Source organism: Clostridium sp. AF28-12 (genome assembly GCF_003435225.1).
Lineage (GTDB): Bacteria > Bacillota > Clostridia > Lachnospirales > Lachnospiraceae > Pilosibacter > Pilosibacter fragilis.
Window position 1 is genome coordinate 57,672 of record NZ_QWGJ01000008.1, and the last position, 89,305, is coordinate 146,976.

An 89,305-nucleotide genomic window follows, 5' to 3' on the forward strand; every position below is an offset into this window, starting at 1 on the left:
CGGTGCCGGGGCGCTGGCGGCGGTCGGCTCCACCGGAACGATCATGTTTCTGGCGACCGGCTTTGCTCAGGGAATCACTGCCGGTTTTTCGATCCTTACCGCCCAACGGTATGGGGCAGGGGATGAAAAAGGTGTGAAACGCAGCGTGGCAAACGGAATGATCCTGGCGGTGATCGCAGCGGTCATCCTGACACTGGTCTGTGTGGCGATCATGAACCCGCTTTTGCACCTGATGAATACGCCGTCAGATATCTTTCAGGATGCCTACACGTATATCATGGGAATCAGCGTCGGACTCACGGCAAATATCTTCTACAACCTGTTTTCCTCCTATCTGCGGGCGGTGGGAAACAGTCAGATCCCACTCTTTTTCCTGATATTTTCCGCCTGCCTGAACGTGGGTCTGGATCTGCTTTTTATCATCCGCGGCGGCATGGGTGTGGCAGGAGCAGCCTGGGCGACAAATCTGTCCCAGGCGATCTCGGCGGTGCTCTGCGCGGGATATATCTGGGTGAAGGTTCCATCCTTAAAGCCGGAGAGGGAACACTGGAAGATCCACGGAAGCGACACGAGAAACCAGCTTGCGGCCGGGATTCCCATGGCGTTTCAGTTCGCGATCACAGCGTCGGGAACCATGATCATGCAGTCCGCTATCAACCTCTTCGGTTCCGTGGCAGTTGCGGCTTACACAGCTGCGGCGAAGCTCCAGAGTCTCGTGATCCAGGGCATGATCGCCATGGGACAGACGATGGCGACCTACGGCGGACAGAACTACGGATGCGGGGATGTAAAGCGGATCAAGGCAGGGGTAAAGGCAGCGCTTCTCGCGGAGTTTGTGTATTCCGTCACAGTAGCATTACTCATGTGTGCGCTGCTCAGACCATGTCTCGGACTTTTCTTTACCGGGGACGTGGATATTTCAGCGATGATGCCGTGGGCGGAGACTTACTGCTATATGACTGCGATGTTTTTCCTGCCGCTCTGCACGATCTTTATTTTCCGCAATATCATGCAGGGCTGCGGATATGGCTTTCTGCCGATGATGGGAGGTGTATCGGAGCTCATCGCGAGACTGATTGTCTCCATGGCGGCGATGAAGCTTTTGAGCTATCCGCTCGCCTGTTTCGCCGATCCGGCGGCATGGATCGCAGCGGCGGTATTTACGGGTGTCTCGTATCTCTTTGTGATAAAAAAGATCGGGAGAGAGCTTAAGGAAAAGACAACTTAGGTTCCTGAGACTGGTGATGTGACACATGGCTATCTGTGGTTTTTACTTGCGGGAATTTCCCTCACTGGTCTTCTTGCACGGATACTCGGAAAGGAGCACTCTGACAGAAGGAGAAAGAGCTGATGGCAGAAGGAAAGAAGAAACAGAAAAAAAGCCCATGGTGGTACAAATTAGGAATCCTGGTGTTCGGCGCGGTGTTCTGCGTCTCCGCCTTTATGGCGGGCCGGGATTACCTGGCGGCCAAAAAGGAAGCGGACGCGTTCGACAGCCTGAGTAAGCTGGCGGCGGATTACGCGGAGGAAAAAGCTCCGACAGATCTGACGGAGAGTGCCGGGGAGACAACGGATCAGGAGAAAGCGGCGGAGTGGGCAGAACTCTTAAAGGAGGCTGCCGGATACGCGGCGCTTAAGAATGAGAATCCCGATTACGTCGGTTGGATCAGAATCCCGGATACAAGGATCGATTACCCGGTGGTGGACCGGGAGTCTGATCCGGAATATTACCTCCACAGGGCCTTTGATGGTTCCAAGTCATTTGGCGGAACCCCGTTTCTCGGCGAGGCATCCGGCGTGGACACGAAGTGTCTGATCATCTATGGGCACAACATGAAAAACGGGTCCATATTCGGAACCCTTGATTCCTACAAAAAGGCTGATTACTGGAAAGAACATCCGCTCGTCCGTTTTTACGTCGACGGAGAACCGCGGACTTATGAGGTCTTTGCGGCGGTGGAGACGCAGGTGCTCTATGAAGATGAGGATGGATTCCGGTATTACCGCTACGACGGGGATATTCCGGAGGAGGAATACGATGAGCTGGTGAACTGGCTCAGAGGACATTCCGACTACGACACGGAGATCGTCCCGGAGTATGAGGATCAGATCCTGATGCTGTCCACATGCAGCTACCATACGAAAAATGGACGGTTTGTGGTGGCGGCGAGACGGGTTGCGGAGCCGTAAATATAAGCTGCTATCGCGCAGGTCCGCGATCAATGGGATGCGGGCCGTGCAGGGAAAAGAAAAATGCCTTCTGGGTGGAAACTCAGGGGCATTTTGCTGCTGATCCGGAAAAACGCTTGACAGGGCAGGTGGCCTGGGGTATCCTCGACCTAAGACAGATCCGGATTCGGAGAAAGGAAGATGAGCTATGGCAGAGAAGATTTTGATCGTTGTGGATATGCAGAAGGATTTTGTGAACGGAAGTCTCGGCAGCAAGGACGCGGAGGCGATCGTCCCGGCTGTTGTAAAGAAGGCAAAAGAGTTTGATGGGGACCTGATCTTTACGAAGGACACACATTTCGAGAATTATATGGACACCCAGGAGGGACATTTCCTTCCGGTTCCCCACTGTATGAAAGGAACCGACGGATGGAACCTGATCCCGGAGCTTGAAAAGATTTTCGTGGAGCGCGACGCGGCGATGTATGAGAAGATCACCTTCGGATGTCCGGAGTTAGCGGAAGACCTTCTTGAGAGAAATAAGAAGACACCGATCGAGTCCATCGAGCTTGTGGGACTCTGTACGGATATCTGTGTGGTTTCAAACGCACTCCTCATCAAAGCGTTCCTCCCGGAGACCCCGGTCTTCGTGGATTCCGCATGTGCGGCAGGTGTGACGAGGGAAAGACATGAGGCGGCTTTAGAGACCATGAGAAGCTGTCAGATCGTGGTGAAGTAAGAAAATTAAAGATTTAGAGTGAAATGATGTGCAGATATGGAGATCCTTTTATGGAGGGGACCTATATCTGCACATTTTTGTATATAGGAAAATTCGAGGAATGCATTGCTATATCAGAGGACGATAACGTATCGGGAATACGCATCTGCGCGAAAATACAGACTGCTGCGGCGCGGGAATGCGTTGAGATATAGGATAGGAATCTTGCCCGCATAAATTCTCAAATTCTGTAATAAGATGGTAAAAATATCATCGAGGGGCAACCCTATGAAGGAATATATTGAAGAACGGGCGATCCAGATCGCGAACTATATTATTGACGAGAATGCGACGGTGAGACAGACGGCGAAACGGTTTGGAATCTCAAAGAGCACGGTACACAAGGATGTGACGGATCGTCTGATCCATATCGATCCGTCCCTGGCGGCACAGGCGAGAGTGGTTCTGGATATCAACAAGGCGGAGCGGCATATCCGCGGCGGGCTTGCGACGAAGGAGAAGTACGAGCATGAACATCAGCTGCAGGCCTGCAGCAGGGTGGAGATGTGAGAGGGAAACTGCTGCGGATTGCCGCGGATATTTTGAGAGAAAAAATCTCAGTATCGACAAAAGGTCTGAAAACTGTGGAAAAATCCGATTGAATTTTCGAAATACATGCGATAGAATGGGAGCAGGACTGTTTCTGCAAGGGGAAAACCGGAAAAGATTCCTTCCGGAACAGTCTTATCAGAGGCAGAAAAAGTGACATGAAAGAAACGAACGGAGGAATAAATCATGAGCAAAATAGAGGCAATGATCGAGAAAGTTAAAGCACTTATCAACGCGCCGTCCTGCTGTGCGGAGGCAAAGGAAGCTGCAAACAAATGGCTTGAAGCCGTCAATACAGAGAAACAGGACGAGGCAGCAAAGGCGCTGATCGAGGAGATCGCGGCAGATATTATCCCGATCGACGGCCTGATCGCTTTTGCGGGATCTGAGGATGGGAAGAAGATCTTTGGAGAGGAAAAGGCAGCAGGAATCGAGGCTCACGCGAAGAAGATCAAGGCAGAGGGCGCGAGATTCTGCGACTGTCCGGCATGCACAGCTGTTGCTGCAATCTTAGCTGACAAAGCAGACCTCTATGCACCGACATACAGCCTCACATGGACTGTTACCGATGACATGACCGCAAAACGCATCGGCAGCGCCGGTTCCAAGATCCTCTCCACCCCGAACATGGTGGCTCTTATGGAGGACGCAGCCCTGGAGCTTGCGAAATCCTACCTCGAAGAGGGACAGACGACCGTCGGCGCGGAGATCCACTGCCGCCACCTGGCACCGACACCGGTGGGAATGAAAGTGACAGCTACCGCGAAGCTCCGCAGCATCGAGAGAAGAAAGCTCTGGTTCGACATTGAAGTGAACGATGAAAAAGGCAAGTGCGGAGAAGGTTCCCACCTGCGCGTTATCGTAAACTCCAAGGCGATGAGTGAGAAGGCGGAGAAGAAAGCAGAATAATCCGACAGCAAAGGAGAAGAGACACATGGGAAAACACACCATCGATCCGCAGATCAGCGCGGAACACCTCGCGGGCGCGGTCCGCTTCGCAACCGTATCAAACGCGGACAATTCACTGACTGACTACACAAAATTTGACGCGTTCCACGAGTATTTAAAGGAAACATACCCGTTAGTACATAAACACCTGACCCTGGAACATACCGGACAGGCAGGACTTCTCTATCACTGGAAAGGAACCGGAAAATCCGGTGCCGCGCCGCTTCTCTTAATGGCGCATCAGGACGTTGTCCCGGAAGGCGACCTTGAAAAGTGGACATATCCGCCATACTCCGGAACCATCGCCGATGGAAAGATCTGGGGCCGCGGATCCAGTGACTGCAAGAGCAACCTGATCGGACAGCTGGAAGCCGTTGAGGCACTTCTGGAAAAAGGCTACGAGCCGGACTATGACCTTTACCTTTCCTACGGATACATGGAGGAGGTCGCAGGTGGAAAGATCCCGGCGGAGACACTCCGCGGAACCGGCATCCGCTTCGGCGCCGTCCTTGACGAAGGCGGCGGAGTCCGCGCGGGAAGTGATTACGGAATCGACGATAAGGGACTCTGCACCATTGGTCTCTGCGAAAAAGGATATGTGGACTTTGAACTCTCCTACACCGCAAAAGGCGGACACTCCAGCCGCCCGGGCGAGAATTTTGCGACGACCATGATTGCAAAGGCACTGATCGCGATCCAGGAGAATCCGATGCCATATCGCGTGACGGATACGATCCGATGCCGCTTCGAGGTCCTTGCGCCGTATATGGCGAAGGAAAATCCGGAGCTGGCAAAGCTGCTTGAGAAACCGGATGAGAATCTGGAAAAGCTTGTTCCGTACTTTAAGAAAGATCCGGCCCTCGACGCGATGTTCCACACCACCGTCGTTCCGACGATGCTTTCCGGATCTGCCCAGGCGAACATTCTTCCGGCGAAGGTCACCGCAGTTGTAAACAGCCGTATCCTCACGGGAGATACCGTTGAGAGCGTAAAGAAACACCTGGAAGACATTGTGCCGGATGAGGTGGAAGTGCGCGTTCTCAAAGGCAGCACCGCGTCTCCGACATCCCTGTACGACGGAGCCATCAAAGACCTTCTCGTTGAGATCAGCGGTAAGATCTATGGCGATGCGATCCCGTGTCCGGAGATGATGCTCGGCGGAACAGACGCGAGATACGTCTACGACCTCAGCGACCGCGTATACCGCTTCTCAACGATCTACGCGCGAGACGACCATCATGTCCATGCAGCGAACGAGTTCACAGGAGTAGAAGAGCTGGCGGACAGCATCGACTTCTATATGGAACTGCTGACCAGATATGGGGAGACAGCGAAATAATTATATGAAAATCTTTTAAGCTGACCAAAACAAACTCAGAGCCAGGGATATAAGTCTCTGGCTCTTTCTGATTATTATTAATCTAAATAACTTTTCATTGCCTTTAAGGCATTTTTTTCCAGACGGGACACCTGCGCCTGACTAATTCCAACTTCCCCCGCAACCTCCGTCTGCGTCTTCCCCTCAAAAAATCTCATATCAATAATCCGCCTCTCCCTGACCGGCAGCCTCTTCATCGCCTCACTCAGAGAAAGCTGCTCCACCCAATTCTCCTCCCGGTTCTTTTTATCACTGATCTGATCCATCACACAAAGCGGATCCCCACCATCCGTATAAACCGGCTCATAAAGACTCACCGGACTCTGGATCGCATCCATCGCATAGGTGATCTCCTCTTTCGAGATCCCCACCTCATCCGCAATCTCCATGATCGTAGGTTCCCGCAGATTCTTCTTCGTGAGAAGCTCCCGCGCTGAAAGCGCTTTATAAGCCGTATCCCTGAGTGACCTGCTCACCCGGATCGAATTATTATCTCTCAGATACCGCCGCACCTCCCCCAGGATCATCGGCACCGCATAAGTTGAAAACTTCACATTCTGCGACAGATCAAAATTATCGATGGCCTTGATAAGCCCGATGCACCCGATCTGAAACAAGTCATCCAGATTCTCACTGCTCCCTGAAAACCTCTGGATCACACTTAGAACAAGCCTCAGATTCCCCTTAATATATGTTTCTCTTGCGTCCGTATCTCCATTCTGGATCCGTCTGAAAAGGTCGGTTTTTTCCTCATTCGTCAGAAGCGGGAGTTTAGAAGTATTCACCCCGCAGATCTCAACCTTATATCCTGCCATGACAAGAACCTCCGCAAATTATTTTCATAGAAAAATGATTTACGAAAACAGGACAGTTTATACATGAAAAAAACGGGAGCTATTTCCTGAGAATTATTCCTGATTTTGACATCTTATGCGGAATTTTGACATCTTGTGCAGAAAGAATTGCGGGTGGAACAGAAAAACGTATAATAAAATCAACTATGAACCGTGGAACGGTCTGAAAATTTACAAGTATAATCCAAAAGAACCTGTCATAAAGGGGGAAATGAATATGAGAAAGAGAAAATGGTATGAACGTATGTCAGCAGCAGTCCTGATTGCAGTCCTTCTGGTCAATCATGGCGATATGGGAATTATGGCGAAGGCGGAGACAATAACTGCGCTGGAAGAAAATCTGGAAGAAGAGAATAAGAAAATCGAGGCCGAGACAGCCAGCGCGTCCAATGCGGACGAGAAGCGGGATACAACTGTGGATTCAAACGAGACGACCGAGTCCGACCTTGAGAAGGAGACCGCGACAGCATCGAATGGGAAAGAGAACCCGGCGACGAAGAGAAAAATGGCTAAGCGTGCGATGAATGCGGAGACAGTTACGGAAGAGACGTATTCGATCAGCCAGACAGATGGGAAGTTTAAGGTTGTTGGCGGAAGCTTGACAGAAGATGGAGAAAACTTAAATAGTCTGACAGATGCGTTCAGCAAGATTTTGAGTTTCGGTACAGATACGAATATAAATATTAATTTTGATAATGTCAATATTAGTAGCGGAGCGCCCGGAGCGCCGAAACTTACGAAAGGCTGCGAATTGACTTTGAAAGGCACATATACGAGTGCAGCTGAAGCATTTATTATTGGCTCAAATGACACATTTATTATACACAATGAGGCTGATATAACAACAAGTTCGTACGTTATTCGTAGGTCGTCTGCTAAGAATTCTAAGAATTCTACAGTTATTTTTGAACAAAATGGCGGTACTGTTAAGTCTGTAGATGGCTTTTATATGTATGAAAATGATGTGATTTCTTTAAATGGAGGAACAATTAATGGAAATGTCAGAGGAAACGGTGGAACAGGCAGTATTAAAATAAAAGACGGTACATGGAATGGACAACTGGCACAAATAAAAGATATAGATATATGTGGGGGACAACTCAATAATATAAAAGATGATACGAGTACGATTACTGCAATTAGCGAAAGCGAAGAAGTTTCTATCAGTGGTGGAAAAATTTATGCCGAGAATACTAATCCATCGGGAAGAGCTTTTGCGATTTTAATGTCAGATAAGACAAAATTATCATTATCAGATAATATTGATATATCTGCTGCAGGTAAAAATACGTATGGATCGATATATTATGGTTACAGTGCTCAATCCTGTGCTACTATTGATGCTGTGAATTTAAAAACGATAAATGACACATTCAAATTTGTGGTAAGTGACCTTGCAATGAAGGCCAGTTCTTCATTGAAAAACTGGATCAAAGGTTCATCCGGGAACATGAAGACGTTAGTCGAAGGGATTCATTTAAGCATTGTCAATCATAATTCTGATAAAGGATATGCGGACCAGTATAAGAGTTACGAAGCGAGAGCGGTGGACAACTATATCCGTATTATGGATCCAAAGGATGAATCCAGTTTGATTCCGGCAGGAAATATTAAAAGTGCGGAAATCCAGTTACCTTCCGATCCGGAAAAGTATCAGGTTACGATTACGTATGACAAAACTGAGGATGGGACTGAGAAAGTAGAGACGGTCAAGTACACTAAAGCCCAAGTTACAGTATCCGGAATTATAGATGAAATTCTGCTGAGAAACACTGGAACGGATGGAGTAGAAATCAGTGTGGGAACAACAAAAAATCCAATTGCTGGAGATATTACAGTAGATTCAGGCAACGCTGACGATAAACCAGTTTTGCTTAAGGGAAAGATCACTGGAAAAGTAAATGTTGTTGGAACGGGAACTTTGGAATCTGAAATTAACTGCAGCGGTTTCAATGGAGAGACAAAAAGTACGATCCATATTACAGGTGGGGAGATTATTGGAACTGTGAATGCAGATAATGCGAATGAGTCTGTTATCACATTGAACTCTGCAGATCTGATTGTAGATGGTAATGCGCATATTGTAGATCAGTCCGCTTATTCTTCGCAAAACCGATATGCAATCAGCGCAACTGGTGGCGTAAAAGTAACAGTTAACGGTGGAACGATAGAGTCAAAAAAGAATACGGCGGTTTATCTGTATAGATCTGGAAGCAGCGGATTGCAGGAAGACCATGCTAAGTTCGAGATGACAGGGGGAACGATCAAAGGCGGAGAGTATGGTTTAAAGCACACACATCTCAATGAAGTTACCTTGTCAGGCGGAAAAATTTCCGGTGGTGAGAATCGGCCGGATGTTTATATGGCTTTAGAGAAAAATAGTGTCAGCGGGACTGCAAAATTTACGGTTGAAGGAAATTTCCCGTTCGCATCTATGCAGATCGAAAGTGCTTCAAAAGTAAATGAGATCGATTTTACAAAGGCAAAGGCAACAGGCGAAGAAAACCTTAAAATCAATCTCCCGTTGGACGGAAATGACACAGGGGCGAACATGAAGCTTTTCAAAGCCTCGACCTCAAATTATCGGGATCTCCTTGAACATATTACACTGTCTGGCGGAAAGACTCCGATCTTTGCAGTATATAATGAGCATAAGATTTCTGATAATCCGGAAACAACTGAGATTTATGCATTCAGCGCACCGAATCTTTATACAGTTCATGTGAAGTATTATACTGGAAAAGATGAAAAGGATCCATTTTACGATGAATATCTTCTGAATCTTGACGATAGCCATCGAAGCTATTTGAGCAATCTCGGGTTGCCAGATGGTGCGGCTTTTTCAGTATGGAGGTACAAAGAAGATTCAAACAGAAATGGCACTGCGACAGATACAACAGCAACAGTGAATCAACTTGTCGAAGATAGGTTAAATCCACAAGGTCAAATACCGGAAATTGAACTTTACGCAGGATATCAGGTTAAGTTTGACGCAGCAATATCATCTGATGATATCAAAGAGAATTTTGCGACTATAAAGGGAACTTCAGATGGAACAAAAGTATACTATACAAATTCTAATTATCAAGGATACACTGGAGAAGCGCTCAGAGCAGAAGCAAAGAAAGAGGATAGTAAGGCGAGCTTTGCAACAGTAGATGTAGAAAATGGTAAATTTTCTATTGAATTGAATAATCTCTCTGTTGATACGTCATATACATATTATCTTGTAGCAGAGAATGATAATAATGATGTGTCGGAAATGCAGACAGTCAAATTTATGACTCTTAAGCGTACATTGACAAAGGATGATTTCAAGATAGTTGGAGACACCGAATTTACCTATACAAATAATGGTGACGTGCATAACGTGAAGGTACAGCCGGTAGAGGAAAAAGGCGGAACGTTTGGCATTGACGCAGTTCGATATAAAGAAAAAGTTGGTGCAGAGGATGCGGATAATTTCATCGGTGCTCCGGCGGCAGCAGGAACCTATGGAATCTATGTAAGCACCAATAGTGAAAATGGAGTTGAACGTGTTACAAATTTACGAATTGGAGAGATAACGATCAAGAAAGCCACGTTCAATCCTGACTGGTTTCAGACTGTAACAAGCATCAACTATGGCAACGATGAAGAGGACTATCTTAAACCGGGAATAAAGGATGCTTATTCCGTTGGCGGACATACGGTGACAGGTTATGGAGAAATCCGGTTTGAACTGTATCGTGACGCAGAGTTGACCCAGAAGGTTTCGAGAAATGCAGAAGGACATTATGAGGTCAATGCAGATCCGGATCAAGAATATGTAACTTATTATATGGGAATTACCAGCAGCGGTGGAAAGAATGTGGAAGCGCAGGAAAATCCTGTACTTATAGGGACAGATTTAAAGATCTATCGCGCTTCAAACACAATTTCCATAACATCATGCCCGGATATCCGCTACGGAGAAACACCAGAGCCGAAGAGCGAGGCAACAGACACCACCGGCGGTGTTAAGTACACTTACAGCAGCACCAAGAATGGCGAATACACAGACTGGAATGAAAAAAACAAACCTGGAACATGGTATGTAAAGGCAACTGTGGGAAAGAGCCAGAATTATAATGAGGCAACAAGTGATTCGGTTGAATTTGAGGTATCCAAAGCAAAGCTTGTTCCTTCTGTAAGTGCGGTTAAATCAAAGATCTATGACGGCAATACAAACGCTGAGGGAACGCTCACCTTCAGTTCCACTGACGGAAACCCGATCCTCTCAGAGGATGCGGTGGCATTAGAGGCAAAGGGAACCTTCACATGGACATCCAAGGACGCTGGAACAAACACTGTGGATGTTACAGGCATTGCGTTGGATTCTCAGTTTGAGGATCGCTATGAACTTACAGCGAGAGAGCTTTCCAATGTCTCCTGCAGCGGTGCAAAGATCGAAAATGCCAAAATTCAGAACGTTTTTGTACGGCAGACGATAGAATTGACCTACAATGGAAGGGAACAACTGCCGGAAGTCGAGGCAACAGGAAGTACGACCGGTGGAACGGCTATCACCTTCCGCTATGGCCTCACAGCAGAACAGGCCGCAGACGAAAAGCGGGCATTAAAAAATGCTCCTGCTTTCACCAACGCCGGCATCTATACGGTATATTACACTGCATCTGCAGCAAACCATGATTCCGTATCAGACAGCTTTGAAATCGAGATCAAAAATGCCTCGATCACAGGCGTCGACGCAGCCGGATATACAGGAATCTACGACGGACAGTCCCACGGAATCAAGATCACCCTTTCCGGAAACGCTGGAGACGGTGAGATCCTTTACGGTGAGTCCGAAGATAACTGCACGCTCACAGAAAGCCCTGTATACAAGAACACAGGCAGCTATACCGTATACTACACGGTGACAAAGAAAAACTTTGACACCATAAGCGGCTCCGCAACCGTTGCGATCCCCCCGGCACAGCTCACTGTGACGGCAGAATCAAGAAACGTGACCTATAAGGACGAACCGCCGGTATACAGCAGCACGTTCGAAGGTTTCGTAAACGGAGAAAACACAGAAGTCCTCGGCGGAACACTCTCCTACGAGTGCGCTTATGCGGCCGGCAGCGATGTGGACGAGTACAAGATCATCCCGTCGGGACTTACCGCTGAAAACGGAAATTATGAGATCACATATCAGCCAGGAAAACTGACCGTATCCCAGGCGAAGCCGGAGTTCGAACTTCGGAATCTGGATCAGTTAAACCGTGTCTATGATGCGAAAAACACCGCGCCGGAGGCATGGACGGACAGTGATGGAAACATGACCGTGACGATTAAAAAGGGCAGCGAGATCTTAACGGAAGCGCCGATGAATGCCGGAACCTACACGGTGGAAGTTTATACGGAAGCCGGAAAGAACTACGAGGCTGGAAGCCAGACATTCTCCTTTGAGATCAAAAAAGCACCGCTCAGCGTAAAAGCAGTGGAACAGAATGTCACAGTCGGAGATGCGATTTCGGAGTACAAAGTCCTCTACGAAGGATTTGCGGGAACAGATACCGCGGATGTGCTGAACGGCAGCCTGCAGTTTACCTGTGAATACGCGCCAGACAGCGCGGCGGGCGATTACGTGATACAGCTGTCCGGTCTGACATCTGAGAATTACGAGATCCACTTTGAGAACGGAACACTTCATGCAATCCGCAGGGCAAGCAGTGGATCCGATGATTCCGACAATTCCGGCGGTTCCGGCAGCACAAAGAACCCGGCGGCAACGAACTTCGGAAAGAGTGTTTCTAACAGCAGCTCTTCCGAAAACGATGCACAGGGAACCTGGAAACGCGATGAAAAGGGCTGGTGGTTCGAATTCAAGGACGGCACCTATCCGTCAGGAGAAAAGACCAGTGATCAGAACGGTGAAAAGCTGGGCTGGATCCAGAAAGACGGAAAATGGTGGGCTTTCGGTTCTGACGGCTATCTGAAGAGAGGATGGGCACAGGATAACGCCAGCGGAAAGTGGTATCTGATCGACGAGAACACCGGAATGCAGACAAGCTGGCATTACGATGAGTCAGACCAGCATTGGTACTATCTCGATCCGGCGAGCGGAGCAATGCTCACAGGATGGCAGTTCATCAATGGAAAATGGTACTACTTTTCAAAGACATCCGGAGCTGTGCCGCTTGGCTCCATGTACAGAGAAATCAGGACACCAGATGGATATTATGTCGATAAAGACGGTGTATGGGATGGACTTGAAGCAAAAGAAAATTAAGGCATGAAGTAACTGTTCAGTAGGTCTGCGCATTTACTGCGCTGACCGTAAGAAAACTTAGAATAGAAGGCAAAAATCCTATCGGCATAGCCGATTAGGAATGGATTTTTGCGCGTAACTGTGAGGGCACTGAACAGTTACGACATGAAGTAAAAAAGATCCGCAGGATCCTAAAAGTGGGAACCTGCGGATCTTTCTTTTTCTGCAATCGAAATTCGTGTGAAATGAAGCCATAATACGCTTCACTTCCGGCATTTATGCGATATTTAAGCGAAAAAAATCTCCCCATGCATTGCTGCATGAAGAGACGATGATTTTCACCGCGTTACCACTCTGATTCGTCCATAGAAGACGCTGCTTTACAGGGTACCGGCCGGATACCCTTTCCCTGTAACGGGAGAACCCGTTTCCGCCTACCGTTCAAGTTCAGCGGAACCGCTCAGAAGCGAGTTCGGACTGTTTCATCCCGCCGTGCTCCCAGCAACCACGGCTCTCTGTGGGGAATCCTGCAGCCTACTATTCTTCGTCTACGCGTATTTCGATTTTTTACGGTATCATTTTACTACTTTAATGTAAGGCAGTCAAGAAAAAATTTGAAAAATTACAGCGGACGATCGAAATTGCCCGGGAACATTTTATTATTTCTATCATGACTCCGCAGACGGAATTAAGATCACTGATGCGTAGAACATTCCGTTCTTCCATTCAAAACGCGCATCTCCACGGTGTCGTTCAGCGATGAGCCGGATGGACTGTGTGCCTATGCCGGGGCCACTGTGCTTTGTGGAGAGAAAACGCTTTCCTTCAAGAACAGGAGGCTTCCGGCAGGGATTATCCACCGTGATGGCTATGAGGGAGGTGTCGGTCTGGCGGATATGGACCTTGATCGCGCCGCTTTCATTGTTTTCCCGACATGCGTCCACCGCGTTTTCCAATAAATTTCCCAAAAGAACGCAGAATTCCGGTTCTGGGACCGGTATTTCCTTTTCCATCTGTGCCTGGATCTCCAGAGTAGTTCCGGCGTTTTCTGCAATCTGAGCGTAGTAGCCAAGGATCGCGTTGACGGCCTGATTTTCACAGTAAGCAGGCAGCCATTCCGGCATCATATGTTTCCGGAAGGACGCGAGATAGTCTGAGATCGCGTCAAGATCTTTGTTCGCCGCGTATCCCGAGAGCACCGTGAGATGCTGACGGAGGTCATGGCGGGCGATCCGCGTCTCGTCGATGGAGCGCTGGAGATTGCGGTACTGGGCGCTCTGGAGCTGCAGGAGCTCATTTTCCCTCAAAAGTCTCGTATTCTGATTCATCTCCGATGCCATCAGGTAGAACATAAAATAGAAGAGCAGGAGGAATGTCAGGAGCGCCAGAATTAAAATCGGGTAAAACTTCATGACCCGGTTCGTGTAGAGCGTCTCATAGTAGCGCGGACGAATCAGGCGGTTCAGCAGAAAGAATGCCGCCGGGAATACCCAGAATATATACCAGGTCTTCGCCATTTCGATATCGTCCACCAGCCATTTCGCGGCATGGGTTGCCGGATACCATACGATAGCCACGATGAGAACGGAGAGCAGCAGGTGGATCCCCGCGCCCGGAAGCGTGAACAGACCGGAGGTGTTCGCCCGGTCAATGAGGGCATCTGCGACGAGTGTCAGGTTTGTGATACAGGAGAAGACCGCGCAGACGGCGATCAGGATACTGAACGGCTTCCAGAGGGCGAGATCACAGACCCGATGGAAGAATACCGCAAACAGGATAAAGGACGGCAGGCCCCAGAAGTCTCTCGAAATCCCGAAGCCTGCGCAGACGAGGCCTCCGGCGAAAGCCCAGAGGATCGAGAGCGGGATACCGGTGAGAAAAAGGTTCAGTGGTTTTCTACGAAGCCGGTCCTGAACCGGAAGAAAGCAGAGAACCGCACAGGGCACCATGGAAAAAAATTCCAGAAAATTCCGCATGACAAGGGACCAGAATGGGCTGTTCATACTCAACAATCTCCTCTCGTTTCTATATGATCCATTATAACAAAGTTTTACTGTCCGGAAAGTACAACTCATGCAGGATTTTGACATCTTGTGCAGGGATGAGAAGTTTTAGGATACACAGAAAAAAAGGTATTCTTTTTTTACGATCTATGCTATACTAACCCCATCAACTTGAAACTTTACAGTGATATAGTAATGTAGCGGGCGGATCATGATCGCCCGGAGATATTTATGGTGTCGAAAAGTGAAAAGTCGATCACATCGAGGGAATTTTTTGTTAAGAAGGAGAAGATACATGAAGCTTGAGAATTATGAGGTACATCTTCCGAGCTATTCCATCGGAAATACCATTTACAATAAGATCGGTCCGGTCTGCGAATCCTACGGAAAGACAGTCCTGGTGATCGGCGGAAAGCTGGCTCTGGAGGCGGCTTATGATAAGATCAAGGCGGCTGTGGATAAGACGAACCTCACGATCATCGGAAAAGAACTGTTCGGGGAGGACTGTACCTACAAGACTGTGGAGGCGCTCCGGGCGCTGCCGGTCTATCACGAGGCAGACATGGTCTTTGGTGTCGGCGGCGGAAAAGCGCTGGATACCGTAAAGTGCCTCTGCATCACGGACGATAAGCCGGTATTCACATTCCCGACCATCGCCTCCAACTGCGCCGCGACGACCTCCGTCTCCATCATGTACAACGATGACGGGACATTCTTAAAACCGCACTTCTTTATCCGCCCGGCGATGCACGCCTTCATTGATACGGAGATCATCGCAAAAGCTCCGGCGAGATACATGTGGGCTGGAATTGGCGATACTTACGCAAAATATTATGAGGCGAAGATCTCATCCAGGGACGAGCGTCTGGAGCACTTCACAGCGGTAGGCGTCGCGGTCAGTGAGATGTGTCTGCAGCCGCTTCTTGAGTATGGTGTAAAGGCGTATGCGGATCATCAGAAAGGGCTCTGCACTTACGATGTGGAGCAGGTGGTCCTCGCCATCGTTGTCACCACGGGAATTGCGTCTATCTTCCTCACAAAGGACTGTACTCCGGATTACAACAGCGGACTTGCCCATGCGGTCTTCTACGCGCTGACATCTTATCCGGTGATCGAGAAACGCCATCTTCACGGGGAGGTTGTTGGCTTTGGTGTTCTCCTTGCACTGCTTGTGGACGGACAGGAAAAGGAGTTTGAGAAGATCTATAAGCTGAACCGTGAAATCGGACTTCCGGTATCCTTAAAGGAGATCGAGATCACAGAGGACGAGTGGGAGGAGAGCATGAACCGGATCCCGGAGATGTCCGATGTTGCCCATTATCCGTACAGGGTGACAAAAGAAATGCTGAGAGATGCCATGGACCGCTTAAAGGAACGGGCAGGAAAGGACGCCTATGACACAGAAAAATAAAGCCGGTTCCATGATCTTAGGGGTTGCGTTTGTGTGGTTTACGACCCATTTCGGCGGTGGTTTTGCCTCCGGCGCGCAGATTTACAGTTACTATGTGCGTTATGGGATCTGGTGCCTGATCATGCCGGCGGCCGCAATGCTCTATAATACAGTGTTTTTTGCCTACTGCCTGCGGTTTGCGAGAAAACATGAGGTGTACGATTACCGGTCCTACAATAACGCGTTTTACGGAAAGTTTGCACCGGTCTTTTCCAACCTGTTTGAGATCATGTATCTCTGTGTGATGTGCGTGGCCCCGGCGGTTGCCTTTGCGACGGGCGGTGCGACGCTGTCTGCGCTCACGGGACTTCCGTATTTACTCTGCACGTTTGTGATCGGTGTGTTTATTTTTATCGTGGCGATCTTCGGAACAGATCTTGTCCGGAAAGTGGCATCGGTGCTTTCCGTCTGCATCATCGCGGGACTTCTGATCGTGTATATTCCGAACATCGCGGCAGGCTTCGGCGCGATCAAAGAGACCGCAGCCGCAATGCAGGCGGAGCCGGTTCCTTTCGGGAAAGCGCTGTATTCTGCATTCCTCTACGGAACATTCCAGTTAGCGAATGTGGCTGTTTTCGTGCAGCACGCGAAGTCCTTCGAGAAACCGGATGATGCGGTAAAGAGCATGGGGATCGGATTCGTGGTGAATACGCTGATGATGACTATGGTAGTTCTGGGAATCATGACGGTCTGCCAAAACCCGGAGATGAAAAACCAGAGCGTTCCGACTTTATTTATGGTTCAGAATGGTGTCGGAAAGGCATTTATGACACCGCTGATCTCGGTCCTTATTATTCTCGGGGCAGTCTCCACGGCAGTCAATATGGTGGCTGCGATGGTGAGGAGAATCTGCAGCGGAATCGAAGCCGGATGTGCTGACAGAAAGAAAACTGTTTTGGCCGGAGAATCCGTGAAAAACGCAGGCGAAATTCCTAAGAGAAAGATCTCCTGCCACGAGATCATTGCAGCCCTGATCTGCTGTCTGGTAGATTTCGCCATCGCCCAGTTCGGTCTCCTGACCCTGATCCAGCGGGCGTACAGCGTCCTCGCGTACCTCGCGATCCCTGTGATCCTGATCCCATATCTGGTGCATATGGCGGTTACGAGATTTGATACGAAATAAATAGGAATTGTATGGATAAAAAGCATCTGTGGTGCATCCGGTATGTCTCTGTCTGGAAGACAGGGGGGATATTGGAGGCGCTGTGGGTGCTTTTTGTTATGGAGTTGGGGTAAGTGATCAGCAATCAGTGAAATAGTGGCGTCAGAGGATCCTGCCTGTTTGGAATGTGAAGAATAGAAAGAAATTTGTTCTTAAAAATATGTGTATGATATGAAGCAGGTATGATATACTTTATAGTATGATATTCTGCAGTTAGCCATTATATATGAACAAGATAACAGTAGGCAAGAAAATAGAAATCATATAGAAATATTTGGAGTGAAAAAGGAATGCTGAAAATCTTTCTCGGAAACATGGGTGGAGTTATTTATCATCCGCCTACATATTTTGACAATCAGTATGAAGACGAGTGGATCACAGATCCATTGACAAAAGAGATGGTTAAGGATGTGGATCAGTCGGAGGTTATCAGCTCCAGACTGATCGACAGCCCTGTTCTTGGACCGGTTTCAGTAAAGGAATTGTCAGGTGGTGTGAAAACCCTGATCCTGCTTGCATTTGATAAAAATCAGAAGATATTTAATATATCCGTATGTGGAAACAACTGTGCGAAGTGGATTCTGGAAATTGGGAAAAAGAAAGACCTCACGGTCAATCTTCGTCATGTCATGAATTTTGGAGACGGAAAATTCGAGATCGAAATACTGAACACGGGTGAAATTGTTTATGACATGGAAAAGTTTGCGGAAATCGCCGGGAAATATGTGTAGGAGAGAGGTATGAAAGGAAAATATAAAGTAATTGTGCAGAATAACCGGCTTCACTATGAACTGGAGATCAGACGAAATATCACGATTATTCAGGGCAATAGCGCGACAGGGAAAACTACGCTGGTCAATATGTTAAGGCAGGCAGAAAATCTGGGGAATTCCAGTGGAATCGATGTTCAGTGTGATGTGCCATGCAGAATTCTGGAGGGAACATCCTGGAAACTGATTCTTGAGAATTCACAGAAAACGATCTTCTTTATTGATGAAGAAAATGTGTTTATGAACACAGAGGAGTTTGCATCAGCTGTACGCAAGTCCGATAATTATGTTGTTCTGATTACAAGAGAAAATCTTTATAATCTCCCTTACAGTGTCGAAGAGATATATGGCTTGCATTCATCGGGAAAATACCAGAATACAAGAAAAGTGTATCAGCAAATGTATCAGATTTATTCCAATATGGAAAATGTTCCGGTGAAACCGGAAATGTTGATTACGGAAGATTCAAATTCCGGTTATGATTTTTTTTATGCTGTCGCAAAAGAAAAACATATGGAATGCATGAGCGCAGAAGGAAAATCTAATATTTACTTTAAGCTGAACGGATTGGAGCAAAAAGAAGTCTGTGTCATTGCTGACGGTGCCGCGATAGGACCGGAGATGAACCGGTTATATGAAATTGTGAGGAAAAAGAAGAGGATTCATCTGTATTTGCCGGAATCCTTTGAGTGGCTGGTATTGAGTTCAGGATTGATTGAGGGGAAAGACATTGAAAACATGCTGGAAGAACCAGAGAAATATATAGACAGCAAAGAGTATTTTAGCTGGGAAAGGTACTTTACAAAAGTCCTTGTAGATCGGACGCAGGACAGTTATCTGCAGTATAGGAAAGCAAAGCTTAACGCGGCATATCTGCATGAGAGAAATAAGAGGACGATTTTGAAAAGTATTCGCGGAATTGAATTTTAAGTGTCAAGTATATGTGATAAGCAGAAAATATGATTCTAAATAACGAAAGGAGACGACTGATTGCCGTCTCCTTAATTGTTTTATAAATAAATACCAGCCCATGGTCTGAGCGGGAGGTTCAGAGTTACCCATATGATTAACTTGTTGTCCCAGATAACAGCAAATTATTTTCTTGCGAAGCCAAGAGCTACCGGCATATATGTAAAAATGGAGGTCCGGGAGCATATCTTTGTGCCGCTGGGCAACGGAACCCTGTTCTTAGGAGTTGTGTTTGGACTGGAACATCTCCTCGCCAGCGGCGTGATCGAAAAGATGCCGAAGGTCATTGCGATCCAGAGTGAGCACTGCGCACCGTTTGCGGAGGCGGTAAAACAGGGATTAAAGTCGGATCATTAGAAACTATTTCTCAGTGGAACGCCTCTTTCGCATACTGCTCCAGCTCATCCCTGAAATCCGGGTGCGCAATCGCGATCATGGACTCAGCGCGCTCTCTTAAGGTTTTTCCGGAGAGGTTCGCGATGCCGTACTCGGTCGCAACACTCTGGATCATGGTACGCGGTGCGGAGACAGTGGAGCCGCCCGGAATGAACGGGACGATGTTGGACTTTAAGGTTCCGTCCTTTGTTTTTCTCGCAGAGTTGATGCAGATGTATCCCTTTCCTCCAACGGAACGGTAAGCGCCCTCAAGGAAATCCATTTGTCCACCGATGCCGGAGAGCTGGCGGGTTCCCGCGGACTCAGCATTCTCCTGACCCATCAGGTCAAGCTGCACGCCGCCATTGATGCTGATGACATTCTTCATGGTTCCGATGCGCTGCGGATCATGGACATAATCGAGATCAGCCGGGTGGAAAAGTTTCGGATTCTCCGCGATCCAGTCATAGAACTCCTGGGAGCCCATCGCGAGATTCCAGGTGGAGAGACCGGTGTCAAATTCTTTCTTCGCATTTGTGAGCTTTCCGGCTTTCCAGAGGTTTAAGTAAGCGTCACTGATGGTTCCGGTATGACAGCCAAGGTCTTTTAGGTCAGACTCTGCCAACATGTTTGCAACGGTGAACGGAACGCCGCCGACACCGAGAGAAAGGACAGCGCCGTCCGGAATCTCGTTTACGACGAGCTTCGCAATCTGGATATCTGTCTCAGACGGAGCTTTGTAGGTTCTTACCGGAAGCGGCTCATGAGCGCCCTCCACAATATAATCCGCCTCGGAGAGATGGACACGGTGGGAACCGTCCACACCCTGAAGCTTCGGATAATGTTCATTGATCTCAAAGATCACAGTTCCTGCACTCTCAAACATGGTTCTCCATGCGAAGTTTGAGATGCCGAGACCACAGTAGCCGTTCTCATCCGGAGCAGATACCGGGACGAAGGCAACATCTGTCCGGATATAGCGCTGGCGGTAGAGCGTCGGGAGAAGGCGGAGTACCACAGGCATGAATTTTACGAGACCGCGGGTCTGGAGTTTCCGTTCGTAGTCACCGATATGCCAGCTGTAGTAGGAGAAGCTTTCCTGTTCCGGGTCAGCCTCAACGACCTCGATGCGCGGACGGATCACGAGACCGCCGCGGATCTTAACGTCCTTTAAATGCCCTTTTCTTGCAGCAAGTGCCCTATCAAGAAGTTCCGGGAACCCGCCGCCGAATCCATAATCGACCCAGTCGCCATCTTTTACGGCTGCCGCAACGGCAGCTTCCGCAGTTACGATCTTGCTCTTGTAATTTTCCATATGAATCCTCACTCAATATAAATTTTTTTTTACGCGAAAATTTTTCGATTGCACCACACATGCTCATTATAGAAGGTTTTTGGGTTTAAAACAAGAAGATTATCAGGAGTTGAGATATGGAATCGATATAGATTGTATCAGAAATTAGTATATGTTATACTGAAATTGCTGCCGAACCTCCAGCAGAAAGGAGGTGGGTCGTATGGAAGATATTCTTTTCACATTTCTTGTCTCTGTTTTAGCAGGTGTAGTTAGCTGCTACATATGCAAATGGCTGGACAGGGATAATTAGGCAGCAGCAGCCTGAACGGAATAGCTCACCGTGAAGAGCGAGAAAACCCCAGAGGATGACGGCCTCTGGGGTTTTCGTTTTGTCGCATGGGATCTTTTCACATTCCTTAGCTGATTACATCATATTCTATTTAGTCAAAATTGTCAATATACATGTGAGGGAACTAAATGGGTGTTCGAGAGGAAATAACTTTATTTTTCATTAGAAATGTAATATAATGAACCTATCTTACAGGCGGCTGGAATTATATTTTCCGCCCCGGAAAATAATGCATGAGGGGAGTCAAAACATGAAGGATTACATGAAGATCTACCAGGAATGGCTTGCCAATCCGTACTTTGACGATAAGACGAAAGAAGAGCTTCGGGCAATTGCGAACGATGAAAACGAAATCAAGGAACGTTTCTATATGGATCTGGAATTTGGCACTGCGGGACTCCGCGGGATCATCGGTGCCGGAATCAACCGTATGAATATCTATACAGTCCGCCGCGCGACCCAGGGACTTGCGAACTATATTATCAAACAGGGCGGAGCCGACAAAGGTGTTGCGATCGCTTTCGATTCCCGCCATATGTCCCCGGAATTTGCCATGGAGGCGGCAATGACACTTGCCGCAAACGGCATTAAGGCGTATAAATTTGAATCCCTGCGCCCGACACCGGAGCTGTCCTTCGCAGTCCGCGAGTTAGGCTGCATCGCCGGTATCAACATCACCGCAAGCCATAACCCGCCGGAATATAACGGATATAAAGTATACTGGGAGGACGGCGCACAGTTCACACCGCCGCATGACAAAGGTGTGACAGCTGAAGTTCTCGCCATTGAGGATCTTTCTACAGTAAAGACAACAACGGAAGAAGAAGCTTTAAAGAGCGGAAAATTCCAGGTCATCGGAAAAGAGATCGATGACAAATATATCGCCCAGGTAAAAGCACAGGTCGTTAACCAGGAAGCGATCAACCGCATGCAGAAGGACATCACGATCATTTATACTCCACTCCACGGAACCGGAAATATCCCGGCTCGCCGCGTGATGAAGGAGATCGGTTTTGAGAATGTCTATGTGGTTCCGGAGCAGGAACTCCCGAACGGCGATTTCCCGACCGTAAGCTACCCGAACCCGGAAGCTGCTGAGGCATTTGAACTCGGATTAAAGCTTGCAAAAGAGAAGAACGCGGACCTTGTTCTTGCAACGGATCCGGATGCAGACCGTCTCGGTGTTTATGTAAAAGATACAAAGTCCGGCGAATATATCCCGCTGACCGGAAATATGTCCGGCTCTCTGTTATGTGATTATGTACTGAGCCAGAAACAGGCAGCAGGAACGATCCCGGCCGACGGAGAAGTCGTAAAATCCATCGTTACCACAAATCTGGTTGATGCCGTCGCGAAACATTACGGCTGCAAGCTCGTCGAGGTCCTGACAGGATTCAAATATATCGGTCAGCAGATCTTAAAAGAAGAGACAACCGGCAAGGGAACCTATATGTTCGGCATGGAGGAGAGCTACGGCTGTCTGATCGGTACATATGCCCGTGATAAGGACGCGATCTCCGCAACTGCCGCCCTCTGTGAGGCTGCCGCTTACTATAAGGAAAAAGGAATGACCTTATGGGATGCTATGGTTGCCATGTACGAGAAGTACGGTTACTATAAGGATACCGTAAAATCCATCGGCTTAAAGGGCATTGAGGGACTCGCAAAGATCCAGGAAATTATGGAGAACTTCCGCAAGAATCCGCCGAAGACACTTGGCGGCTACGAGGTGACTTCTGCCCGTGACTATAAGAAGAACACGATCACAGATATCGCGACCGGAGAAGTAAAGGAGACAGGCCTTCCGGAGTCCAACGTTCTCTATTACGATATGAATGACGGCGCATGGCTCTGCATCCGTCCGTCCGGAACCGAGCCGAAGATCAAATTCTACTATGGCGTTAAGGGAACCTCCCTTGATGATGCTGAGGCGAAGTCCAAAGCCGTCGGTGATGAGCTGATGGGCATGGTGGATAAGATGATGTGAGATTCCCGGATGTGGGGATAAAGGCAGCAGATATCAGAACGCTGTGAAAGATATGAAATGAATCCTTGTCTGGACTGGCTGTGTGAAAACAGCCGTCCGGGCGGACATAGAAAAGCTCCCGGAGAGACTGCGGATCAAAAGCAGTTTCTCTGAGAGCTTTTTAGCTTCCGGGTATTTTTTAGAAACTCGCCTAAAGGGCGATCAGTTACTGTTCACGCCTTGCGCAAACAGTAACTGATTTTGCCGATGCTTCGCATTCCAAATCGGCAAAATCCACTACCACCACTGTACTGTACGGAATTTTCAGTTCAGAAAATTCCTACCCGTGTGCAGTAACGGCAATCCTGCAGATTTCAACGAAACAATTCTACAAGCTTTTGTTCTTCGAACATTCTTCCTCATACCCTGAATCCGGACCGTAAAACTGTTCCAGAAACGTGATATACGCCCTGGCTGCCTTCGGCAGCTGGATACCTTTCTGGAAGATATAGGCGCTGATAAAATCGCCATACCGGTCGGCTTCCGGCCGCATCCAGTCCGGGAGCGGGAATGAGACGATATTATAGTTTTCCACCTGCTCCCGCATCGGGATCATTCCGATTCCGAGATAGTCGGAGCGCTGGATCACGTTGTGGAGCAGGGCGCGGCTGTTGACATAGATGACCTGGGAGATCCTGTTCCAGTGGATGAGCTGCAACGTTTCGTCATTGTAAACGCTCTCGGCGGCCCGGGTCTTTGTGCTCTCACTTGGGTAGAGGACGAAGTTGTACTGATACAGCTTTTCCGGTGTCAGGTTATCCAGTTCCTTTAGAATCGGATGTCCGACCCGGCAGAAAAACTGTGTCGGGGACTGGAACAGCGGGCGCGCTTCCAGATGGCGGAAGGTGAGAAGCTCCTGGATCTTGTCTGCTTTATGGGCCGGATATATGATAAATCCGATGTCGGCGCGGTTCGTGTAGACATCCTCGATGACTTCATTTACGGTCATTTCCCGGTAGAAAAAACGGAACGGCGTGTCCGCAAGAGAGTTCACCATGCGGATAAAGGCATCGCTGGCGTGGGAACAGCTGCTGGAGGAGACCCGCAGGCGGTAAGCTTCCGAGTGTTCCTTAAAGGTGGTCTTAAAATGTTTCGCGTGCTCGATGAGGTCCCGGCTCATGTCGAGAAAGAGACGCCCGGATTCCGTCGGGATAATTCCGTTTTTTCCGCGGGTAAAGATTGTGAGCCCGTATTCTTTTTCTGTCTCCCTGAGGACCTTGCTGAGATAGGGCTGGGTCACGAAGAGGCGTTTCGCGGCGGCGGAGATGGAACCGCAGTTTGAGATCTCGATGAGGTATTCCATGTTCTGAAGATTCATAGGGGATAGTCTCCTTTCTGAAATAAAAGCCAGCCGCCCTGTGGATGTAATCCGGGAACATGATCTATAATATCACGGATATATCACAGCCCGGATAAATACTGACTTATAACGTTTTAGTTATAACGTGATGAAAACGGGAAATTTGTAAAACTCTGTAGAAATAGTATAATCAAGTGTATACCAATCAACCGGATATGTCAAACCAAACAGATATAGAAACTGGCGAGTGATCTGTAACTATTGCATTCCGGGCTATACATAAGGAGGAATCACTATGAGTACGCATCTGCAGTTGGCAAACAGTACGACGATGGCAATTCTCTGTGGAATCACCATCCTGATCGTTCTTCTCCAGCCGGTGATCTTTATGATCGTGGCATTCAAACGCGGAAAAGAACTGAACATGACAGACCAGGAAATGAAGGAAGCCGCACGAAGCAGCGCGATCTTCTCTATTATCCCGTCACTCCCGATCATCGTGAGTTACCTGCTCCTGGTTCCGTCCCTGGGCCGTTATTTCCCGTGGCTCCGCTTAAGCGTTGTAGGTTCCGCAGCATATGAGACCATGGTCGCGAATATGGCGGCAGAGGCGCTGGGCCTGGAATCCATCACCGTCCCGGACATCCCGGCTGATACTTTTGTGTTTATTTTGTTTGTTGTAACAATTGGAATTCTTGGCGGAAATATTTTCAACGTTTTCTTCTTAAAGGCGTACGATAAGAAAGTCGAGTCCATCAAGAACAGCAACGCGAAGCTCGTTCCGATCATCACGACAGCAATGTTCCTCGGTCTCTATGGAACCATGGCAGCTCCGCATTTCACAAATATCGCGAATATCCCGGCGGTTGCAGCGATCCTGGTTGCCGGTATCACATCGATCTTCGTAAACAAGTTTGCGGCGAACCACAAGAAGCTGAAAGAGTTCGCGTTCCCGCTCAGCATGATCGTTGGAATGCTCGGTGCATGTGTAGCGAATCTGCTTATTTAGGAGGAAAAACGATATGAAAGATAACAGCTTTTATAATAAGATCCACAGACTTGGAAGAATCACCGTCGTCTGTGCCCTGATCAGCTTCATGGCGGTTCCTTTCGGACTTGCTGCAGTAAATGGAATTTCCATGAATATTCCGGAAATTCTGAAAAATGCGATCCCGCTTCTCCTGACATTCAGCATCAGCGGTATCTGTGAGAACCTGTCCTTCATGCCGATCATCGGAAGCGGCGCGCTCTATATGTCCTGCGTTACCGGTAATGTCAGCAATATGAAAGTTCCGGCGGCGGTCAACGCTATGGAGGTTGCAGGATACACAGCCGGAAGCGACCGCGCCGATGTCGTTGCGATCATCGCTGTTGCGGCATCCACATTCGTGACAACAGCCATTGTATTCCTGGGAATGCTGTTCTTAGCCCCGCTCTTTGAGCCGATCTACAACAACGCGTTCTTACAGCCGGCATTCCAGAACATGGTTCCGGCACTTATGGGTGCCCTGTTGTTCCCGTTCATCTTAAAGGCCCCGAAGCAGGCCATCGTTCCGATCGCACTTCCGATCATCGCGATCTTAGTGATCGGCCGCAAGGTGTTCTCCTCAAACCAGAGCTATATTATGGTCGGAGTGATCATTTTGTCGGTGATCTACTCTCTGGCACTTTATAAAAAGGGAAAAATCAGCGAGTAAAGGGAAAATAAGCGTCCTGGTCGGCGGAAAATATGAAAACGTGCGGCACAGGCGCAATTTCCTGATAAATTTAGGAAAGGAAGATCCGGAAATTCGGACAAATAATATGGATAAAAAAGAATTTGTCTTAAAAGCAGTTGCAGATAAAAAAGCTCTGATCGTCGATGTCAGCGACAAAATTTTCGACTACGCAGAGGTCGGATTCCATGAATTCAAGACCGCGAAGCTCTACGAGGAAGTCCTGAAAAAAGAGGGATTCCAGGTGGAGATGGGGGTCGGCGGCATGCCGACGGCGTTCAAGGCTGTATACGGAAGCGGAAAGCCGGTGATCGGTTTCCTCGCCGAGTATGACGCCCTGCCGGAGCTGTCCCAGGAAGGCGGCTGTACGATGCGAAAGAAAGCCGCAGGGGACAACCCGGATGGACATGGATGCGGACATAACCTCCTCGGTGCGGGTGCCATGGCGGCAGCACTTGCTGTAAAAGCTTATATCGAGGAACACCCGGAAGCGGGAACTGTGATCCTTTTTGGATGCCCGAGTGAGGAAAAGGGAGACGGAAAGGCAATCATGGCACGAGAAGGTGTATTTGACGGTGTGGATGCTGCTTTTACATGGCATCCGGGCGATAAGAATGCGATCTGGTCCGAGTCTACACTGGCGAATGTCAGCGTGTTCTTCAACTTCAAGGGTGTGACCTCCCACGCGGCGGCAGCTCCGGAACTTGGACGTTCCGCACTGGACGCTGCGGAGCTCATGAGCGTCGGCGTCAACTACCTGCGGGAGCACATTATCTCCGACGCAAGAGTCCACTACGCGTACCGCGATGTGGGGGGAATCGCCCCGAACGTTGTCCAGGGACACAGCAGAGTCCACTATTTTATCCGCGCACCAAAGTCATGGCAGGTGAAGGAAATCTACAAGCGTGTCGTTGATGTGGCAGAAGGCGCTGCAAAGATGACGGGAACCGAGATGACATACGAGCTTTACGCCGGACTTTCCGACTATATCCCGAGCCATGTCCTCTCAGAAGTTCTCCACGAGTCCATGGAGGAGATCGGTGCCCCGAAATACGACGAGGCGGACTTTGCCCTGGCATCAAAATTCTTCCATGAGACCGCGACACCGGATGAGATGGAGGCAAAGCGCGCCAATATGCGCAGAATGTTTGGCGCAAATCATATCGAGGAGATCGAGGCGCATCCGCTTCATACCGGAATCGCACCGCTTGTCTGGAACGGTAAGGTCCAGGCCGGATCTACAGACGTCGGTGATGCAAGCTATGTGATCCCGACTGCGATGTGTACGACTGCGACTGCAACTCTTGGGACTGCAGCACATACATGGCAGATGACTGCTCACGGAAATACCGGGATCGCCCATAAGGCGATGTTAAATGCCGGCGAGGCGATGGCGTTAGCAGCATTAAAGACCATGGAAAGCCCGGAGATCCTGAAAAAAGCTCATGACGAGTGGATGGCGGAGACAAACGGCGAGTACGATTGCCCGATCCCGAAAGAGGTTGGACCGAGACTGGAAGATTAAATTTCTGATTCCGGAACATAACATGAATGAAGATAAGAACCAGAGGGAGAATGACTCTTTCTGGTTCTTTTTGTGTAACAGGAAATATTCTTTCTGAATCAGAGAGAATCGCGAAATCACCTTGGCATTTCCGGCTCCTGATGCTAAGATACATATAAAGCGAGCGCGGAAAAAGGAGCGGAGTCAGGGAGATGAAGAAACACAAGGTCTACTTACAGGAGCTGTCAGCAGAGTTTTCGGAGGCAGATTATTCAAAGTTTTATGAAGTTGTCATGCGGCGGATCGAGAACGGAGAGCTTGTTCCGATGAAAAGTGCAAAGAATAACGGGAGGAAGCCGGCACTGCCGCTATGCTTTTGGGAATACGAAAAAGAAGCGGATTATACGGAGCTTTATGAGGAACTGAAATATCGGTATCATCCCAGGATCAATACGTTCTATTACCGAGAACATCCGGAATGCTACGAGAGGGACAGGGAGAAGCTGCAGCTTTTGAGCGATTATCTAAAGGATCATTCGGAGCTTTTGTTGGTTCAGGAAACAATGAATGAGCGCAGTTTTGAGATTTTCCACAGGGAGAAGTATTTCCAGAGAGAGGGCGGTCTTGAGCTTTGTAAGAGAGTTGCGATCACTCCGGAAACGCTGGCTTTTTATGAAACATCAGAGCCGCTTTCTTATTATTCCTGTTCCAAGCAGACACCGCAGAATATTCTGATCATAGAAAATAAGGACACCTTTTTTGATATTCGGAGATATATGAATTCCGGAAATGACAGGATCATGGGAAGGGAGTTCGGTACAGTGATCTACGGAGCCGGAAAAGGAATCTGGAAGACCTTTGATGATTATGTCAATGGTGCGGAACGATACTTCCTGGGAAAGAATGCATTGTTTTATTTCGGTGATCTTGATTTTGAGGGCATTCTGATTTTTGAACATTTGATCGGGCAGAAGCAGTACCGGGAGAGCGGAATCCATATTTTTAAAGAGGCGTATGAAAAGATGTTAGATAAGGCATGGCAGCTTGGGTTTTCCATACTACCGGATATGAAGGAAAAGCAGAACGCCAACATCGGAACCAGCTTTTTGTCGGCATTTGATGCGGAGCGGAGGCATCAGATCCGGGAGCTGCTTGATATGGGAAAATACATTCCACAGGAAATTTTAAATGAACATGATTGGTGATAAATGATGATCGATAAAGATTTTTTGAAAAATTTTGATCAGAGAATGAAGTGCGTCGGCCGATATTCGGTGCTTTGCAGCAACAGCTTTGATAAAAAGCTCTGGAAAGAATATGGGATCGAGACACGGGATGAGCAGATGAATATGCTGTTTACATTGCTCCTTTTCATTATGGAGTATTCCCTGCGGGAAGAAAACTGTACGATGGACGAGATCGCGTCATTTGTGGAGGACATCAGCTACGGATATTACGGGCGGAAATTAAACTTTGAGAAAAGTCAGGAATTTGCAAGGTTTATGGTGGAAGATATCCTTGGGAACAGCGGTTCTTCCATGTATTTTAAGGCCTTTGATTATGAAAAACGGACCTATCAGGACATCAATATCCGCTATATTGATAATAAGGTCGTATATCTGGAGAATGGCGTCAGGAGAACCTCCTACTATCTGACAGACGAGGGCTATAACATGATCCTCGCCACGATGGAGATGGAAAACAACTTAAAACTTTCCGTCCATGAGATGCTTTTTAAGCTTCATATGGAAAAGGCGGATTACAATCGCGCTGTTGATGACATCAAAAATATTTTCGGTCAGCTGCGCAAACAGAGCCAGAAGATCGAGGAGGCAATTTTAGCCGTCCGGAGAAACGCTTTATCCTATTCCGTGGAAGAGTATGGAAAATTAGTGGAGGACAATATCAGCACCGTGGTGGAGACCAGGGAAAAGTTCCGGCTCCACCGCGATTTTATTGAAGAAAAAATTGAAGGATTCGAAGAAAAGCAGATGAATGCGGAAGAGTTCACGGAAAAAGAAAAAGCGAATCTGGGAAATCTCAGAACGATCGGACGGTATCTGACGCAGACGCTGGACGAGCATCAGCGAATTCTGGGACAGCACTTTGACCTGAAGAAACTGTACGATGAGGAGTTGGAAAATTATTCCAATATGACATTGGTGCAGCGGTTTCCGTTCCGGAGCGATGTCTATGACAAGATTTTGAAGGATGCGTCACTTCTGAAAAACGCGGATAAAATATTTGCGCCCCTGTTTAGCAGCCGGATAAATAAGATTTTCAACCCTGAAAAAATGATGGAATATCAGAAAAAGCTAAAGAAATCAGATGTGGAAGATGAGTCTATGGAACTGGATTTTGATGAGGAAAAATACAACCGGGAAAAGGAGCAGCGCAGGCAGGAACGGATGAAAAAATATGAGGGCTGCGTCAATGTGATCCTGGAACAGCTGGTAATCCATAAGGAAACGACACTGGAAACATTAAATATCAGCTGTAAAGAGGAAGAACGGGAACGGCTGCTTCCAACTGCGGAAATATTCAGGGAAGTCATCATCGAGTTCCTGACAGCCGGAACGATCGATATCGGGACGATTCAGAAAGAACAGACAGACTATCTCATGGATGCCTCAGAGGGCTTTGTACTGAATGAGATGCTTCTGGCTATTCTGGAAGACCGGAGATACCGGAAAATCGGGAAGATCCATATATTCCCAATGGAAGACGGGAAACATGTACATTTTAAAAACGTGATGGACGAAGCCGGGAACCGGAGAAATTTCAAATGTTCTAACGTGGGCTTTTGCTATGAGGAGAGATAAGAGATGGCATACGAAGCAGAGATGATCACATACAGCCAGAAAATATTTTACTACCTTTTGTGCCATGGAGCATTAAGTGATCTGGACGCGGGAGTCAATGATCTGTACCGCGCATATGTGGAGCACGAGGAGGTCATGAATTTAGTAAAAAATCAGGCGGAGATTGCGGATTGTAAGATCGAGAGATACGGAACCACGATCTATCTGATGCCGGATATCGACAATAAATATCTTGGATTTACGAAGGCAGATCTGAAAAAAGAATTATGTAAACCCAATGCCACGGACCGGGACTACTATCTGGCTCAGTTTGTGATCCTGACGCTGCTTGCAGAATTCTATGACGGACAGGGAAGTACCAGCAAATCCAGAGAATTCCTGAAACTCGGAGAGCTGCAGAATATCGTGTCGGAGCGGTTGAAGGCGGGACTCGCGCTTGAACAGGAGAGAGAGCAGGATGGAACAAATCTTTACACCGAGATGTACGAAACGGTTCTGGATTATAAGAGCATGAGTGAAGCTTATGAATCGTTAAAGAGTGTGGAGGCAGGCAGCCGGTCAAAGTATACGAAGGAAGGATATGTGAGCATTATCTGTAATTTTTTGGACCGGCAGGGGCTGATCATCTTTATCCCGGAAGATGAGATGATCAAGACCACAGCAAAACTCGACAACATTATGGAATACAAGATCCTGAACAAGGAAAATTACGCAAGGATCATGGAGACATTGGGGGAGACACATGAGTAAGATATCGCGGATCCGGATTTTAAACCTGAATTACAATAATAATACCATAAAGATCGACGACGAAACCTTTGATCTCGGTGGTCAGAATACGCTGATCTCCCTGCGCAACGGCGGTGGGAAAAGCGTACTGGTGCAGATGATCGTGAGTCTTTTTGTGAACCGGACATACCGGGATTTCGGAGATCGGCCGTTTAAGAGTTATTTTACGACGAACCGTCCGACGTTCCTCATGACGGAATGGATCCTTGACAATGGAATCGATCGTTTTCTGGCGGGGATGATGGTGCGGAAAAACCAGAAGGAAGATAATGACACGGAAGAGTTGGAAATGTACACATTTACCGGGAGCTATTCGAATGGCTGTAAATATGACCTTGACAATCTTCCGATCATTCGACAGGACGGAAATAAAAAGATCCTGAAGGGCTTCGGAGAATGCAAAAATCTTCTGGAAGAGATCAGCAGGAATGAACCGGGAGATTTCCGACTGTATGATATGGCGAGCCAGTACGGGAGACGCCAGTATTTTTCCACACTCCGCCAGTATCAGATCAACAATAAGGAATGGGAGAGCATTATTCGGAAGGTAAACCAGAAGGAGTCCGGACTTTCGGAGCTGTTCCAGAACGCTAAGGACGAGAAGGATCTGGTGGAAAACTGGTTTCTGCGTCCCATCGAGGATAAATTAAATCAGGAAAAGAATAAGATCGACGAGTTCCGGAAGCTGGCATTCCAGTTTATTGAACAGTACCGGAGCAATCAGTCGAAGATCCTCCGCAAGGGGATCATTGAGCAGTATTTTGAGGACACGAAACCGCTGAAAGATATGATTGATGATTATGCGCAGAAAGACCGGGACGCTGTGAATCTCAGAACGGAGATGATTCTCTATGCGAAGTCGCTCCGGAAAGAACTGGATCGGCTGCAGACAGAGATTGCTGCCGGTCAGGAGAAGTTCGAACAGATCGAGAGAGAGCAGAGACAGATCGTTTATGAACAGCTCTCCTACCAGATCTATCTCAGTGAGGACCAGAAAACGGAGATCCTTTCACAGAGAGCGCAGCAGGAGATCGAGATCACAAGACTCACTTCTCTGAAAAATCATCTGCTGCGGAAGATCGATACATATGATCTTCATAAGATCTATCTGGAATTAAAGGACTTTGAACGCCAGAAGGCGGAGGTGGATGCGAAGCTTCAGGTGCTCTTGCAGAAGACGGAAGAATCGAAGGATGAGATCGAGAAGATCGGATGCCGGTTATATGCACTGTACTCGGAAAATGCCAAAAAGCTGAAGGATCAGAGACAGTCGGAGGAGAAAACACTTGCAGAAACGGAAAGAGCCCGGGAAAATGCGGAACGGGAGCGGGACGAGAAGGAGCGGGAGATCCGGAAATTAAGCGGAGATATCGGAGCGAAAGAGAGCAGAGTCAGGAGCTATGATGAGGTGGAAGACTCCTTTAACCGGGAGTTTAGCACCGGTCTCAGGAGAAACCTCCTTGGGCTTTATGAAGATGGAGCGCTGGAGATTTTCCGGAAGGAGATCGATGCGGGACTGCAGGAGAAGAAAAATAAGTCGGTGAAATATGCCCGGAAACTCATGGAACAGGAACAAACCCGAAAAAAGCTTTCTCAGGAAGCTTCGGACGGAACTGTGACGTTAAATGACATTGCCCATAAGTTAGACCATGTTTCTGAGAAACTTGCAGATCTGGAAAGACAAAAAACGGAACGTCTGAGGATCATGAAATACGTCAATGTGGACGAAGAACATCTTGACAGAAGAGATCTGATCCTGGATCAGCTTGACGGAAAGATCAGGGAACTGGATGTCGCAAGAAGCAGCTTGATCCAGAAAAAAGGAGATCAGGAAAAGCATTTCAGACAGTTAAAAGAGGGAAAGACCACGGAGCTTCCGGAAAACATCAGGACTTATATGGAGCAGAACGGGATCGACCTTGTATACGGAATGGAATGGCTCTCGAAAAATGGCAGGACGGCCACGGAAAATGCCGAACTTGTGAAGAAGAATCCGTTTATCCCCTACTCGATCCTGATGGAGCGGTCGGTCCTTGAGCGGTTTCAAAAGAACGGGGAGGAATTGTATACAAGCTTCCCGATCCCGATCATCGTGAAGGAAGAGCTGGAACAGGAGCAGGAACATGTGGATCCCAGGTTTGCGGATTATGGGAATGTACATTTTTATGTCATGTTCAACACACATCTTCTTGACCGGGAGGAGCTGGAAAAGATTCTGGAGAAGATCCGCCGGGAGATCGAAGATCTGAAAAAGGCGGTGGAGGACAAGGACGCCGATCTTGAGACCTACAGAAACTACCGGAGTGTGGTTGAAAATCAGACGTTCAGTATAATTCTCTGTCAGCAGACAGAAAAAGAGATCAGTAGTCTGAAGGATGAGAGGACAGCCTTAAAAGGACGTCTGGAAGAGATCTATCGGGAGCAGAGCAGGCTGGAAGAGGAGAAAAAAGAGATCGAAACGCTTGCGGATACGGTAAAGGAACAGATCGACGGCTTAAAGAGAATGGACGTACAGTTTGAGATCCTCCTAAAAAAATATGATCAGTATGAGACGGACCGGACAAGTCTGGAACGCCTGAAAAAGGAGAATCATGAGCTTACGGAGAAGCAGACAGCGCTTTCCGTGCGTCTGGGTGAACTCCGGGAACAGGAGATGGGACTTAGGGCACTGGTGAAGGAATTTGCGGAGAAGATCGACCGCGAGGAGAAGAAACAGGCGGAATTTGAAGAGATCGCGAGAACAGCGGAGAACAGGGATTTGTCTTCCTTGGAGCAGATGACTTCGGAAGAGCTGGAAGCGAGATACTATGCGCTGACAAAGGTGATATCGGACAGTGTGGAAGAGCTTAAAAAGTCACAGACGGACTGGATCGGAAGAATCAGCGGGAAGAGGACGGAGCTCAAAAAGAAAAATGAGGACAGTCAGATTCCGGAGAAAGAATACCAGAGTCTCGTGTGCCCGGAAGAACAGTATGACGCATGGAAACGGCAGAAAAAGCAGACGGAGAGGGAACTCAACAAAGCGAATGAAGAAAATACGGCTCTTGGAAGAAAAGAAGGTGCGCTGACAACAACGATCACGCTCTATATGAGGAATCTGAAAAAGGAAACCGGATATGAGCAGCCGGCAGAGAGAAAGACGATCACAGATACGGAATTCGAAAAACGTCTGAATCTCAAGGAATATGAGCTTACGGCACATCAGAAAAAATTGAGTCAGCTTCGGGAGAGAAATATACAGATAGCTTCGCAGGCGGCAGGCGTGGAGGAGTATGTGGATGAGCCGATTCCTGCAGAGTTGATTTCTGGAGATGGTCTGAGTTCCGCAGATGAACGGATGTCTGTGGAGCGTTCGATCGCGTCAGGTGGTCTGATTCCAGAGAGTGGGGCTGACGCGTATTCGGAAACCGGAGAGAATAAAATTCTTTTGGCCATTCAGGAGCGGATCCCGGATGTGCGGAATGAGGAAATGGATGTCATAAAAGGGTACCAGAAGGAGATCCGCAGGAAGATTACGGAGAGTTCCAAGGCACTGGACCGGTGCAGGGGTGACGTATCAGAGATAATCCGTGAGATTGCGTCCGGAAAAACGTACGCGGATGATTACTTTAAGAAGACTTTCGAAAGTCTGCTCTCCCAGACAGCCAGCCCGCGGAATCTGTTCAGGCAGTTTGAAATGAACCGGCAGGCGTACGAAAATCAGCTGGAAAAACTGAAGATCGATCTCGCCCATATCGATGACGAACAGAAAAATCTGGAAATGATGTTTCTGGAATACGTTGAGCAGATCAATGCGAATATCGGCATGATCGATAAGAACTCTACGATCTCTGTGAGGGGAAGAAGTCTGAAGATGTTGCGGATCCAGGTGCCTGACTGGGAGACGGAGAGAGAGCATTTCCGGCTGAAGCTGCATGACTATTTTGAAAATATCGTGAAGCTTGGAATCGAGACGATCGAAAAAAATGGAAACCTGACAGAGTTTCTGGGAAGAGTGATCACCACCAGAAAACTGTATGACGATGTTGCTGGGATCCAGAACGTGAAGATCCGGCTGTACAAGATCGAGGCGGAGCGCGAAGTGCCGATCTCCTGGTCCGAGGTATCCGCCAACTCCGGCGGCGAAGGTTTCCTGTCCGCCTTCGTGATCCTGACCTGCCTTTTAAGCTATATGCGGCGCGATGAGACGGATCTCTTTACCTCCGGAGAGGAAGGAAAGACCCTGATCATGGACAACCCGTTTGCCCAGACAAATGCGGAGCATCTCTTAAAACCCCTGATCGAGATGGCAAAAAAGACAAACACGCAGTTGATCTGTCTTTCCGGCTTAGGCGGCGATTCCATTTACAACCGGTTTGATAATATCTATGTATTAAAGCTTGTCGAATCCAGTATCCGGAATGGGGTACAGAGAGTGGATGTGACCCATATGAAGGGTGAGGAGACGAAACGGATGGTATTGTCGGAGTTTAAGATGGAGCAGATGAGTTTGTTTGAGATGATGGAAGAGTAACAGCCAGAGTAACTGTTCAGTAGGTCTGTGCATTTACTGCGCTGACCGTAAGAAAACTTAGAATAGAAGGCAAAAATCCTATCGGCACAGCCGATTTGGAATGGATTTTTGCACGTAACTGTGAGGGTACTGAACAGTTACCAGCCAGGGCATATTTCCAGGACAGAAAAGGAGTAAGAATGTTTTGAACATACAGATTTTTGGCACAAAAAAGTGCAATGATACAAAGAAGGCGGAGCGTTTTTTTAAAGAGCGCGGTATCAAATACCAGTTTATTGACATGAAAGAGAAGGGAATGAGCAAAGGCGAGTTTCGTTCAGTTGCAGAGGTCAACGGCGGAATCGAAAATATGGTCAACTGGGATGGAAAAGATAAGGATACGCTTGCACTGATCAAGTATATCGCGGATGAGGATAAGTTAGAGAAGATTCTGGAAAATCCGTCCGTGATCAGGACGCCGGTTGTAAGAAACGGGAAACAGTCCACACTGGGGTATCAGCCGGAGGTGTGGAAGGAATGGAAGTAATAAGCGGCAGATAGGAGCAGGATGGGAGTGGCTTATCTGCTCATGCTCAGAACACAACTGAAATGAGATCATTTACTGGAAAAGAGGAAATTTTTATGAAACAGGAAACCATAGACAGAATCCGCAAATTCACCGATGACCGCGACTGGGAGCAGTTTCATTCTGCCGAGAACCTTGCGAAATCCATCGTCATCGAGGCAGCAGAACTCCTGGAGTGCTTCCAGTGGAACGATGAGGAGTATGACCTGCAGCATGTAAAAGAGGAGCTGGCGGATGTGATCGTATACTCCCAGAACCTTTTGGACAAGCTGGGACTTGACGTGGATGAAATCGTGAATATGAAGATGGGAATGAACGAGAGGAAGTATCCGGTGGAGAAGGCGAAGGGGAAGTCGGCGAAGTATGATTGCTTGTGAAAGAGTGTAGATATCGCCCAATGGACTGATTCTGAACAGAGGTTATCGCTGGGCATTTAGAATGAAAGAAGCACCAGAACCGGTGATATGCCGGAAATGGTGCTTCAAGTCTATTTTGAGGTTTCGACCTCCCTGTCGTTAAGATATTCTGCAAGACTGTAATACAGCTCTCCCTCTCTTCCGCGTGTCTGTTTTGCTGCCGTCATGGAATTTAAGATCGCTTCCTGTTCGGCTTCCGCCGCAGCAAGAAAAGCCCGGTTGATCACATGCTCCGGGATTGCTGATATCTGGAGCAGCTCCTCCTCGCGACCGGATGGGATCCGGTTTGCGGTTGTAAAGCCGATCATGACTTCCCCGCTTCCATGTCCCGTATAACCGCCGGTTCGTGCGATGCCAACCCCTGTTCTTTTCAGGATCCGTTTGAGCTGACGGCTTGTCAATGGGAGATCGGTAGCAAGAATGCTCATGATCGAACCTTTGTCTTCTTCGGATGCAGCCATATCATTCTTTTCCTGCTTCCATTCCAGAATTTTTGGACCAACAGCCTCTCCGTTGAGTACAAAATCTTCGGTTGCACCAAAGTTTGACTGGACCAGAACGCCGATGGTGTATTCCTTTTCACCAATACAGATCACGCGGGATGAAGAGCCGATTCCACCCTTCATGCCGTAGCAGATGGTACCGGCACCGGCACCGACATCCCCTTCTTCGAACTCTTCGGCAGCAGCCGCAAAAGCCTGCCGCACTTCTTTTTCACCAACTGCACGTTTCTGGATCTGGTTGATCCGGCAGTCATTGCACTCGCCAACGACCGGATTAATGCTCATTGGTTCCAGCCCATCATTCTGGCACTGCTCGATCACGATACCGGCAAGTGCATCCCAAACCTTTCCGACATTTAACGTATTTGTAAGGGCGATCGGTGTTTCAAGAGTCCCAAGCTCTTCTACCTGTACCAGACCGGCACTTTTTCCAAATCCATTGTGGACATAGGCTGCCGCCGTATAGTGATTTGCAAATGCATTGTCCGGTCCAGGGATGATCACGGTCACACCGGTATGATTTTCTTCTGTGTTCACAGTACAGTGTCCTACCAGTACACCAGGTACATCCGTAATCGCATTTCTTTTACCTGTTTTCACTCTTCCGGGTATGATTCCGAAGTCCCGAATCCGTTTTTTCTCCACGTTGCTTTCCTCCTTGGATTTTGTCGACTGTTTCTAATGATTGTATCATAGTTTTTGAGAAATAAAAACAGGACGAGGGGAATTTTCACATCAATCGTATTTATAGGATATTTTATTTACCAACATCCAACGGTGAAATGTTGTCGATAAGCACTTTGCCATTTTTTATGTTAATAGGAAGAAGGAACTATTAAACACGGCAAAATAAAAGTTGAATATTTCATGATAAAATGGATTTATTGCCGATATTATGGTATACTTATAAAAATAGATTTGTGACTGGAAAAGTGATCGCATGAAGAATGTGAGGGAAACTATGCTTGAAAATAAATTAGGTATTACAGATTCTACAGAATTAGCAAGAATGGAAGAAAGAATCAGTAAGCAAAAAGCGCTTGAAATGTTTGAAAGTGGCTTTTTTGAGACATTAGAACCAGGGACTTATAAAAGTCTTGCGATGATCCATCAATGTCTTTTTGATGAGATTTATGATTTTGCCGGTAAATTACGAAAGGTTAATATTTCAAAAGGAAATTTTAGATTTGCTCCGCTGATGTATTTGGAAACAGCGTTACAGAATATAGACAAAATGCCACAGTCAACTTTTGATGAAATTGTCGAAAAATATGTTGAAATGAACGTGGCTCATCCGTTCCGAGAGGGAAATGGGAGAAGTACAAGAATATGGCTTGACTTGATGTTGAAAAAAGAAATCGGCTATGTGGTTGACTGGAGCAAGGTGGATAAAGAAGATTATCTGCTTGCCATGGAGCGAAGTCCTATCAAAGATATCGAAATAAAGTTTCTTCTGAAAAATGCACTTACGGATCATGTAAATGATCGAGAAATTTATATGAAGGGTATTGATCACAGTTATTACTATGAAGGTTATTATGTGTTTAAGATGGAAAATTTGACGGACACAAAGGATTAACTTGATTTAGCGTTAGAAAAGTGGAGGGATATGGATGCAATATCGTTCAGTTAATGAAATAGCGAAAAAATGGAATGTGTCGGAACGAAGCGTTCGAAATTACTGCGCTCAAGGACGAGTAGACGGTGTGTTTCTTAACGGCAAGACTTGGAATATTCCCGAAAATGCAGAGAAGCCGGAGCGTTCCAATAAAAAGAAAGAACAGCCGATTACCTTGCTGGATATTTTGCAGGAGCAGAAGGTAAGTAAGTATTCCGGAGGCATTTACCATAAGACACAGATTGATTTAACATATAACTCCAATCATATCGAGGGCAGCCGTTTGACCCATGATCAGACCAGATACATCTTTGAAACCAATACCATTGGTGTAGAAAAAGAAGTGCTGAATGTGGACGATGTGATTGAAACAGCAAATCACTTCCGCTGTATTGATATGATTATTGGTCATGCAAAGGCAGCACTGACAGAGAAGTTTATCAAGGAACTTCACTTGATTCTGAAAAGTGGTACCAGTGATTCCAGAAAAGATTGGTTCGCTGTAGGCGATTATAAAACAATGCCGAATGAAGTTGGCGGCGTGGCAACCGCACTTCCGGAAGAAGCTGCCGATAAAATGAAGGTCTTGCTGACGGAATATAACGCCAAGGAAGAAAAGACCTTTGAGGATATTCTGGACTTCCATGTGAAGTTTGAGCGGATCCATCCGTTCCAGAACGGCAATGGCCGTGTGGGCAGATTGATCATGTTTAAGGAGTGCCTGAAATACAATATCGTTCCGTTTATCATTGAGGATAATTTGAAGCTGTCCTATTATAGTGGATTGAAGGAATGGGACAACGAAAAAGGCTATTTGACCGATACCTGCCTGACTGAACAGGACAAGTATAAGGAGTATTTGGATTATTTTAGGATTGCTTATTAAAAGTGGTTCAAAGAGTAAAGTAAAAGGGCAAATTCGCATTTTGAGATAATTAGATGACATACATTTTAAAGACAGGAGTAAGTACATGTTCTATACCAAATATAGATTGATAAGGATGGAATAAAAAGCATGGAGAAATTGATCTTTTCGCTGGTTTTGCTATTGACTACAAAAATCATTTATCTGATCACAGGAAGAAACCGACGGCAGATAGCGCGTATCCCCAAAGGGATGGCAATCTTATGCCAGCCGCCAGGACGACGGTATGTCGCTTATGCAGTAGGCGTATTCCAACTTCTTTTTGTTACCTTTTTCCTCGTACTTTACATAAAAGACGGCGCACCTGCAGAAGCGCGGCTGATGTGGAGCCTGCTCGTCATAACTTCAATCTTGAGCTGCATGCTTCTGATTTTCAGCGGGAATGTGGCAGGTCGGGACTGCGTTTATTTTAACAGCAGGGAAGTCCGGATTGAAAAGCCCTTTCGCAAGTCCAGAACCTTTCAGTGGGAGGAAATCCGAAAAGTAGACGGTAACTTTGACAATGCAGTCAACTTATATCTTCTGGATGGAACCAAGGTTCTTACCGCAAGGCTCGGAATGGTAAATTATGATGTATTTTGCGATATGATCAAGAAAACATGCCCAGAAAAGATTGCCAGCTACTATCGTTCCCATATGTACAAAGAACCGCAAAAATGTATTCTACGCTATGGCTCCGAGTATTATCTTCTGGCAGCTATGGGCATCGGCATTCTCCTGATTTATATGGCAACTCTGGTGCCCGCAGCAGCGGAGAACAGCATCATACAGCAGTTTCTGCAGGGTGATTTCTCCCAGAGGTTTGCGCTTTGGTTTGCACCTGTCTGCGGAGTCATCAGTATCGTGTTCCTGGTCGTGATGCTCAATACAAATATCCGGTATTCACAGGAAAAAATGACCATCAAATACCCACTGCACAGAAAACGTGAACTTTACTGGGGAAACATCCAAAGAATCGAAATGGCTGCAGTGGAAAAAACGGAAAAAGCGGAATGGATGAAGCTGCGGCTGTACACACGGGAAGGTACTTACAAGATCAGTTTCAAATTCCTGACACATGGAAAAGATGAATTTTTATCCATGCTTTTCAAGATGATTCAAAAATATGGAATTTCCTGCATGCAAACAGATAAATAAACAGAGTTAAGACGGAGATCGGAGCGACTAAGCGAAAGAAAATCCGTACTGTGGACTTCTGCGACACACTGGCGGCAATTCTTAAGACAGCCAAAGCCGAACAGCACAAAAACTGCTTCCGATACGGAGAACTGTACAGCCTCAACTATTACAGTGAGGTCAAAGAAAAAGACCGTACTTATTACGAGGTTTACAGTCTGCCGAGAACGGAAGAAGTCCCTGAGGGATATATTGCCAGATAAAATAAATGCACTTTGGGAATAGATTCTTTTGTTAGTTATATGACGAACAGTACATAAGCCTTGAGGTTTAAGGAGACAGAATGGTATATTGTGATTTCAGTAATAGTTTATATAAACAAAAGATACGATTATCGGAGATGCAGATTATTTTACAGCGTTAAATGATGTTGAAAAATATGCTCTCGATTCAAAGAAAGATAGCGTTTTAGTTAAGGGACTTTCATTAAGTGAATTGGAAAGTTTAAGGGGATAAACATTTCAATCAAATTGAAATTTGCGAAGGAAGTGCAATGATAGAATTAAATTCTAAGATTAAGAATGCTCTAATTAAAATTGGCTTTATTGAGCGATATGAAGAATTGTCTAATAAATTTAATGCTAAAAGAACACCTTCAAGTAATCGTTTGGCTTATATTGATAGTGAAGAGGTCATGGAGACAATTCAAGATTTAGGCTATTCTCCGGTGTTTGATGTAAAAGAAAAATTTTATAAAATCAAGGAAGAACAAATTGGAAAGATTACTTTGGAAGTTCATATTATTCTGAGATATGGAATGGTAGATTTAGTTTGGATAGTCAGAGAAAATGGAGAATTGCTTCTTGGGGCTCCTTGGGGAACATATTCAAGGAGACTTATTGATAATAATTACAGGATAAAAAAACCTATCATAGGAACATATGAGGATTTAGAAGAAATTTTGAAAATTACTTTTAAAATGTATGAAGACTTTAAGAGTACATTAACTGGTAATTAGCTTATTTAGCCATTCTGGCAAAAGATTAAAACTAGAAGGATATAAACAAGCATCATTAGCTGTATTTTATGTCAAATTATATAAATATATGATTTGTATACGAGGATAGAGAACAATGAATTCTGATATGACAAAGTATTGTTATCAACATTTTGAAAATGCTTACAATATTGGGTGGAATACAAATTTTGATAGTACAGTGGAAAGTAAAGAGACATTTAATTCAATATTCATAGAAAAGTTGACTTCTTATTGTGAGAATCCATTAAATAGCGACTTGAATGGTGTATGTCGTGAAACAGAGATTGATGGAAAAAAGTATGTAAAAGGGTTTGGAGAAATACGTATCATTGATTTAAAAAAGAAAATAAGATATGCAGCTCCTAATGTTATTATAGATGATATATTAAGTGGAAAATATATACCGCCAATAGAATTTATTGATGCAGTTTTAACAGGACCGACTTTTGATTCTGAAGAATATCAGGAATTTTATTTGAATTATTCGGAAAAAAACTTTTGGGGAGAAAACGAAGAAAATTTTGAAAAAATAGCTAAGGTATTGGAATTGGCAGGAGATTTGGAGGGCTTTAAAGATTATATTTTGAATAACGATTTAATAAATATAGTTGTCCCTGAAGGTTCGTTACTTAATTATGCAATCACAGAAGGGAAAGAAAAGGAAGCACTTTGGCTTATTGAAAATGGTATAGATATTAATGCTTTTGACGGTTTGGAACTTATGACGGCAATAAAAAAGAACAATAATATAATTGCAAAAAAATTAATAGATGAAGGTATTGTTATTAATAGTAGAGAGATGAACGATAATCCTTTAGTTAGTGCGATTCGTTTTTCAAATGCCTTTCTTGTAGAGGAACTTATGAAAAATTACAGGGATTTGATAGTAGCTTATTCAAACGAATATGTAAGAAATTGTAGTGTTTTAGATATTGCTGAAAGAACGAAAAATGAAAAAATAATAAATATAGTTAAGAAGTATTTAGTATGATCTATTGATGTTAACATAAATTCAAAAAATTTGATAATAGTTGCTTTTCAGGTTTAAGTTCGTAAGAGAATAATAATTTTTTGATATGTTTATAGGTTGCTATGGAGATTAAACTAATAGAACAATTAGGACTTAATGATTTAGATGTAGTGGAAGCGTTGATAGATGATTTAGAAAATGCCGTAAGTTTATTTAATTGATTGGAAAATATAAATGTGAGTAAAAATGTAAGAGAGTTTTTTGAAAAAATGCAAGAATTTTTTCCATCAACGAAGAATGCATACATTGAAAGTGTAAAAGAATATGGAGAAGTATTAGAAACAGTTGTAATAGAAGATATTTTTATGCCGGAGCTTTTAACATTATTAGCTAAGAATGAAGATGCTGAATTATTAAGCAATATGTTTAATTATTTTGAAGAAATATTAAATAAGAATGATTCACATTTGATTAATATTTTTTCTGTTACTGTGTTAGAAATTTTAGGAAATGATAAGGCAATTCTAAAGGTGGCTAAGCAATATATGGGAGAAAAAACTGCATTGCTCCAAATGAAAGTTGATAAAGAATTGGGAAGATTATAAAAAAAATGGCGTCCCAGCTTGGACTTCCGTTAGTGCCGGACACTAGCTATTATTATCCCCGTTTTTATCTTGGACTGCTGGAAGGCGAGTATAGTGGTCCTTTTGACAGAAAGGATGGTACAGCCAATGGATAAGCCCACAGTACAGGATATTTTTCATCGTTTTTATCCGGCATACCTTGATCAATATTCACCTTCCCCTGTACAGGCAAAGGTTGCACATAACATCATGAACTGCAAGACCGGTGCCTATGGTGCAAATGTATGTGTATGTGAGGATTGTGGCTTCGTACAGATTCATTACAATTCCTTCCGTAACCGTTGCTGCCCCATGTGTCAGGCTGTTCCGAAAGAAATGTGGATGGATACACGCAGAGAGGATGTCCTTGATGCTCCTTATTTCCATCTGGTTTTTACGGTTCCTGATATTTTAAACCCTGTCATTTACAGCAACCAGAGACTTCTTTATGATGCCTTATACCATGCAGCTTCCTCCACAATCAGCGAACTGACTGCCGACCCAAAACGTCTCGGCGCAAAGGTGGGATACATCTGCATTTTACATACATGGGGTTCTGAAATGAACTTTCATCCCCACATTCATACCATCCTGCTGGGTGGAGGACTGGCTTCCAGCAACCAGTGGAAGGACAATGGTGAAAATTTCTTTCTTCCCATCCGGGTCATCTCCAAAGTGTTCCGCGGAAAATATCTGGAGGAACTAAAGAGGTTGTGGAAAGAGGATAAGCTGGTATTTCATGGTACTGCAGAAAAATTTCGTAACCATTATACGTTCAAGGAGCTTTTAGATTCCTGTTATGGTATGGACTGGATTCCTCATTGTAAAAAGACATTCAATGGTGCTCAAACAGTAATGAAATACCTTGGTAAGTATACTCATCGCATTGCTGTCAGCAATCACCGCATCGTCCGTATGGATGATGATACCGTTACATTCTTAGTAAAGGATTACCGTAATGAGGGACAGTGGAAGGAACTGACCATTTCGGGTGTAGAGTTTGTCCGGCGGTTTCTCATGCATGTACCACCAAGGCGTTTTGTCCGCATCAGGCACTACGGACTGCTATGTTTCCGTACTAAAAACCAGAAGCTCACCCTTTGCAGAAAATTACTTGGATGTAAGAAGTATCTTTCAAAGCTTCGTGACATGGAAATGCCTGAAATATTGGAACATCTTTATGGCATCAAAGTTTGTGCGTGTAAAGCATGTGGTGGGCATCTCGGAAAGCCACAGATGAGAATGCCACTGCGCTGCTAAAGAGCAACATCTAATACTTTCAAAAGCCTCAGTTTCTGAGGTTTTATCGTCATGCCCATTTGCCTGTTTTTTATAAAATGTTGTAGCTTTCATACCGAGAATCATATATAATCATGGACAGGAACAAAGAATTGAAAGTCCATAGGTTGCGGCTACCCGGACGCTCACTTTGTTCAATTAGGTCAACTCGAAAATGGTGTAAACGAAGGGGCAGTTCTCTGCAATGTCAAAACTGCTTTTTCGTTTACCCCATCATCGATTGTAACCTAAAGAATTAAAGGAGACATTTTTAATGACTATGAACAAGGGTGTTTCCGTAAGAATAAACAGGATAAATCTCAATAGGGAGAAGTGTGAAAAATGATAGAGGCGTTCTTGGATTTCTTTCAATTATATACGATGGATGCCGATTATTTACCAGACTTTTGGCTTACAATGATACTTCTTTATCTGAATGCAGGTCTGTATCTTAACGACCTATATAATCTGGTGAAGCGCAAGTCAAAAGCGGAAACATTCAGTCTGATGGCGATACCAGGAGTCTTTGCAGTAATTTTCGTGTCGATACTATCAATTTTTGAGCATGTACCGAATCTGCAGAGCATAGCTTCACAGGACAAACGCCTGAGCCTGCTTATAACGGCAATACAGCCACAAACGAATCTTGCGCTGCTTCTTATTGTATTTCTTTATCCGATTCTATGGGGAATCGGGCTCTTACGACAAAGGAGGCATGAGCATGGCAGCCGCAAACGCTGGGTGCTGTCCTGTATTCCTGATTATATTGCATGGATCATATTGATGTTGGGCATCGGTTATCACCTGTTTTTCGGGGAAAATATCCTGAATAGTGTTCTGGAAAATGCGAAGGAGGGAGATTTGCTGGCCCTTTCTGGTTCCCACGGAACTTGGCTCTATATATGGATGTATGGAATTTATATCCTTGCATGTAAGGAAGCGGTGCTGCTTGTCGGCCTTTTATCTGAACTTTTGCTTATGCGGATTCCGCTTCGCTACCATAGTGGGCAGAATGCTGTTACCTTTGTCAGCTTTTATTATCTGTTTTGCCAGAATGCCATTTTTCGTGGGATTTCCCTGCTGGAAGCTGCGTTGGTGATTCCGCTTTGTGGAGTGATGCTTCGGGAAGCGGCATCGCCTTTCAGCGATTACTCGTCGACTATGATATACGCAGCCATTTTGCTGCTGACAGGCGCAGTGTTTGTCGTTCTTATCACCATTGGTCCGGTCATGCGGACACTTTCCTGCTTCGATGCATGGGGACAGCGCAAGCAGATCAGAGAGCTTTTCTGTACGGAATATTTTCTCATGCAGCCAGTTTCCAGCAACAGATCGTTCACGGTCACTCATCATTTTATCATTGACGAACAGGACGCCGCTGGTGTTTACTATCTTCCGCTTCTCACAGACATCAGCGGATGGGCCTCCCCGAGAAAGAAAGCAGGCAAATGGAAAATGCTCTCTTTCGCAGATGGCAGAACCCTTGAATTGTCAGAACACGAGGCAGAAGCCGCCAAGGAAATGCTCTCTTATGCATCCAACCGTCTCTATGCCCAGAAGATAACTGGAGAAAATTGGAGCAATAAAAACAATATGCCTGGCACAGAGGAAACCTGGAACCCACTCATAAGTCCGGCAACAACGATGTATCAGAAACTGGTCAAGATATTTTTAGGTCTGATGGTTATTCTTTTTATGATGAGCTATCAGATACTGAAGTAATTGAAAAAAGAAGAAGCAGGCAAACGAGTATATGACTATCAAGAGGGCGATTATATGAAGCTTTGGATTGAATAACATATAATTTCAAGTTTGTCGGATTGTAAAGACAGAGCCTTATGCAAGGTGCAGGAGAAAGACTCTGCTCGGGTTAAGGGCGAAGCGCCTTAGCCGGTCAAGGGTGCAACCATTGCCCAGTTAGTGGCGTTTCGCCACTAAGTACTGGGTATTGCTTGTAGCAGAGCTTCACAGGATGAAGCTTAAAATATTAAGAAAATTGATACAACTAAATGATAACCTAAGTGGAAAAAGTCTTTAGTAAAATGAGAAAATCGAGCTGTTTTACTAAGATTTTTACTAAATCTGAATGATAAGATATACGAGTTTATGCCACGATATGCGACGAAAACGAAGAAAACAATCTATCACAGCAAATCGTAGAAAGTGGTGTAAAATCAAGGAAAATCAGTATTTTCAAGGAGTTTTTAAGGCATGATAAAAATACTTTTCATATGCCTCGGCAACATCTGTCGAAGCCCACTCGCCGAGTTCTACTTTAAAGACCTCGTAGCAAAACACAACCTTTCCGCTGAATTTTATATCGAATCCGCGGCGACCTCCTATGAGGAGACCGGAAACCCGGTACATCCCGGAACGCGAAAGAAGCTGGCGGCGGCAGGTATCTCCTGCGCGGGAAAGACCGCGAGATGTATGGAGAGGGAGGATTACCGGAAATTCGATTATCTGATCGGGATGGATCAGGCAAATATCCGGAATATAACGCAGATCGCGGGCGGTGATCCCGAGAAGAAGATCTATAAGATGCTGGAATTTGCCGGGGATGGCTGGAAGGAGCTTAAAGCCGGAAAGCGGAACCCGGATAAGGTGCCGGATGTGGCGGATCCGTGGTATACCGGGAATTTTGATAATACCTGGCGGGATGTGACAGCCGGGTGTCAGGGACTTTTAAAATTTCTGTTATAGTTGTGCAAATATTTCGACTTGAAATAGGGCTACCGCAATCCCACTGGCTTTAGACGGTGGGTTAAGGTAGCCGGAAGTGGAGGTTTGTGCTATACTTGCGTTATGGGAACGTGGAAATCAAAAAACAGACACAAATATTTGTTACAGTATCATATTATTTTCGTATGCAAGTATAGAAAGAAATTGCTGATGTCAAAACAAATATCAGATGATATAAAGCAGTTTTCTTATGAGATATGTCAAAAGCATAAAGTCATTATCAGATATATGGAGGCAGATAAAGATCATATTCATTACATGATAGAAACAGAACCAACAATGTCTATCAGTAAAATAGTAAATCTGATGAAGAGTTATACAACCTATCATATTTGGAAAAGATATCCGGATTATCTACGAAAACATTTCTGGAAAGAACATAACTATTCAGTGCCTTCATAGTTACGAGCAAAAATCCATTCCAGATCAGCTTCGCTGATGGGATTTTTGCTTTCTGGCCTATGTGTTCTTACGGTCAGCGCAGCATGTGCGCAGACCTACTGAATAGTTACGAAAGAACATACTTTTTGGACGGACGGATATTTTGTCTGCAGTGTAGGAAATGTTTCAGAAGAGATGCCCCGAAAATATATAGAAAATCAAGGGTAGAAAGGTGGCGGCAGTGGGTGTTAAAAGCATATAAATACAGGATATATCCTAATAGCGAACAAAGAATTCAGATTGCAAAAACATTTGGCTGTTGCCGTTTTGTTTACAATCAGACATTGGCATATCGGAAAGAAATATACGAGAAAGAGAAAAAGTCAGTTAGTAAAACGGATTGTAATAATTACTGTAACAGAGAATTAAAGAAAGACTATGAATGGTTAAAAGCAATAGATAAATTTGCTCTGACCAACGCAATCTATAACATGGACGCCGCATATCAAAAATTCTTTAAGGAACATGCGGGATATCCAAAATTCAAGAGCAAACACGATAACCATAAATCATACACAACAAACTTCACAAATGGAAACATTGCGGTAGATTTTGAGACAGGGAAGATAAAATTGCCAAAATTAAAAGCGGTAAAAGCAAGGTTACACAGGGAATATCGTGGGCAGATTAAGTCAGCGACCGTTTCGCAGGTTTCCAGTGGAAAATACTATGTGTCCATACTTGTAGAAACGGAGCATAAGGAACTGGCACATACAAATCATAACATAGGAATCGATTTAGGAATTAAAGATTTATGTATTACTTCCGATGGGAAGGTATATGAGAATCTAAAAATCATAAAAAAATACGAGAAACAGCTTGTAAAGCTGCAAAGGCAAGTGTCACATAAAGGAAAGAGAAGCAAGAACTATTATAAAACAAAGAAAAAGATAGCATTATGCCATGAGAAAATAAGGAATATAAGAAAAGATTATCTACATAAAGTTTCACATGAGATTATTGGCGAAAACCAAGTGATAGTTTCAGAGAATTTACAGATAAAAAACATGGTAAAAAATCATCATCTGGCAAAAGCCATAAGTGATGTATCATGGTATGAGCTGACAAGACAGTTAGAGTATAAGGCAAAATGGAATGGCAGGAAATACATCAAAATAGATACATTTTATGCTAGTAGTCAATTATGTTCTGTTTGCGGGTATCAGAATCCAGATACAAAAGATTTGTCAGTGAGGACATGGATATGTCCGAAATGCGGAGCAGAACATGACAGGGATATCAATGCCGCGAAAAATATACTGACAGAAGGATTAAGACAAATAGCATAAAGAAATATATAGGGCAGGGACTGCCCAAATTAACGCCTGTGGAGATAGTAGGTTACGAGGTCGATGAATCAGGAAGCCCATTAGCTTAAGACAATGGGTAGTTCACCCTGGTCAGATAAGCCACACCTTTTTCCGATCGTGAATTATCGTAAATTCATATCGGCGGGAGTAGTGGCTCTGACTTGATTGACAACATGTGCTTACAAAAAGGAGTGAATCTTGATATGGAGCGTTCCTATCAATATGATATAGTAGTTGTTGGCGGCGGTACTGCAGGTGTGGCCGCGGCAGTCGGAGCGGCGAAGGCTGGAGCGAAAACGCTTTTGGTGGAGCGGAATGCTTATCTCGGAGGAGAGGCGACGAACTCAGGAGTTAATTGCTTCTGTGGATTTTATACATGCGGATCGGATCCGGTGCGGGTGGTGAAAGGGATCGGGCAGCTTGTGCTGGATGAGATGAGGGCACTGGGTCCGACGATCGCTGAGGAGATTTCCGCATCCGGGAACCGGGATATTATCTTTCAGCCGGAATATTTGAAATGCGCGCTGGATAACCTGTTGGAAAAGGAACATGTGGATTATTTTTTACATACGGTGCTGATCGGGGCAGAGACTGTGGAGAATACGATCCGGACGATTCAGTGTGCGGATGATGAAGGCCTGTTTACCGTTTCAGCAAAGGCATTCGTGGATGCAACTGGAGACGCAAATCTGTCCAGACTTGCGGGTGCGAAGCTCATATGGGGAACCGATGGCGGACATCCGCAGGCAGCGACGCTGACCTTCCGGCTGAGCGGTGTGGCAGCGGATGTGGATCTGTCACCGGCGGCGGTTGAGCGGGCAGTGGTGAGAGCGAAGGCAGAAGGGATCAGAAACCTTACCAGAGAAAAAGGATTTATTCTCAAAATGGAAAATTCTGGGATCGTCCATGTACTTCTTCCGAGCATTATTCCGGAAGGACTTTCAGCGGAAGAGATGACACGGATGGAGAGGGAGACGAGGAAACAGGTGCTCGGGTATATCCAGGCGTTGAGAACTTATATGCCGGGAATGGAGCACAGTGAGCTGGCGGTGATCGGACCATCGATCGGTTTTCGGGAGACGAGAAAGCTGGTGGGAAAGGAGACGATCACGGCGGACGACGTGATCTCCGGGAGAAAGCGCCCGGACGGTGTGGCCCGGGGCGGATGGAAACCGGAGATTCACAGGGATGTCAACAAGATGGCGACTTATATGGAAGTGAAGTCGGGAAGCTATTTTGACATTCCTCTCGGGGCACTTCAGTCGGAGAATGTGAAAAATCTGTTTGGGGCAGGGAGAATGATCTCGGCGGATGAGGCGGCATTTGCGGCTGTGCGTGTTATGGGAACATGCTTTGCGACCGGGCATGCAGCAGGCGTCGGGGCGGCGTGTCTGGCGGTGGATGAAAGAGCGGAGATCGAGCATGTCAGGGAAATATTGAAGGAGCAGAATGCTTTGGTATAAATATTCAGAAATTGCAGTGAAATAATATGGCAGCCGTTCTATTGGTGGAAAAGAGAACTAAGCAATTGAAGCAGTTGAAATACAAAAAGGACCTGCGAGCGTCAGGTCCTTTTTGTAAATAGTTTATCCGATCTCCGGATCCGTAGGATCCCAATCCTGACCTTCCGGAATCTTCTCGGCTTCCGGTCTGTCAAACGGTGCTGGAAGATTGTCGCCTACGGTGACGACAGTGCCGGACGGGCAGTGGTCGTAGATCCATTTGCAGTCGGCAACGGTCATGCGGATGCAGCCGTGGGAGGCAGGAGCGCCGAGTTTGTTGTATTCCTCAGCGGTAATGTTGTGAATGCTTGTGGTCTTTCCCGGGACGCTGTGGAAGAGGATGTTGGTGTTGCCGAGTCTTGTACAATATTGACCGTATGTGGACTCGACGAGGGCATGCCATCGGTATTTGCGTGTGGTTTTAAAGGTTCCCGTTGGAGTCTGGGAATTTTCTTTTCCCGGGGAACAGATAAAGGTCCGGTAAGGAATGATATATCCGTTTCCATCATCCGGGGCATATACGGTTACCTGGCAGCGGGCACGGTCCACAACGATCTGGAAAGACTGTGCAGAGAGGATGCCCTCAAGGTTCTGGACCAGCGTGCAAGCATTCTCATCGAAGTAGAATTTGTATCCGTCAATATACTGCCATCCCTTGACGGCATGACCCGCAGCGTCGAAATAGTACCAGCTTCCGTCCGAGCTTCTCCAGGCGTTCGCAGCGAGCTCGCCGCCCTCGTCGCGGTAGATAAGCCCGCCTTCCTGTTCATGAAGTCCGGTTGGAAGGTCCTGCACCGGCGTTTCACGTTTCTGTACCTGTCCACTTACGGTCCAGAATCCGTCGGAATTTACCTGGAAACCGTCTGGTGTTCTTGTGTCCGCCATCATAAAGCCGTTTTTATCGAAATAATAGCATTCCTCCAAGCCGTCCTGATCTCCGTCGATCCAGTACCAGCCGTCGGCGGCGCTTGTATTGTCATCGGTATAGTATTTCCACTGGTTCGGTCCGCCCTCGTTGGACCATGTTCCGGCATAGGCTATAGCCGGATTCGCGAGCATGACCGCAAAAACAGTCCCGAGACCTGCGTAAAGTGCATTTCTTGATTTCTGATTCATGATCTGATTCTCCAAAGTTTTCTTCCTACCTATTGTAGGTACATTCTGTCGAAAAGGCAATCATTTTTTTCGACAAACTTTGCGTTTCAACAGAGTGTCGGACGAAAAAAGAACCGCTCGTCTGTCGCAGGACATCCTACTGGCAGACGGCGGTCTTTGCAATCTAGGAATTACCCAATTTTCTTATCTTCCTGCACCGGCTCACAGGTAAGTCCGATGCCGAGCTTCTTAAAGACATTCTTATCTACATTGGACAGCATAACTGTTGTGTGTACCTGGCAACCGCGGAGCTTCGGGAGCTGTTCTAAAGCGATCCTTGCGTTCTCGTCGGTAGCAGCACAGGTGGAGAGGGCGATGAGCACCTCATCGGTGTGCAGTCTCGGGTTGCCGCTGCCGAGGTAACGGACCTTTAATTCCTGGATCGGAGCGATGGACTCCGGGGAGATCAGGTCGATGGAGTGGTCGATTCCGCCCAGCTCCTTCACTGCGTTTAAGAGAACGGCAGCGGAAGCGCCGAGGAGCTCCTTTGTCTTACCGAGAACGATCTTTCCGTCCGGGAGTTCCAGGGCAGCAGCCGGGGCATCTGTCTCTTTCGCAAGATTTACAGCGGCAGGAACAACAACGCGGTCCTTCGGGGAGATCTTTGCCTGCTTCATGATCAGTTCGATCTTGTATGCCTCGTTCTGGCAGGAATCATCTTTTACGACCTTCTCAAGAGCCTGGTAGTAGCGGCGGATGATCTCCTGGCAGGAAGCCTCGCGGCATGCCTCGTCATCGAAGATGCAGAGACCGGCCATGTTGACACCCATATCGGTCGGGGATTTGTACGGGCATTCGCCGAAGATTCCCTCAAAGATGGCGCTGAGCACAGGATAGATTTCAACGTCGCGGTTGTAGTTGACGGTGGTCTTTCCGTAAGCCTCGAGATGGAACGGGTCGATCATGTTCACATCGTTCAAGTCTGCAGTTGCGGCCTCGTAAGCTAAGTTTACCGGGTGCTTTAACGGCAGGTTCCAGATCGGGAATGTCTCGAATTTCGCGTATCCGGCCTTTACGCCGCGCTTATTTTCGTGGTACAGCTGGGAAAGGCAGGTCGCCATCTTTCCGCTTCCCGGCCCCGGAGCTGTAACGACAACGAGTGGACGTGTCGTCTCGATATAGTCATTCTTTCCGTAACCTTCATCGCTGACGATAAGCGGAATGTTGCTCGGATAGCCGTCGATCTCATAGTGGCGGTATACCTTAAGGCCAAGCTTCTCCAGCTTGTGTTTGAACTGCTGGATCGCCGGTGTGTCAACGTAGCGGGTAATTACGACACTGCTGACATAGAGTCCGCGGTCGGTGAATACATGGATCAGGCGCAGCACATCCAGATCGTATGTAATGCCCAGATCGTAGCGGACCTTGTTCTTTGTGATATCAGCGGCATTGATGGCGATGACGATCTCTGCCTGGTCAGCCAGCTGCATGAGCATGCGGAGCTTGCTGTCCGGCTCGAAGCCCGGAAGTACACGGGATGCATGGTAATCATCGTACAGCTTGCCGCCAAATTCCAGATATAATTTATCGCCGAATTTGCTGATCCTCTCGCGGATATGGTCAGACTGCATGGCGAGGTATTTGTCGTTGTCGAAACCCTGCTTGATCATTTGTTTTTCTCCTCTTAATAGTCATATTAAATGAAAATGAGCCGGTCTGGAGCTTCCAGGAAAGACATCCGGCTGAAACAGCTGTGGGGCAGACATCCGGATCATTTTCAAAAAGTTTTCGTACCTGCGGCTTTTGGCAGCCGTTCGTACCTATCTATCTATTATCCATCAAAAACCTCATTTTGAACAGTAGTTTTTTAATTTTTCTTTCCCAAATCCATATACTTATGATATTATGGTGGTAACTTGAGTTCTTATCTCCTGGCAGATGATGAAATAAACTGCAGGAAAACTTAATGGCAGTAGTGACGGAGAAAAATCAGTATTCCCTGTTGACAAGGAATCAATAAATGTGCCAGTCTCCGTGAAATTACTGACTGTGGATTGAAATAAAGGATGAGCGAACATGAAAAAAATGCTATTTGCGTTCTCCATGGCGGGTCTGTTCCTGTTATCGGCATGCAGCAGACCGGCGGCGGAGGAGACTGAGACAGCAGGGACAACAGCCGGGGCGGAGAGCACCCAGGAGACCAGCGGTGTCCTGGTGATCGAGGATGCTGGGGAAGATAAAAATAAGACGATCTCCGTGCGGATCGTGGACTCCTCGAACCCGGCGCTTCCGGGGCGCGAGGCGAAGAAGGTCCGCGGCATCTACATTACGGGACCGGTGGCAGGAAATGAGGAAGTCTTAAACAGTGTTCTGGACGGTGCCCTGACTGCGGGAATCAACGCGGTGGTCATCGACTTCAAGGAGGATCAGGGACGGATCACATGTCCGGTGGATGCGGCGACGGTGAACGAGATCGGCGCCAGTATCCCGTATGTGCGGGACATGAAAGAACTGATCGAGAGCCTCAAGGAGAAGGATCTCTATGTGATCGCGCGGGTCGCGGCCTTCAGGGATTCCTATCTCGCGGAGAAGAAGCCGGAGTGGAGCCTGAAACTGCCGGACGGCAGCCTATACCAGGACCGCCAGGGAATGTACTGGGTGGATCCGCACCGCCAGGAGGTCTGGGAATATCTTCTGGAAGTCGGAACGGAGGCGAAAGATCTCGGCTTTGATGAGGTCCAGCTTGACTATCTGAGATTCCCGAACGAGGCGTCGGCGGGTCAGGTCGTCTACGACGAAGCAGTGATCCGGGGGCGTTCCAAGACGGATACGATCCTGGAGTGTACCAAGTATTTATATGAAAATCTCGCGTCCCAGGGACTTTTCGTCTCTGCGGATGTGTTCGGCACGATCATCGGAAGCGGCGTGGATTCCACTGCCGTCGGACAGAATTATACGGAGATGGCGAAGATTCTCGACTATATCTGCCCGATGATCTACCCGTCCCACTACAGCTCTGGAAACTTCGGGCTGGAACACCCGGATACGGAACCGTATAAAACGATCTTCGGGGCACTTCAGAAATCTGGAAAGGTCCTGCTGGATGCATCGAGAGCCGACAACCATGAGAGCCGCCAGGCGATCGTCCGCCCGTGGCTTCAGGACTTCACAGCCACATATCTCGGGGAAGGAAATTATATCACCTACGGAAATGCTGAGGTCGCGGAGGAAGTCCGCGCCGTCCAGGATGCAGGATACGAGGAGTGGATGCTGTGGAGCGCGGTGAATAAGTACCATTTAGAGGGACTTTCCGGGGACGGAAGCAGCGCAGCGGCAGCGGAAGTTCCGGGCGAAGGCGAGGCTGGTCCGGATGGCGGAGAAACATCTGCAGGGACAGAGTCCGAAACGGCTCAACAGTAAAAATGGAGAACAAAATGAATCAGATTCGTAAAACACCAGTGCCGGGAGAATTCTACCGGCACTTTAAAAATAAGTTATATCAGATCATCGTGGTTGCGACCCACTCGGAGACCGGGGAAGAAATGGTAGTCTACCAGGCGCTCTACGGGGACTTCAAGATCTGGGTGCGTCCGCTTGACATGTTTTTAGAGGAAGTTGACCGGGAGAAATACCCGGATGCGGTGCAGAAGTATCGGTTTGAGAGAGTACGGCTTGTAAAGCCACAGAATGCGGAAAATTCCGCTCAGAATGCAGCTCAGCCAGTGCGGCAGGTACCAGCAGAACAGAAGCCGTCGGCAGACAGCGACAGCAGCGCCAAAAACACCACCGCCCAGGCCCCAGATGAAGACCAGCCCGTCAACCAGGAGCTCCTGGACTTCTTCGATGCCATGGACGAAAAAAACTATGATCTGATGCTGGAATGCCTGACAAAGCTCCAGACCCATGCAACCCAGAAAGAACTGGATGATATCTGCATGGTTCTGGACATCCATCCGCCGGTGGGCTGCGATGATGTTGGATCCCAGATCATGTTCATCAAGCGCCACCTTGCGATGATCAGAAAGTTTGACGGGGAGAGATTGCGTTGACAGAGAATGATATTCCTTTCAATATTGAAGAAGAATTAAAAAAACTCCCAGCATCGCCGGGAGTTTATCTCATGCATGATAAGCACGATGAGATCATATATGTAGGAAAAGCCATAAGCTTGAAGAACCGTGTGCGCCAGTATTTCCAGAGCAGCCGGAACAAGACGGCCAAGATCGAGAAGATGGTATCCAGGATCGCGAGATTCGAGTATATCATCACGGACTCCGAGCTGGAGGCCCTGGTTTTAGAGTGCAACCTCATCAAGGAACACCGCCCTCGGTACAACACGATGTTAAAGGATGACAAGACATATCCCTACATCAAGGTCACTACGGACGAGCCGTTCCCGAGAGTCCTGTTCTCCAGAACCATGAAAAAGGACAAATGCCGGTATTTCGGACCATATACCAGCGCCGGAGCGGTGAAGGACACCATCGACCTGATCCACAAGCTCTGGAAGCTCCGGACATGCAGCAGGAATCTTCCGAAGGACATCGGAAAGGAACGTCCGTGCCTGAACTACCACATCAAACAGTGCTCAGGGCCGTGCCAGGGCTATATTTCCGAGGTGGAATATAAGAAATCTGTCTCCGAGGTCATCGAATTTCTGGACGGAAAGTACACTCCGGTGCTGACGATGCTGGAGGAAAAGATGATGGCGGCCTCCGACGCGATGGAGTACGAGCAGGCTATCGAGTACCGGGAACTCTTAAACAGCGTGAAGCAGGTCGCCCAGAAGCAGAAGATCACGAGCCATAGCATGGAAGACCGGGATGTGATTGCCATGGCGAGGGACGACGCGGACGCTGTGGTGCAGGTATTCTTTGTCCGGGATGGAAAGATGATCGGCCGGGAACATTTCCGTGTCTCCGCATCCACGGCAGACAACAATTACCAGATCATCGGAAGCTTTGTAAAACAGTTCTACGCGGGAACTCCATTTATCCCGAGAGAGATATGGGTGCAGGAAAAATTTCCGGAGATGGATCTCATCGCAGAGTGGCTCACGAAACGCCGCGGTCAGGCGGTAAAATTCCTGATCCCGAAAAAAGGCCAGAAAGAGCGACTGGTGGAGCTTGCGCAGAAGAACGCGAAGCTTGTGCTTGACCAGGATAAGGATAAGATCAAGAGAGAAGAACTCCGGACCATCGGCGCCATGAACCAGGTGGGAGACTGGCTGGGGCTGGAAAAAGTCCGCAGGATGGAGGCCTACGATATCTCCAATATCAGCGGTTTCGAGTCCGTTGGTTCCATGGTAGTCTTCGAGGACGGACGTCCGAAGCGGAATGATTACCGGAAATTTAAAATAAAGACCGTTCAGGGACCCAACGATTACGCGTCCATGGAAGAGGTGCTGACCCGCCGGTTCACCCATGGCATGGAGGAGCTGGAAGAGGAGCGAAAGAACCAGGAAGACGGGGCGGAAGCGCCGGATGGAAGCTTCGGAAGCTTTACGCGGTTCCCAGACCTGATCCTCATGGACGGCGGCCGCGGACAGGTGAACATCGCGCTGAGTGTGCTGAGCGAACTGAAGCTTAACATTCCGGTCTGCGGCATGGTAAAGGATGACAATCACCGGACCAGGGGACTCTACTATAATAATGTTGAGATCCCCATCGACCGCCATTCCGAGGGCTTCAAGCTCGTGACGAGGATCCAGGATGAGGCACACCGGTTCGCCATCGAGTACCACAGAAGTCTGCGAAGCAAGGCACAGGTACACTCAGTCCTCGACGATATCGAGGGCATCGGACCGGCGAGAAGAAAAGCATTGATGCGCCGGTTCAAGTGCCTGGAGGCGGTGCGTGATGCAACCTTGGAGGAGCTTGAGAGCACGGAGGGCATGAATAAGCGGGCGGCGGAGAGCGTCTACGCCTATTTCCGCGAGAAGGACCGTGCGCCGGAGATCACGGAGTAAATGCACGGGATGAAGCAGGAAAATCTCGTGACATTCGGCCTGTGATATGATAGGATGGAGATAACTGTGCGCAGAGCTGTAAATTTATATCAGAAGCGATGCCGACAGGATATAAGATAAAAAGAACAGTATTGTAACTGTTCAGTAGGTCTGCGCACTTGCTGCGCTGACCGTAAGAAAACATAGGCTGGAGGGCAAAAATCCCATCAGCGAAGCTGATCTGGAATGGATTTTTGCGTGTAACTATGAAGGTACTGAATAGTTACACAGTATTTTAAATCGATAGAATAGCTGCGAATTGTTCCGAAGAACTGCCGCCATGATTCGAGGCAGCGGCCAGATACAGGAAAGGAGAACTATGCCATGTACGGAGTTACAATAGCTGAATTAATAGAAAAAATGGATTTCAAAAACCTGACCCCGGAGCTGGACTGCGAGAAGATCGTTGTCTCCCACCCGGACGTGAACCGTCCGGCGCTTCAGCTCACCGGATTCTACGCACATTTTGACAATGAGCGTGTACAGATGATCGGAAACGTGGAGATCGCGTACCTCTCCGGGCTCACAAGAGAGCGCCGGATCGCCATGTATGACAAGCTGATCTCCAGCAAGATCCCATGTCTCGTGTTCTGCAGAAACCAGACACCGGAGCCGGAGGTCGCAGAACTCTGCAGTCATTACGGTGTTCCGTGCCTGCTCTCCGCAAAACCGACATCCGATACCATGGCGGAAGTCATCCGCTGGCTGAAGGCAAAACTTGCCCCGTGCATCAGCATTCACGGCGTTCTCGTCGATGTATTTGGCGAAGGCGTTCTGATCACAGGCGAGAGCGGAATCGGTAAGAGCGAGGCCGCCCTGGAGCTCATCAAGCGTGGACACCGTCTCGTAAGTGATGACGTTGTGGAGATTCGCAAGGTCAGCGATGAAACTCTCGTCGGTTCCGCCCCGGATATCACAAGATATCTCATCGAGGTGCGCGGGATCGGCATCATCGACGTGAAGACCCTGTTCGGTGTCGAGAGTGTAAAAGATACCCAGTCCATCGACATGGTCATCAAGCTCGAAGAGTGGGATAAGAATAAGGAATACGACCGTCTCGGACTTGAGGACCAGTACACGGAGTTCCTTGGAAATAAAGTTGTCTGCCACAACATTCCGGTCCGTCCGGGACGTAATCTGGCAGTAATCGTAGAGTCCGCGGCGGTCAACTACCGTCAGAAGAAGATGGGCTACAACGCGGCCCAGGAGCTCTACAACCGCGTGCAGGCGAATATCGCTAAAAGAGGCGAATAAAAAGGAGAAACATTCATGGAAATCAGAACAAATGAGCCGATGGCGCGGCACATATCATTCCGCGTCGGCGGTCCGGCAGACCGGTTCATGATTCCGGAATCAGAGACAGAACTCCGCGAGGCGGTCCTGGACTGTAAAAAGTCAGGACAGCCCTGGTACATGATCGGCAACGGAAGCAATCTCCTCGTGGGAGATAAAGGTTTCCGTGGCACGATCATCAGCACAGAGCGTCTCGCTGAATTAGAAGTTCAGAAAAACGAAAACATTATCATCGCCGGGGCAGGCGTGATGCTCTCAAAGCTTGCGAACACGGCGGCGAGAGAGGAGCTCACCGGCCTGGAGTTCGCAGCGGGAATCCCGGGAACCGTCGGCGGTGCGGTCATGATGAATGCGGGCGCTTACGGATCCGAGATGAAGAACGTACTCCTGTGGGCGGATGTGATGGACCAGGACGGAAATGTGAAGCTGATGAAAAACGAGGAGCTGGAGTTGGGATATAGAACGAGCTGTCTGGAGCGCCTGGGACTTTTCACAGTCCGCGCGGCATTCAAGCTGACACCTGGCGATCCGGAGGTGATCCGGTCGCAGATGGAAGAGCTGGCAAGAAAGAGAAAAGAGAAGCAGCCGTTAGAATACCCGAGCGCCGGAAGCACCTTCAAGCGCCCGGAAGGATATTTCGCCGGAAAACTGATCGAGGATGCCGGTTTAAAGGGATTTTCCGTCGGCGGAGCCGCGGTCTCCGAGAAACACGCCGGATTCGTGATCAATAAGGATCATGGAACGGCGGCGGATATTTTGGGACTTTGCAATGAGGTAAAACGCCGGGTAAAGGCGAGTTCCGGGGTAGATCTCGAGCTGGAAGTAAAACTCTTAGGTGAATTTTAAAGGTGCACAATACAGGGAGGAATTCTCGTTGAGACTTGTAATCGTGACAGGCATGTCGGGCGCAGGAAAGACCACGGCATTAAAAACACTGGAAGACATGGGCTTCTATTGCGCCGACAACCTGCCGGTCCTTTTAATTGAAAAATTTGCGGAGCTGGTCATGAACGGACAGAGCGAAAAGCAGGACATCGCCCTGGGTGTGGATGTCCGAAGCGGTGAGGAGCTGCCGTATCTGGAGATTATCATCCGGAAATGGAGAGAAAACAAATACCCGTTCTCGATCCTGTTCCTGGATTCCTCCGATGAAGTTCTTATCAAGCGCTTCAAGGAGACGAGACGCAGCCATCCGCTCTCAAGAAACGGCCGCGTGGAAAAGGGAATCGAGCTGGAGCGGGAGAAGCTCGCCTTCTTAAAAAAAGAGGCGGACCAGGTCATCGACACCAGCAGACTTCTGACAAAAGAACTGCGCCATGAGCTGGAAAATCTCTACAGCGAAGCGGATGGATGCAGCAGCATGTTCATCACAGTCGTGAGTTTCGGTTTCAAGTATGGGATCCCGGCGGATGCCGACCTGGTGTTTGACGTGCGCTTCCTCCCGAATCCCTACTATGTGGAGGAACTCCGGTTCCATACGGGAACGGAGCAGGCGGTACAGGACTATGTGATGCAGGGTGGTACCGGGGAAGAGTTCTTAAAGAAACTGAATGATCTTCTGGAATTCGTGATTCCGAAATATGAACAGGAAGGAAAAACGCAGCTCGTGATCGCGATCGGATGCACCGGCGGACGCCATCGTTCGGTGACGATCGCAGGAGAAGTATTTAAGCGTCTGACGGAGTCCGGGCGGTACGAGATCCGGCTGGAACACAGGGACGCGGGGAAGGATGGAGGAAAGTAAGTATGTCTTTTTCTTCCAGGATCAAGGAAGAGCTTTCCAGGCATATGAGTCCGGCAAGGCATTGCCAGATCGCCGAAATTGCGGCGATTTTAAGCCTTTGCGGACGGATCCAGATTTCCGGGGACGATCATTACAGCATCAAGATCCACACGGAAAATGTGACAGTTGCCAGAAAGTGCTTTACATTATTGATAAAAACATTTAATATAGAAACTGATATCTCTATACGGCGGAATGCGCACCTGGGAAAAAACAGGATCTATTCAGTCTGTGTGAAACAGCATGAGGATGCACTCCGCGTATTGAAAGCCACAAAACTTCTTACGGAGGACGGAGAGGTCGGAGAGAATCTTTCCGTTGTGGGAAATGTGGTCGTACAGAACCCCTGCTGCCGCAGGGCATTTCTGCGCGGCGCTTTTCTTGCATCCGGCTCCATCAGTGATCCGGAGAAGTTTTACCATTTTGAGATCGTCTGCGCGACAGATGCGAAAGCCCGCCAGATCCAGTCCATTATGGCAACGTTTGACATTGATGCAAAAATTGTCATCCGCAAACGCTATTATGTGGTATATATTAAAGAGGGGAGCCAGATCGTGGATATCCTGAATGTGATGGAGGCCCATCTGTCACTGATGGAACTGGAGAACATCCGCATCCTGAAAGAGATGCGCGGAAATGTCAACCGCCAGGTCAACTGCGAGACGGCAAACATCAACAAAACAGTGTCAGCCGCTGTGAAGCAGATCGAGGATATCGAGTTTATCCGCGACACGGTAGGCTTTGAAAGTCTTCCAGATGGTCTTGCGCAGATTGCAAAGGCAAGACTTTTAAAACCGGAAGCGACGCTGAAGGAACTGGGCGAAGACCTGGAACCGCCGGTTGGAAAATCGGGTGTCAACCATCGATTGAGGAAGCTTGGTGAGATGGCGGAGAAACTGCGGGAACAGGGAACCGAAACGTGAATGGAGACTAGTAAGCGCCATTCTTTGTGCAATTGAGGAGGATTATTATGACAAAACGTACGGTGACTATCGAACTTGCTTCTGGTCTGGAGGCTCGACCGATTGCGATGTTAGTGCAGCTTGCAAGCAGCTATGAGAGTACAATTTACGTCCAGAGCGACAACAAAAAGATCAATGCCAAGAGCATCATGGGCATGATGACACTTGATCTTCCGGTCGGCGAGCAGGTGGTCGTGACAGCGGACGGAGTGGACGAAGAGAAAGCAGTAAACGATATTGAAAAATATTTAAGCAACAACTAAGAGACATGTCTGTATATAGTGACATTACGGGACTGCCGCCTTTCGGGGTGACAGTCCTTTTGCAATTGATGATAAAAAATACGGAGGAGACAGATGGCATTTACACACTTGCATGTCCATACAGAGTACAGTCTTTTGGACGGATCCAGTAAAATAGGAGAGCTGGCGGCGCGGGCAAAAGAGCTTGGCATGGACAGCATGGCGATCACCGATCACGGTGTCATGTACGGGGTGATCGATTTTTACCGGGCAGCCCGTGCGGCCGGGGTCAAACCGATCATCGGCTGCGAGGTGTATGTCTCCCCGGGCTCAAGATTTGACCGCGAGACTGTACACGGCGAGGACCGTTACTACCATCTGGTCCTTCTCGCGGAAAACAATACAGGATACCAGAACCTGATGAAGATCGTCTCCAAAGGCTTTGTGGATGGCTTCTATTATAAACCGAGGATCGACGAGGAGGTCATGCGGGAGTACCACGAGGGAATCATCGCTTTAAGCGCCTGCCTTGCCGGAGAAGTCCCGAGATATCTGGAGAAAGGTCTCTATGAGGACGCGAAGGCGGCTGCAAAACGCCATCTGGAGATCTTCGGCGAGGGCAATTATTTCCTTGAACTTCAGGATCATGGGATCCCGATGCAGCGCCAGGTAAACCAGGGGATCATGCGACTCTCAAAAGAATTAAATATCCCGCTTGTGGCGACAAACGACTGCCACTATATCAACGCCGAGGACTGGGAGGCCCATGATATCCTGCTCTGTATCCAGACAGGGAAAAAGGTCTCCGACGAGAACCGTATGCGCTACGAGGGCGGACAGTACTATGTGAAGTCCGAGGAGGAGATGCGCAGACTCTTCCCATACGCCCCGGAAGCCATCGAGAACACCCACAAGATCGCGGAGCGCTGCAACGTGGAGATCGAGTTTGGTGTCACAAAACTCCCGAGATTCGATGTGCCGGAGGGCTACGATTCCTGGGGCTATTTAAACCACCTCTGCGATGAGGGCTTCGCGATGCGCTATCCGAATGATGACGGAACGCTCCGCGCCCGCCTGGATTATGAACTCGGAACCATCAAGAGCATGGGCTACGTGGACTACTTCCTGATCGTGTGGGATTTCATCAACTTCGCGAAATCCCATGGGATCGCTGTGGGACCGGGGCGGGGTTCCGCGGCGGGAAGTATCGTGGCGTACTGCTTAAAGATCACGGACATCGACCCGATCCGGTATCAGCTCCTCTTTGAGCGTTTCCTGAACCCGGAACGAGTATCCATGCCCGATATCGACGTGGATTTCTGCTACGAGCGCCGTCAGGAAGTTATCGACTACGTTGTGGAAAAGTACGGGAAGGACCAGGTGGCCCAGATCGTCACTTTCGGTACCCTGGCGGCCCGCGGCGTGATCCGCGATGTGGGGCGTGTCATGGACCTGCCCTACAGCCTCTGCGACCAGGTATCGAAGATGGTCCCGGCGGAATTAAATATCACGTTGGACCTGGCACTCAGGAAAAACCCGGAATTAAAGGCGCTATATGATTCAGATGAGCAGGTAAGAAAGCTCATCGACATGTCAAAGCGACTGGAAGGACTCCCGCGCCACACCTCCATGCACGCGGCGGGCGTCGTGATCTCCAGGACCTCCATTGACGAGTATGTCCCGTTATCGAGAGGTGCCGACGGCACCATCGTGACCCAGTTTACGATGACGACGCTGGAAGAACTGGGCCTTTTAAAGATGGACTTTCTGGGACTCCGCACACTCACCGTCATCCAGGACGCGGTGAAGATGATCGAAAAGAACTGCGGTGTGAAGCTCGATCTCGAGCACATCGATTATGATGATAAAAAGGTCATGGATTCTCTCGGAACAGGAAAGAACGAGGGCGTGTTCCAGCTGGAAAGCGGCGGCTTCAAGACCTTCATGAAGGAATTGAAGCCGACTACCCTGGAGGATATCATAGCCGGAATCTCCCTGTACCGTCCGGGTCCAATGGACTTTATTCCGAAATATTTAAAGGGAAAGAATGACCCGGAATCCATCACCTACACCTGCCCGCAGCTGGAGCCGATCTTAAAGCCGACCTACGGCTGTATCGTCTACCAGGAGCAGGTCATGCAGATCGTCCGAGATCTCGCCGGATATACCCTCGGCCGAAGCGACCTTGTGCGCCGTGCCATGTCGAAGAAAAAGGCGGCGGTCATGGCGAAGGAGCGCCAGAACTTTGTTTACGGAAATGAGGAAGAGGGCGTAAAGGGCTGTATCGCCAACGGGATCGACGAGAAGACGGCAAACCAGATTTACGATGACATGACGGACTTCGCAAAGTACGCCTTCAACAAGTCCCATGCGGCGGCCTATGCGGTGGTTGCATACCAGACCGCGTTTTTAAAATATTATTATCCAAAGGAATTCATGGCGGCGCTCATGACCTCCGTGATGGACAACACCACGAAGGTCTCCGAGTACATTCTCGCCTGCCGGAACATGGGAATCCCGATCCTGCCGCCGGATATCAACGAGGGATACAGCGGCTTCTCCGTATCCGGAAACGGTATCCGTTACGGACTTTCCGCCATCAAGAGTGTGGGCCGGGCCGTGGTTGACGTGATCATCGCCGAGCGTGAGAGCGGCGGTCTCTTCAAAAACCTCGATGATTTTGTGTCCAGAATGTCCAACAAGGAAGTCAATAAGAGAACGCTGGAGAGCTTCATTAAATCTGGTGCCCTGGACACACTTCCGGGAACGAGAAAGCAGAAGCTTATCGTTTCCGGCGACCTTCTGGAGAGCAAGTCAAAAGAGAAAAAGACGGTCATGGAAGGCCAGATGAGCTTCTTTGACATCGCCCCGGAGGAGGAAAAGGACAACTTCCATATCACGTTCCCGGATGTGGGCGAGTATGACAAGCAGACACTTCTGGCATTCGAGAAGGAGACCATCGGCATCTATGTCAGCGGTCATCCGATGGAGGAATACCGGGAACTCTGGGAGAAAAATGTGACGGCGAGAACTTCCGATTTCGTTGTGGATGAGGTCGGAAAGACCATTGTGGAGGATAATTCCAATGTGGTCATCGGTGGAATGATCACGTCGAAAAAGGTGAAGACTACAAAGACGAACCAGCTCATGGCATTCATCACCGTTGAGGATCTTGTGGGAACGGTGGAAGTTCTCGTGTTCCCGAAGATCTACGAGAAGAACCGTCAGGCGTTCACCGAGGAAAACAAGGTGTTTATCCGCGGCCGGGCGTCCATCGGTGATGACCCGGTAGGAAAGCTGATCTGCGAGGAAGTGATCCCGTTCACCGATATCCCGAATGAGCTTTGGCTTCAGTTCGAAAATCAGGCATTCTACGCGAGCCACATCGACGATGTCATGGCGGCACTCCGTGATTCCGACGGAAAAGACCGGGTCATTATGTATTTAAAAGAAGAACGGAAAATGCGCAGACTTTCCGAAAACTGGGCAGTCCTCGCAGGGCCGGATCTTCTAAACCGCCTGTATAAGATCCTTGGTGAAAAAAATGTCAAAGTTGTGCAAAAGGTCATTGAAAAGAAGGGCAAAGTGTATTAAAATGTAACTGTTTGGTAGGTCTGTGCATTCACTGCGCTGACCGTAAGAGAACATTGGCTGGAAGGCAAAAATCCCATCGGCGAAGTCGATCCGGAATGGATTTTTGCATGTGACTGCGAAAAAACTGAGCAGTTACATTAAAATAAGGACGTGTACGGCGAATGATTGACAGAATTTTTTTATGGAGGAAACCCATATGTCAAAGAAAGAAGTCAGAACGATCGGAGTATTGACCAGCGGCGGAGATGCCCCTGGAATGAATGCGGCAATCCGTGCGGTTGTAAGAACCGCTATCAATAAAGGCCTGAAGGTAAAGGGAATCATGCGTGGCTACGCCGGACTCCTTCAGGAAGAAATCGTAGATATGGACAGCGTCAGCGTTGCGGACACGATCAACCGCGGCGGTACGATCCTTTACACAGCCCGCTGTGAGGAGTTCACAACTGAGGAAGGCCAGAAGCGTGGCGCTGAGGTATGTAAGAAACATGGTATCGATGGTATCGTTGTGATCGGAGGAGACGGTTCCTTCCGCGGTGCCGGAAAGCTTTCCGCTCTCGGAATCAACACGATCGGTCTTCCGGGAACCATTGACCTTGATATCGCCTGTACCGACTATACGATCGGTTTCGATACCGCTGTAAACACAGCGATGGAAGCCATCGATAAAGTCCGTGATACTTCCACCTCCCACGAGCGCTGCAGTATCATCGAGGTTATGGGAAGAAATGCCGGATATATCGCTCTCTGGTGCGGTATTGCCAACGGCGCGGAGGATATTCTCCTTCCGGAGCGCTACGACGGCAATGAGCAGTACCTGATCAACCGGATCATTGAGAACAGAAAGCGCGGCAAAAAGCATCACATCATCATCAACGCTGAAGGAATCGGACACTCCACTTCCATGGCAAGAAGGATCGAGGCGGCGACAGGTATCGAGACCCGTGCCACCATCATTGGCCACATCCAGCGAGGCGGTACACCGACCTGTAAGGACCGTGTTTACGCGTCCATTATGGGTGCGAGAGCTGCAGAGCTTCTGGCGGAAGGAAAGAGCAACCGTATCGTAGCCTACAAGGACGGCAAGTTCGTGGATTTCGATATCCAGGAGGCACTGAATATGAAGAAAGACATCCCGGAGGAGCAGTACGAAGTAAGCAAACTTCTCGTGCGCTAACTGCGTGGAAAGAACTGCTGTCCGTATGACCTGCGGCAGCAGCAGTAAAGGAGCAGGAACATGGGTATCAGAGAGGACGAAAAGATCGCCCCGCACTGTGAGTTTATTCATGTCCACGACAAGGTGGTAAAACGGGTGATGGACGTGATGCCGGAAGGCGAGGAGCTCCAGAATCTTGCGGAATTCTTCCGGGTATTCGGCGATTCCACAAGGATCCGTATTCTGTATGCACTCAGCCAGTCGGAGTTATGTGTGTGCGATATTGCAAGTCTTCTCGGAATGGGACAGTCTGCGATCTCCCACCAGCTTCGGATCCTGAAGCAGATGCGCCTTGTCAAGTTCCGCAGGGAAGGAAAGAGCGTTCTCTACTCTCTTGCGGACGGTCACATCCAGACGATCCTCGCACAGGGGATGGAGCATATAGGAGAGAAAATATGAAATTCACGAAGATGCAGGGCATCGGAAATGATTATGTTTATGTAAACTGTTTTGAAGAGACTGTGGAAGATCCCTGCGGGACGGCAAAGATGGTCAGCGACCGCCATTTCGGAATCGGATCGGACGGATTGATTTTAATTAAGCCGTCAAGGGTTGCGGACTGCCAGATGGACATGTACAATCTGGATGGATCCCGGGGTGCCATGTGCGGAAATGGGATCCGCTGTGTCGGAAAATATTCCTATGACCACGGAATCGTGGATAAGACGGAGATCGACGTGGAGACTGCATCCGGAATCAAGCATCTGTCTATGAAATTAAAAGACGGCAAGGTAGGGCTTGTGACGGTGGATATGGGGCGTCCGGAGCAGACCTCCGAGATCGGGGAGCCGATCACGGTGGCTGGAAAAGAGTACCGTTTTACCGGCGTGTCCATGGGAAATCCCCACGCGGTGGTATTTATGGATGGAATCAAGGATATGGAGATCGAAAAGATCGGCCCGTCCTTTGAAGTCCACGAAAAATTCCCGGACCGCACCAACACGGAATTCGTGGAGATCGTAGACCGCGGACATGTAAATATGCGTGTCTGGGAGCGCGGTTCCGGAGAGACGCTTGCCTGCGGAACAGGTGCCTGCGCGACAGCGGTCGCCTGCATCTTAAACGGTCTTACTGACGATGAAGTCCGCGTGACACTGCTCGGCGGCGACCTTCTGATCCGTTGGGACAGAGAAAAGGACACTGTATTTATGACAGGTCCGGCGGCGGAAGTGTTCCACGGGGAGATCTGAAATACCAGACTGACAGCAGCCGGGTGCCTTTAAAACAGTGCTGGATCCGTGAAAATACGGTCGGGCAGCATAGATAAAACATGAACGCAGGAATCGTTTGGTGGTCTGGATATCACAGATGTCTGCCGCAGGGATGCGGCGCGGCTGAACGGTTATCTGTATATAGATAAGGAGTTCCGGGCATATGACACAGCTAAATATACTTGAAAACCGGAACAAAGGAGATAATTATGGATCATATTGACAGGGAGATTCTGCAGATCCTGCAGCATAACGCGAGAGCGTCCTTGAAAATGATCGCGGAGAAGACATTCCTTTCTTCCCCGGCGGTTTCAGCAAGAATTGAAAAACTGGAAAAAGATGGAATCATCACATCCTACCAGGCACAGATCGATCCGATGAAGCTTGGATATCACATCCTCGCCTTCATCAACCTCAACGTGCTTCCGGAGGACAAGCAGAAATTCTATAACTACGCGGAAGGAATCCCGAACATCTTAGAGTGCAGCAGCGTTACCGGAGAATACTCCGTGATCATGAAGGTTGCCTTCGAGAGCACAATGCAGCTCGATAGCTTCCTCGGCCAGCTCCAGAAGTTCGGCAAGACCAGTACCCAGGTGGTATTCGCCACCCATGTAGGTCCACGAGGCGTGCAGGTACAGGAATAGGAATACATACGAAAAATAAAAAGGACATCTGAACGAGAGATACGAGGGTATTTCTGGTTCAGATGTCCTTTTTGCTGCAAAAACAGCGTTTTTTAATCTGCCGCAGGAATTTCCAACCAATTGTTGGATGGCCTGAGGCAGAGATATTTATAAGATCGCAACCAATGCCGACACGATCGGGATCGAGATCATGGACAGCAGAGTGGAGATACAGATCCCTTTCGACACCAGGGTGACATCTTGGTTGTATTCCATACAGAGCATGGACACGTTTCCAGCAATAGGGCAGCCGGAGAGGATCGTGGAGATCTCTAAAAGTATGCGGTTCCTGATAAAGAATCTCAGGACGAGGAAGGTGATCACCGGGAGACCTTCGACTCAAAAATCTTATCGATCACGCCGGATCGGTTGGCGAGATAGCCGGTGAGCATTAAGAGAAAGAGACTCACCATCTGGTTGAATACGATTAACATGGTGTAAAGAGATCCTTTCGTGTGATTGCCAGGGAAAGTTTTAAGACATGGATGGCGCAGGTCTGATGATACGGGAATATGATAAGGTATCCGATCATTCATTCAAAAAATCGCTGTGGATATCCGGACAGCGCAGATTTTGGACTCAATGATTGTATCATATCATAAAATTTATGAAAAAGGAGAATAATTTTGGCAAAGCAGAACAGTGTCATCATTGATCCGGGTCACGGCGGGAGTGATCCGGGGGCGGTATATGGGAACAGACGGGAGAAGGACGATACGCTGGCGTTGTCTTATGATATCGGAAATGCCCTGGAACGCCGGGGGGTCCGGGTGGAGTACACGAGAGTCGGCGATGTATACAACAGTCCATATGAGAAGGCGCAGATCGGGAACAGCTCCACGGCGGATCTGTTTTTGTCGATCCATCGGAATGCCATGGCGGTGCCGGGGTCTGCTTCCGGAACTCTGAGCCTGATCTTTGGGAGAGGTGGCGATGCGGAGACATTTGCGGAGAATATCAACAAAAAGCTTGCGGCGGTGGGCTGGAACGACCTTGGAATCAGTGAGAGGCCGAATCTTGTGGTCCTCAGGGATACAGCACTTCCGGCGGTTCTTGTGGAAGTTGGATTTATCGACAATGAGAAGGACAATGACTTCTTCGATGAGAACATGAGCCGGACCGCGGATGCCATCGCGGATGGGATCGTGCAGACATTTGCGGAGCTGGAAAAGCAGACGGCAGGCGAGGAGATGCCGGGCTTTTATATGGTTCAGACCGGGATCTATCGGGTAAGAGCCAACGCGGAGAGGGAAGTGGAGCACCTGAAATCCCAGGGATTCCCTGCGTTTATGACGTTTAAGGACGGACTTTATTATGTCCGCGCCGGGGCATTCCGGAATATGGAAAATGCAGTGCGGCAGGAGCAGGAACTTCGAAAGCTGGGATATCCGACATTGCTTGTAAAGACATGAGTTATATGCCTGTATTTTGTAATTGTGAAACTTACGAAGGAGCTGAAAAACAGCGAAAATATTATAAAAAAGACTTAAAATTTCAAACTATATATGGTAAAATACAGATAGAATAAAAAGCATTCCCATGATTTTTCCAGGTACATCTGCCGAGAGGCGGGAGGGGAAGAAGGAGGCATTTATGGCGGAGAATAAGAAATTTGTGATCACGGTCGGAAGACAGTATGGAAGCGGCGGAGCGGAGATGGCGAAACGTCTCGGCGAGCGCCTTGGACTTCATGTTTACGATAAGGAGATCTTAAAGATGACCTCCGAGGAGAGCGGGATCCGCGAGAGCTATTTCCACCTTGCCGATGAAAAAGCCGGAAATAAGCTGTTATACCGGATCATCCACTCTCTGATTCCGGAAAACGGAACCCCGTCTCTGGGATCTGACCTGATCTCATCTGACAACCTGTTCCGGTTCCAGTCATCGGTCATCCGGAAACTGGCTCAGGAAGAATCCTGTATTATTATCGGCCGCTGCGCCGACTATGTCCTCGACGGAACTGAAAACCTTGTCCGGCTCTTTGTGTATGCGGAGATCGAGGAGAGGATCAACAAAGTCCGTGAGAAAGGATACTTCCCGGAGGAAGATATCTTAAAGAATATTAAGCGGATCGACCGGGAGCGCCGCGACTATTACCGCTACTATACCGGAAAGAGCTGGGAGAATCTTGAGAACTACGATCTGATGATCAACACAACAAAACTTTCCTATGACGATATGGTGGAGTGTGTGGTAGACTACCTGAAAATGCGCGGGATTCTTGCAAAATAGAGGGAAATACGATAGAATATAGGCGGCTTACACTTAAGCCGCCTTTTCTGTATTATGGGGAGTCGGATTAAGATCCTTATGATAAAACAATTTAAACCAGTAAAATTCGCTGTGCGTCATTCCTGACTGGAACGAGAGCGAGAAAAACACAGAAACTATTTTGACAGGTCATTAGAAAGGAATACACATGAAAATCACACGCCCGATCCGCGCAGTCCTCTTTGATATGGACGGTGTTATGGTAGACAGTGAATTTGTATACATGAAATATCTGCTGGAATTCGCGAGAGAGAAGAATCCGGCGGTCACAATGGAAGATATCAACCCGATGGTGGGCCGCAGCAGGCAGGATAGCTGGATGGTCATGGAGCGGGCCGTAGACAACGGTGAGAGCTGGGAAACACTGATCAAAGAGTGGGCCGAAAGAGACATTTACAGCCGGATCGATTATCGGAAGATCTTCCGCCCGGAGATGAAGACCACAGTGCAGGAATTAAAGCGCCGCGGCTATACAGTCGCGCTGGTATCCTCCACAGGTCCGAAGCTGATCTCGAGGATCGTGGAGGAGGTGGGCATGCGCCCGGAATTTGACCTGATCGTCAGTGGAAAGCAGTTTAAACAGAGCAAACCGAATCCGGAGATCTACCACTATACAGCGGATACTCTGGGAATCCGTGAGGACGAGTGCTTTGTCGTGGAGGATTCTACCGTGGGCATCGAGGCGGCATACCGCGCCGGAATGTCAATCGCCGGTTTGAAGGATGACCGGTTCGGATTCGACCAGAGTAAGGCGGATTACCATATCGATTCAATATCTGATATTTTGAGATACCTGTAATTTCTTCTAAAGCAGTTAAGCTTCAAAAATGCTAAAACCATGGACAGGTTATATAAAATGATGTTGGGGTCAAAAACATTTGCCCTCACAGTTACGCGCAAAAATCCATTCCAAATCGGCTGTGCCGATAAGATTTTTGCTATCTATTCTAAGTTTTCTTACGGTCAGCGTAGTAAATGCGCAGACCTACTGAACAGTTACAATCACACTATATGACAGGAAACGGAGCAAACATATATCATGGCAGAAAACAACAATAAACAGGAAAACATTATCCTCTGCGGCGCAAACTCATACCAGCAGAAATATTACTTCAACGAAAAATTCAAACTTCTTCCGGAAAACATCAAAAAGGAACTTCAGATCATGTGCGTCCTCTTTACTGAGGATGTGGGCGGCATCCTCTTCCTCGAATTCACCCCGGAAGGAAACCTCGAGTTCCGCGTGGAGGCGGAGGACCAGGATTATCTCTTCGATGAGATCGGCAGCGGCCTTAAGATCCGCCAGTACCAGAGAGAAAAGAAAGAACTTTTAGAATCCCTGGAGTTATTCTACCGCGTGGTATTTCTCGGCGGCAAGCTGGAAGACCAGCTGGAAAAAGAGGGAGAATAAAATTTGTTTTTGCTTTTGAATCCCCACAGCAACTGTTAATGGTTGGTTTTACTGATGGAGAAGCGAAAAAAATATCCCGTATCGGAGGACACGGTATGAGAAGAATGGATCGAAAAAACAGAATAAATAAGATCAGAAACAATACAGAATGTCTGAATCATAAAAACGCGTGGAAAGATATGAAGACAGCGGTTATCAAGACTGTCGGCGCCGCGCTTTTCGGCATAACAGTTCTGGGTGCTGCGAGAATGACTCCCTATGCTTTCAACATTGGTCCGGGCATGGAGGATCACGATATCATATATTATCGGGAGCAGCCGGAAAACAACCCGGCCTACAACAACGGCTGGACTTCCAATGTCGGCCCCGGAGCGTCCGGTTCCAATCCGGGCGGCGGACTCGACAGCGAGAAAGATTACGTGTACTCGAAAGGCCCGGGAAACGAGGCGGCACAGCAGTACGCAAAAACAGAAAACAGCACGATCTACATCCACAATACCTACCGCGGCGGCAGCTGGAGACAGCGGGCTGACGGGAAATGGGCCTTATATAAGCCGGACGGAAATCCGGTCTCGAGTCAGTGGGGCTATGTAGATGGAAAGACATATCTGTTGGATATGTATGGAATCATGCAGACCGGCTGGCAGAATGTCAATGGAAACTGGTACTATTTAAACAGCAAAGGAGCTATGCAGACGGGCTGGCTCTTGAAAGAAGGAAAATATTATTTCCTGAACACGGACGGAACGATGGCATACGGATGGGTCAACTCTCAGGGCAGCTGGTATTACTTCCAGAAACCAGACGGAGACATGTTAACCAACGCTTATGCGCCGGACGGACGGTACGTAAACGCAGAGGGAGTTTTGATTCAATGACGTTAAAAATCGGAAATGTGGAACTTGAAAACAATGTGATCCTCGCCCCGATGGCGGGCGTGACGGATATGCCGTACCGGATCCTCTGCAGGGAGCAGGGAGCAGGTCTGGTGTGCATGGAGATGGTGAGCGCGAAGGCGATCCTCTACAAGAATAAAAATACTCAGGAGCTCTTAAAGGTGGATGAGCGGGAGCGTCCTGTGTCCCTGCAGCTTTTTGGCTCTGATCCGGATATTGTAGCGGATATCGCGGCGAGTCTGGAGGATGGTCCATACGATATTTTTGATATCAACATGGGCTGCCCGGTGCCGAAGATCGTTAAGAATGGTGAAGGCTCTGCCCTCATGAGAAATCCGAAGCTGGTGGAGGAAATCCTTACGAAACTCGTGAAAGCGGTGAAAAAGCCGGTGACTGTGAAATTCCGCAAGGGCTTTGACGATACCTGCATCAACGCCGTGGAGATCGCAAAGATCGCCGAGAGTGCCGGTGTGGCGGCGGTGGCTGTCCATGGTAGAACGAGAGAGCAGTATTACTCTGGAAAAGCTGACTGGAATATCATCCGCGAGGTCAAAAAAGCTGTGAAGATCCCGGTGATCGGAAACGGAGATGTCTTTACACCGCAGGATGCGAAGCGCCTTGTGGAGGAGACGGGCTGTGACGGGATCATGGTGGCCCGGGGTGCGAAGGGAAATCCATGGATCTTTAAGCAGATCACCCACTATCTCGAAACGGGCGAGCTTCTCCCGAGACCTTCCGTGGAGGAGCTGAAAGCCATGATCCTGCGCCATGGTCAGATGATGATGGAGTTTAAAGGCGAGCTGGCGGGAATGCGGGAGATGCGGAAGCACGTCGCCTGGTATACCGCCGGATATCCGAATTCTGCGGCATTAAGAAATGAGATCAATTCGGTTGCGACACTGGAGGAGCTGACGGAGCTGATCGGGACGAGACTATAAGGAATATCAAAGGGAGATCCGAAGGATAACGGATCTCCCTTTATTCTTGCGTAACAGGGAATTCTGTGAAATTCCCTGTTACAAAAAAGGCACATTCTATAAAAATGGGGGTGATTCGCCTATTGACAACTGCCATAGATATCTGAATAGGAGACGAGAGTCACGTTTCCGAGTTTTTCGGCCATTTCCGTACATCCACTTGTAAAACCGTTTTTCGAAAACAGAAACAGATGTGTGGAGTTGTAGTGGAAAAGCTGGCTTCGATGGACAAGAAGCTCGAGGACACCGGAATCAACGAGATCGTTTGTCCATTTGCATTCGCAAAACAAGGCTGTATTCCTGTCCTGCTCTCCCATGATGTCGATTTCTGTTTGCGCATGTGTGGCTGGATCAGTTCCCCACCAACGCCCAAGCTCCTTGAAGAAAACAGGAGATTTTCCATTTAAGAGCAGCTGCCATAGATATTGGGTGCAGATATCTTCAAAGATTTTTCCCATATAGTCGGAAAGCTGAGGTCTGATCCTTTGATAGACCAGATCAGATGCGCCGCGGACGATCAGGGAGGCATTATCAGGAATAAACCGGTACCAGAAGCGGAACATGTTGTCCTCAACCGTGTAAATTGTTTTTTTGGAGTTCTTTTCCCCGTAAGGTGTTTCGCGGCGGACCAGTCCCAGAGAGATCAGATTTTTTAAATAAGCAGTACAGGTGCTGCTGTTTTCGCCGACTTTTGTGCTGATTTCCGATAGTTTGGAAGCTCCGGTAGCAATCGCTGAGATAATTGCGTTATATAGCGATGGTTCGCGTACTTCCTGTTTGAGAAGATTTTCAGGTTCCTCGAAGAGGGCGGAGGATGAATTTAAAAATGTATTTTTTATGTTTTCATCAACGCTCATGGAATCATCCATCTGAAGAAGATATTGCGGGGTTCCACCGGCAATCCCGTAAATCAGGGCACAGTCAGATGGAGAAAAATTTCTGAAATAGCGGCATGTTTCAAAAAAGTTAAAGGGTAAGATCTTAAACTGTGCGGTTCGCCGCCCGTACAGGGGGGCTTTATATGCCAGCACATGATCCTCCATATAAGACATGGAGGAACCGCAGAGGATCAGCATGAGTTTTGAGCGATCTTTATATTGGTCGATTAACAGCTGGAGTACAGAAGAAAAGCTTTTTGATGATCGTGCAACATAAGGATATTCATCAATAACAAGGATGATCCGTTCCTGTTCTGAACGTCTAAAAACATACTCTAATGCTGACTGGAAGGTAAGAAAGACAGATTCAGCAGGATTACGACTGTCTGATTCCAGAATACTTCTGCTAAAGTTTTCAAGGTTTTGCTTTGCGTTGCTTTCAATTCCCATAAAATAAATAGAATTTTTATCTTTAATAAAATGGCTGAGCAATGCGGTTTTTCCAACCCGGCGTCGTCCGTAGACAACTGCAAATTCAAATTTATCCGATCGATATAGTTTTTCAAGAGAGGACAGCTCTCTTTCTCTTCCAATGAACATGATTTCACCTCCGGCTGTTGAACATGTGATCAGAGTACAAACAGGCAAATGACTGAATGGTTACATCTTAATTATAGCCGATAATATCCTCATCGTCAAATACAAAAAAGTCATTTGCATTTTACTTAATCATAAATTAGTTAATTATAATTAAGTAAAATGTATTAAAGAAAATTTGCACTGTTTACACGACATACGGACAATAAAACAGTTGTTATCATAGCAAATTTGAAAGAATAAAAAATCCGGATCTGGTTTCTCAGAAGATAACAGATCCGGATTTTATAGTTGTGAGCAGTTAAAGAGTCATATGATGTGCGAGGTTGTTGGTCTCGGAAGCAGCGACAAGACGGAATGCGGAAGCTTTTGATTGTTCAAGGTGGTAGATGAGCTGTTCTTTTGCTTTTTCCCAGTCACCTTTCAGGCACGGTTCTACGATCGCCATGTGCTCCTTGAAAGTAGCCTCCAGACGGAAATTCGAAACATTTCCTGTCATATATCGGAAACGCTCATTCTGCGTCTGGATCGTATCGTAGCTTCTGTTGATAAATTCATTCGGGCAGGCGGACATGATCAACGCATGGAAGCGATAATCGAGGTCATAGAAGGAATCCTTGTCCCGGTATATTTCTTTGTTAGGATCCCATTTCTTGAAAATATCATAGAATTCATTCAAAGCGGAGACGGAAAGATTTGCTCCGTAATGGGTCAGGACATACGGCTCATACATCATTCGGACTTCAAAGATCATATCAATGTCATTTAATGTCAGAGGACGAACGAGAATTCCGCATTTCGGGCGGATTTCCAGAAGACCTTCCTGTTCGAGACGTCCAAGCGCGTCCCGTACCGGGGTACGGCTCAGAGATAATTCAGTGGTAAGCTGTTCTTCATTCAAAAAAGTACCCGGCGCATATTGACAAGTGACGATCTTGGAACGGATCGTATTGTACGCCAGGGTTTTCAGGTTTATTTTAGGCATAATGGACTCCTGTCTTTTTCTTCTCAATAAAAAATATATAGATTCATACTAACACAAAACAAAATCGTTTTCAAGCAGATGTCGACGGTTTTTGCTAAAAACGTCAATTGGCGTTTTGCACAAGCCAAAAAGCTCGATTTTGTTGAAAAAGTCAAAAGTGGTGCAAATTTCTTAACACTTATTGACATTGGTGTAAAAAGTACTATAATCTGTTGTATACAACAAAGAATACAACAGATTTGATTTTGAAAAATTATACAGAAAGCAAAAATCGTAAAATTAAGGAGGAAACAACGATGAAAGCAATGTATATTGACGCACCGGGTCAGGTTTCTATTAAAGATGTAGAGATGCCGGTAAGAAAAGAAGGAGAAGTTTTATTAAAGATTCTTTACGGTGGAATCTGCGGAAGCGATCTTGGTTCCTACCGTGGAACATTCGCATATTTTGATTACCCGAGAATCCCGGGTCACGAGTTCTCCGCTGAGGTTATCGAGGCAGATGAGAACAACGCGTATGGCATCAAGCCGGGAATGATCGTAACCTGCAACCCGTACTTCAACTGCGGACACTGCTATTCCTGCGAGCACGGAATCGTAAACGCATGTATGGACAACCAGACAATGGGATGTCAGAGAGACGGTGCTTTCCAGGAGTACATCACAATGCCGATCGAGCGTGTGTATGACGGTAAGGGAATGGACGCTAAGACACTTGCAGCAATCGAGCCGTTCTGCATCAGCTACCATGGTGTGAGCCGCGCAAACGTAAAAGAGGGAGATAAAGTCCTTGTAGTCGGCGCCGGTACCATCGGTGTTCTCGCAGCGATCGCAGCAAAAGCGAAGGGCGCTACCGTTTACATCTCCGATGTATCCGCAGGTAAGCTTGAGATGGCGAAGGACTTCGGTGTTGACGGAACCTTATTAAATGATTCTCCGGAAAACTTCGAGAAAGGTGTTGCTGAGATCACAAACGGCAATGGCTTTGATGTAACGATCGAGGCAGTTGGTCTTCCGTCCACATTCCAGAACTGTATCGATGCCTGCTGCTTCGGTGGCCGCATGGTTCTGATCGGAGTCGGCAAGAAGAACCTTGACTTCAACTTCACACTGATCCAGAAGAAGGAATTAAATGTATTCGGTTCCAGAAACGCATTAAAGAAGGACTTCTTAGAGCTGATCGATATCGTGAACGCAGGCAAGGCACCGCTCCACAAGATCATCACAAATACATATGCGTTTGATGATGCTGCAAAGGCATTCGATGACTTTGCGCACAACCCGGGCGATATGTTAAAGGTTGTGTTTGATTTTTCCAAGATTTCCAAATAATCAAAAATCATGAAGCTTTCCCCGGGAAACGGGGTGCGAGGTTTTCTGCCTGATGGGGATCGGGCAGAAGACCGGATAAATGTTTTTAAAACAAAAACGGAGGGAAACATTATGAAACTCAAAAAAGTTATGGCATTAACCATGGCAGGTGCTATGGCAGCAACAACACTTACCGCTTGCGGAAGCAGCTCTTCCACAACAGAGACAACAAAGGCAGCTGAGACAACAGCAGCCGCAGCAGCAGATACTACAGCAGCTGCAGCAGCAGATAACGGTTCTTCCGATGCTGAGACAGTTCTTCAGGTCGCTTTCGAGAACTCCATTTCCGAGCCGGTTGGACAGGGCTGGGAGAAAGCTCAGGAGATCATCAAAGAGAAATCCGGCGGCAAGATGGCAATCGAGATCTATCCGGATTCCCAGCTTGGTGATAAGTCTTCCTTAATCGACTCCATGCTTCTCGGTGAGAATGTCTGCACACTTGCAGACGGTGCTTTCTATGCTGACTACGGTGTACCGGATTTCGGTATCGTATTCGGACCGTTCCTGTTCGATTCCTGGGATCAGGTTTGGAAACTGGTTGATTCCGACTGGTACAAAGAGCAGTGTGGCAAGCTTGAAGAAAAAGGCTTAAAGATCATCGCTTCCAACTGGATCTACGGTGAGAGACATACTCTTACAAACGTTCCGGTCAACACAGTTGATGACTTAAAGGGATTAAAGATCCGTGTTCCGTCCAACGAGATCCAGTCCAAGGGCTTCGATGTACTTGGCGCAACATCCACAGGTATGGCACTTGGAGATGTTTATCAGGCTCTTCAGACAAAGACCATCGACGGTGCTGAGAACCCGCTTGCAACTCTGTACGGCAGAAAGCTTCACGAGGTTGCTAAATACTTAATCCTTGACGGACATGTAAAGAACTTCACAACATGGGTTGTATCCGCTGACTGGTTCAACAGCCTTCCGGAAGAGCAGCAGACATGGTTACTTGAGACAGCAGAAGAAGCTGGTGAGTACAACAACGAAGTACAGCAGGCTGCTGACGCTGAGTACCTTCAGAAGATGAAAGACGAAGGCGTAACTGTTGTTGAGCCGTCCGAGGAAGTTCTTGCCGGATTCAAGGAGAAAGCACAGCCGTTCTATGAAATGGGTGCTGACTTTGGCTGGAGCGATGGCCTCTATGACACAGTTAAAAAGGCTATGGGTGCTGAATAATCCATTTTGCAGTAAAAGCATAAAGTAACTGTTCCCGGCGGATCTGTCCGCCGGGGCAGTTTCCCTGATAGGAGTCTGAAAATCTATGGAGAAGAAAGAAAATAAAGCTTCAGCGATCCTGATGAACATTGACATCGTTGTCGCTTCCATTATTCTTGCGATCCTGATCGTCCTGACATTCCTCGGCGTTGTATGGAGATATATCTTCAACGCACCATTTACATGGCTTGAGGAGGTTCAGACCTCATGTATGGTCTGGATTGTATTTGCAGGCGCAGGTGCAGCATTCCGCTCCGGCAACCATGTTGCGATCGAGATGATCGTCGACCTGATGCCGAAGAGTATGCAGAAGATCATGGAAATCCTGATTTCCATCGTAGTTGTAGTTGTAATCGGATATCTGTTCATGCAGAGCATCGGTTTCATCCAGGTGTTCGTAAAGAGCGGACGTTCCACAAGTATGTTAAAAATTCCGTATTCCTGGGTATACGGTATCGCGATCTTATCCTATTTTGATATGATCATCAGCTATTTCTACGCCCTGTTCCACGGCGTAAAATCTGAGGCAAAGGAGGCAGCAAGCAGCAATGAGTAATGTGTTAATGTTATCTGCAATTGTGATGCTGGTCCTTCTTTTCTTCAAGGTTCCGGTATTTATCGCCGTCCTCGGCGGTTCCATGGTTTACTTCGTTATGAACCCGGGAATCAATACCGTTATCTTTGCCCAGCAGGCAATCATTGGTACTGAGAAAATTTCCCTTATGGCGATCCCGTTCTTCGTTTGTGCCGGTATCTTCATGAACTACACCGGTGTTACAAAGAGGATCATGGATTTCTGTGAGGTTGTAACAGGACGTCTTCCTGGCGGTCTCGCACAGGTAAACGTACTTTTATCCACCGTTATGGGCGGACTTTCCGGATCCAACATCGCCGATGCAGCGATGGAGTCTAAAATGATGGTTCCGGAGATGACAAAGAAGGGCTTCTCTCTGGAGTTCTCCAGTGTTGTAACAGCCGCTTCCTCCATGATCACACCGCTGATCCCGCCGGGAATCGCAATGATCCTTTACGGATGTATCGCGAACGTTTCCATCGGTAAGCTGTTTATTTCCGGCTTCGGTGTCGGAGGTCTTCTCTGCGTTTCCATGATGATCCTTGTAGGAGTGATCTCCAAGAAACGTGGCTATGGTCTTTTAACAACAGAAAAATTAACCTGGTCCAAATTCTGGACAGCTTTAAAACCGGCGATCCTGCCGCTGCTCCTTCCAGTTATCATCATCGGTGGTATCCGTATCGGTATCTTCACAGCTACCGAGGCAGGAGCTGTAGCGATCCTCTACGCTGCATTCCTTGGTTTTATCTACCATGAGATGCACATCAAGGATATGATCCAGGGCTTAAAGGAGACTGTCTGCACGACAGCTTCCATCATGCTCATCGTATCCGCTGCGTCCGTATTCTCCTGGATCCTCACAAAAGAGAGAATCCCGCAGGCGCTGACAGCGTGGATGCTTGCAAACATCCACAGCAAATATGTATTCCTGATCGTTGTAAATATCTTCTTACTGATCGTAGGTATGTTCATCGAAGGTAACGCTTCCATGATCATTCTGGTTCCGCTTCTTGCGCCGATCGCTGCACAGTACGGAATCAACGAGATCCAGTTCGCAATGATCTACATCTTCAATAACGCCATCGGCGCATTATCACCGCCTATGGGAACCCTGATGTTCGTAACCTGCTCTATTACAAAGTGTAAGACCGCAGCATTCATCAAAGAAGCAGTACCGTTCTACATCCTGCTTATTATCAACCTGATGCTCCTTACCTGGGTCGAGCCGTTTACCACATTCCTTGTAAATCTGTTCTATTAGGGTAAACTTGCTGCCAGATGGGGATCGGTATGATGCCCCGTCTGGCAGTTTTGATTTATATACCATGAATTCTTTTATATGAAGAAAGGAAATTATTATGGAACGCTTAAATTATGATGTTCTCAAAAAATCTGGTTATGATGGATATGTATTAAAAGACGCACCGGAGAAAGTTCTTCAGTTCGGTGAGGGAAACTTCCTTCGAGCATTCGTTGACTACTGGTTTGATCTTGCAAATGAGAAAGCAGGCTGGAACGGAAAATGCTGTCTGGTACAGCCGATCGCTCCAGGTCTTGCAAAGATGATCAACGAGCAGGAAGGTCTCTACACACTGTACCTTCGCGGAAGCGAGAACGGACAGAAGGTAGACGCTAAGAGAGTGATCTCCAGCGTAAAACGCTGCTTAAACCCGTATGAGAAAGAGGATTACGAGAAGATGATGGAGGTTGCTGCAAGCGACGACCTTGAGATCATCGTTTCCAACACAACAGAGGCCGGTATCCAGTATGATCCGTCCTGCAAACAGGATGACTGCCCGCCGTCCAGCTTCCCGGCAAAATTAACTCAGGTTCTCTATCATCGTTACAAAGCAGGAAAGAAAGGTATCATCATGCTTGCCTGCGAGCTGATCGACAACAACGGTAAAGAGCTCTTAAAGTGCGTAAACCAGTACATCGAGCAGTGGGGACTTGAGGACGGATTCAAGAAGTACGTAAATGAAGACTGCACATTCTGCGGTTCCTTAGTAGACCGTATCGTTCCGGGCCGTATCAAAGACGCAAACGAAGTTGCTGAGCTTGAGCAGAAGAATGGCTACGCTGACCCGCTTACAGATGTTGGCGAGGTATTCGGCGTCTGGGTCATCGAGGGCGATGAGAAGTTAAACGACATTCTTCCGTTCAAGAAAGCAGGACTTCTTGACAAAGTATTCGTAACACCGGATATGAGCCCGTACAAGAAGAGAAAAGTTAGAATCTTAAACGGCGCTCACACAGGTTTCGTACTCGGCGCTTACCTTGCAGGCGAGAACATCGTTCGTGACTGTATGCATGACGAGGTCATCAAGGGCTTCATGAACAAGATGCTCTACGATGAGGTTATCCCGACACTTCCGCTTGACAAGAACGACTTAATGCAGTTCGCATCCGCAGTACAGGATCGTTTCAACAACCCGTTCGTTGACCATGAGTTAATGAGCATCTCCTTAAACTCCACATCTAAGTGGAAAGCAAGAAACATGCCGTCCTTCCTTGAGTACATCAAAGAGACCGGTAAGCTTCCGGAGTGCCTGACCATGTCCTTAGCGGCTTATATCGCATTCTACAGCAATGACATCCAGGCTCTGACAGACGCAGGTCTTGTTTGCAAGCGTCCGGCCGGCAACGAGTACACCGTAAGCGATGACAGATGGGCACTTGAGTTCTACTATGCGCACAAGGATGACTCCGCAGAGGCTCTTGTAAACGCAGTTCTCACTAACGAGAAAATGTGGGATCAGGATCTCACAAAGATCGCTGGTCTTGAGGAGAAGGTTGTCGCTGACCTTAAGAAGATTCGCACGGAAGGAGCAAAGGCTGCATTTGCAAGCTGCCTTTAATTAACATATGAAAGTAATTCAGATTTCCAGACTGGATAACGTAGCGGTCGCTCTTCACCCGATCAAAAAGGGTGAGGAGGTCACTGCAGGCGGCATCACAGTCACAGCGCTTGAGGACATCCCACAGGGCCACAAGATCGCGTTAAAACCGATCAAGAACGGTGAGAATATCATCAAATACGGCTTTGCCATCGGTCACGCGACAGCAGACGCAGAGGCCGGTGCATGGATGCACACCCACAACGTGAAGACAAATCTGGAAGGAGAGATGGAGTATACCTATACTCCGTCCCTCGACTTCCCGGAAAAAGTTGAGCCGGAGACTTTTATGGGCTTCCGCAGAAAAGACGGCCGCGCGGCGATCCGCAATGAGATCTGGATCATCCCGACCGTAGGCTGTGTCAATGATATCGCAAAGAAAATGGTCCGCGACAATCAGGATCTTGTGAAAGGCACCATTGACGGACTCTATACATTCCCGCATCCGTTCGGCTGCAGCCAGACAGGCGCAGATCATGCACAGACAAGAAAGCTTCTTGCAGCCCTTGTCCGTCATCCGAACGCAGCCGCTGTTCTCGTATTAGGACTTGGCTGTGAGAACCTGACCCACGAGCAGTTCCTGGAAGAGCTTGGCGATTACGACCATGACCGCGTAAAATTCCTGACCTGTCAGGAAGTGGATGATGAGTTTGAGGCAGGAAGAAAGCTTCTTGAGGAATGTTCCGCATACGCGGCGCAGTTTGAGAGAGAGCCGATCCCGGTCAGTGAGCTTGTTGTCGGCATGAAGTGCGGAGGCTCCGACGGACTTTCCGGCATCACCGCAAACCCGACTGTCGGACGTTTCAGTGATATGATGGCAGCCAGAGGCGGTTCTACTGTGCTTACAGAGGTTCCGGAGATGTTCGGAGCGGAAGGTTTCTTAATGAACCGCTGTGTAAATAAAGAAGTATTCGACAAAGCCGTCAACATGATCAACGGCTTCAAGAACTACTTTATTAGCCATCACGAGGTGGTTTACGATAATCCGAGCCCGGGTAACAAGCAGGGCGGTATCACCACCCTTGAGGATAAATCCTGCGGATGTGTCCAGAAGGGCGGTACAGCTCCGATCATGGATGTCATCGGTTATGGTGATCCGGTGGTGACAAAAGGTCTTAACATGCTTTACGGACCGGGAAATGACCTGGTATCCGCTACAGCCATGACGGCTGCCGGAGCGCACATGATCCTGTTCACAACAGGTCGCGGAACACCGTTTGGTGCACCGGCTCCGACCTTAAAACTGGCGACAAACAGCCAGCTTGCGGAGAGAAAGAAAGGCTGGATCGACTTCGATGCCGGTCCGATCGCTGACGGCGAGACCATTGATGATGCTGCGAAGAGACTTCTGCAGCTTGTGATCGAGGTTGCCGGCGGAAAACAGACAAAAGCCGAGGAGAAAGGCTTCCGCGAGATCTCCATTTTTAAAGACGGTGTTGTGCTGTAATAACAGCTTCACAATTTTTTATGTTTCCCTTATAGAGACACCTGCTTTCCGGTCAGAGATGGCCGGAGGCGGGTGTCTTTTTTTGAGTAATAGGAAATTCCGAAGAATTCCCTGTTATATAAAAAGGCACTCACGTGCCAATGATATGCACTCGCGCGAAGATGTAGACTGTCACAAGCAACCGCGCGGGGCGCGAGAATATGCCAGGGCACATTCATTTTACGGAGCATCCGAACAAGCCGCCTGTGCAGGTCCGGTGGGCGTCCGCGTGGGATTGTCCTATATTTTAAAAGACCCCGGCAGTGTCCTGTGAGAGGCACTGCCGGGGGTAAGTAGGGGGAGTATGGGTATGACGATTGGAATCAGTCTGTAAGTCTACACTTACCATGCTGGGGAAGGAGCGGGATTAAATAATGTAATTATGAGGTATGGTTCTCCGGAACAGCTTCTGCGTCTGGTGTGGACGGTATTGCCGGATCACCCGTGCCGGAGCTTAAATCGGAAGTACCGGATTCGGGTTTTGCGGCTGCGGGATTTGCAGCCTGTTCACGATGTACAGCCGGGATCGTAAGTCCGCTGACATTAATATTCCGGTTCACCTTTGCGTCATACGTTTGCGCTTTCAGGATATCCCTGAAATCCACACCGGTGGCCTCGGACATGGTGTCGAATACCTGCTGCATGACAGCCGCCGTATTTCCGGAGATTTCGCTGACTCCGCTGCCGTTTGTGCCGTTTGCACCACCGGTTCCGTAGATATTGACCTTGTCGATAGAGGACAATGGCTTCGCGATCTCTGCGGCCATCTGCGGCATAATGCCTACTAACATCTCGACGATAGCGGCGTTATTGTACTTCGCATAAGCTTCTGCTTTTTTCTCCATACCTTCCGCCTCTGCGACGGCCTTTGCCTGGATCGCAGCCGCCTCCGCCTCTCCGCGGGCACGGATTCCGGCGGCTTCCTGCTCCGCCTGATATCTTGCGGCATCTGCCTTTGTACGCATGGCTTCCGCCTCTTTTTCTAACTCATATTTTCTGGCTTCCGCCTCACGCTGACGTTTTGCAAGCATGGCAGCCGCCTCCTGCTCGACCTTGTAGCGCTCCGCATCGGCTTTCTTGTTGACTTCCGCGTCTAACTGCTGCTGTTGAACGGCAACTTCCTGCTTCCGAAGTTCTGCTTCGCGCTCCGCCTTTGCGATCTGGGCATTTACGGTAGCTGTCTGGATCGTTTTTTCCTGTTCCTGCTTCTGGATTTCATAAGCAGCGTCCGCTTCCGCTTTCTTCGTGTCGGAGTGCTTCTGAAGCTCTGACTTACGGATCTCCAGCTCGTTATTTTTCTCCGCGATCTCTGTCTCCGCAAGTACGCGGGCATCGTTGGCAGATTTGTTCGCTTCTGCCTGGGCGATAGCGATATCGCGGTCTGCCTGGGCTTTTGCGATCGCGGCATCTTTCTTGATCTTTGAGGTATTGTCGGCACCAAGATCCCGGATCAATCCATTATCGTCAGTGACATTCTGGATATTACAGGACAGGATCTCGATTCCCAGCTTATCCATGTCCTTGGATGCCTTTAGCATAACCTGATCAGAGAAGGAATCCCTGTCGGTGTTGATCTCCTTTAAGGAGAGAGTACCGATGATCTCACGCATGTTTCCCTGGAGGGAATCCTGAAGATCCATGGTGATATCCTCGGGCTTCTTATTTAAGAAGTTTTTTGCTGCCAGACGGATCCCTTCCTGAGATGGGGTGATCCGTACCTTGGCAACCGCGTCGACATTGACATTGATAAAATCGTTTGTCGGAACGGACTGTTCCGTTTTGATATCGACGGTCATCTGTCCGAGATATAAACGGTCCATCCGTTCAAAGAACGGGATCCGGATTCCGGAACGTCCGATGAGGATCTTTGCGTCATGCTTAAGACCGGAAATAATATAAGCCTGATCCGGCGGAGCTTTCACGTATCCACATGTGATGAGGACAAGGATCAGAATCAGAATGACTGCAATGGTGATAGGGATGATCAGATGATTCAAATTCATAGAAACTCCTTTCTGGACCTTGACTTTTGTTGCAAAATTCTCATGTGTAACAGAAAAGTTTGAGGAATTTCCTGTCACATAAAAAGGTATATTCCTTTTCGCTAAATTCACAGTATCAGAAAGTATCAGAAAATACAATACGATGCAACAAAGTGTAAGAAAACGTAAGAGGAATGTAATCGGAATGCCATAAAATTGCCACATAGATTACATTTTTCTTAAAACTGAGCGCGGTGGATTGATAGCGGAAGAAGTTATGGTATATTTATAGATAGAAGGATTGGATCGTGTCGAAATATGATATGGACTGGATTGTGGCGGTTGTGGATACGAAAAAACTTCGGATGTTCGGAGACCTAACGCCCACCGAGACAAATTTACTGTTACATACCACCTGAAAGAGGTGGGAGTTTTCGCGACTGAGATAAAAGGGAGGGATCACATGGATACCAGAATCTGGATGCAGGAGTCGTTTTGGGAGAGTGCAGAGAAGCAGAGTGTGAAAGAGAGTCCGCAGGAAAACGCTGGACATCTCTCAAAAGACCAGAATGAAAACGGTGGAAATAAGCTGGTGGATCAAAAGACAAGTCTCTGGAAGCAGACGTATGAGAATATTCTGGTTGGGATGGGATTCTGCGTGATCAAACTGAATTTTCTTCTGTTATATTATATTCTGCCGTTCATAGGAATCCTTATGATATTTGCAGGATTACGGAATTTGAAGCAGGAAGATAAATGGTTTAAGGCGGGGTATGCTGCGGCAGCGATCAACGTTGTGATTACAATGATTTCCATAGTGAGTGGAACTTTTATCAACAGAAGACAAATTTATGATACATATATTTGGCAATTCATGCTCTTATGGGAATTTGCATTGCCGCTGATCATAGCATCCTGCTTTTTCCGCGGCATGCAGACAGAGCTAAAAAAGCGTGAGAAGGAAGCGGACAACAAAATCCTGATCCATTTAGTTATCTGGTATGCAGTCATTATACTGCTTATGAACATGAATGACAGCGGCTGGATCATTGGAATCGCTGTTCTTGCGACATATATTGGAATTCTTGTGGAGTTAAAACATACCGCTGAAGATCTGGAAAAGGCAGGGTATGTATTGGAAGAACCGCCGATGCGTGTCTCCAACGGGAAGTGTGCGGCAGGGGCAGTTGTTCTAACCGCAGCAGGACTTGTAATCGGAACCATATTCTTTGGTTCCTACCATATGAAATGGAATGAGGTGAAGGCACTGAAGGATCCGGCATACGAGGAGATAAAAACGCATCTGGTCTCGATTGGATTTCCGGAGGATATTCTGGATGACCTGAAAGAGGAAGATCTCTTAGCGTGCAAGAACGCCAGACAGGTACGATTGCAGCAAACGGATTATCCGATCAATGACGGAGAACAGGTCGTCACAAGGTCAGAAGGCTACACGCAGTATTCGCGGGAGTATCCTCATAAAGAACTGAGACTCAGTGGAATTGCAGTAGAACTTGAGCAGGAAGGGCATTGGAAGATCATCCATCATTTTCTTTGGAATGAAGATCCGGGCTTTCATGGGACAGAGGCTTTGCAGCTATATCCGGCATGCCGGGAACGGAATGGTGGCTGGCTCGAAGAAGGAGAGCTGACCGGACAGGTCCTTTATGATAAGAAGGAAATTTCCTATGCCGCGGATTACGCGTCTCTGGAAAACGAGACTTATGATATGGGGCAGAGCTGGCCGTTTTATGAGAGCCGGGAGACGAGCAGTATCTTCGCAGAGTTCTCGATGCCATGGCGCGGGGAGCGATGCCGTGGATATGTATCTTATGGCATCAGGGAAAAAGAGAAGGACTGGTGGATCGATTCCTGGCTGAACTATACGCATCAGAAGAGCATTCTGCAATATCCAGTCATGACGGCAGCTCAGAATCGAAAACAGGGCGGCTGGCTGGATAACCTGGTATTCTTCACGGTACAGGATGCGCTGCAGGTACTTCCGGGAGAAGAAACTGATTAAAAGGTATGTAAAATCAGGAGAAAAATTGACTGCAATGGTTTGATGCGTGTTTGCACTTACAATGTTAGCGGTAAATATATGGACTGAGAGACAAAATTTCTGCCGGAGAATTCAATTCAGGTTGGGCTTTTGCGTGTGATTATAAAGCAAGTGAATGGTACAGGCAGTTGTTCTGTTGGGGATAAGATCCACAGAATGACTGCTTATTTGATGGATTATCCACATATGGTATTTGTAAACAGGGGTAATAACAAAATGTAGATATTGCACATACAAAAGAAAAAACTTTGAAAAAAACTGGAAAAAGAGGTTGACTTTTCCGTGGGGATTTGATATTATAATACTCGCCTTGAGCGACAGGGCAAAACTTATTAAGAGTCATTAAGAAAACTTCTTAATCTTTCGAAAAAAGTTTTAAAAAATTCTTGACAAACCGGAAACGGTATGATAGAATAAACAAGTTGCCGCTGAGAACGAAAACGACAACGAAACAAAGTTCCTTGAAAACTGAACAGTATGTAAAACCCTGAAAATTCTTATAAAAATGGTCTTTGGTTTAGACCATGAATGAGAACATTCAGAACAAAACCTAACAAAACAGTAGAACGGTTTAAAATTAGCCAAGCTAAATTTTGGATCTGGACAACTCAACGA

At 47.6% G+C, this 89,305-nt stretch carries 71 protein-coding genes, 2 pseudogenes and 1 other annotated feature (1 of these 74 running past the window's edge); of the genes and pseudogenes, 62 read left to right on the plus strand and 11 right to left on the minus strand.

Annotation, left to right across the window (positions count from 1 at the left end; translation table 11 throughout):
* From DWY93_RS08615 to DWY93_RS08645, 6 genes are all read left to right on the plus strand, one after another.
* Positions 1-1,228, plus strand: partial view of an MATE family efflux transporter gene (locus DWY93_RS08615; RefSeq protein ID WP_117472236.1) — the 3' portion only. Its footprint begins 128 nt before the window's first position; 1,228 of the gene's 1,356 nt are visible here — the last part of the coding sequence; its start codon lies beyond the left edge, outside the window; the stop codon is at positions 1,226-1,228.
* A gap of 122 nt (positions 1,229-1,350) precedes the next feature.
* Entirely contained in the window at positions 1,351-2,190 is an 840-nt protein-coding gene (locus DWY93_RS08620) for a class B sortase (protein WP_117472238.1), read from the plus strand.
* A 187-nt stretch (positions 2,191-2,377) separates the two neighbouring features.
* Complete coding sequence (locus DWY93_RS08625; RefSeq protein ID WP_015552652.1) at positions 2,378-2,908, plus strand: isochorismatase family cysteine hydrolase; 531 nt, start codon at positions 2,378-2,380, stop codon at positions 2,906-2,908.
* A 267-nt stretch (positions 2,909-3,175) separates the two neighbouring features.
* Positions 3,176-3,457 carry a sporulation transcriptional regulator SpoIIID gene (spoIIID, locus tag DWY93_RS08630; protein WP_015552650.1) on the plus strand — a complete coding sequence of 94 codons (282 nt, stop codon included), beginning with the start codon at positions 3,176-3,178 and terminating at the stop codon, positions 3,455-3,457.
* 225 nt (positions 3,458-3,682) lie between these two features.
* Positions 3,683-4,405: a thioesterase family protein gene (locus DWY93_RS17865; RefSeq protein ID WP_347465903.1), complete on the plus strand. Its 723-nt coding sequence runs from the start codon at positions 3,683-3,685 to the stop codon at positions 4,403-4,405.
* A gap of 25 nt (positions 4,406-4,430) precedes the next feature.
* A complete protein-coding gene (locus DWY93_RS08645; RefSeq protein WP_117472240.1) occupies positions 4,431-5,783 on the plus strand; it encodes a M20/M25/M40 family metallo-hydrolase in 1,353 nt (450 codons plus the stop codon).
* A 77-nt stretch (positions 5,784-5,860) separates the two neighbouring features.
* Here the strand turns inward: DWY93_RS08645 and sigG are convergent, their stop codons facing one another.
* Positions 5,861-6,637 (minus strand): RNA polymerase sporulation sigma factor SigG, encoded by a 777-nt coding sequence (gene sigG, locus DWY93_RS08650; protein WP_117472242.1) that lies wholly within the window; start codon positions 6,635-6,637, stop codon positions 5,861-5,863.
* Positions 6,638-6,893: 256 nt separating this feature from the next.
* Between sigG and DWY93_RS08655 the strand changes: the two genes are divergently transcribed.
* A complete protein-coding gene (locus DWY93_RS08655) occupies positions 6,894-12,932 on the plus strand; it encodes an MBG domain-containing protein (RefSeq protein WP_117472244.1) in 6,039 nt (2,012 codons plus the stop codon).
* A gap of 300 nt (positions 12,933-13,232) precedes the next feature.
* Positions 13,233-13,471 (minus strand) — a binding site (T-box leader).
* 108 nt (positions 13,472-13,579) lie between these two features.
* On the opposite strand, the gene DWY93_RS08660 is transcribed toward DWY93_RS08655, so the two are convergent.
* Complete coding sequence (locus DWY93_RS08660) at positions 13,580-14,914, minus strand: ATP-binding protein (RefSeq protein WP_181968521.1); 1,335 nt, start codon at positions 14,912-14,914, stop codon at positions 13,580-13,582.
* Positions 14,915-15,209: 295 nt separating this feature from the next.
* On the opposite strand from DWY93_RS08660, the gene DWY93_RS08665 reads away from it, so the two are divergent.
* The 5 genes from DWY93_RS08665 (at position 15,210) to DWY93_RS08685 (ending at position 19,622) form a co-directional block, all read left to right on the plus strand.
* A complete protein-coding gene (locus tag DWY93_RS08665) occupies positions 15,210-16,325 on the plus strand; it encodes an iron-containing alcohol dehydrogenase family protein (protein ID WP_117470072.1) in 1,116 nt (371 codons plus the stop codon).
* Positions 16,309-17,487, plus strand: coding sequence for a hypothetical protein (locus DWY93_RS08670; protein WP_117470071.1), 1,179 nt, complete (start codon positions 16,309-16,311; stop codon positions 17,485-17,487). Before DWY93_RS08665 ends, DWY93_RS08670 begins: the two co-directional genes overlap by 17 nt.
* Before the next feature lie 329 nt (positions 17,488-17,816).
* Entirely contained in the window at positions 17,817-18,257 is a 441-nt protein-coding gene (locus tag DWY93_RS08675; RefSeq protein WP_015552643.1) for a DUF4869 domain-containing protein, read from the plus strand.
* A 9-nt stretch (positions 18,258-18,266) separates the two neighbouring features.
* A complete protein-coding gene (locus tag DWY93_RS08680) occupies positions 18,267-19,226 on the plus strand; it encodes a translation initiation factor 2 (protein WP_117470070.1) in 960 nt (319 codons plus the stop codon).
* A gap of 132 nt (positions 19,227-19,358) precedes the next feature.
* The gene (locus tag DWY93_RS08685) at positions 19,359-19,622 is read left to right on the plus strand and encodes a pyridoxal-phosphate dependent enzyme (protein WP_117470069.1); all 264 of its coding nucleotides are present in this window, start codon (positions 19,359-19,361) and stop codon (positions 19,620-19,622) included.
* Positions 19,623-19,632: 10 nt separating this feature from the next.
* On the opposite strand, the gene DWY93_RS08690 is transcribed toward DWY93_RS08685, so the two are convergent.
* The gene (locus DWY93_RS08690) at positions 19,633-20,955 is read right to left on the minus strand and encodes an acetyl-CoA hydrolase/transferase C-terminal domain-containing protein (RefSeq protein WP_117470068.1); all 1,323 of its coding nucleotides are present in this window, start codon (positions 20,953-20,955) and stop codon (positions 19,633-19,635) included.
* 581 nt (positions 20,956-21,536) lie between these two features.
* Here DWY93_RS08690 and DWY93_RS08695 point away from each other — a divergent pair.
* Positions 21,537-23,273, plus strand: coding sequence for a phospho-sugar mutase (locus DWY93_RS08695; protein ID WP_117470067.1), 1,737 nt, complete (start codon positions 21,537-21,539; stop codon positions 23,271-23,273).
* 367 nt (positions 23,274-23,640) lie between these two features.
* Here the strand turns inward: DWY93_RS08695 and DWY93_RS08700 are convergent, their stop codons facing one another.
* Complete coding sequence (locus DWY93_RS08700) at positions 23,641-24,630, minus strand: LysR family transcriptional regulator (protein ID WP_117470066.1); 990 nt, start codon at positions 24,628-24,630, stop codon at positions 23,641-23,643.
* 277 nt (positions 24,631-24,907) lie between these two features.
* Between DWY93_RS08700 and DWY93_RS08705 the strand changes: the two genes are divergently transcribed.
* The 9 genes from DWY93_RS08705 (at position 24,908) to DWY93_RS08745 (ending at position 36,897) form a co-directional block, all read left to right on the plus strand.
* Complete coding sequence (locus tag DWY93_RS08705) at positions 24,908-25,621, plus strand: DUF5058 family protein (RefSeq protein WP_015552637.1); 714 nt, start codon at positions 24,908-24,910, stop codon at positions 25,619-25,621.
* 13 nt (positions 25,622-25,634) lie between these two features.
* A complete protein-coding gene (locus DWY93_RS08710; RefSeq protein WP_117470065.1) occupies positions 25,635-26,309 on the plus strand; it encodes a hypothetical protein in 675 nt (224 codons plus the stop codon).
* A gap of 106 nt (positions 26,310-26,415) precedes the next feature.
* Complete coding sequence (locus DWY93_RS08715) at positions 26,416-27,852, plus strand: amidohydrolase (RefSeq protein WP_117472245.1); 1,437 nt, start codon at positions 26,416-26,418, stop codon at positions 27,850-27,852.
* Between the two features lie 191 nt (positions 27,853-28,043).
* Positions 28,044-29,036: a Wadjet anti-phage system protein JetD domain-containing protein gene (locus DWY93_RS08720; protein ID WP_117470063.1), complete on the plus strand. Its 993-nt coding sequence runs from the start codon at positions 28,044-28,046 to the stop codon at positions 29,034-29,036.
* Positions 29,037-29,042: 6 nt separating this feature from the next.
* Positions 29,043-30,653 carry a hypothetical protein gene (locus DWY93_RS08725; RefSeq protein WP_147324198.1) on the plus strand — a complete coding sequence of 537 codons (1,611 nt, stop codon included), beginning with the start codon at positions 29,043-29,045 and terminating at the stop codon, positions 30,651-30,653.
* Positions 30,654-30,656: 3 nt separating this feature from the next.
* The gene (locus tag DWY93_RS08730) at positions 30,657-31,403 is read left to right on the plus strand and encodes a DUF6063 family protein (RefSeq protein ID WP_015552632.1); all 747 of its coding nucleotides are present in this window, start codon (positions 30,657-30,659) and stop codon (positions 31,401-31,403) included.
* Complete coding sequence (locus DWY93_RS08735; RefSeq protein WP_117470061.1) at positions 31,396-35,955, plus strand: hypothetical protein; 4,560 nt, start codon at positions 31,396-31,398, stop codon at positions 35,953-35,955. The genes DWY93_RS08730 and DWY93_RS08735 overlap by 8 nt, the downstream gene beginning before the upstream one ends.
* A gap of 184 nt (positions 35,956-36,139) precedes the next feature.
* Positions 36,140-36,481, plus strand: a complete 342-nt coding sequence (locus DWY93_RS08740; protein ID WP_117470060.1) for an arsenate reductase family protein — start codon at positions 36,140-36,142, stop codon at positions 36,479-36,481.
* 95 nt (positions 36,482-36,576) lie between these two features.
* The gene (locus DWY93_RS08745; RefSeq protein WP_117470059.1) at positions 36,577-36,897 is read left to right on the plus strand and encodes a nucleotide pyrophosphohydrolase; all 321 of its coding nucleotides are present in this window, start codon (positions 36,577-36,579) and stop codon (positions 36,895-36,897) included.
* 110 nt (positions 36,898-37,007) lie between these two features.
* On the opposite strand, the gene DWY93_RS08750 is transcribed toward DWY93_RS08745, so the two are convergent.
* Positions 37,008-38,084, minus strand: a complete 1,077-nt coding sequence (locus DWY93_RS08750; RefSeq protein WP_117470058.1) for a P1 family peptidase — start codon at positions 38,082-38,084, stop codon at positions 37,008-37,010.
* Between the two features lie 316 nt (positions 38,085-38,400).
* Between DWY93_RS08750 and DWY93_RS08755 the strand changes: the two genes are divergently transcribed.
* The 14 genes and pseudogenes from DWY93_RS08755 to DWY93_RS08820 all read left to right on the plus strand — a co-directional run bounded on the left by DWY93_RS08755 (position 38,401) and on the right by DWY93_RS08820 (position 50,964).
* Complete coding sequence (locus DWY93_RS08755) at positions 38,401-39,018, plus strand: Fic family protein (RefSeq protein ID WP_117470131.1); 618 nt, start codon at positions 38,401-38,403, stop codon at positions 39,016-39,018.
* 34 nt (positions 39,019-39,052) lie between these two features.
* Positions 39,053-39,943 (plus strand): Fic family protein, encoded by an 891-nt coding sequence (locus DWY93_RS08760; protein WP_117470057.1) that lies wholly within the window; start codon positions 39,053-39,055, stop codon positions 39,941-39,943.
* 129 nt (positions 39,944-40,072) lie between these two features.
* A complete protein-coding gene (locus DWY93_RS08765; protein ID WP_147324199.1) occupies positions 40,073-41,119 on the plus strand; it encodes a hypothetical protein in 1,047 nt (348 codons plus the stop codon).
* Positions 41,120-41,121: 2 nt separating this feature from the next.
* A pseudogene (locus DWY93_RS08770) lies at positions 41,122-41,349 on the plus strand (site-specific integrase); the annotation flags it as partial.
* A gap of 302 nt (positions 41,350-41,651) precedes the next feature.
* Complete coding sequence (locus DWY93_RS08775) at positions 41,652-42,116, plus strand: hypothetical protein (RefSeq protein ID WP_117470055.1); 465 nt, start codon at positions 41,652-41,654, stop codon at positions 42,114-42,116.
* A 115-nt stretch (positions 42,117-42,231) separates the two neighbouring features.
* Positions 42,232-43,128, plus strand: a complete 897-nt coding sequence (locus DWY93_RS08780; protein WP_015552623.1) for an ankyrin repeat domain-containing protein — start codon at positions 42,232-42,234, stop codon at positions 43,126-43,128.
* A 215-nt stretch (positions 43,129-43,343) separates the two neighbouring features.
* Entirely contained in the window at positions 43,344-43,712 is a 369-nt protein-coding gene (locus DWY93_RS08785; RefSeq protein ID WP_117470054.1) for a resolvase, read from the plus strand.
* A 126-nt stretch (positions 43,713-43,838) separates the two neighbouring features.
* Positions 43,839-44,990, plus strand: coding sequence for an IS91 family transposase (locus DWY93_RS08790; protein ID WP_117470053.1), 1,152 nt, complete (start codon positions 43,839-43,841; stop codon positions 44,988-44,990).
* 360 nt (positions 44,991-45,350) lie between these two features.
* A complete protein-coding gene (locus tag DWY93_RS08795) occupies positions 45,351-46,730 on the plus strand; it encodes a hypothetical protein (protein ID WP_117470052.1) in 1,380 nt (459 codons plus the stop codon).
* Between the two features lie 489 nt (positions 46,731-47,219).
* Positions 47,220-47,711: a low molecular weight protein-tyrosine-phosphatase gene (locus tag DWY93_RS08800; RefSeq protein ID WP_117470051.1), complete on the plus strand. Its 492-nt coding sequence runs from the start codon at positions 47,220-47,222 to the stop codon at positions 47,709-47,711.
* 102 nt (positions 47,712-47,813) lie between these two features.
* Positions 47,814-48,152, plus strand: a complete 339-nt coding sequence (gene tnpA, locus DWY93_RS08805) for an IS200/IS605 family transposase (RefSeq protein ID WP_242990570.1) — start codon at positions 47,814-47,816, stop codon at positions 48,150-48,152.
* Between the two features lie 111 nt (positions 48,153-48,263).
* Positions 48,264-48,359 (plus strand): annotated as a pseudogene (locus tag DWY93_RS08810) (transposase); the annotation flags it as partial.
* Positions 48,360-48,376: 17 nt separating this feature from the next.
* Positions 48,377-49,480, plus strand: a complete 1,104-nt coding sequence (gene tnpB, locus DWY93_RS08815; RefSeq protein WP_117470050.1) for an IS200/IS605 family element RNA-guided endonuclease TnpB — start codon at positions 48,377-48,379, stop codon at positions 49,478-49,480.
* Positions 49,481-49,704: 224 nt separating this feature from the next.
* Entirely contained in the window at positions 49,705-50,964 is a 1,260-nt protein-coding gene (locus DWY93_RS08820) for an FAD-dependent oxidoreductase (RefSeq protein WP_117472246.1), read from the plus strand.
* Positions 50,965-51,087: 123 nt separating this feature from the next.
* Here DWY93_RS08820 and DWY93_RS08825 read toward each other — a convergent pair whose 3' ends face one another.
* Complete coding sequence (locus tag DWY93_RS08825) at positions 51,088-52,119, minus strand: L,D-transpeptidase (RefSeq protein WP_133304047.1); 1,032 nt, start codon at positions 52,117-52,119, stop codon at positions 51,088-51,090.
* 170 nt (positions 52,120-52,289) lie between these two features.
* Positions 52,290-53,765, minus strand: a complete 1,476-nt coding sequence (locus DWY93_RS08830) for a DUF1846 domain-containing protein (RefSeq protein WP_117470130.1) — start codon at positions 53,763-53,765, stop codon at positions 52,290-52,292.
* 409 nt (positions 53,766-54,174) lie between these two features.
* On the opposite strand from DWY93_RS08830, the gene DWY93_RS08835 reads away from it, so the two are divergent.
* The 13 genes from DWY93_RS08835 to DWY93_RS08895 all read left to right on the plus strand — a co-directional run bounded on the left by DWY93_RS08835 (position 54,175) and on the right by DWY93_RS08895 (position 69,050).
* Entirely contained in the window at positions 54,175-55,518 is a 1,344-nt protein-coding gene (locus DWY93_RS08835) for a putative glycoside hydrolase (protein ID WP_117470047.1), read from the plus strand.
* A gap of 14 nt (positions 55,519-55,532) precedes the next feature.
* Positions 55,533-56,147 carry a DUF1653 domain-containing protein gene (locus DWY93_RS08840; protein WP_242990571.1) on the plus strand — a complete coding sequence of 205 codons (615 nt, stop codon included), beginning with the start codon at positions 55,533-55,535 and terminating at the stop codon, positions 56,145-56,147.
* The gene (gene uvrC / locus DWY93_RS08845; protein ID WP_347465916.1) at positions 56,144-58,066 is read left to right on the plus strand and encodes an excinuclease ABC subunit UvrC; all 1,923 of its coding nucleotides are present in this window, start codon (positions 56,144-56,146) and stop codon (positions 58,064-58,066) included. Before DWY93_RS08840 ends, uvrC begins: the two co-directional genes overlap by 4 nt.
* Before the next feature lie 363 nt (positions 58,067-58,429).
* Positions 58,430-59,359, plus strand: a complete 930-nt coding sequence (hprK, locus tag DWY93_RS08850; RefSeq protein WP_015552599.1) for an HPr(Ser) kinase/phosphatase — start codon at positions 58,430-58,432, stop codon at positions 59,357-59,359.
* Positions 59,360-59,374: 15 nt separating this feature from the next.
* Entirely contained in the window at positions 59,375-60,244 is an 870-nt protein-coding gene (gene murB, locus DWY93_RS08855) for a UDP-N-acetylmuramate dehydrogenase (RefSeq protein ID WP_117470046.1), read from the plus strand.
* 28 nt (positions 60,245-60,272) lie between these two features.
* Positions 60,273-61,142 (plus strand): RNase adapter RapZ, encoded by an 870-nt coding sequence (gene rapZ / locus DWY93_RS08860; RefSeq protein ID WP_117470045.1) that lies wholly within the window; start codon positions 60,273-60,275, stop codon positions 61,140-61,142.
* 2 nt (positions 61,143-61,144) lie between these two features.
* Entirely contained in the window at positions 61,145-62,104 is a 960-nt protein-coding gene (gene whiA, locus DWY93_RS08865; RefSeq protein WP_015552597.1) for a DNA-binding protein WhiA, read from the plus strand.
* A gap of 47 nt (positions 62,105-62,151) precedes the next feature.
* Positions 62,152-62,406: an HPr family phosphocarrier protein gene (locus tag DWY93_RS08870; RefSeq protein ID WP_015552596.1), complete on the plus strand. Its 255-nt coding sequence runs from the start codon at positions 62,152-62,154 to the stop codon at positions 62,404-62,406.
* A 93-nt stretch (positions 62,407-62,499) separates the two neighbouring features.
* Entirely contained in the window at positions 62,500-65,979 is a 3,480-nt protein-coding gene (locus tag DWY93_RS08875) for a DNA polymerase III subunit alpha (RefSeq protein WP_117470044.1), read from the plus strand.
* Positions 65,980-66,175: 196 nt separating this feature from the next.
* Complete coding sequence (pfkA, locus tag DWY93_RS08880; protein WP_015552594.1) at positions 66,176-67,153, plus strand: 6-phosphofructokinase; 978 nt, start codon at positions 66,176-66,178, stop codon at positions 67,151-67,153.
* 60 nt (positions 67,154-67,213) lie between these two features.
* The gene (locus DWY93_RS08885) at positions 67,214-67,591 is read left to right on the plus strand and encodes a metalloregulator ArsR/SmtB family transcription factor (RefSeq protein WP_015552593.1); all 378 of its coding nucleotides are present in this window, start codon (positions 67,214-67,216) and stop codon (positions 67,589-67,591) included.
* Entirely contained in the window at positions 67,588-68,382 is a 795-nt protein-coding gene (gene dapF, locus DWY93_RS08890; protein ID WP_015552592.1) for a diaminopimelate epimerase, read from the plus strand. Before DWY93_RS08885 ends, dapF begins: the two co-directional genes overlap by 4 nt.
* 230 nt (positions 68,383-68,612) lie before the next feature.
* Entirely contained in the window at positions 68,613-69,050 is a 438-nt protein-coding gene (locus tag DWY93_RS08895) for an Lrp/AsnC family transcriptional regulator (RefSeq protein WP_015552591.1), read from the plus strand.
* Between the two features lie 147 nt (positions 69,051-69,197).
* Here DWY93_RS08895 and DWY93_RS08900 read toward each other — a convergent pair whose 3' ends face one another.
* A complete protein-coding gene (locus tag DWY93_RS08900) occupies positions 69,198-69,413 on the minus strand; it encodes a hypothetical protein (protein WP_117470043.1) in 216 nt (71 codons plus the stop codon).
* Between the two features lie 302 nt (positions 69,414-69,715).
* On the opposite strand from DWY93_RS08900, the gene DWY93_RS08905 reads away from it, so the two are divergent.
* From DWY93_RS08905 to dusB, 6 genes are all read left to right on the plus strand, one after another.
* Positions 69,716-70,501, plus strand: a complete 786-nt coding sequence (locus DWY93_RS08905) for an N-acetylmuramoyl-L-alanine amidase (RefSeq protein ID WP_117470042.1) — start codon at positions 69,716-69,718, stop codon at positions 70,499-70,501.
* A 181-nt stretch (positions 70,502-70,682) separates the two neighbouring features.
* Positions 70,683-71,321, plus strand: a complete 639-nt coding sequence (locus DWY93_RS08910) for a cytidylate kinase-like family protein (RefSeq protein WP_015552589.1) — start codon at positions 70,683-70,685, stop codon at positions 71,319-71,321.
* A 187-nt stretch (positions 71,322-71,508) separates the two neighbouring features.
* Positions 71,509-72,159 (plus strand): HAD family phosphatase, encoded by a 651-nt coding sequence (locus DWY93_RS08915; RefSeq protein ID WP_117470041.1) that lies wholly within the window; start codon positions 71,509-71,511, stop codon positions 72,157-72,159.
* Positions 72,160-72,399: 240 nt separating this feature from the next.
* Positions 72,400-72,771, plus strand: coding sequence for a DUF6145 family protein (locus DWY93_RS08920; protein ID WP_117470040.1), 372 nt, complete (start codon positions 72,400-72,402; stop codon positions 72,769-72,771).
* 95 nt (positions 72,772-72,866) lie between these two features.
* On the plus strand, positions 72,867-73,649 hold the full coding sequence (locus DWY93_RS08925) for a hypothetical protein (protein ID WP_181968361.1): 783 nt from the start codon (positions 72,867-72,869) through the stop codon (positions 73,647-73,649).
* Complete coding sequence (dusB, locus tag DWY93_RS08930; protein ID WP_015552585.1) at positions 73,646-74,605, plus strand: tRNA dihydrouridine synthase DusB; 960 nt, start codon at positions 73,646-73,648, stop codon at positions 74,603-74,605. Before DWY93_RS08925 ends, dusB begins: the two co-directional genes overlap by 4 nt.
* Before the next feature lie 119 nt (positions 74,606-74,724).
* Here the strand turns inward: dusB and DWY93_RS08935 are convergent, their stop codons facing one another.
* Positions 74,725-76,122, minus strand: coding sequence for an ATP-binding protein (locus DWY93_RS08935; RefSeq protein ID WP_117470038.1), 1,398 nt, complete (start codon positions 76,120-76,122; stop codon positions 74,725-74,727).
* Between the two features lie 298 nt (positions 76,123-76,420).
* Positions 76,421-77,104, minus strand: a complete 684-nt coding sequence (locus DWY93_RS08940) for a GntR family transcriptional regulator (protein ID WP_117470037.1) — start codon at positions 77,102-77,104, stop codon at positions 76,421-76,423.
* 296 nt (positions 77,105-77,400) lie between these two features.
* Between DWY93_RS08940 and DWY93_RS08945 the strand changes: the two genes are divergently transcribed.
* The 6 genes from DWY93_RS08945 to DWY93_RS08970 all read left to right on the plus strand — a co-directional run bounded on the left by DWY93_RS08945 (position 77,401) and on the right by DWY93_RS08970 (position 84,607).
* Complete coding sequence (locus DWY93_RS08945; RefSeq protein WP_021905262.1) at positions 77,401-78,435, plus strand: zinc-binding alcohol dehydrogenase family protein; 1,035 nt, start codon at positions 77,401-77,403, stop codon at positions 78,433-78,435.
* A gap of 111 nt (positions 78,436-78,546) precedes the next feature.
* On the plus strand, positions 78,547-79,650 hold the full coding sequence (locus tag DWY93_RS08950; RefSeq protein WP_117470036.1) for a C4-dicarboxylate TRAP transporter substrate-binding protein: 1,104 nt from the start codon (positions 78,547-78,549) through the stop codon (positions 79,648-79,650).
* Positions 79,651-79,735: 85 nt separating this feature from the next.
* Positions 79,736-80,245, plus strand: coding sequence for a TRAP transporter small permease (locus DWY93_RS08955; RefSeq protein ID WP_117470035.1), 510 nt, complete (start codon positions 79,736-79,738; stop codon positions 80,243-80,245).
* The gene (locus DWY93_RS08960; RefSeq protein ID WP_117470034.1) at positions 80,238-81,524 is read left to right on the plus strand and encodes a TRAP transporter large permease; all 1,287 of its coding nucleotides are present in this window, start codon (positions 80,238-80,240) and stop codon (positions 81,522-81,524) included. Before DWY93_RS08955 ends, DWY93_RS08960 begins: the two co-directional genes overlap by 8 nt.
* A 97-nt stretch (positions 81,525-81,621) precedes the next feature.
* Positions 81,622-83,121 carry a tagaturonate reductase gene (locus DWY93_RS08965; RefSeq protein WP_117470033.1) on the plus strand — a complete coding sequence of 500 codons (1,500 nt, stop codon included), beginning with the start codon at positions 81,622-81,624 and terminating at the stop codon, positions 83,119-83,121.
* A gap of 7 nt (positions 83,122-83,128) precedes the next feature.
* On the plus strand, positions 83,129-84,607 hold the full coding sequence (locus DWY93_RS08970; protein ID WP_117470032.1) for an altronate dehydratase family protein: 1,479 nt from the start codon (positions 83,129-83,131) through the stop codon (positions 84,605-84,607).
* A 419-nt stretch (positions 84,608-85,026) separates the two neighbouring features.
* On the opposite strand, the gene DWY93_RS08975 is transcribed toward DWY93_RS08970, so the two are convergent.
* Positions 85,027-86,649, minus strand: coding sequence for a flotillin family protein (locus DWY93_RS08975; protein ID WP_117470127.1), 1,623 nt, complete (start codon positions 86,647-86,649; stop codon positions 85,027-85,029).
* A 442-nt stretch (positions 86,650-87,091) separates the two neighbouring features.
* Between DWY93_RS08975 and DWY93_RS08980 the strand changes: the two genes are divergently transcribed.
* Complete coding sequence (locus DWY93_RS08980; RefSeq protein ID WP_117470031.1) at positions 87,092-88,651, plus strand: hypothetical protein; 1,560 nt, start codon at positions 87,092-87,094, stop codon at positions 88,649-88,651.
* Positions 88,652-89,305 lie beyond the last annotated feature (654 nt).

Excerpts from the sequence above, each read along its gene's own strand:
- DWY93_RS08915 (WP_117470041.1), top strand. The coding sequence starts at position 71,509 with ATGAAAATCACACGCCCGATCCGCGCAGTCCTCTTTGATATGGACGGT.
- DWY93_RS08920 (WP_117470040.1), top strand. The coding sequence starts at position 72,400 with ATGGCAGAAAACAACAATAAACAGGAAAACATTATCCTCTGCGGCGCA.
- DWY93_RS08720 (WP_117470063.1), top strand. The coding sequence starts at position 28,044 with ATGAAGAAACACAAGGTCTACTTACAGGAGCTGTCAGCAGAGTTTTCG.
- sigG (WP_117472242.1), bottom strand. The coding sequence starts at position 6,637 with ATGGCAGGATATAAGGTTGAGATCTGCGGGGTGAATACTTCTAAACTC.
- DWY93_RS08655 (WP_117472244.1), top strand. The coding sequence starts at position 6,894 with ATGAGAAAGAGAAAATGGTATGAACGTATGTCAGCAGCAGTCCTGATT.
- DWY93_RS08690 (WP_117470068.1), bottom strand. The coding sequence starts at position 20,955 with ATGGAAAATTACAAGAGCAAGATCGTAACTGCGGAAGCTGCCGTTGCG.
- DWY93_RS08760 (WP_117470057.1), top strand. The coding sequence starts at position 39,053 with ATGCAATATCGTTCAGTTAATGAAATAGCGAAAAAATGGAATGTGTCG.
- DWY93_RS08680 (WP_117470070.1), top strand. The coding sequence starts at position 18,267 with ATGAAAGGAAAATATAAAGTAATTGTGCAGAATAACCGGCTTCACTAT.
- DWY93_RS08800 (WP_117470051.1), top strand. The coding sequence starts at position 47,220 with ATGATAAAAATACTTTTCATATGCCTCGGCAACATCTGTCGAAGCCCA.
- DWY93_RS08665 (WP_117470072.1), top strand. The coding sequence starts at position 15,210 with ATGAAGCTTGAGAATTATGAGGTACATCTTCCGAGCTATTCCATCGGA.
- DWY93_RS08730 (WP_015552632.1), top strand. The coding sequence starts at position 30,657 with ATGGCATACGAAGCAGAGATGATCACATACAGCCAGAAAATATTTTAC.
- DWY93_RS08725 (WP_147324198.1), top strand. The coding sequence starts at position 29,043 with ATGATCGATAAAGATTTTTTGAAAAATTTTGATCAGAGAATGAAGTGC.
- DWY93_RS08775 (WP_117470055.1), top strand. The coding sequence starts at position 41,652 with ATGATAGAATTAAATTCTAAGATTAAGAATGCTCTAATTAAAATTGGC.
- DWY93_RS17865 (WP_347465903.1), top strand. The coding sequence starts at position 3,683 with ATGAGCAAAATAGAGGCAATGATCGAGAAAGTTAAAGCACTTATCAAC.
- DWY93_RS08685 (WP_117470069.1), top strand. The coding sequence starts at position 19,359 with ATGATTAACTTGTTGTCCCAGATAACAGCAAATTATTTTCTTGCGAAG.
- DWY93_RS08755 (WP_117470131.1), top strand. The coding sequence starts at position 38,401 with ATGCTTGAAAATAAATTAGGTATTACAGATTCTACAGAATTAGCAAGA.
- DWY93_RS08700 (WP_117470066.1), bottom strand. The coding sequence starts at position 24,630 with ATGAATCTTCAGAACATGGAATACCTCATCGAGATCTCAAACTGCGGT.
- DWY93_RS08765 (WP_147324199.1), top strand. The coding sequence starts at position 40,073 with ATGGAGAAATTGATCTTTTCGCTGGTTTTGCTATTGACTACAAAAATC.
- dapF (WP_015552592.1), top strand. The coding sequence starts at position 67,588 with ATGAAATTCACGAAGATGCAGGGCATCGGAAATGATTATGTTTATGTA.
- DWY93_RS08870 (WP_015552596.1), top strand. The coding sequence starts at position 62,152 with ATGACAAAACGTACGGTGACTATCGAACTTGCTTCTGGTCTGGAGGCT.
- DWY93_RS08620 (WP_117472238.1), top strand. The coding sequence starts at position 1,351 with ATGGCAGAAGGAAAGAAGAAACAGAAAAAAAGCCCATGGTGGTACAAA.
- DWY93_RS08975 (WP_117470127.1), bottom strand. The coding sequence starts at position 86,649 with ATGAATTTGAATCATCTGATCATCCCTATCACCATTGCAGTCATTCTG.
- DWY93_RS08940 (WP_117470037.1), bottom strand. The coding sequence starts at position 77,104 with ATGCCTAAAATAAACCTGAAAACCCTGGCGTACAATACGATCCGTTCC.
- DWY93_RS08735 (WP_117470061.1), top strand. The coding sequence starts at position 31,396 with ATGAGTAAGATATCGCGGATCCGGATTTTAAACCTGAATTACAATAAT.
- DWY93_RS08705 (WP_015552637.1), top strand. The coding sequence starts at position 24,908 with ATGAGTACGCATCTGCAGTTGGCAAACAGTACGACGATGGCAATTCTC.
- DWY93_RS08745 (WP_117470059.1), top strand. The coding sequence starts at position 36,577 with ATGAAACAGGAAACCATAGACAGAATCCGCAAATTCACCGATGACCGC.
- DWY93_RS08670 (WP_117470071.1), top strand. The coding sequence starts at position 16,309 with ATGACACAGAAAAATAAAGCCGGTTCCATGATCTTAGGGGTTGCGTTT.
- DWY93_RS08710 (WP_117470065.1), top strand. The coding sequence starts at position 25,635 with ATGAAAGATAACAGCTTTTATAATAAGATCCACAGACTTGGAAGAATC.
- DWY93_RS08965 (WP_117470033.1), top strand. The coding sequence starts at position 81,622 with ATGGAACGCTTAAATTATGATGTTCTCAAAAAATCTGGTTATGATGGA.
- DWY93_RS08780 (WP_015552623.1), top strand. The coding sequence starts at position 42,232 with ATGAATTCTGATATGACAAAGTATTGTTATCAACATTTTGAAAATGCT.
- whiA (WP_015552597.1), top strand. The coding sequence starts at position 61,145 with ATGTCTTTTTCTTCCAGGATCAAGGAAGAGCTTTCCAGGCATATGAGT.
- DWY93_RS08660 (WP_181968521.1), bottom strand. The coding sequence starts at position 14,914 with ATGAACAGCCCATTCTGGTCCCTTGTCATGCGGAATTTTCTGGAATTT.
- DWY93_RS08925 (WP_181968361.1), top strand. The coding sequence starts at position 72,867 with ATGAGAAGAATGGATCGAAAAAACAGAATAAATAAGATCAGAAACAAT.
- DWY93_RS08840 (WP_242990571.1), top strand. The coding sequence starts at position 55,533 with ATGAATCAGATTCGTAAAACACCAGTGCCGGGAGAATTCTACCGGCAC.
- DWY93_RS08950 (WP_117470036.1), top strand. The coding sequence starts at position 78,547 with ATGAAACTCAAAAAAGTTATGGCATTAACCATGGCAGGTGCTATGGCA.
- DWY93_RS08820 (WP_117472246.1), top strand. The coding sequence starts at position 49,705 with ATGGAGCGTTCCTATCAATATGATATAGTAGTTGTTGGCGGCGGTACT.
- tnpA (WP_242990570.1), top strand. The coding sequence starts at position 47,814 with ATGGGAACGTGGAAATCAAAAAACAGACACAAATATTTGTTACAGTAT.
- dusB (WP_015552585.1), top strand. The coding sequence starts at position 73,646 with ATGACGTTAAAAATCGGAAATGTGGAACTTGAAAACAATGTGATCCTC.
- DWY93_RS08695 (WP_117470067.1), top strand. The coding sequence starts at position 21,537 with ATGAAGGATTACATGAAGATCTACCAGGAATGGCTTGCCAATCCGTAC.
- DWY93_RS08910 (WP_015552589.1), top strand. The coding sequence starts at position 70,683 with ATGGCGGAGAATAAGAAATTTGTGATCACGGTCGGAAGACAGTATGGA.
- spoIIID (WP_015552650.1), top strand. The coding sequence starts at position 3,176 with ATGAAGGAATATATTGAAGAACGGGCGATCCAGATCGCGAACTATATT.
- DWY93_RS08885 (WP_015552593.1), top strand. The coding sequence starts at position 67,214 with ATGGGTATCAGAGAGGACGAAAAGATCGCCCCGCACTGTGAGTTTATT.
- DWY93_RS08835 (WP_117470047.1), top strand. The coding sequence starts at position 54,175 with ATGAAAAAAATGCTATTTGCGTTCTCCATGGCGGGTCTGTTCCTGTTA.
- DWY93_RS08960 (WP_117470034.1), top strand. The coding sequence starts at position 80,238 with ATGAGTAATGTGTTAATGTTATCTGCAATTGTGATGCTGGTCCTTCTT.
- DWY93_RS08675 (WP_015552643.1), top strand. The coding sequence starts at position 17,817 with ATGCTGAAAATCTTTCTCGGAAACATGGGTGGAGTTATTTATCATCCG.
- DWY93_RS08895 (WP_015552591.1), top strand. The coding sequence starts at position 68,613 with ATGGATCATATTGACAGGGAGATTCTGCAGATCCTGCAGCATAACGCG.
- pfkA (WP_015552594.1), top strand. The coding sequence starts at position 66,176 with ATGTCAAAGAAAGAAGTCAGAACGATCGGAGTATTGACCAGCGGCGGA.
- DWY93_RS08795 (WP_117470052.1), top strand. The coding sequence starts at position 45,351 with ATGATAGAGGCGTTCTTGGATTTCTTTCAATTATATACGATGGATGCC.
- DWY93_RS08625 (WP_015552652.1), top strand. The coding sequence starts at position 2,378 with ATGGCAGAGAAGATTTTGATCGTTGTGGATATGCAGAAGGATTTTGTG.
- DWY93_RS08935 (WP_117470038.1), bottom strand. The coding sequence starts at position 76,122 with ATGTTCATTGGAAGAGAAAGAGAGCTGTCCTCTCTTGAAAAACTATAT.
- DWY93_RS08945 (WP_021905262.1), top strand. The coding sequence starts at position 77,401 with ATGAAAGCAATGTATATTGACGCACCGGGTCAGGTTTCTATTAAAGAT.
- DWY93_RS08955 (WP_117470035.1), top strand. The coding sequence starts at position 79,736 with ATGGAGAAGAAAGAAAATAAAGCTTCAGCGATCCTGATGAACATTGAC.
- DWY93_RS08970 (WP_117470032.1), top strand. The coding sequence starts at position 83,129 with ATGAAAGTAATTCAGATTTCCAGACTGGATAACGTAGCGGTCGCTCTT.
- DWY93_RS08980 (WP_117470031.1), top strand. The coding sequence starts at position 87,092 with ATGGATACCAGAATCTGGATGCAGGAGTCGTTTTGGGAGAGTGCAGAG.
- DWY93_RS08790 (WP_117470053.1), top strand. The coding sequence starts at position 43,839 with ATGGATAAGCCCACAGTACAGGATATTTTTCATCGTTTTTATCCGGCA.
- DWY93_RS08715 (WP_117472245.1), top strand. The coding sequence starts at position 26,416 with ATGGATAAAAAAGAATTTGTCTTAAAAGCAGTTGCAGATAAAAAAGCT.
- hprK (WP_015552599.1), top strand. The coding sequence starts at position 58,430 with ATGTACGGAGTTACAATAGCTGAATTAATAGAAAAAATGGATTTCAAA.
- DWY93_RS08875 (WP_117470044.1), top strand. The coding sequence starts at position 62,500 with ATGGCATTTACACACTTGCATGTCCATACAGAGTACAGTCTTTTGGAC.
- DWY93_RS08825 (WP_133304047.1), bottom strand. The coding sequence starts at position 52,119 with ATGAATCAGAAATCAAGAAATGCACTTTACGCAGGTCTCGGGACTGTT.
- murB (WP_117470046.1), top strand. The coding sequence starts at position 59,375 with ATGGAAATCAGAACAAATGAGCCGATGGCGCGGCACATATCATTCCGC.
- DWY93_RS08645 (WP_117472240.1), top strand. The coding sequence starts at position 4,431 with ATGGGAAAACACACCATCGATCCGCAGATCAGCGCGGAACACCTCGCG.